Annotated in this window: 101 protein-coding genes and 1 tRNA gene (1 of these 102 cut by a window edge); 57 read left to right on the top strand and 45 right to left on the bottom strand. The window is 69.7% G+C overall.

Going from position 1 to position 111,931, the window contains the following annotated elements:
- The first annotated feature begins 38 nt into the window (after positions 1-38).
- Positions 39-968 (top strand): electron transfer flavoprotein subunit alpha/FixB family protein, encoded by a 930-nt coding sequence (locus DS837_RS22375; protein ID WP_149166769.1) that lies wholly within the window; start codon positions 39-41, stop codon positions 966-968.
- Here DS837_RS22375 and DS837_RS22380 read toward each other — a convergent pair.
- From DS837_RS22380 to DS837_RS22390, 3 genes are read right to left on the bottom strand one after another with little or no spacing between them, the layout of a single operon-like run.
- Positions 934-1,407 (bottom strand): SRPBCC family protein, encoded by a 474-nt coding sequence (locus tag DS837_RS22380; protein ID WP_149166770.1) that lies wholly within the window; start codon positions 1,405-1,407, stop codon positions 934-936. The genes DS837_RS22375 and DS837_RS22380 overlap by 35 nt on opposite strands.
- Positions 1,408-1,417: 10 nt before the next feature.
- On the bottom strand, positions 1,418-2,254 hold the full coding sequence (locus DS837_RS22385; RefSeq protein ID WP_145626195.1) for a phosphoenolpyruvate hydrolase family protein: 837 nt from the start codon (positions 2,252-2,254) through the stop codon (positions 1,418-1,420).
- Positions 2,255-2,267: 13 nt separating this feature from the next.
- Entirely contained in the window at positions 2,268-3,503 is a 1,236-nt protein-coding gene (locus DS837_RS22390; RefSeq protein WP_149166771.1) for a Tm-1-like ATP-binding domain-containing protein, read from the bottom strand.
- A gap of 105 nt (positions 3,504-3,608) precedes the next feature.
- On the opposite strand from DS837_RS22390, the gene DS837_RS22395 reads away from it, so the two are divergent.
- Positions 3,609-5,390 (top strand): phosphoenolpyruvate hydrolase family protein, encoded by a 1,782-nt coding sequence (locus DS837_RS22395; protein ID WP_170295950.1) that lies wholly within the window; start codon positions 3,609-3,611, stop codon positions 5,388-5,390.
- On the opposite strand, the gene DS837_RS22400 is transcribed toward DS837_RS22395, so the two are convergent.
- On the bottom strand, positions 5,372-6,070 hold the full coding sequence (locus DS837_RS22400) for a phosphoenolpyruvate hydrolase family protein (protein WP_170295951.1): 699 nt from the start codon (positions 6,068-6,070) through the stop codon (positions 5,372-5,374). The two genes, DS837_RS22395 and DS837_RS22400, sit on opposite strands and share 19 nt — an antisense overlap.
- A gap of 112 nt (positions 6,071-6,182) precedes the next feature.
- Between DS837_RS22400 and DS837_RS22405 the strand changes: the two genes are divergently transcribed.
- Positions 6,183-7,412: an ABC transporter substrate-binding protein gene (locus DS837_RS22405; RefSeq protein ID WP_149166774.1), complete on the top strand. Its 1,230-nt coding sequence runs from the start codon at positions 6,183-6,185 to the stop codon at positions 7,410-7,412.
- Between the two features lie 34 nt (positions 7,413-7,446).
- On the opposite strand, the gene DS837_RS22410 is transcribed toward DS837_RS22405, so the two are convergent.
- The 15 genes from DS837_RS22410 to DS837_RS22475 form a co-directional block, all read right to left on the bottom strand.
- Positions 7,447-8,658, bottom strand: coding sequence for a YlbE family protein (locus tag DS837_RS22410; protein WP_149166775.1), 1,212 nt, complete (start codon positions 8,656-8,658; stop codon positions 7,447-7,449).
- Between the two features lie 171 nt (positions 8,659-8,829).
- The gene (locus tag DS837_RS22415) at positions 8,830-9,315 is read right to left on the bottom strand and encodes a MarR family winged helix-turn-helix transcriptional regulator (protein WP_149166776.1); all 486 of its coding nucleotides are present in this window, start codon (positions 9,313-9,315) and stop codon (positions 8,830-8,832) included.
- 77 nt (positions 9,316-9,392) lie between these two features.
- Positions 9,393-9,773, bottom strand: coding sequence for an oxalurate catabolism protein HpxZ (gene hpxZ, locus DS837_RS22420; RefSeq protein ID WP_149166777.1), 381 nt, complete (start codon positions 9,771-9,773; stop codon positions 9,393-9,395).
- Positions 9,770-10,939, bottom strand: coding sequence for an amidase (locus tag DS837_RS22425; RefSeq protein WP_149166778.1), 1,170 nt, complete (start codon positions 10,937-10,939; stop codon positions 9,770-9,772). Before DS837_RS22425 ends, hpxZ begins: the two co-directional genes overlap by 4 nt.
- 66 nt (positions 10,940-11,005) lie before the next feature.
- The gene (locus DS837_RS32420) at positions 11,006-11,647 is read right to left on the bottom strand and encodes an SRPBCC family protein (RefSeq protein WP_211102388.1); all 642 of its coding nucleotides are present in this window, start codon (positions 11,645-11,647) and stop codon (positions 11,006-11,008) included.
- A gap of 4 nt (positions 11,648-11,651) precedes the next feature.
- Positions 11,652-12,140: a (2Fe-2S)-binding protein gene (locus tag DS837_RS32425; protein WP_211102390.1), complete on the bottom strand. Its 489-nt coding sequence runs from the start codon at positions 12,138-12,140 to the stop codon at positions 11,652-11,654.
- Positions 12,137-12,949, bottom strand: coding sequence for an FAD binding domain-containing protein (locus DS837_RS22435; RefSeq protein WP_149166779.1), 813 nt, complete (start codon positions 12,947-12,949; stop codon positions 12,137-12,139). Before DS837_RS22435 ends, DS837_RS32425 begins: the two co-directional genes overlap by 4 nt.
- Positions 12,946-15,303, bottom strand: coding sequence for a xanthine dehydrogenase family protein molybdopterin-binding subunit (locus DS837_RS22440; RefSeq protein WP_149166780.1), 2,358 nt, complete (start codon positions 15,301-15,303; stop codon positions 12,946-12,948). The genes DS837_RS22435 and DS837_RS22440 overlap by 4 nt, the downstream gene beginning before the upstream one ends.
- 21 nt (positions 15,304-15,324) lie before the next feature.
- Positions 15,325-16,029: an ABC transporter ATP-binding protein gene (locus DS837_RS22445; RefSeq protein ID WP_014199601.1), complete on the bottom strand. Its 705-nt coding sequence runs from the start codon at positions 16,027-16,029 to the stop codon at positions 15,325-15,327.
- Entirely contained in the window at positions 16,016-16,819 is an 804-nt protein-coding gene (locus DS837_RS22450) for an ABC transporter ATP-binding protein (protein WP_149166781.1), read from the bottom strand. The genes DS837_RS22445 and DS837_RS22450 overlap by 14 nt, the downstream gene beginning before the upstream one ends.
- Positions 16,816-17,853, bottom strand: coding sequence for a branched-chain amino acid ABC transporter permease (locus DS837_RS22455; protein WP_149166782.1), 1,038 nt, complete (start codon positions 17,851-17,853; stop codon positions 16,816-16,818). Before DS837_RS22455 ends, DS837_RS22450 begins: the two co-directional genes overlap by 4 nt.
- Positions 17,850-18,722 carry a branched-chain amino acid ABC transporter permease gene (locus DS837_RS22460; protein ID WP_040137900.1) on the bottom strand — a complete coding sequence of 291 codons (873 nt, stop codon included), beginning with the start codon at positions 18,720-18,722 and terminating at the stop codon, positions 17,850-17,852. Before DS837_RS22460 ends, DS837_RS22455 begins: the two co-directional genes overlap by 4 nt.
- Before the next feature lie 238 nt (positions 18,723-18,960).
- Positions 18,961-20,115 (bottom strand): ABC transporter substrate-binding protein, encoded by a 1,155-nt coding sequence (locus DS837_RS22465; RefSeq protein ID WP_149166783.1) that lies wholly within the window; start codon positions 20,113-20,115, stop codon positions 18,961-18,963.
- Positions 20,116-20,160: 45 nt separating this feature from the next.
- Entirely contained in the window at positions 20,161-21,750 is a 1,590-nt protein-coding gene (locus tag DS837_RS22470; protein ID WP_149166784.1) for a gamma-glutamyltransferase family protein, read from the bottom strand.
- 7 nt (positions 21,751-21,757) lie between these two features.
- Positions 21,758-22,609, bottom strand: a complete 852-nt coding sequence (locus tag DS837_RS22475) for a sulfite exporter TauE/SafE family protein (RefSeq protein ID WP_247890076.1) — start codon at positions 22,607-22,609, stop codon at positions 21,758-21,760.
- 678 nt (positions 22,610-23,287) lie between these two features.
- On the opposite strand from DS837_RS22475, the gene DS837_RS22480 reads away from it, so the two are divergent.
- From DS837_RS22480 to DS837_RS22545, 14 genes are all read left to right on the top strand, one after another.
- Complete coding sequence (locus DS837_RS22480; RefSeq protein WP_149166785.1) at positions 23,288-24,556, top strand: amidohydrolase/deacetylase family metallohydrolase; 1,269 nt, start codon at positions 23,288-23,290, stop codon at positions 24,554-24,556.
- 155 nt (positions 24,557-24,711) lie between these two features.
- A complete protein-coding gene (locus DS837_RS22485) occupies positions 24,712-24,990 on the top strand; it encodes a hypothetical protein (protein WP_149166786.1) in 279 nt (92 codons plus the stop codon).
- 93 nt (positions 24,991-25,083) lie between these two features.
- Positions 25,084-25,473 (top strand): hypothetical protein, encoded by a 390-nt coding sequence (locus tag DS837_RS22490; protein WP_149166787.1) that lies wholly within the window; start codon positions 25,084-25,086, stop codon positions 25,471-25,473.
- Positions 25,474-25,737: 264 nt separating this feature from the next.
- Positions 25,738-26,874 (top strand): ABC transporter substrate-binding protein, encoded by a 1,137-nt coding sequence (locus DS837_RS22495; RefSeq protein WP_149166788.1) that lies wholly within the window; start codon positions 25,738-25,740, stop codon positions 26,872-26,874.
- A 98-nt stretch (positions 26,875-26,972) separates the two neighbouring features.
- On the top strand, positions 26,973-27,845 hold the full coding sequence (locus DS837_RS22500; RefSeq protein WP_149166789.1) for a branched-chain amino acid ABC transporter permease: 873 nt from the start codon (positions 26,973-26,975) through the stop codon (positions 27,843-27,845).
- Between the two features lies 1 nt (position 27,846).
- Positions 27,847-28,818, top strand: coding sequence for a branched-chain amino acid ABC transporter permease (locus DS837_RS22505; protein WP_149166790.1), 972 nt, complete (start codon positions 27,847-27,849; stop codon positions 28,816-28,818).
- Positions 28,815-29,615, top strand: a complete 801-nt coding sequence (locus DS837_RS22510; protein WP_211102392.1) for an ABC transporter ATP-binding protein — start codon at positions 28,815-28,817, stop codon at positions 29,613-29,615. Before DS837_RS22505 ends, DS837_RS22510 begins: the two co-directional genes overlap by 4 nt.
- Entirely contained in the window at positions 29,612-30,376 is a 765-nt protein-coding gene (locus DS837_RS22515) for an ABC transporter ATP-binding protein (RefSeq protein WP_149166791.1), read from the top strand. The genes DS837_RS22510 and DS837_RS22515 overlap by 4 nt, the downstream gene beginning before the upstream one ends.
- Positions 30,377-30,461: 85 nt before the next feature.
- The gene (locus tag DS837_RS22520; RefSeq protein WP_247890077.1) at positions 30,462-31,685 is read left to right on the top strand and encodes an FAD-dependent monooxygenase; all 1,224 of its coding nucleotides are present in this window, start codon (positions 30,462-30,464) and stop codon (positions 31,683-31,685) included.
- Positions 31,686-31,820: 135 nt separating this feature from the next.
- Positions 31,821-32,576: a maleate cis-trans isomerase family protein gene (locus DS837_RS22525; RefSeq protein WP_149166792.1), complete on the top strand. Its 756-nt coding sequence runs from the start codon at positions 31,821-31,823 to the stop codon at positions 32,574-32,576.
- A 12-nt stretch (positions 32,577-32,588) separates the two neighbouring features.
- Positions 32,589-33,398: an alpha/beta fold hydrolase gene (locus tag DS837_RS22530; protein WP_149166793.1), complete on the top strand. Its 810-nt coding sequence runs from the start codon at positions 32,589-32,591 to the stop codon at positions 33,396-33,398.
- A gap of 27 nt (positions 33,399-33,425) precedes the next feature.
- Positions 33,426-34,472 (top strand): 2,5-dihydroxypyridine 5,6-dioxygenase NicX family protein, encoded by a 1,047-nt coding sequence (locus tag DS837_RS22535; RefSeq protein WP_149166794.1) that lies wholly within the window; start codon positions 33,426-33,428, stop codon positions 34,470-34,472.
- The gene (locus DS837_RS22540; protein ID WP_149166795.1) at positions 34,469-35,083 is read left to right on the top strand and encodes an isochorismatase family protein; all 615 of its coding nucleotides are present in this window, start codon (positions 34,469-34,471) and stop codon (positions 35,081-35,083) included. The genes DS837_RS22535 and DS837_RS22540 overlap by 4 nt, the downstream gene beginning before the upstream one ends.
- A gap of 91 nt (positions 35,084-35,174) precedes the next feature.
- Positions 35,175-35,918, top strand: coding sequence for a TetR/AcrR family transcriptional regulator (locus tag DS837_RS22545; RefSeq protein WP_149166796.1), 744 nt, complete (start codon positions 35,175-35,177; stop codon positions 35,916-35,918).
- A gap of 195 nt (positions 35,919-36,113) precedes the next feature.
- On the opposite strand, the gene DS837_RS22550 is transcribed toward DS837_RS22545, so the two are convergent.
- Positions 36,114-37,142, bottom strand: coding sequence for a LacI family DNA-binding transcriptional regulator (locus tag DS837_RS22550; RefSeq protein ID WP_149166797.1), 1,029 nt, complete (start codon positions 37,140-37,142; stop codon positions 36,114-36,116).
- Positions 37,143-37,363: 221 nt separating this feature from the next.
- On the opposite strand from DS837_RS22550, the gene ptsP reads away from it, so the two are divergent.
- From ptsP to DS837_RS22575, 5 genes are all read left to right on the top strand, one after another.
- The gene (gene ptsP / locus DS837_RS22555; protein ID WP_149166798.1) at positions 37,364-39,889 is read left to right on the top strand and encodes a phosphoenolpyruvate--protein phosphotransferase; all 2,526 of its coding nucleotides are present in this window, start codon (positions 37,364-37,366) and stop codon (positions 39,887-39,889) included.
- Entirely contained in the window at positions 39,886-40,848 is a 963-nt protein-coding gene (gene pfkB / locus DS837_RS22560; RefSeq protein WP_149166799.1) for a 1-phosphofructokinase, read from the top strand. Before ptsP ends, pfkB begins: the two co-directional genes overlap by 4 nt.
- Before the next feature lie 39 nt (positions 40,849-40,887).
- Positions 40,888-42,615, top strand: a complete 1,728-nt coding sequence (locus tag DS837_RS22565; protein WP_149166800.1) for a PTS fructose transporter subunit IIC — start codon at positions 40,888-40,890, stop codon at positions 42,613-42,615.
- 256 nt (positions 42,616-42,871) lie between these two features.
- Positions 42,872-43,456, top strand: a complete 585-nt coding sequence (locus tag DS837_RS22570; protein WP_149166801.1) for a DUF6655 family protein — start codon at positions 42,872-42,874, stop codon at positions 43,454-43,456.
- Positions 43,457-43,588: 132 nt separating this feature from the next.
- Positions 43,589-45,193 carry a sensor histidine kinase gene (locus tag DS837_RS22575; protein WP_149166802.1) on the top strand — a complete coding sequence of 535 codons (1,605 nt, stop codon included), beginning with the start codon at positions 43,589-43,591 and terminating at the stop codon, positions 45,191-45,193.
- Between the two features lie 61 nt (positions 45,194-45,254).
- Here the strand turns inward: DS837_RS22575 and DS837_RS22580 are convergent, their stop codons facing one another.
- On the bottom strand, positions 45,255-45,935 hold the full coding sequence (locus DS837_RS22580) for a LuxR C-terminal-related transcriptional regulator (protein WP_149166803.1): 681 nt from the start codon (positions 45,933-45,935) through the stop codon (positions 45,255-45,257).
- A gap of 304 nt (positions 45,936-46,239) precedes the next feature.
- Between DS837_RS22580 and DS837_RS22585 the strand changes: the two genes are divergently transcribed.
- The 3 genes from DS837_RS22585 (at position 46,240) to DS837_RS22595 (ending at position 47,321) form a co-directional block, all read left to right on the top strand.
- A complete protein-coding gene (locus DS837_RS22585; protein WP_014200194.1) occupies positions 46,240-46,440 on the top strand; it encodes a hypothetical protein in 201 nt (66 codons plus the stop codon).
- A gap of 100 nt (positions 46,441-46,540) precedes the next feature.
- A complete protein-coding gene (locus DS837_RS22590) occupies positions 46,541-46,969 on the top strand; it encodes a VanZ family protein (RefSeq protein WP_149166804.1) in 429 nt (142 codons plus the stop codon).
- Positions 46,970-47,078: 109 nt separating this feature from the next.
- Positions 47,079-47,321 carry a hypothetical protein gene (locus DS837_RS22595; RefSeq protein WP_040137885.1) on the top strand — a complete coding sequence of 81 codons (243 nt, stop codon included), beginning with the start codon at positions 47,079-47,081 and terminating at the stop codon, positions 47,319-47,321.
- Positions 47,322-47,413: 92 nt separating this feature from the next.
- Here the strand turns inward: DS837_RS22595 and DS837_RS22600 are convergent, their stop codons facing one another.
- The 12 genes from DS837_RS22600 to DS837_RS22655 all read right to left on the bottom strand — a co-directional run bounded on the left by DS837_RS22600 (position 47,414) and on the right by DS837_RS22655 (position 59,846).
- Complete coding sequence (locus DS837_RS22600) at positions 47,414-49,534, bottom strand: tetratricopeptide repeat protein (RefSeq protein ID WP_149166805.1); 2,121 nt, start codon at positions 49,532-49,534, stop codon at positions 47,414-47,416.
- Positions 49,535-49,776: 242 nt separating this feature from the next.
- Positions 49,777-51,081 carry an NAD(P)/FAD-dependent oxidoreductase gene (locus DS837_RS22605; protein WP_149166806.1) on the bottom strand — a complete coding sequence of 435 codons (1,305 nt, stop codon included), beginning with the start codon at positions 51,079-51,081 and terminating at the stop codon, positions 49,777-49,779.
- Complete coding sequence (locus DS837_RS22610; protein WP_149166807.1) at positions 51,078-52,277, bottom strand: M20 aminoacylase family protein; 1,200 nt, start codon at positions 52,275-52,277, stop codon at positions 51,078-51,080. Before DS837_RS22610 ends, DS837_RS22605 begins: the two co-directional genes overlap by 4 nt.
- Positions 52,274-52,804 (bottom strand): L-2-amino-thiazoline-4-carboxylic acid hydrolase, encoded by a 531-nt coding sequence (locus DS837_RS22615; RefSeq protein WP_051658725.1) that lies wholly within the window; start codon positions 52,802-52,804, stop codon positions 52,274-52,276. Before DS837_RS22615 ends, DS837_RS22610 begins: the two co-directional genes overlap by 4 nt.
- A gap of 19 nt (positions 52,805-52,823) precedes the next feature.
- Positions 52,824-53,567 carry an ABC transporter ATP-binding protein gene (locus DS837_RS22620; protein WP_149166808.1) on the bottom strand — a complete coding sequence of 248 codons (744 nt, stop codon included), beginning with the start codon at positions 53,565-53,567 and terminating at the stop codon, positions 52,824-52,826.
- On the bottom strand, positions 53,557-54,324 hold the full coding sequence (locus DS837_RS22625; protein ID WP_145679038.1) for an ABC transporter ATP-binding protein: 768 nt from the start codon (positions 54,322-54,324) through the stop codon (positions 53,557-53,559). Before DS837_RS22625 ends, DS837_RS22620 begins: the two co-directional genes overlap by 11 nt.
- Positions 54,325-54,332: 8 nt before the next feature.
- Positions 54,333-55,400, bottom strand: a complete 1,068-nt coding sequence (locus DS837_RS22630; protein WP_149166809.1) for a branched-chain amino acid ABC transporter permease — start codon at positions 55,398-55,400, stop codon at positions 54,333-54,335.
- Positions 55,381-56,298, bottom strand: coding sequence for a branched-chain amino acid ABC transporter permease (locus DS837_RS22635; RefSeq protein WP_114861323.1), 918 nt, complete (start codon positions 56,296-56,298; stop codon positions 55,381-55,383). Before DS837_RS22635 ends, DS837_RS22630 begins: the two co-directional genes overlap by 20 nt.
- 267 nt (positions 56,299-56,565) lie before the next feature.
- Entirely contained in the window at positions 56,566-57,699 is a 1,134-nt protein-coding gene (locus tag DS837_RS22640) for an ABC transporter substrate-binding protein (protein ID WP_149166810.1), read from the bottom strand.
- A gap of 32 nt (positions 57,700-57,731) precedes the next feature.
- Positions 57,732-58,229 (bottom strand): L-2-amino-thiazoline-4-carboxylic acid hydrolase, encoded by a 498-nt coding sequence (locus tag DS837_RS22645; protein WP_103040630.1) that lies wholly within the window; start codon positions 58,227-58,229, stop codon positions 57,732-57,734.
- Between the two features lie 77 nt (positions 58,230-58,306).
- Positions 58,307-59,458 (bottom strand): PLP-dependent cysteine synthase family protein, encoded by a 1,152-nt coding sequence (locus tag DS837_RS22650; RefSeq protein ID WP_149166811.1) that lies wholly within the window; start codon positions 59,456-59,458, stop codon positions 58,307-58,309.
- A gap of 7 nt (positions 59,459-59,465) precedes the next feature.
- On the bottom strand, positions 59,466-59,846 hold the full coding sequence (locus tag DS837_RS22655; RefSeq protein ID WP_014200209.1) for a Rid family detoxifying hydrolase: 381 nt from the start codon (positions 59,844-59,846) through the stop codon (positions 59,466-59,468).
- A 182-nt stretch (positions 59,847-60,028) separates the two neighbouring features.
- Between DS837_RS22655 and DS837_RS22660 the strand changes: the two genes are divergently transcribed.
- From DS837_RS22660 to xsc, 15 genes are all read left to right on the top strand, one after another.
- Positions 60,029-60,508: an Lrp/AsnC family transcriptional regulator gene (locus DS837_RS22660; RefSeq protein ID WP_103040629.1), complete on the top strand. Its 480-nt coding sequence runs from the start codon at positions 60,029-60,031 to the stop codon at positions 60,506-60,508.
- Between the two features lie 529 nt (positions 60,509-61,037).
- Positions 61,038-61,844, top strand: coding sequence for an IclR family transcriptional regulator (locus DS837_RS22665; RefSeq protein WP_247890078.1), 807 nt, complete (start codon positions 61,038-61,040; stop codon positions 61,842-61,844).
- Positions 61,845-62,053: 209 nt separating this feature from the next.
- On the top strand, positions 62,054-62,926 hold the full coding sequence (locus DS837_RS22670; protein ID WP_149166812.1) for an IclR family transcriptional regulator: 873 nt from the start codon (positions 62,054-62,056) through the stop codon (positions 62,924-62,926).
- A gap of 13 nt (positions 62,927-62,939) precedes the next feature.
- Positions 62,940-63,938 carry a bifunctional enoyl-CoA hydratase/phosphate acetyltransferase gene (locus DS837_RS22675; protein WP_149166813.1) on the top strand — a complete coding sequence of 333 codons (999 nt, stop codon included), beginning with the start codon at positions 62,940-62,942 and terminating at the stop codon, positions 63,936-63,938.
- 32 nt (positions 63,939-63,970) lie between these two features.
- A complete protein-coding gene (locus DS837_RS22680; protein WP_149166814.1) occupies positions 63,971-64,960 on the top strand; it encodes a Bug family tripartite tricarboxylate transporter substrate binding protein in 990 nt (329 codons plus the stop codon).
- A gap of 58 nt (positions 64,961-65,018) precedes the next feature.
- The gene (locus tag DS837_RS22685; protein WP_149166815.1) at positions 65,019-65,555 is read left to right on the top strand and encodes a tripartite tricarboxylate transporter TctB family protein; all 537 of its coding nucleotides are present in this window, start codon (positions 65,019-65,021) and stop codon (positions 65,553-65,555) included.
- A gap of 24 nt (positions 65,556-65,579) precedes the next feature.
- Complete coding sequence (locus tag DS837_RS22690; protein ID WP_149166816.1) at positions 65,580-67,118, top strand: tripartite tricarboxylate transporter permease; 1,539 nt, start codon at positions 65,580-65,582, stop codon at positions 67,116-67,118.
- Positions 67,119-67,175: 57 nt separating this feature from the next.
- A complete protein-coding gene (gene sauS / locus DS837_RS22695) occupies positions 67,176-68,591 on the top strand; it encodes an acylating sulfoacetaldehyde dehydrogenase (protein WP_247890079.1) in 1,416 nt (471 codons plus the stop codon).
- A gap of 11 nt (positions 68,592-68,602) precedes the next feature.
- Complete coding sequence (gene sucC, locus DS837_RS22700; protein ID WP_149166818.1) at positions 68,603-69,727, top strand: ADP-forming succinate--CoA ligase subunit beta; 1,125 nt, start codon at positions 68,603-68,605, stop codon at positions 69,725-69,727.
- Positions 69,724-70,632, top strand: a complete 909-nt coding sequence (locus tag DS837_RS22705) for a succinate--CoA ligase subunit alpha (RefSeq protein WP_149166819.1) — start codon at positions 69,724-69,726, stop codon at positions 70,630-70,632. Before sucC ends, DS837_RS22705 begins: the two co-directional genes overlap by 4 nt.
- Positions 70,633-70,854: 222 nt before the next feature.
- The gene (locus DS837_RS22710; protein ID WP_149166820.1) at positions 70,855-73,857 is read left to right on the top strand and encodes a molybdopterin oxidoreductase family protein; all 3,003 of its coding nucleotides are present in this window, start codon (positions 70,855-70,857) and stop codon (positions 73,855-73,857) included.
- Positions 73,854-74,609: a 4Fe-4S dicluster domain-containing protein gene (locus DS837_RS22715; RefSeq protein ID WP_149166821.1), complete on the top strand. Its 756-nt coding sequence runs from the start codon at positions 73,854-73,856 to the stop codon at positions 74,607-74,609. The genes DS837_RS22710 and DS837_RS22715 overlap by 4 nt, the downstream gene beginning before the upstream one ends.
- Before the next feature lie 13 nt (positions 74,610-74,622).
- On the top strand, positions 74,623-75,588 hold the full coding sequence (locus tag DS837_RS22720) for a dimethyl sulfoxide reductase anchor subunit family protein (protein ID WP_149166822.1): 966 nt from the start codon (positions 74,623-74,625) through the stop codon (positions 75,586-75,588).
- Between the two features lie 38 nt (positions 75,589-75,626).
- Entirely contained in the window at positions 75,627-75,995 is a 369-nt protein-coding gene (locus tag DS837_RS22725) for a hypothetical protein (protein ID WP_149166823.1), read from the top strand.
- Positions 75,996-76,044: 49 nt separating this feature from the next.
- Complete coding sequence (gene xsc, locus DS837_RS22730; RefSeq protein ID WP_149166824.1) at positions 76,045-77,820, top strand: sulfoacetaldehyde acetyltransferase; 1,776 nt, start codon at positions 76,045-76,047, stop codon at positions 77,818-77,820.
- A gap of 320 nt (positions 77,821-78,140) precedes the next feature.
- Here the strand turns inward: xsc and DS837_RS22735 are convergent, their stop codons facing one another.
- Positions 78,141-78,998 carry a ParB/RepB/Spo0J family partition protein gene (locus DS837_RS22735; protein WP_149166825.1) on the bottom strand — a complete coding sequence of 286 codons (858 nt, stop codon included), beginning with the start codon at positions 78,996-78,998 and terminating at the stop codon, positions 78,141-78,143.
- Positions 78,988-80,010 (bottom strand): AAA family ATPase, encoded by a 1,023-nt coding sequence (locus DS837_RS22740; protein ID WP_149166826.1) that lies wholly within the window; start codon positions 80,008-80,010, stop codon positions 78,988-78,990. Before DS837_RS22740 ends, DS837_RS22735 begins: the two co-directional genes overlap by 11 nt.
- A gap of 177 nt (positions 80,011-80,187) precedes the next feature.
- Between DS837_RS22740 and DS837_RS22745 the strand changes: the two genes are divergently transcribed.
- Positions 80,188-80,412, top strand: coding sequence for a hypothetical protein (locus tag DS837_RS22745; protein ID WP_014200230.1), 225 nt, complete (start codon positions 80,188-80,190; stop codon positions 80,410-80,412).
- Positions 80,413-80,856: 444 nt separating this feature from the next.
- Positions 80,857-81,957: a lipid II:glycine glycyltransferase FemX gene (locus tag DS837_RS22750; RefSeq protein WP_247890080.1), complete on the top strand. Its 1,101-nt coding sequence runs from the start codon at positions 80,857-80,859 to the stop codon at positions 81,955-81,957.
- 71 nt (positions 81,958-82,028) lie between these two features.
- On the opposite strand, the gene DS837_RS22755 is transcribed toward DS837_RS22750, so the two are convergent.
- Positions 82,029-82,226 (bottom strand): hypothetical protein, encoded by a 198-nt coding sequence (locus DS837_RS22755; RefSeq protein ID WP_035683083.1) that lies wholly within the window; start codon positions 82,224-82,226, stop codon positions 82,029-82,031.
- Between the two features lie 97 nt (positions 82,227-82,323).
- Positions 82,324-82,977, bottom strand: a complete 654-nt coding sequence (locus tag DS837_RS22760; RefSeq protein ID WP_149166828.1) for an HAD family hydrolase — start codon at positions 82,975-82,977, stop codon at positions 82,324-82,326.
- A gap of 277 nt (positions 82,978-83,254) precedes the next feature.
- Between DS837_RS22760 and DS837_RS32820 the strand changes: the two genes are divergently transcribed.
- Positions 83,255-83,782: a hypothetical protein gene (locus DS837_RS32820; RefSeq protein ID WP_247890081.1), complete on the top strand. Its 528-nt coding sequence runs from the start codon at positions 83,255-83,257 to the stop codon at positions 83,780-83,782.
- 158 nt (positions 83,783-83,940) lie between these two features.
- Positions 83,941-84,171, top strand: a complete 231-nt coding sequence (locus tag DS837_RS32825; RefSeq protein WP_345772126.1) for an Ada metal-binding domain-containing protein — start codon at positions 83,941-83,943, stop codon at positions 84,169-84,171.
- Here the strand turns inward: DS837_RS32825 and DS837_RS22770 are convergent.
- On the bottom strand, positions 84,164-85,228 hold the full coding sequence (locus DS837_RS22770) for a YeiH family protein (protein ID WP_425599270.1): 1,065 nt from the start codon (positions 85,226-85,228) through the stop codon (positions 84,164-84,166). The two genes, DS837_RS32825 and DS837_RS22770, sit on opposite strands and share 8 nt — an antisense overlap.
- 96 nt (positions 85,229-85,324) lie before the next feature.
- Between DS837_RS22770 and DS837_RS22775 the strand changes: the two genes are divergently transcribed.
- Positions 85,325-86,206: a LysR family transcriptional regulator gene (locus DS837_RS22775; RefSeq protein WP_149166829.1), complete on the top strand. Its 882-nt coding sequence runs from the start codon at positions 85,325-85,327 to the stop codon at positions 86,204-86,206.
- 15 nt (positions 86,207-86,221) lie between these two features.
- On the opposite strand, the gene DS837_RS22780 is transcribed toward DS837_RS22775, so the two are convergent.
- The gene (locus tag DS837_RS22780) at positions 86,222-87,184 is read right to left on the bottom strand and encodes a replication initiator protein A (RefSeq protein WP_145626265.1); all 963 of its coding nucleotides are present in this window, start codon (positions 87,182-87,184) and stop codon (positions 86,222-86,224) included.
- Between the two features lie 1,009 nt (positions 87,185-88,193).
- On the opposite strand from DS837_RS22780, the gene DS837_RS22785 reads away from it, so the two are divergent.
- The 9 genes from DS837_RS22785 to DS837_RS22825 all read left to right on the top strand — a co-directional run bounded on the left by DS837_RS22785 (position 88,194) and on the right by DS837_RS22825 (position 99,310).
- Positions 88,194-89,039, top strand: a complete 846-nt coding sequence (locus DS837_RS22785) for a hypothetical protein (protein WP_149166830.1) — start codon at positions 88,194-88,196, stop codon at positions 89,037-89,039.
- Positions 88,972-89,853: a sensor histidine kinase family protein gene (locus DS837_RS32830; protein WP_425599271.1), complete on the top strand. Its 882-nt coding sequence runs from the start codon at positions 88,972-88,974 to the stop codon at positions 89,851-89,853. The genes DS837_RS22785 and DS837_RS32830 overlap by 68 nt, the downstream gene beginning before the upstream one ends.
- Before the next feature lie 102 nt (positions 89,854-89,955).
- Entirely contained in the window at positions 89,956-92,598 is a 2,643-nt protein-coding gene (locus DS837_RS22790; RefSeq protein ID WP_149166831.1) for a PAS domain S-box protein, read from the top strand.
- Positions 92,599-92,698: 100 nt separating this feature from the next.
- Entirely contained in the window at positions 92,699-93,277 is a 579-nt protein-coding gene (locus DS837_RS22795; protein ID WP_149166832.1) for a hypothetical protein, read from the top strand.
- 276 nt (positions 93,278-93,553) lie between these two features.
- Positions 93,554-95,047, top strand: a complete 1,494-nt coding sequence (locus DS837_RS22800) for an ATPase domain-containing protein (RefSeq protein WP_149166833.1) — start codon at positions 93,554-93,556, stop codon at positions 95,045-95,047.
- A 9-nt stretch (positions 95,048-95,056) separates the two neighbouring features.
- The gene (locus DS837_RS22805) at positions 95,057-96,721 is read left to right on the top strand and encodes an ATP-binding protein (protein ID WP_149166834.1); all 1,665 of its coding nucleotides are present in this window, start codon (positions 95,057-95,059) and stop codon (positions 96,719-96,721) included.
- Between the two features lie 166 nt (positions 96,722-96,887).
- Positions 96,888-97,868 carry a copper chaperone PCu(A)C domain-containing protein gene (locus DS837_RS33230; RefSeq protein ID WP_345772127.1) on the top strand — a complete coding sequence of 327 codons (981 nt, stop codon included), beginning with the start codon at positions 96,888-96,890 and terminating at the stop codon, positions 97,866-97,868.
- 180 nt (positions 97,869-98,048) lie between these two features.
- Positions 98,049-98,954, top strand: coding sequence for a DMT family transporter (locus tag DS837_RS22820; protein WP_149166835.1), 906 nt, complete (start codon positions 98,049-98,051; stop codon positions 98,952-98,954).
- A 158-nt stretch (positions 98,955-99,112) separates the two neighbouring features.
- Positions 99,113-99,310, top strand: coding sequence for a hypothetical protein (locus tag DS837_RS22825; protein ID WP_145626275.1), 198 nt, complete (start codon positions 99,113-99,115; stop codon positions 99,308-99,310).
- A gap of 95 nt (positions 99,311-99,405) precedes the next feature.
- On the opposite strand, the gene amaB is transcribed toward DS837_RS22825, so the two are convergent.
- Both amaB and DS837_RS22835 read right to left on the bottom strand, forming a co-directional pair.
- Positions 99,406-100,908 carry an L-piperidine-6-carboxylate dehydrogenase gene (gene amaB, locus DS837_RS22830; protein WP_149166836.1) on the bottom strand — a complete coding sequence of 501 codons (1,503 nt, stop codon included), beginning with the start codon at positions 100,906-100,908 and terminating at the stop codon, positions 99,406-99,408.
- 36 nt (positions 100,909-100,944) lie between these two features.
- Entirely contained in the window at positions 100,945-102,603 is a 1,659-nt protein-coding gene (locus DS837_RS22835; RefSeq protein ID WP_149166837.1) for a thiamine pyrophosphate-binding protein, read from the bottom strand.
- Between the two features lie 109 nt (positions 102,604-102,712).
- Between DS837_RS22835 and gcvA the strand changes: the two genes are divergently transcribed.
- Positions 102,713-103,627, top strand: a complete 915-nt coding sequence (gene gcvA / locus DS837_RS22840) for a transcriptional regulator GcvA (protein ID WP_149166838.1) — start codon at positions 102,713-102,715, stop codon at positions 103,625-103,627.
- A gap of 166 nt (positions 103,628-103,793) precedes the next feature.
- Here gcvA and DS837_RS22845 read toward each other — a convergent pair whose 3' ends face one another.
- Both DS837_RS22845 and DS837_RS22850 read right to left on the bottom strand, forming a co-directional pair.
- Positions 103,794-104,429 (bottom strand): hypothetical protein, encoded by a 636-nt coding sequence (locus tag DS837_RS22845; RefSeq protein ID WP_149166839.1) that lies wholly within the window; start codon positions 104,427-104,429, stop codon positions 103,794-103,796.
- 606 nt (positions 104,430-105,035) lie between these two features.
- Positions 105,036-105,111 (bottom strand) — tRNA-Phe (locus DS837_RS22850).
- 336 nt (positions 105,112-105,447) lie between these two features.
- Here DS837_RS22850 and adhE point away from each other — a divergent pair.
- Together adhE and DS837_RS22860 are read left to right on the top strand one after the other, a co-directional pair.
- The gene (gene adhE / locus DS837_RS22855) at positions 105,448-108,108 is read left to right on the top strand and encodes a bifunctional acetaldehyde-CoA/alcohol dehydrogenase (RefSeq protein ID WP_149166840.1); all 2,661 of its coding nucleotides are present in this window, start codon (positions 105,448-105,450) and stop codon (positions 108,106-108,108) included.
- A gap of 293 nt (positions 108,109-108,401) precedes the next feature.
- A complete protein-coding gene (locus DS837_RS22860; protein ID WP_211102393.1) occupies positions 108,402-110,039 on the top strand; it encodes a helix-turn-helix domain-containing protein in 1,638 nt (545 codons plus the stop codon).
- Between the two features lie 303 nt (positions 110,040-110,342).
- Here the strand turns inward: DS837_RS22860 and DS837_RS22865 are convergent, their stop codons facing one another.
- Together DS837_RS22865 and DS837_RS22870 are read right to left on the bottom strand one after the other, a co-directional pair.
- On the bottom strand, positions 110,343-110,870 hold the full coding sequence (locus tag DS837_RS22865) for a hypothetical protein (protein ID WP_247890082.1): 528 nt from the start codon (positions 110,868-110,870) through the stop codon (positions 110,343-110,345).
- Positions 110,871-111,004: 134 nt separating this feature from the next.
- Positions 111,005-111,931, bottom strand: partial view of a hypothetical protein gene (locus DS837_RS22870; RefSeq protein WP_149166841.1) — the 3' portion only. Its footprint extends 141 nt past the window's final position; 927 of the gene's 1,068 nt are visible here — the last part of the coding sequence; its start codon lies off the right edge, out of view; it ends in the stop codon at positions 111,005-111,007.

Genomic DNA, 111,931 nt, shown 5'->3' on the forward strand with positions numbered 1-111,931 from the left:
GGTCGACAAGCTGAAGAACGAAGCGCGGGTGATTTGACATGTCCATTCTCGTCATCGCCGAACACGACAACGCCGCGCTGAAGCCGGCCACGCTGAACGCGGTCAGCGCCGCCGCCAAGATCGGCGGAGAGATCCACGTTCTGGTCGCCGGCCAGGGCGCGCAGGCCGTCGCCGAGGCCGCCGCCAAGGTCGCCGGCGTGTCCAAGGTGCTGCTGGCTGACGACGCGGCCTACGCCCACCCGCTGCCGGAGAATGTGTCTCCGCTGGTGGTCAATCTCGCCAAGGGCTACGGTCATGTGCTGGCCGCCGCCTCGTCGGAGGGCAAGAACCTGCTGCCGCGCGTCGCCGCCCTGCTCGACGTCGCGGCGATCTCCGACATCACCGGGGTGGTTTCCGCCGACACCTTCGAGCGGCCGATCTACGCCGGCAACGCCATCGCCACGGTGAAGTCCGCCGACCCGATCAAGGTCGTCACGGTGCGCACCACCGCCTTCGAGGCGGCCGCCGCCACGGGCGGCTCAGCCACGGTGGAGAGCATCGCCGGGACGGGCGACGCCGGTTCGGCCAGGTTCGTCGGCCAGGAGCTGACGAAGTCGGAGCGTCCGGAGCTGACCCAGGCCACGATCGTGGTATCGGGCGGCCGCGGCATGCAGTCGGGCGACAACTTCAAGCTGCTGGAAGCGCTGGCCGACACGCTGGGCGCGGCGGTCGGCGCCAGCCGCGCCGCGGTGGACGCCGGCTTCGTGCCGAACGACTACCAAGTCGGCCAGACCGGCAAGATCGTAGCGCCCGAGCTGTACATCGCCGTCGGCATTTCCGGTGCCATCCAGCACCTCGCCGGCATGAAGGACAGCAAGGTCATCGTCGCCATCAACAAGGACGAGGAGGCGCCGATCTTCCAGGTCGCCGACTACGGCCTCGTCGCCGACCTGTTCAAGGCGGTGCCGGAGTTGCAGCAGGCGCTGTAACACCGGCGCCGCACAGCGCCGCCAGCGCCCGGAAACCGGCGGCGAAGGTGTTCCGGCCGACCTGCTCGCGCAGTGTGGGCAGGTCCTCGGGCCGGCAGTCGAAGTCGGCCCACCATTCGCCGAAGGTCCGGTTGCCCTCCGTCACCTCGGTCAGGCGGAAGGTCGCGACGTAGTCGGTGAGCGGCAGCGGGGATTCGAGGATCGTGTAGGTGTAGGAGCGCTCGCGGTCGCTGAAGGACACCAGCTGCTCGCGCAGCCGGCCGCCGGGCGTGAGCCCGAAATTGCGGACGCAGCCGACCGTGTCGCTGCGCAGCCCGTCCTCGATGTGGCTGTCCGCAATGATGGGATGCCAGGCGTGGTGGCCGTTGAAATCCCGCGCCTTGTCCCAGACCTGCCCGACGGGCGCGTCGATGACGGCGCTGACATAGACCCGTGCCATGTTTTCCCCCTCAGCGTTGCTTGGTGATGGCCTTGAACCGGCGCGTCTGTTCGGTCAGCGCGGTTTCCGTGGGCAGGCGTTCCATGCTGGACGCGCCGTAGAAGCCGTGGCAGACGGCGCACGCACCGAGGACGAAGGACGCGTCCTCCGGCGTGGCGATCGGGCCGCCGTGGCACAGCACGATCACGTCCTTGCGCACCCGCAGGGCCGCCTCCGCCCAGGCGTCGATCTTCGGCACGCAATCCTTCAGCGACAGCGCCGTTTCCGCCCCGATGCTGCCGCCGGTGGTCAGGCCGAGGTGGCAGACGATGACGTCGGCCCCGGCCTCGGCCATCGCGACCGCCTCCCCTTCCGAGAAGACGTAGGGCGTGGTCAGCAGGTCCAGCTCATGGGCGGCGCGGATCATGTCCACCTCCAGACCGTAGCTCATGCCGGTCTCCTCCAGATTGGCCCGGAAGACGCCGTCGATCAGCCCCACGGTCGGAAAGTTCTGCACGCCGGAGAAGCCCAGATCGGCCAGCCGCCGCAGGAACTGGTCCTGGATCATGAAGGGATCGGTGCCGTTGACGCCGGCCAGCACCGGGGTGTGTCGCACCACCGGCAGAACCTCGCGCGCCATGTCGACGACGATCTCGTTGGCGTTGCCATAGGCGAGCAGCCCGGCCAGCGAGCCGCGCCCGGCCATGCGGTAGCGGCCGGAATTGTAGATGACGATCAGGTCGATCCCGCCCGCCTCCTCGCATTTGGCGGACAGCCCGGTTCCGGCGCCGCCGCCGACGATGGGTTCGCCGCGGGCCATCATGCCGCGGAACCGGTCGAGGATCTGTTGACGGGGAATGCGGGGCATCGTCGAAGGCTCCTTATGGCGTCGTGCCGTGGCCGGCCGCGGCGATGTCCCGGAAGGACTCGACGAGCGCGGCGGCGAAGGCGGGGTCGTTGATGGTGTGGGGAAGGCGGACCAGCCGGCGCGCGTCCGTCTGTTCGACGGTGTGCTCCAGCGCGTCGAACAGCGCGGCGTCCGCCTCGGGATCGTGGAAGGGCTGTCCCGGCGCGTCGAGCACCGACACGCCCCCTTCGGGGATGAGGAAGCGCACCGGCCCGGTGAAGGCGTTCAGCTTGCGGCCGATCCAGGCGCCCATCGCCCGGTTCTCCTCCGCCGTGGTGCGCATCAGCGTGACCTGCGGGTTGTGCACGTAGAACAGCCGGTCGCGGTAGCGTTCGGGCACGCTGTCGCGCGGGCCGAAATTCACCATGTCCAGTGCGCCGCAGGACCCGACATAGGGGATGCCGGCCCGCGCGATGGCGTCCAGCCGCTCCTCCCCGGCGCTGAAGACGCCGCCCATCAGCAGGTCGCAGACCTCGGTGGTGGTCACGTCCAGCACGCCCGCCAGCAGGCCCGAGGCGACGAGCTTCTCCATCGCCCGCCCGCCGGTGCCGGTGGCATGGAAGACCAGGCAATCGTAGGCGGGGTCGAGCGCCTGGGACACCTGCGTGACGCAGGGCGTCGTCACGCCGAACATGGTGAGGCCCAGCGCCGGCTTGACGTCCGTCTCCGGGATCGCGCGCGCCACCATGCCGGCCATCGCGTGGGCGGCGTTGCCCAGCACGCGGCGCGAAATCCGGTTCAGCCCGGCGACGTCGGTGACCGAGGCCATCATGCAGAGGTCCGTCTCGCCGACGTAGGACGCGACGTTGCCCGACGCGACGGTGGACACGATCAGCTTGGGCGTCCCCACGGGAAGCGTCCGCATGCCCGGCGCGATGATCGCCGTGCCGCCGGAGCCGCCCAGCCCGATCATGCCGGCGACGTCGGTGCGCCGCTCGACGAAGCGCCGGAACGCGTCGGCCATGCGCGACACGGCCAGCCCGCGGTCGTCGGTGCCCAGCACCGCTTCCGCCCCGTCGGGATGGAAGGACGCGACGTCCCGCGCCGAGACGTCGGCGGGGACGGTGGGTGGGCGGGTGCCCACGTCGACCGTCACCGTGCGCAGCCCCTCCACCGCGATCAGGCCCCGCACATAGTCCAACTCGATTCCCTTGGTGTCGTAACAGCCGACGACATAGACCGCCGCCGCGCCTCGCTCCGCATTCGCCATGGCCGGGCCTCCTCCCGTCGTCTTTTCGGAAAGTGTAGCCCGCCCGATGGGGGCGCCAACCGGAGCGTTGCGGCGGAGCGGGTAATCTTGGGTATAATGGTTCGCATGACCCATGACCGGACTCAGCTGCTGGACGATCTGCGGCGGGCCTGCGCGGGCCGGCACACGCTGCTGGTCGGCGCCGCCATCGGCACCGGGCTCGCCGCCCGCGCGGCGGCGCGCGGCGGCGCCGACTTCCTGCTGGCGCTGGCCGCGGGACGCTTCCGCACCATGGGAGCATCATCCATCGCCACCATGCTGGCGCTGCGCGACAGCAACGCCTTCGTCGCCGACTTCGCCTGCTCGGAGATCGTCGGCGCGACGCCGATTCCGGTCTTCTTCGGGGCCAGCGCCTGGGGACTCGCGGAGGAGGAGTTTCCCGCCTTCATGGACCAGCTGCGCGGCTGGGGATTCGCCGGTGTGGTGAATTTCCCGACCGTGTCGCACGTCGACGGGCGCTTCCGCGAGGCGCTGGAGCGCACCGGCCTGGGCTTCGCGCGCGAGGTCCGCCTGCTGGAGGCGGCGCGGGCCGCCGGGCTGGCGACCGTCGGCTATTTCCGGCGCCGGGAGGAGGCGCTGGCGCTCGCCCGGGCGGGGGTGGACCTCTACTGCTTCAACATCGGCTGGAACGCCGGCGGCGCCGTGGGCGTGCCCAGCGGGGAAACGGTGCTGCAGGTCGGCAACCGCGCCCGCGGCCACATCAAGGCGATCCGCACCGCCGACCCCGGCGCGCTGTGCGTGATCGAGGGCGGGCCGATCACCACCCCGCAGGAGATGCACGAGGCCTGCCGCGAGGCGCGGGCCGACGGCTACATCGGCGGCTCGACCATCGACCGCCTGCCCTCGGAAAGCTCGATGGAGGAGATGACCGCCGCCTTCAAGCTGGTCTCCACCCTGCAGCGGCGCATCGACCGGCTGGAGCGCCGCCTCGACCAGACCGGCCGGGGTATGGGGCTGGTGGGCCGCACCGACGCGCTGGTGGAGGCGCGGGCGCGGCTGGAGCATCTCGGCGCCGACGGCGGGCCGGTGTGGGTTGCCGGGCCGGACGGCAGCGGGCGGTCGCTGGTGGCCACTCTGCTGCACGGGCGCGGTCCCCAGCGCCAGCGTCCGCCGATGACCGTCGATGCCCGCCATCTGGACGGCGGGTGGCTGTTCGGGGCGGAGCCGGCGGACGGTGGACGCCGCCGCCTCGGCTGGGTCGAGACCGCGAACGGAACGACCCTGGTGATCGAGAACACGGAGAGCCTGCCTTCCGACACGCAGGCGGAACTTGCCGCCTTCCTGGACCGCGGCAGCTTCCACCGCCAAGGCGGCCAGGACAGCCTGCGCTCCAACGCTCGGATCATCCTGATCGCAACGGCGGGCCTGGAGGCCGCGGCCGGCGCCGGCACGCTCGTGCCCGACCTGGCCCGCCGCCTCGCCCGCCGCGACATCGACCTGCCGCCGCTGAGCGAGCGGCTGGACGACATTCCGCTGCTGGTCGAGCATTTCGCGGCGGCGCTGCGCCCATCGGCGGGTCCCGTGCGCCTGTCGCCGCGGGCGTTCCGGCTGCTCATCGCCCATGACTGGCCGGGCAACCTCCGCGAACTGCGCGCGGTGGTGGAGCAGGCGCTGGACGGCAGCGGCGACGTCATCGAGGCGGAGGCCCTGCCCTCCCTGGACGGCAAGCGCACGGGCCGCCCTCGCCCCGAAGCAGCCGGAGAGCGGTCGCCCAAACAGTCGGAACGGGACTGGATTCTCGACGGCCTGCGGCGGCACCGTTTCCGCCGGGGGGAGACGGCCCGCTTCCTCGGCCTGTCGCGCAAGACGCTCTACAACAAGATGCGCCACTACGGCCTGTTGGAATGACCGGCGCCGGGCGGAAACACCAGCCCGTCGGCCGCCCGCCTCATGACGTCATGATGGTTCTCGAAGCCAGCCGCCCGATAGAGGAGGACGGGACCGCCGCCCTCTCCGCGCAGTTCGGCGGCGACCGCGGCGGCGTTCGCGACCGCCTCGGCGTCGCGTGACGGGTCGCCGGTCGCGGCACCCGGATGCACAACGATGCGCACGGCACCCACCGCCCGCAGGCGATGGCCGATGTCCGCGTCGGCGGCGAAGCCGGTGACGGCGAATCCCGCACGGGCGGCCTGCTCCAGGAACGACACCTCCGGCTCCGCGCCGAGCCCGACGCCGCGCAGCGTCTCCCCGGTTTCCCCATCGAACAGCGCGGTGGTGGGGAAATTGGCGATCGCGCGCACCCCGAACCGGCGCAGGGTCTTCAGGAACGGACCCACCGGCCGGAAGGGGTCGACCGCCAGCACGCCGACGCACACACCCTCCGGCGCGCCGTCCGGCAATTCGGCCAAGGCGGCGAGCAGCCGCCCGTTGCTGTCCTGGACGGGAAGCAGGGCGAGATACTCGGCGCGGTCCGCCGGATGCCCGCCGAAGGCTGGACAGAACAGCCGTTCCCCCAGCCCTTCCGCCTGTTCGGCGGGGGGATGAAGCGTGGAGGTGATTTGTACGTCGAACCGACCGTTTTTCCCCATTTTACCCATGCCCCGGATCGCGCGCCGTTGTGGAATCGACCACGGGGCGGGACGGTATGGCAACGGGTTTCGGTGAAGGCTCGCCGGGACGACGCAAAACAGGGAGGAAGCGATGAAGCGTCAGTTGGGCACCGCGCTGCTGTCCGGGACCGCGCTGCTGCTCGCCGCCATGCTGCCGGCGGCGGCGCAGCAGGGTGCGAAGATCTCGAACGACGTCGTCCGGATCGGGGTGATCACCGACCTGTCCGGGGCCTTCTCCGACCAGAGCGGCCGCGGCTCCATCGCCGCCGCGCAGATGGCGGTGGAGGATTTCGGCGGCACGGTGCTGGGCAAGCCCGTCGAGGTGCTGACGGCCGACCACCAGAACAAGGTGGATGTCGGGTCGGCGATCGTGCGCGAATGGATCGACGCGCAGAACGTCGATCTCATCCAGGACGTGGCGAACTCGGGTCTGGCGCTGGCGGTGGCGGACATCGTCCGCGACAAGAACCGCGTCGCCATCTTCAACGGCCCGTCCGTCACCCGCCTGACCGGCGACAAATGCACGCCCAACACCATCCACTACGCCTACGACGCCTACGCGCTGGCCAAGGGCACCGGGGCGCAGACGATCAAGCAGGGCGGTGACACCTGGTACTTCCTCACCGTCGATTTCGCCTTCGGCCATGGGCTGGAGGAGAACACGGCGAAAATCGTCCAGGAGAACGGCGGCAAGGTCCTGGGCGCGGTGCGCTTCCCGCTGAACAACCTGGATTTCGCCTCCTACGTGACGCAGGCGCAGGCATCGGGGGCCAAGATCGTCGGCCTCGCCACCACCGGGATGGACGCGCGCAACGCCATCAAGGCCGCCGCCGAATTCGGCCTGACCCAGAGCGGGCAGCAGCTCGCCGGCCTCCTGCTGTTCGACACCGACGTCCACGCCCTCGGGCTGGAGGCGACGCAGGGGATGTACCTGACCACCGCCTTCTACTGGGACCGCGACGACGAGACCCGCGCCTTCTCCCGGCGCTTCCACGAGCGGGTGAAGATCATGCCGAACATGGGGCAGGCCGGCGTCTATTCCTCGACGCTCGCCTACCTGAAGGCCATCGAGGCCGCCGGCACCGACGAGGCCGGCCCGGTCATGGAAAAGCTGAAGAGCACGCGGATCAACGACGTGTTCGTGAAGGACGGCTGGGTGCGCGAGGACGGCCGCTTCATGCGCGAGATGTATCTGATGCAGGTGAAGAAGCCCTCGGAGTCCAAATACCCCTGGGACTACTACACCCTGCGCGCCACGATCCCCGCGGAGGAGGCCTTCCGGCCGCTGTCGCAGAGCGATTGCCCCCTCGTGAAGAAGTGATGGGGAATCGCGCCTGAACCGCGGCCCCCGGACGTCAGGCGCGACGGTCGGGGGCGTCTGGGAAACCGGCGCGGCTCAGCGCGTCCACAGCGGCCACCGCCTCGGCATGGCAGGAGGGCGGATGCCAGGCGAGGCCGCGCCCGACGATCCCGTCCTCCCCCGCCGCGTGCAGGGCGGCCAAGCAGACCGGGGGCACCGGGCCGCCCAGCAACACGGTGCGGGCGTCCAGCCCGACGCGCCGCCCGTGGACGGGATGGTCGGCGCAGAGCAGCCGGTCCGCCGCCGCGATGGCCGTCTCGGCCGCCACCCCCAGTTCCGCCCGCAGCAGCGGGGCGGCGTCGAGCGCCAGCGCGCCGAAGCCCAGCGCGTCGATGACGGCGCTGTCCCCGATCGCCGGCAGGCGCGGCCGAGACACACCGCCAGGAGAGCCGATGTCCGGCCCCTGCGGGGCGGCCACCGGCGCGCTCGCCCAGCCCTCGCCCATCATGCCGGACAGGCGCAGCCCGAAGCGCACCCCGTTGCCGCCCGCCGCCGTCACCAGCGCCGACCCCGGCACGCCGTCGGCGGCCAGCATCACCGCCTTGCAGGCGGCCATCCAGGGGTTGAGGAAGAACTGCCCGGCCTCCTTCAGAAAGGCGCAGACCTCACCGGTCCCGCCCAGCCGCGACACCGCCGTCTCGGTCAGCAGCGCCGAGGCCACCCCGACACGTCCGTGCAGCTCGTCCCCCTGCTCCATCGCCTCGCGGGCGATGCCGGACAGCTCCACCGGCCCGATCCCGGCCAGCGCCGGGCCGACTGCACCGTGCAGCAGGCGCAGCCGCTCCACCACCGCGCCGCTGACGATGCCGAAGCGCAGGGCGGGACCGCCGCCCTCGTTGAGCGGGCTGTAGGCGCGGGCGCCGGAGCCGCCGGCATCCTCCACCACATGCAGCCACATCGACCGCGACACGACGGCGGCGAGCGGGGTGACCACGCCGAAATCCTGCGCCGGACGCAGGGTCACGGCGCCGCTGCGCACCAGGGCGCAAGCCTCCTCCACGCCGCCGGCCATGCCTTCGAACAGCAGCACCGCGGCGGCGGCGTTGAGGATCGGCGCGCAGATCTCCGCCGGATCGGCGAAGGGCGGTCCGGCGTGCAGCAGCGTGTGGCGGTCGAGCCCGATCCGCTCCCCGGCGGTTCCGGTCTCCGTCCACACCGGATCGGCGGCCAGCATCCGTTCCACGGCCCGCGCGGTGGCGTCGTTCATCGCGTGTGTCCTTGTTCAACCCCTCTCCCGCCCCGGGAGAGGGTGCCCGCGAAGGCGGGCGGGTGAGGGTCGTGCGAGGATCAAGGCGCCGATCCTTGGCGGCACCCTCACCCTCCCACGCTCGCGCGTGCGTCCCTCCCTCTCCCGGGGCGGGAGAGGGGATGGTTCACCTCACGGCAGATGCAGCGGGGCGCGGCCGTAGCCGTTGCTGGCGTCGACCAGATGCAGCAGGTAGCGCAGGAAGACCGCCCGGTCCTCCTTGCGCAGGGGCGCGATGGTGCGGTCGTGGGCGCGCTGGGCCTTCTTGTCCATGCGGCGCAGCAGTTTCCGCCCCTCCGCGGTGATGGCGGCCAGCTTCATGCGCTTGTCCACCGGGCTGGCCCGGCGCTGGATCAGCCCGCGCTCGGCCAGCCGCGCCAGCACGCCGGCGGTGGTCGTGCGGTCGATGCCGATCTGGGCGCCCAGCGTCACCTGATCCAGGTCGGGCCGATCCACCAGGGCGGTCAGCACGCTGTACTGGACGGGGGTGATGTTGAACTCCGCGCACTCCTCCATGAACATGGCGACGTGGATCTGGTGCAGGCGGCGGATGAGGAATCCGGGACGCTCCGCCAGGACGCGGTACGCCTCTTCGATCAGGGGGTCATCTAAGGTCATCGCGGGCGGTCCGTCGGAGCGGGTTCGGGAAATCGATTGTCAGTGAGGATGGCGGCGGGCCGGAGGATGGGCAACGTCTAGCCCATCAGCGACACATGCGCCGCGACGATCCGCCAACCCTCGGGCATGCGGACCCACGTGTGGCTCTGCCGCCCGACGCGCTCGGTGGAAGGGCGCGTGAATTCGGTGTTGGCGGTCGCCATGTCGCGGCCATAGGTGGTGATGACGGTGTTGCGCAACAGCCGGTCCAGCCCCGCCGCCGGGCGGCCCTGGCGGAAGGCGGCGATCGCCTCGTAGCCGTACAGGTTCTCGCCCACGCCGTAGCGCAGGGTCGTTGGGTGGTTCCAGAACAGCGCGTCCAGGACCGCCACGTCGTTGCCGGTCAGCGCGCGCTCGTAGCGCTCGAAGGCGGCGGTGACCTCGGCCACCACCTCGGGGATGTTGATCTCAAGCGTCATGCGAAGAGGTCCTCGGCGATTGCGAGAAGCGCGGGATCGCTGCCGCGCGGCCCGATCAGCGACAGGCCGAGCGGGCAGCCCTGGAGCCGCGCCGCGGGAATGGAGAGTTGCGGCAGACCGGCCAGACCGGCGGGGCAGAGGATCGCCAGCGCCCGTCCGCGCTCCGCGTCCACCGCCGCCCCCGAGGAGCCGCGCAGCGGCGCGATGCCCGGCGCGCTGGGCAGGACGATCAGCCCGTCCGTCCCCAGCAGGTCGTCCATCCGCCGCCGGATGCCCTCCCGCGTCTGCGCCGCCGCGCGGGCAAGGGCGGGGTCGAGCGTGGCGGCCGCGGCGAAGCGGTCGCGCACCCCCGGCCCGAAGGTCGGTTTCGTCGCCGTGATCCAGGCGCCGTGCGCCGCCCACGCTTCGGCGGCCTGGAGCGTCTGGAAGACCGGACGCCATTGCTCCAGCCCCTCCGGGGCCAGCGTCACGGTGTCCGCGGCCCCGAACCGCCCGCGCAGCCGCTCCACGGCCGGGGCGAGGGCGGCGCGCACCGCCTCACCGGCGATGGCGAAGGCGTCCTCGGCGACCAGCAGGCGGCGGAAGGTCGGAACTTGGGTGGGAGGCAGCAGCACCGCCCCGACGCGGCGGAGCAGCGCCGCCTCCCAGGCGAACCAGCCCACCGTGTCGAAGCTCGGCGCCAGGGGAACCGAACCGTCCAGCGGAACCGCCCCATGGGTGGGCCGGATGCCGTAGAGGCCGCAATAGCTCGCCGGCAGGCGGATCGACCCGCCGGTGTCCGTCCCGATGGCGAAGTCCACCGCCCCGCCGGCCACCGCGGCGGCCGACCCGCTGGAGGAGCCGCCGGGAATGCGGCCGGGCGCCTTCGGGTTCTCCGGGGTGCCGTAATGGGCGTTCTCGCCGGCCAGGCTCCAGGCCAGCTCGTCGGTCAGCGTCTTGCCGGCGACGCGCGCCCCGGCGTCGAGCAGCCGCTGCACGGCGGGCGCGGTCTCCCGCGGGACCTCGTGGGTGCGCAGCCAGTCCGGGTTGCCGGCCCCGGTGGGCAGGCCGGCGATGTGGAACAGGTCCTTCACCGCGAAGCGCAGCCCGGCCAGCGGGCCGTCCGCGGCACCGGCGACCTCGGTCCGGCCGTAGGGGACGAAGGCGTTCAGGGGGTCGTTCGGCATGATGCGGTGGTCAATCTCACGTTCGGAAACGGCACTGCAATCCCCTCTCCCGGGGCGGGAGAGGGATTATCGGGAACGGCTGTGGTTGTCTTGCAGAGAGCGACCGCCGAAGAGGCCACGCAGCCAATCCTTCAACATCACCCACAGCAGATTGCCAGCGTTCAGTTCCTTGGCGGATTCGGGAGCTGGAGCAGACACCGCTTCAACAGACGAAGTCGCCTCAACCACCGCCTCCACCGACGTCTCCGCCACCGGGGCGGTCGCGGCGAGCTTGGCTTCCAGGTTGCGGGCGAACTCGGCGGTCAGGCGGTTGGCGATCTCCTGCACGATGGCGCCGCGGCTGAACTGGGCCAGAACGCCGGTCAGGGTGAAATCGACGGTCAGGTCGATGCGCGTCCCCGCCCCGTCTTCCACGACGGCGAAGGTCACGTCGGCCTTGGCGCGGGAGTTGTTCTTGGGGTCTGTGCCCTGGCCATGGATGACGCCGGTGTGGGTCGCCGCGTCCATCGTCAGCGTGCCCTCGCCCGCGAAGGCGGCGGCGATGGGGCCGAGCTTCACGCGCATCTGCCCGAAGATCCGGTCGCCCTCGCGCGGCTTGGTCAGCGAGGCGCCGGGCATGCAGGCGATCACCTGCTCCACGTCGCCGAGCAGCGGCCAGACGCGGGCGCGCGGGAAATTGACGGCAAGGGTCTGGGTCATGGTCGGCATGGGCTTATCCCGCGTTCGTGTTGCGCGCGTCGATGACGCGGCGGATGGCGTTGACGATCCCGACATAGCCGGTGCAGCGGCACAGGTTGCCGCTCATCGCCGTGCGGATCGCCTGGTTGTCGGCGTCTGGTCGGCGCAGCACCACGTCGCGCGCCGCCACCAGCATCCCCGGCGTGCAGAAGCCGCACTGGAGCCCGTGCTCGGCGGAGAAGGCCTCGCGCAGCTCCGCGGCGACGGGGTCGTCGTCCAGCCCCTCCACCGTGGTGACGGACCGCCCGTCGCAGGCCACCGCGAAGGTGATGCAGGAGCGCGCCGGCTCGCCGTCGATCAGGATGGTGCAGGCGCCGCAGACGCCGTGCTCGCAGCCCAGATGGGTGCCGGTCAGCAGCTCCCGCTCGCGCAGGAAGTCGCCGAGATGCTGGCGCGGCGGCACGCTGGCCTCGACCCGCGCGCCGTTGACGGTCAGGGAAATGGTTTTGGCATGGGCGCTCATGACATTACCTGCGCGATGGCGCGCTTCAGCGCGACGGTGTGGGTCCGAAGGGCGATGGGGTCGTCCGCGGCGGGGCTGCCGGCGAGATGAGCGGCCAGCGCCGCTTCCGTGCAGCCGCCCTCGAACAGGGCCGGGCCGTCGATCACCACCGGCTTGCCGGAGGTCGCCCCGGCGACGCAGCGCTGGACGCCGTGGGCCGGGTCGATCAACACCGCACCGGTGGCGTGGGAGAACTCGCCGGTCTTGCGGCAGACCTTGTAGTAGCCCCAGCGCGCCCGGTCGGACAGGGCGGGCACATGGATTTCCGCGACGATCTCGCCCGGCTGCAGGGCCGTCTCGAACACGCCGAGGATGAAGTCGGTCATCGGCACGCTGCGCCGCCCGCCCGTGCCGGCGATCACCACGTCGGCGCCGAGCGCGGTCAGCACGTTCACCCAGTCCGCCGCCGGGTCGGCGTGGGCGAGGCTGCCGCCGATGGTTCCGCGGTTGCGCACCGCGCGGTAGGCGATCACCGCCGCCACGCTGGGAAGCACGCCGCGCGTCACGTCCGGATAATCACCGTCCTCCAGCCGGGCGTGGGTGACGCAGGCCCCGATGACCAGCCGGTCGCCCTCCTGGCGGATCGTTTGAAGGTCGGCGATGCGGGTGATGTCCACCAGCAGCTCCGGCTGGGCCAGCCGCAGGTTCAGCATGGGGCCGAGCGACTGGGAGCCGGCCACCGGCCGCACCATCACGTCCTCGCGCGACAGAAGCTCCAGCGCCGCGTCGAGCGTCGCCGGCTGCGCGTAGTCGAAATCGACCGCCTTCATGCCGCACCCCGCGTTTCGGCGATGGCGCCGAGGATGACCTCCGGGGTCATCGGCGCGTTCGTCACGATGACCCCCAGCGGCTTCAGCGCGTCGTTGATGGCGTTGCAGATCGCGGCGGGCGGGGCGATGGCGCCGCCCTCGCCGATGCCCTTCACGCCGAACTCGGTGTAGGGCGAGGGCGTCAGCATGTGGATGATCCTCACGTGCGGGACCTCGGTGAATCCGGGGATCAGGTAATCCGCGAAGGTGGAGGCGAGCGGCTGGCCCTCCGCGTCGTAGGGCATCCGCTCGTAGAGCGCGGTGCCGACGCCCTGGGCGACGCCGCCGTAGATCTGGCCGTCGACGACCATCGGGTTGACCATGGTCCCGGCGTCCTCGACCACCACGTAGTCGAGGATTTCGACCTGCCCGATCTCCGGGTCCACGGCCACCGCCACGGCGTGCGTGGCGTAGGAGAAGGTGCCGTGGTCGCTGCCCGGCTTGTAGCCGGCGGTGACCTCCAGCCCGCCGCGGTCCACGTCGGCGGGGAGGAGCTGCGGCGCGCGGTACCAGGTGTGGGCGATCTCGCGGATGGTCACCGCGGCGGCCCCGGCCTTCACCGACCCGCCGTCCAGCACCACCCCGTCCGGCCCGGCCTGCATCAGGTGCGCGCCGATCTTGCGCAGCCGCTCGGCCAGCGTGCGGCAGGCGGTGGCGACCGCGCCGCCGGCCATGACCATGCTGCGCGACCCCCAGGTGCCCGTCGAATAGGGCGTCAGGCCGGTGTCGCCGTGCACCAGCTTGATCTTCTCCAGCGGGATGCCCAGCACCTCGTGGGCGACCTGGGCGAAGGTGGTCTCCATGCTCTGGCCGTGCGACTGCACGCCGACGCGCAGCTCCAGCCCGCCGTCCGGGGTGATGCGGGCCTGCGCCTGCTCGTGCCCCGGCACCATGGGGATGCCCCAGCCGTGATAGACGGCGGTGCCGTGGGCCGACTGCTCGCAATAGGTGGCGAAGCCGACACCGATCAGCCGGCCATCCGCCTCTCCGCTCTTCTGGCGGGCGCGCCAGCCCTCAAGCTCGATGGCGGCGACGGCGCGGCGGACGGATTCGGGATAGTCGCCGCTGTCGAAATGCTTCTTCGTCACGTTGTCGAAGGGCATCTTCTCCGGCGGGACGAGGTTTTCCAGCCGGACCTGCCAGGGCTCCCGCCCGACGGCGTCGGCCACGGCGTCGATCATCTGCTCCATGGCGAAGCACACGCCGGTGCGCGCCACGCCGCGGTAGGGAACGATCGGAGGCTTGTTGGTGCAGACGGAGAAGGTCCGGCAGCGGTAATGCGCGAAGTCGTAGGGGCCGGGCAGGATGCTGCCGACCTGCGCCGCCTCCAGGCAGGCGGAGAAGGGATAGACGGAGTAGGCCCCGGCATCGACCCAGGCGTCGGCCTCGATCCCCAGCAGCCGCCCGCGTTCGTCGGCGTAGGCGGTGATCTCGTAATGGTGTTCGCGGGCGTTGGCGGCGGCGACCAGATGCTCCCGCCGGTCCTCGGTCCAGCGGACGGGACGGTCGAGCCGCATGGCGATCCAGGCCGCCACGATCTCCTCCGGCTGAAGCAGGCCCTTCCAGCCGAAGCCGCCGCCGACGTCCGGCGCCACCACGCGGATCAGCCCCTGGTCGAGGTCCAGGCATTCCGACAGGCCGGCGCGCACGATGTGCGGCATCTGGGTCGAGGTGGTCAGGACGAGCTGTTCGACGTGGCGGTCCCAGTGGGCGACCACGCCCTTGCCCTCCAGCGGCACCATGCACTGGCGCGCCGTGCGGATGGTCCGCGACACCTTGACCGGGGCGGTGGCGGCGATCTCCGCGATGGTACCGCCGACGTTGGTCTCCAGGAAGACGTTGTCCGGCCAGTGGTCGTGCACCTTCGGCGCGCCCGGCTTCACCGCCTCCAGCATGTCGGCATTCACCGGAAGCTCGGCGTAATCGACGAAGACGGAGGCGGCGATGTCCTCGGCCTCGGCGCGGGTGGCGGCGACGCAGACGGCCACCGGCTCGCCAACGAAGCGCACCTTGCCGTCGGCCAGGGCCGGCTGCTCCGACACCTTGAAGCCGGGCAGGCCCGAGACGGCGCGGATCGGCTTGACGCCGCCCGCCGCCAGATCCGCCCAGGTGAAGACGGCGCCGCGGTGCTCCTCCGGAATCTCGATGCCGGTGATGGTGGCGTGGGCGACCGGGCTGCGCACGAAGGCCAATTCCTTCATGCCGACCAGGGCGATGTCGCCGACGAAGCGGCCCCGCCCGCGCAGCAGCCGGTCGTCCTCCTTGCGGCGGACCCTGGCGCCGACACCGGAACCGGCGGTGCTAACCTCTCCCATTCCCTAACCCTCTCTTTTTTCTTAACCGCCCAGATAAGCGCGCTGGATGTGGTCGTTGGCGAGCATGGCCTGCCCGGTGCCCTGCTCCATCACCTGCCCGCTCTCCAGCAGATAGGCGCGGTCGCACATGTCGAGCGCGGCGTAGGCGTTCTGCTCGACCATCAGCACGGTGGTCCCTTCCCGGCGGATGTCCGACACGATCTCGAAGGTGCGCTCCACGAGGTTGGGGGCGAGGCCCAGCGACGGCTCGTCGAACAGCACGATCTTCGGGCGCGACATCAGCGCCCGCGCGATGGCCAGCATCTGCTGCTCGCCGCCCGACATGGTGCCGGCGGGCTGGTTCAGCCGCTCCTTCAGGCGGGGGAAGCGGTGGAACAGCCGCTCCATGTCCTGGGCCACCGCCTGATGGTCGCGGCGCAGATAGGCACCCATCTCCAGATTCTCGCGCACGGTCAGGTGGGGGAAGACGCGCCGCCCCTCCGGACAGTGCGCCACACCCAGCGCCAGCACCGTGCGGGGCGCGGCGTTGCCGATCTCCCGCCCCTCGAAGGTGATGCGGCCGGACGCCAGCGGCAGCAGGCCGCTGATGGCGCGCAGCGTCGTGGTCTTGCCAGCGCCGTTGGCGCCGATCAGGGTGACCAGCTCCCCCTCCTCCACCGTCAGCGAGACGTTGCGGAGCGCCGGGATCTGGCCGTAGCAGACGGTGATCCCCTCAACCTTTAGCATGTTTCACCCCCTGGCCCAGATAGGCCTGGATCACGTCCGGGTTGGCGCGGATGACCTCCGGCGGGCCTTCGGCGATGATGCGCCCGTGGTTCAGCACGACCACGCGATCGGAGATGGTCATCACCATGCGCATGTCGTGCTCGACCAGCAGGATGGTCACGCCGCGGTCGCGGATGCGCTGGACGACGCCCATGAAGGCCTCCGTCTCCGACGGGTTCAGCCCGGCGGCGGGCTCGTCCAGAAGAAGCAGCTTCGGGTCGGCGGCCAGCGCGATGGCGATGCCGAGCAGCCGCTGCTCCCCGTAGGCGAGGTTGCCGGCCAGCTCGTCGGCGCGGTGCGACAGCCCGACGAAGGCCAGGATCTCCGCCACCGCCGCCCGCATCCGCTCGGTCTCCGCCCGCACCGAGGCGAGCCGCAGCAGCGCCCCCCAGGTCTCCGCCCGGCCCTGCCGGTGCATCCCGGTCAGAACGTTGTCGAAGACGGTGCAGCCGGCGAAGATGCTGGTGCGCTGGAAAGTGCGCACGACGCCCAAGCCGGCGATGCGGTTGGAGGACAGGCGCGTCAGGTCGGTGCCGCGGAACAGCACCTTGCCGCCGGTCGGCTTCAGGAAGCCGGTGATGACGTTGAAGGCCGTCGTCTTGCCAGCACCGTTGGGGCCGATCAGGCTGACGATCTCCCCCTCCGGCACGGCGAAGCTCATCGAGGCGATGGCGATCAGGCCGCTGAAGTGAACGGCGACCTCGCGCACTTCCAAAATTGGCGCGTCAGCGGTGTCGAAGGCGAGGCTCATGCCGAGGTCTCCTTGCGCAGGCCCAGCGCCGTTCCGGCGACGCGCTTGCGGCGGCCGGCGAACCAGTTCTTCACCGCCGGGACGATGCCCTGCGGCAGGAAGAAGACGACCACGATCATGGCGACGCCGTAGATGATCCACTGCACCTCGGGCCGCGCCACCTCGCGCAGCACCTCGGGCAGGATGCCGAAGGCGAGGCCGCCGACGATCGGTCCAGCCAGCGTGCCCTTGCCGCCCGTCACCACCATGATGACCATGGTCACCGTGTAGATGAACATGAAGACGTCCGGATCGACGATGCGGATGTAGTGGGTGTAGAGCCCGCCCGCGGCCCCGGCCATGCCCGCCGCGATCACCGTGGCGACGACCAGATAGCGGGTCACGTCGATGCCGACCGAGCGCGCCAGCGACTCGTTCTCGCGCAGCGCCACCAGCGCCCGGCCCACCCGCGACTGCACCAGCCGCTGGATGACCAGGAAGCAGACCACCGCGACCGCCAGCACCAGAAGGTAGTTGTATTCCTTCTTGTAGAGCGGGAGCACCCCGTCCCACGGCAGCCAGACCGACAGCGGCGGGATGTTGTTCAGCGCCATCGGCCCCTCGGTCAGGTCCACCCAGTTCAGCGCGACCATGCGCATGACCTGGGCGAAGCTGATGGTGACGATGACGAAGTAGGCCCCGCGCACCCGGAAGGCCAGCTTGCCGATCAGGAACCCGAACAGCGCCGCCACCAGGATGCCGCCGAGGAAGGCGATCCACACCGGCTGCGGCCCCAGCACGAAGGGTTCCGCCCCGCCGAGGTCGAGGTCGAAGCCCAGCGACAGCAGCGCGCTGGTGTAGGCGCCGATGCCGAAGAAGGCGATGTGGCCGAGGCTGAGCTGCCCGGTGTAGCCGAGCAGCAGGTTCAGGCTCATCGCCCCGATGATGAAGATGCCGGTCGAGGTCAGGACGTAGAGGATGTACTGGTCGCCCAGCCACAGCGGCCCGACCGCCATGACCAGCACGAACAGCCAGGGGAGGAGGCGCGTCGTCATCCGATCCGCTCCTTCATGGCGAAGAGACCCTGGGGCCGCACGATCAGCACGGCGATGATGAGCAGGAAGCCCATGGCGTCGCGGTAGCCCGACGACAGGTAGCCGGCGCCGAACTCCTCGGCCAGCGCCAGCACGAAGCCGCCGATGGTGGCGCCGGGGATGTTGCCCAGCCCGCCCAGGATGACGATGGCGAAGGCCTTCAGCGCCACCAGATCGCCCATGGTCGGCGTGACCACGAAGATCGGGCCGAGCAGCGCCCCCGCCGTGGCGGCGAGACCGGAGCCGAGGGCGAAGGTCAGCGTGTACATCAGCCCGCGGTTGACGCCCATCAGCGCCGCCGTGTCCGGGTCCTGGAAGGTGGCGCGCATGGCGACACCCAGCTTGGTCCGGTTGATGAGCAGGTAGAAGCCGCCCAGCAGCAGCAGCGCCACGCCCAGGACGAACAGCCGGTTCATGCCCACCGACACCGACCCCAGCACCACCGGCTCGGTCGGGAAGGGGCTGGGCACGGACTTCGCCACACCGCCCCAGACGAGCTGCTCGCCGGCCTGCATGGCGATACCGGCGCCGATCATCACCAGCATGGTGGTGTCGATGTCGGCGCCCTTCAGCGGGCGCAGCAGCGTGAATTCGATCAGCGCGCCCAGCGCCATGCCCAGCAATGCTGCCATCGCCAGGGACATGAAGAAGTTCAGCCCCATCATCCCGGCCAGCATGTAGGCCATGTAGGCGCCGAAGGTGTAAAGCTCGCCATGGGTGAAGTTGACCACGCGCATGATGCCGAAGATCAGCGTCAGGCCGATTCCCAGCAGCGCGTAGGTCCCCCCCAGGACCACGGCGTTCAAAAGGTGCTGCAGATGCGCTTCCACCGCGTGTCTCCTTACTTCCCCTCTCCCGTCCCGGGAGAGGGTGGCGCCGAAGGCGCCTCTCACACTGGCTGAAAGCCAGCGCTGACGGCGACAGGCGGATGCCTATGGCATCCGCTGAGAGCCGGGTGAGGGTCGCCCGAGGATCAAGGCGCTGATCCTTGCCGGTACCCTCACCCTTCCCACGCCTGCGGCGCGGGCCCCTTCCCTCTCCCCGGAGGGGAGAGGGCGGTGAAGCCGGTTACGGCATCGTCACCTTGCCGTCCTTCACCTGGACGACATAGACGTTGGCCTCGTTCTGGCCGCTCTCCTTGCCCTCCGGGCCGTCCTTCTTGAAGGCGATGTCGCCGTTCACACCGTCCAGCTTGACGGTCCACAGCGCGTCGCGGATGGCCTGCGGCTCGGCCTTGCCGGCTTTCTTGATGGCCTCCACGATGGTCATGATGCCGTCATAGCCGCGGTAGCCCTCGGTCAGGCCGGCGAAGTCGTAGCCCTTCTTGTTCCAGCCATCGACGAAGGTCTTGGCGACCGTCGGGTGCACCGCCTTCTCCGGGAACCAGGGGGCGAAGAACAGCGTGAAGTAGCCGCCGTTCGCCGCGGCACCCGCCTGCGCGATGAGCTGGTCGGGGGAGGAGGAGCCGCCGTTGGTGATGATCCGGTGCGGCAGGCGCAGCTCCGCCGCCTGCTTCAGGATCAGGGTGATCTGCTCGACGCCGGTGGTGACGAACAGCGTGTCGCCGCCCGACTGCTTGATGCTGGAGAGCTGGGCCGACAGGTCGGTGGCCTCCGGCGCCATCGTCTCGGTGACGCCGATCTTGACGCCCTTGGCCTGGAGCATCTTGCGGAACTCGTCCGCCGAACCGCGGCCGAAGTCGTTGTTCACCGCCAGGAAATCGGCCTTCTGGATGGCCGGCTGGAAATGGTCCAGCTTCTCCGCGAAGGACTTGGCCTCCATGGCGGAGGTCGGGGCGATGCGGAAGACCCACGGGTTGCCCGAGGTGGTGATCTTGGTCGAGGAGGAGGTCTCGACCACCATCGGCACGCCGTACTCCACCAGCTTCGGCATCACCGCCAGGGTGAAAGTGGAGCTCCAGGCGCCCATCAGCACCGGGACCTTGTCGCGCACGATCAGCTTCTCGGCGGAGGCGACGGCCTCCTTCGGGTTGCTCTTGTTGTCCTCGATGATCAGCTGGATCTTCTTGCCGAGAACGCCGCCGTTGGCGTTCACGACCTCCTCCGCCACCCGCGCGCCGTTGGCGACGTAGGTGCCCGACGCGGCGACCGCGCCGGTCAGCGGCTGGGTCACGCCGATCTTGATCGTCTCCTGCGCAAAGGCCACGCCCGGCGCCAGCAGCGCGGCGCTCAGCAGCAACGCCGTGGTCTTCATCGTCCGCATGTCGTCTAGCCCCCTCTTCTTGATTTGAACTCTCGGGTTATTCGGTCACCAGGCGGCGACCGCCCCATCGCTGCGGGGATCGGTCGCCCCCTCCAGCGTTCCATCGGCATGGCGGACGATGGCGCCCGCATGCCCCATGGTGCTCGTGTACGGATCGAGCAGCTCGACCGCGTGCCCGGCGTCGCGCAGGGCGGCGACCAGGGCGGGGTCGAAGCGGCTCTCCAGCTTCAGCGTCACGCTGTCCTCGCCCCAGGTGCGGCCGAGCAGCCAGCGCGGCGCCGTCACGGCGGCCTGCAGGCCCTGCCCGAACATCGCGTAGCGGGAGAAGACGGCGGCCTGCGTCTGCGGCTGCCCCTCCCCGCCCATGGTGCCGTAGACCATGCTGCGCCCGTCGTCGAAGCGGGCCATCGCCGGGTTCAGCGTGTGGAAGGGCTTGCGCCCCGGCGCCAGCGCGTTCCAGCCGTCCTCCGCCAGACGGAAGGAGGCGCCGCGGTTCTGCCACGTGATCCCGGTGTCCGGCAGGACGAGGCCGGAGCCGAATTCGAAATAGACGCTCTGGATCATGCTGACGGCGCGGCCCTGCCCGTCGATCACGCCCAGCCACACCGTGTCGCCGGGCTTCGCCACATGCGGCCAGGGCAGCGCGCGGGCGCGGTCGATGTCGGCGGCCAGCCCGTCCAGCACGGCGTCGTCGAGGAAGGTCTGCGCCTCCCGCCCCATGTAGGCCGGGTCGCCGACCTCGCGGTCGCGGACCAGGAAGGCCTGCTTGGTCGCCTCGATCAGACCGTGGATGTGGTCGAAGCCCTCGCCCTCCGTCACCCCCAGCCGGTCGAACAGCGCGAGGATCATCAGCGAGGCCAGACCCTGCGTCGGCGGCGGGTGGTTGAACAGCCGCGCCCCGCGCACGCCGACCGACAGGGCCGGGCGGCGGTGCGCCGCGTGGGCCGCGAGATCGGCGGCGCCGACCGGGGACCCGGCGCGCTGCAGATCCGCCGCGATGGAGGCGGCGAGCGGACCGCGGTAGAAGCTGTCCAGCCCTTCCGCCGCCAGCCGGCGCAGCGTGGCGGCCAGCGCCGGCTGCTTCAGCGTGGAGCCCTCCAGCGGCACGGCGCCGTCCGGCAGGAAGGTGTCGGCGAAGCCGGGGACGTCCTTCAGCTCGTGCAGCTTCTGGCGGGTCAGCCCCTCCTGGCTGGCGGTGACCGGGATGCCCTGCTCGGCGTGGGCGATGGCCTCCTCCAGGATGCGGGCGAGCGGCAGCGGCTCGGCCCAGCCGGCGCTGACGGCCAACGCCTCGCGCCAGCCGTCGATGGTGCCGGCGACCGTGTTCGCCGCCAGCGGTCCGCGCCAGGGCACCGTCGCGTGGCCGTGGCGCCGGTAGAGGTCGAGCGAGACGGCCTTGCCCGCCCCGCCGCAGGCGTCGATGGCGACGGGATCGCGCCCCGGCTCGGCGATCAGCCAGAAGCCGTCGCCGCCGATGCCGGTCATGTGCGGGTAGACGACGGCCAGCGCCGCGGCGACCGCGACCGCCGCCTCGACGGCGGTGCCGCCGTCGCGCAGGATCTGGAGGCCGGCCTGGCTGGCGAGATGATGCGGGGAGGTGACCATTCCCCGGCGGCTGCGTGGCGTGTTCAGCATGGGAACCTCAGGGAAGAAGGCCGTGGATCATCCGCGCCGCGGTCAGCCCCAGGAACAGGGCGAAGACGCGGCGCAGGATGCGGGTGTCGAGGCTGTGGGCGAGCCGCGCGCCGACCGGCGCCATCGCCATGGAGGCTGGCAGGATCAGCGCCAGCCCCAGCAGGTTGACATAGCCCAGGCTGTAATCCGGACGGCCCGGCACGCTCCAACCGGTCAACACGAAGCCCACCGTTCCCGGCACGCCGATGATGAAGCCCAGCGCCGCCGCCGTTCCTACCGCGCGGTGGATCGGGTAGCCGAACAGGGTCAGGATGGGGACGCTGAGCGTGCCGCCGCCGATGCCCATCATGGCGGACATCATGCCGATGCCGCCGGCCAGCCCCTGGCGCGGCGCGCCGCTCGGCAGCCCGTCGGCAATCCGCCACTCGGGCTTGCCGAACAGCATGTGCAGCGTGACCAGAACCGCCATCGCGGCGAACACCGCCGTCAGCACCGGGCCGCGCACCACGCCGGCCACCGCCGTTCCCGCCAGCACGCCGAGGAAGATCGCCGGTCCCCAGGCCCGCAGCAGCTCGCCATCCACGGCGCCGCGCCGCCGGTGGGCGCGCAGCGACGTCAGCGAGGTGGCGATGATGGTGGCAAGCGACGTGCCGACCGCGACGTGCATGCGCACGGCCTCGTCCACGCCCAGCGCGGTGAACAGGTGATAGAGCACCGGGACGATCACGATGCCGCCGCCCACTCCCATCATGCCCGCCGCCAGCCCGGCGAAGCCGCCGGCCAGCAGCAGCCCGCCGCCGAGGATGGGAAGCTGCGGCACCGCCGCGATCCCCAGCCCGGTCACGGGATGCCCCGCCACATCTGCAGAAACCCTCTCATTTTTATGGATATCCGACTTTTTCCGTTGGTTTCCCATCCCTTTGCGAACGCCGTGCCAACCGGCAGAACACTGCGCATTTCGGTTTGGCGGGAGGTCGGGCGCGGCGTGGCGCCAGGGCCGGAAATCGCCCCAATGTTGGGCAAACGGATGGACGGAGGAGCCACGCGGCATCTGGAAAACGGCCTCACCCTATTGATAAACAACCAATAATCGTGAGTTCTGACCGAGCCGGCCTTCCGCTTCATTCCTGCGCACCCTCTGCCTGCTGCGCGGGCATTCATCAGCATACTGACGATATGGCGATGCTCGTGAAGAGCCCGTGGATGCCCCGGCGCGGCGACGGCGGAACGCCCCCGGAGCCCTAAGAAACTCCTGGATTCCGCCTCGGCTTCTGTGTTCGTGCACAAATCGGTGGCAGGGTGCCACGCCGCGCCGCCGCGCCATGAATCATCAGCATACTGTGGAAAATCGGGCACCGATGGGCGGTGGGGACATGCCGTGGTATTCCGTATTGTGCGTATTTTGACCACCAAGTGCCCAACAGGCGGTCATTCGTCAGTGTGCTGAAGTTTTGTGCGGCCCGGCGACTCCGCCCTGCCTTGGCATGACGCTTGCTGAAAGGACAGCCAGATAAAAATCAGCGCAAGAAGGTGGGTTATGTCAGAGACGCACACGTTCGACCTCGTGCTCCGTGGCGGACGGATTCTCGATCCGGCCAACGGGCTGGATCTGGTCGGCGATCTGGCGGTCGCGCAGGGCCGCATCGCGGCGGTGGCGGAACGGCTGCCCGACGATGCCGCCGACACCATCCTCGATGTCTCCGGAAAGCTCGTGACGCCGGGCCTGATCGACACCCACGCGCACGTCTTCGAAAAGGTGACCGGGCGCTTCGGGCTGAACCCGGACATGGTGGGCGTGCGCTCCGGCGTGTCGACGCTGGTGGACCAGGGCGGGCCGAGCCTGATGACCCTGCCCGCCTTCCGCCGCTTCATCGCCGAGCCGGCGCGCTCGCGCACGCTGTGCTTCCTGTCGGCCTATCTGGTCGGCGGGTTGGAGGGGCATTACTACCCGCAGCTTTACCGCCCGGATTGTGTCGATGTGGACGCCACCATCCGCGTCGGGCGCGAGAACCGCGACATCGTCAAGGGCATCAAGGCCCACGCGGAGGTCGGCGGCGCCTCGCGCTGGGGCTTGGACGTCATCAAGCAGGCCAAGCGCATCGCCGACGGCATCGGCGTGCCGCTCTACGTCCATCTCGGCCAGCTCTGGCCGGAGGTCGAGGGCGGCGAGGCCGTCGATCCCGACATGCTGGTGGAGGAGTTGGTCCCGCTTCTGGATTCGCGCGACATCCTGGCTCATCCCTTCACCCGCCACCCCGGCGGCTTCATCTCCACCCGCACCGGCGAGGTGCACCCGGTCATTTACAAGGCGCTGGAGCGCGGGCTGACCGTGGACGTCGGCCACGGCTCGCACTTCAGCTTCGAGATGGCGCGGCGGACGCTGGCGGCGGGCATCCTGCCTTACACGCTGGGCGCCGACCTGCACGGCTACAACGTGAAGGCCCCGACGGCGGGCGCCGGCGGCGACCGCGAGGCCAACCCCTTCTACGGCGTCGCCCCCTTCAGCCTGACCCACGCGATGACCGAGCTTCTGACGCTGGGCATGGCGCTGGGCGACGTGCTGAAGACGGTGACCAGCAACCCCGCCGCCATGCTGGGCATGGCCGACGAGATCGGCGCGCTGACCCCGGGCATGGCCGCCGACGTGGCGGTGCTGGAGGTCAAGGCCGGCCACTGGCAGCTCAGCGACAACAGCGGCGAGCGGGTGACCGCGCCGGAGATGATCGTCCCGGCCTTCTCGCTGCGCGACGGCGCGGTGCAGGAGGTGGACAGCCCGCTGCTGCCGAAGCCGATTCCGGTGGCGTAAAGGAAGCGGTGCCCCCACCCCGACCCTCCCCTCTACGAGGGAGAGGGTGCCTTCTGCGAAGCGGCGGCAGTCCCCTCCACCTCATAGAGGGGGAGGGTCAGGGAGGGGGCACCGTCGCCCCCCGCACACCTCATCACCCCACGAGGACTCCGCCCATGTCCGAAGCCGCGCTCGCCTTCTGGATGTTCGAGGTCCCGGCCCGCTGCCGCGACGCCGAGGGGCGGCGGCTGGGCAAGGCCCGCGCCCTGCTGCTGTCCCATCCGCAGCGCCAGCAGCGCATGATGCTGGAACTGGCGCACGACGCCCCGCTCGCCATGGGAAGCCGCATCGTCACACGGCGCGCGGCCTTCCTGGTCGAGCGCTGCGAGGGCGAGTCCGGCTTCGGCTTCCGGCGCTACGCCGTGCGCTGCGTCGGGACCCGTCCGGTCTCGTGACGAAAACCGGGCGTGGCTGATCCACATCAAGGCGCCGGGCGCTCCGATGGCGAATATTAATCGAACGATTAATAACCCGCTTCGGAGAGTCCCATGACCACCCCCGCCCCCGCGCCGCATGAGGGCCTGTGCGCGAAACTCCTGCGCGGCTGGCGCGGCGCGCGGTCCCTGGATGCGCTCCAGGCGCTGGCGCCGCACGACCGCGACCGCGTGCTGGCCGACGCCGGCCTGACCGACCTGACCGCCCCGGCCGTGCTGCGCGCCGGTCATGTCACCGCGCTTCTCCCCGCCGCGATGGCTCTGCACGGCGTCAACGGCGCCGCGGTGGAACAGGACCGCCCCGACCTGATGAACGACCTGCAGCGCGTCTGCGCGCTCTGCCGCAGCGCCCGCACCTGCCGCCATCTGCTCGCCGAGGGCTGCACGCAGCCGGAGCACGCCCGGCTCTGCCCCAACGCCGACACGCTCGACGCGCTCCGCTGAGGAGCGCGCCGAGCGGGCGCAAAACCTCTCCCCGGAAAATCCCCAACCGCCTTCGTCGGAAAAGCGATTGACAGCGCCGCGACGTGACCGTTAGCATCCCTGAATAATTAATTGGCCGTATAATAAAACACGGGAACGGTTGCCGCATCGGACGGCACGCGTTCCCGCAACGGGCCGACGCGCCCACGCCGAGAGCGGCGGGGCGCCGACAGGGAATCGTCATTCGCCGTCATCGCGACATCACCGTCGAACGCGGAGGGAGAGATGAGAAACGTGGTACTGGGTGGCCTGCTGTTGACCGGCATCGCCGCGTCGGTTCCGGCGCAGGCACAGGACACGGTCAGGATCGGGCTGGTCCAGCCGCTGACCGGATCGGTCGCCTACAACGGCAAGTCCGTGGTGGAAGGCGCCCGGCTCGCCGTCGAGGAGATGAACGCCGCCGGAGGCGTCCTCGGCAAGAAGATCGAACTGATCGTCGAGGACGGCCAGTGCACCCCGGCCAACTCGGTCAACGCCGTCGAGAAGCTGGTGCAGAAGGACAAGGTCGTCACGCTGGTCGGCGCCTTCTGCAGCTCCGCCACCGCGGCGATCATGCCGGTGGCCCAAAAATACAAGCTGCCGCTGATCACCGGCGTGTCGTCGAAGGCCAGCCTGACGGAGCAGGGCAACCCCTACTTCTTCCGCGCCGCCGAGACGGACGCGCTGATGGCGGAGGCCTTCGCCAAGATTCTCGCCAACGACCTGAAGCTGACCAAGGTCGCCTACATCGGCGTCAACGACGACTGGGGCCGCGGCGGGGTTGAGGAATTCTCCCGCGACCTGACGGCGCTGGGCGTCAAGACGGTGCTGACCGAGTATTTCGACCACGGCGCCACCGACTTCTTCACGCTGCTGACCAAGCTGCGCGCCGCCAAGCCGGACGGCGTGTTCGTCGCCGCGGAGACTCAGGACGGCTCCATCCTGGTCAAGCAGATCCGCGAGATGGGGCTGAACACCAAGGTGTTCGGCGTCGGCTCCTGGGCCACCGCCGACTTCATCAACCTCACCGGCGAGGCCGCGGAGGGCATCCACGCCGCCGTCCCCTACGCCTCCAGCATGGACACCCCGCGCAACCAGACCTTCGTCCAGAAGTACCAGACGAAGTACGGCATCAAGCCGGGCAAGTACGGCGCCGCCGGCTACAACGCCCTGAACATTGCCGGGCAGGCCATCGCGCGGGCCGGCGGCACCGACGCCGAGGCCATCCGGGCGTCGCTCGCCAAGACCAGCTACGAGGCGCCGAACGGCGTCTACAAGTTCACCGACAAGGGCCAGGCCTACGGCTTCGACGCGGTGCTGGTGCGGATCGAAAAGGGCGAACCGAAGGTGATCGCCTCCACCCCGGTGGACGCGCCGCACTGACCGGCGGACGCGCCGCGGGGATGCCATGACGGCACCGTTCCCGCGGCGCGCACCGATCCAACGCACGGTTTGTGCGTGCCTGCTTTTGCGAGAACGTCATGGATCTCTTTCCGCAGTTCCTGGCCAACGGGCTGGTGATGGGCGTGTTCTACGCGCTCTCCGCCCTCGGCCTGACGCTGATCTTCGGCCTGATGCGCGTGGTCAACTTCGCCCACGGCGAGTTCTACATGCTGGGCGGGGTCAGCGGCTGGTTCGTCACCAATCACCTGGGCCTCGACTTCTTCAGCGGCCTGATCGTGGTCGCCGCCTTCATGGCCGCCGTCGGCTGGCTGGTCGACCGCTTCCTGATCGAGCGGGTGCGCGGCCAGGGCGAGGAGCCGGGCATCCTGCTGACCATCGGCCTGTCGATCTTCCTGGTCAACGGCACGCTCCTGCTGGTCGGCCCGGCACCGATGAAGGTGGCCGGCGCGGTGGCCGAAGGGCCGCTGTTCTTCGGCCCGATCGCGGTGACCAAGCTGCGCCTGCTCGCCGTGGCGGTGGGCATCGCGCTGATCGTCGGCGCCCATCTGCTGATCCGCCGGACCCGGCTGGGGGCGGCGATGCGCGCCACTTTCCAGGACCCGATGGCCGCCAGCCTCGCCGGCATCCGCACCGGCCACGTCTACGCCGCCACCTTCGCGCTGGGCTGCACGCTGGCCGCGCTGTCGGGGATGCTGCTGGCCTCCATCTACTCCGCCCAGGCGTCGGTCGGCGGCCTCATCAGCCTGAAGAGCTTCGTCGTGGTGATCCTCGGCGGCATGGGCAGCTTCGCCGGGGCCATCGCCGGGGGCCTGCTGCTGGGCGTCGCCGAGGCGATGTGGGGCGGCTACGTCTCCATGGGCATGGTGGACGTGATCGGCTTCGTCCTGGTCATCCTGATCCTGCTGTTCCGGCCCCAGGGCCTGTTCTCGATCCGCACGGAAAGGGCCTGACATGACCCTGGAACGCAACATCCTGCTGGCCTTCCTGGCGGGGGCGGCGCTTCTGCCCTTCGCGGTGACCGACCAGTACATCCTGCACCTCGCCATCATGGCGCTGTTCTACGCGGTGCTGGCGAGCAGCCTCAATCTGGTGGTCGGCTATGTCGGCGAGTTCTCGCTCGGCCACACCGCCTTCCTCGGCACCGGCGCCTACACGGCGGCGCTGCTGTCCACCCAGGCGGGGATGCCGATGTGGGTGACGATCCCGCTGGCCGGGCTGGTCTCCGCCGTTTTCGGCTTCGCCATCGGGGCGATCACGCTGCGCCTGCAAGGCCCCTACTTCGTCATCGTCACCCTGTCCTTCGCCGAGGTGCTGCGCATCGTCGCCAACAACTGGATCGCGGTGACCAACGGCCCGATGGGTCTCGCCGGCGTCGGCCAGAACCTCTTCGGGGACGTGGCCGTCACCGACAAGGCGGGCTTCTTCCTGATCGTGCTGGGCATCGCCGCGGTGGCGCTCTACCTCTCCTACCGCTTCGTCTATTCCAACGCCGGCCGGGCGGCGGTGGCGGTGCGCGAGAACCGCTACGTCGCGCAGTCCATCGGCGTCGATCCCTTCGGCACGGCCATGCAGGCCTTCGTGCTGGGCGCCTTCCTGGCCGGCTTGGCCGGAGGCTTCTACGCCCACTACATCTCCTTCGTCGGGCCGGAGGTGTTCCGCTTCGCCTTCATGGCGACGATGATCATCATGGTGCTTCTGGGCGGCAAGGGCACGCTGATCGGCCCGCTGGCCGGCGCGGTGATCGTGACGGTGCTGGAGGAATATCTGCGCGAGGTGCAGGAACTCCGCCTCACCCTGTTCGGGCTGATCGTCATGGCCATCGTCCTGTTCCTGCCCAACGGCCTGATGGGCTTCATCGCCCTGCGCCGCGAGCAGCAGGCCGCCAAGCCGACCCTCAACGCCGCGAAGGAGCGCACCGTATGACGGCGACCACCGAGCCGACCGCGAACCGGCAGCCGCTGCTGCGCGCCGACGACCTGACCATGACCTTCGGCGGCATCACGGCGGTGAAGGACTTCAGCTTTCACATCGAGCCCGGCGAGATCGTCGGCCTGATCGGCCCCAACGGCGCCGGCAAGACGACCTGCTTCAACATGCTGACCGGCTTCTACGCGCCGAGCAACGGGCGGGTGCGCTTCAAGGGGCAGGACATCACCAACCGCAAGCCCCACGCCATCGCCCGGCTCGGCCTCGTCCGCAGCTTCCAGAAGACCAACGTCATGAAGCGGCTGACGGTCTTCGAGAATGTGCTGACCGGCCATTACATGGCGAGCCGGCAATCCCTCCTCGCCACCTTCTTCCCCGGCGAGGCGGTGCGCCGCGCCGAGCGGGAAGCGCGGGAGAGCGCCGCCGCCATCGTCGAGACGATGGGTCTGGCCCAGCGCATGAACGCCCCGGCGCATCTGCTGTCCTGCGGCGAGCTGCGTTTGCTGGAGGTCGCGGTGGCGCTGGCCGCCAAGCCCAGCCTGCTGATGCTCGACGAACCCGCCGCCGGGCTGAACAGCCACGAGGCCGGAACCTTCGGCGCCGTGCTGAAGACGCTGATCGGGCGCAGCATCGACGCGCTGCTGATCGTGGAGCACAACATGGATCTGGTCATGTCGGTGTCCGACCGGATCGTCGTCCTCAACTTCGGCCGCAAGCTGGCCGAGGGCCGGCCGGCCGAGATCATTGAGAACCGGCAGGTCGCCGAAGCCTATCTCGGAAAGGCCGCCGCATGACGCTGCTCTCCGAATCCCCCTCGCCCTCGGCCATCGCGCAGGCCGTCGACGCGCCGGTCCTCGCCGTGGACGGCTTGCACGTCGCCTACGGCTCCACCGCCGCGCTGCACGGCGTGTCGCTGGACGTGCGGGCCGGCGAGACGGTCGCCCTGATCGGCGCCAACGGTGCGGGCAAGAGCACCATCCTGCGGGCCATCTCCGGTCTGCTGAAGGCGCGCTCCGGCACCATCGTCTGGAACGGCAAGCCGATCGCCAACCTGCCCGCCGACCGCATCGTCGCCGCCGGCATCGCCCACTGCCCGGAGGAACGGCACGTCTGGCCGAACATGACGGTGCAGGAGAACATCGCGCTCGGCGCCTATCTCTGCCGCTCGCGCGAGGAGGTGCAGCGGCGCATCGGCATGGCCTTCCACCGCTTCCCCCGCCTGCGCGAGCGGTCGCGCCAGATGGCCGGGACGCTCAGCGGCGGCGAACAGCAGATGCTCGCCATCGCCCGCGCGCTGATGTCGGAGCCGCGGCTGCTCATGCTGGACGAGCCCAGCCTCGGCCTCAGCCCGAAGATGGCCGACGAGGTCTTCGACGTGGTGCGCTCCGTCAACGGCCACGGCGTCACCGTGCTTCTGGTCGAGCAGAACATCCACAACGCGCTGGGCGTCGCCAGCCGCGCCTATGTGGTCAAGACGGGCCGCATCACCGCCAGCCGCCCCTCGGCGGAGCTGCGCGGCGATCCCGACCTGCTGCGCGCCTATCTGGGCGGCTGAGGCCGCCACACGGCGAAAGGCCGTGTCACGAATAATTAAACGAACGACCGAACAATTCTCGGTCGCCGTCCTTCAGGAGGCAAGAGTGCGAACCAACATGCGAATTGGCATCGTCGGCGGCGGCATCGGCGGCGTCGCGCTGGCCGGCAGCCTGCTCCAGCGCGGCTTCGAGGTCCGCCTGTTCGAGCGGGCGCCGGGCTTCGGCGAGATCGGCGCTGGCATCCAGATGACGCCGAACGCGGTGAAGGTCATCAAGTCGCTGGGTCTGCTCGACAAGATGCTGGCCGCCGGCTTCCTGCCGCAATCGCTGGTCGGGCGCAATTGGCGCAGCGGGCGGGAGAGCTTCCGCACGCCGCTGATCGAGACCTGCCCGGTGCTCTACGACGCGCCCTTCATCCACATCCACCGCGCCGACCTGCACGCCATCCTGGCCTCGCTGGTCCCGGAGAGCGTCGCCAGTTTTGGGGTGGGCTGCACCGGCGTGCGCCAGGACAAGAGCACGGCGGTCGCCAGCTTCAGCGACGGCAGCGAGTTCGAGGCCGACCTGATCGTCGGCGCCGACGGCGTGCGCTCCGTCGTGCGCTCCGCCCTGTTCGGGCCGGAGGCGCCGCGCTTCACCGGGCATATGTGCTACCGCGCCGTGGTGCCGACCGGCGGCGTGGTGGATTACGTCAGCCCCGACGCCTCCTTCTGGTTCGGGCCGCACAGCCACGTCGTGACCTACTACGTGCACGGCGGCAAGGCCGTGAACATCGTGGCGGTCGCCGAAACCAAGGAGTGGGTCGAGGAGTCCTGGAACGCCCCCAGCAGCAAGGAGGAGATGCTCGGCGCCTTCCGCGGCTGGCACCGCAATGTGGAGACGCTCTTCAGCAAGGTGGATCAGGTCTACAAATGGGGCCTGTTCGACCGCGACCCGATGACGAGCTGGTCGAAGGGCCGCATCACGCTGATGGGTGACGCCGCTCACCCCATGCTGCCCTTCCTCTCGCAGGGGGCGGCGATGGCGATCGAGGACGCCCATGTGCTGGCCGAATCCCTGAAGGGGCACGGCGGCGACGTGGCCTCGGCGCTGCGCGACTACGAGGCGGAGCGGCTTCCCCGCACCAGCCGCGTCCAGTTGGAGGCGCGGGAGCGCGGGCGGACCTACCACCTGCCCTCTCCGCTGGCCCAGGCGAAGCGCGACTTCATGTACTGGCTGCGCGGACTCTTCAACCCGCAGGCCACCGGCATCCAGGCCAACTGGGTCTACCAGTACGACGCCCGCGCCTTCCGCCCGAACCTCTCCGACAAGCCGCGCCTCGTGGCGTGAAGCCCCCTCCCTAACCCTCCCCCTCTTCGAGGTGGAGGGGACTGCCGCCGCTTCGCAGAAGGCACCCTCTCCCGCGAGAGCGGGGGAGGGTCGGGGTGGGGGCCAGCCGCCACAAGACATCTCCAAGGACCGACCATGACCAACAAGACCTATCGCATCGGCCAGATCGTCCCCAGCTCCAACACGACCATGGAGACGGAAATCCCGGCGATGCTGACCGCCCACGCGCTGGCGCACGGCACCCGCTTCACCTTCCATTCCAGCCGCATGCGCATGAAGACGGTGAAGAAGGAAGAACTCGCCGCCATGGACGCCGAGTCCGACCGCTGCGCGCTGGAGCTGTCGGACGCCCGCGTCGACGTGCTGGGATACGCCTGCCTCGTCGCCATCATGAGCATGGGCAAGGGCTACCATCGCGTCTCGCAGGAGCGGCTGCACGGGCGCACCGTGGAGAATGGCGGGGCCGCCCCGGTCATCACCAGCGCGGGCGCGCTCGTCGACGGGCTGCACGTGCTGGGCGCCAAGCGCATCGCCCTGGTCGCCCCCTACATGAAGCCGCTGGCCCAACTCGTCGTCGATTACATCGAGCATGAGGGCGTGCAGGTCGTCGATTGGCGCGCGCTGGAGATCCCCGACAACCTGGAGGTCGGGCGCCACGACCCGTCCCGCCTGCCGGGGATCGTCGCCGGCCTGGACACCGCCGGGGTGGACGCCGTCGTCCTGTCGGCCTGCGTCCAGATGCCCTCGCTGCCCGCCATCGCGCAGGTCGAGGCGATGACCGGCAAGCCGGTGCTGAGCGCCGCCGTCGCCACCACCTACGCCAAGCTGAAGGCGCTGGGCCTGCCGACGCGCGTTCCGGGGGCCGGCGCCCTGCTCTCCGGCGCCTACTGACGGGGGGATGCCATGACCAGCAGCACCTACCGCTACGGCGCGAACATCCGCGCCAACGGCATCCGCCAGCATTACCTGCGTTACGGCGGCCAGGGGCGTCCCGTCGTCATCGTACCGGGCATCACCAGCCCCGCCGTCACCTGGGGCTTCGTGGCGGAGCGCTTCGGGCGCAACTTCGACACCTACGTGCTCGATGTGCGCGGGCGCGGCCTGTCGGAGGCGTCGGAGGCGCTCGACTACGGACTGGACGCCATGGCGGCCGACGTGACGGCCTTCGCCGAGGCGCTGGGCCTGCGCGACTACGCGCTGGTCGGCCATTCCATGGGCGCCCGCATCGGCCTGCGCGCGGTCAGCCGCCATGGCGCCGCTCCGGCGCGGCTGGTCATGGTCGATCCGCCGGTCTCCGGGCCGGGCCGCCGCCCCTACCCCGCGCAGCTGCCCTGGTACGTGGATTCGATCCGCCTGATGCGCGAGGGCGCCGACCTGGAGGCGATGCGGCCCTTCTGCCCGACCTGGACGGAGGAGCAGCTCCGCCTGCGCGCCGAATGGCTGCACACCTGCGACGAGCGGGCCATCGTCACCGCCTTCAACGACTTCCAGACCGACGACATCCACGCGGACTTCCCGCGCATCCCCTGCCCGGCCCTGCTGATCGCCGCCGGGCGCGGCGACGTGATCCGGCCGGAGGAGGAGGCGGAAATCCGCAAGCTCCAGCCCGAGCTGGCCGTCACCCGCGTCGAGGGGGCCGGCCACATGATCCCGTGGGACGACCAAGAGGGCTTCTACCGCGCCTTCGGCACGTTCCTCGGCACCGCCGTCTGACCGCCCATCCGGAAAGGGACACGCATCATGCCCGTCAGTGACGCCGATATGGTCCGCGCCTGGACCCATGTTCTGACCCTGTCGAAGCTGAAGCCGCAGGAGGTGGTCACCGTCCTGACCAGCGACGGCACCCACCCGCAGACCCTGCGCACCGCCCTGATCGCCGCCTCCACCCTGGGCGCGCGGGTCAACCGGCTGGACCTGCCGCCGGTCAACGCGGAGCACGCCCACAGCCGCGACAGCCTCGCTTATCTCGGCACCACCCCGCTGACCGGCAACCGCGCCGCCATGGCCGCGCTGAAGGAAAGCGATCTGGTGCTGGACCTGATGACCCTGCTCTTCTCGCCGGAGCAGATGGAGATTTTGGAGAGCGGCACGAAGATCCTGCTCGCCGTCGAACCGCCGGAGGTGCTGGTCCGCCTGCTGCCCAGCCTGGAGGACAAGGCGACCGTGGGCGAGGCGACGGCGCTGCTGAAGGCGGCGAAGGAGATGCACGTCACCTCGCGGGCGGGCACCGACCTGCGCCTGCCCATCGGCGAGTTCCCCACGGTGCAGGAATACGGCTTCGTCGACGAGCCGGGGCGCTGGGACCATTGGCCGAGCGGCTTCGGCTTCACCTTCCCCAACGAGGGGCAGGCGAGCGGGCGGATCGTCCTCGACAAGGGCGACATCCTCCTGCCGATGAAGTCCTACCTGACCTCGCAGATCGAGATGACGGTGGAGAAGGGCTACGTCACCGCCATCACCGGCGGTTTGGACGCCGATCTGCTGAACGACTACATGGACGCCTTCGCCGACCCGGAGGCCTACGCCATCTCCCACATCGGCTGGGGCACGCAGAGGCGGGCGCGCTGGTCGACGCTCGGCCTCTACGACCGGGAGCAGACGCTGGGCATGGACGCGCGGGCCTTCGCCGGGAACTTCCTCTTCTCGCTCGGCCCCAACAACGAGGCGGGCGGGTCGCGCACCACCGCCTGCCACATCGACATCCCCATGCGGAACTGCACCGTCCGGCTGGACGGGCGCGAGGTCGTCCGCGAAGGCAAGCTGCTGGCCGGAAAGGAACTCGCATGAGCGCTACGGAACAAGCCGTCTACGAGCGGCAGGGCTTCGGCCAATCGCTGGGCATCCAGGGGCGAATCGGCCTGCTGATCGTCGATTTCGTCAACGGCTTCGCCGACCCGGCGGTGTTCGGCGGCGGCAACATCGCGCCGGCCATCGCCCGCACCGCGCAGGTGCTGGAGAAGGCCCGCACCATGGGCTGGGCGGTCGCCCACAGCCGGATCGTCTACGCCGAGGATGGGTCGGACGGGAACGTCTTCTCCATCAAGGTGCCGGGCATGCAGACCCTGACGGAGCACGCCGCCATCAGCGCCATCGTGCCGGAGCTGACTCCGGTGCCGGGGGAACTGGTGGTGCGCAAGACGGTTCCGTCGGCCTTTTTCGGGACCGGGCTGGCGCCGTGGTTGACACAGCGCGGCGTCGAGACTCTCTTGATCGCCGGAGCGACGACGAGCGGCTGCGTGCGGGCCAGCGTGGTGGACGCCATGTGCCACGGATTCCGCCCGGTCGTCATGGCCGATTGCGTGGGCGACCGCGCCTTGGCGCCCCACGAGGCCAACCTGTTCGACATCGGCCAGAAATACGGCGACGTGGTTCCGGCGGAGCACATCCTCGCGCTATGAGGATAAAACAGGGTTGAAAGAGGGATCGGGCGTTGCACCATGTTAGACGTTCCATCCGAAGAGTGCCGCCGGGAGTGAGATGAGCCAACCGATGAGCAAAGTCCAGGACGGCGCGCCCGTCGCCGACACCGCGCCGGAGAGCGGCCCGGCGCGGGGCCGCCCCGCGCGCGGCCGCCGCGCCGGGCCGGGCCGTCCGGAGGGCACCAGCAACGTGCGCGACCAGATCCTGGACGCGGCGGAGCTGGAGTTCGCCAACCTCGGCTACGCCGGCACCAGCCTGCGCAACGTCGCCGACCGGGCCGAGGTGACCCAGGCCCTCATCAGCTACTATTTCGGGTCCAAGCACGGGCTGTTCGAGGAGGTCTTCCTGCGCCGCGGCCGGAAGATCGCCGACGAGCGCATGGAGCGGCTGGAGGCGCTGCGCCGCGGCCCTACGCCGCCGCCGGTGCGCGACATCGTCTACGCCTTCCTGATGCCGGCGCTGGCCATGCGCGAGACGGAGGGAGGCCGCACCTTCATGCGGCTCCAGGCCCGGCTGCACACCGAGCCGCCGGAGATTTCCTACAAGCTGCGCAACGAGGCCTACGACGCCTCGACCCGCATCTTCGCCGCCGCGCTGAAGGAGGCGTTGCCGCATCTGTCGGAGCGGGACGTCTACTGGCGGATGACGCTGATGATCGGCGCCTATCTCTACGCCTTCTCCGACACCCACCGGCTGGAGGAGCTGGCGCCGGGCATCTGCAACCCCGGCGACCCGGACGAGATCATCACGGAGATCAGCAGCTTCGTCAGCGCCGGCATGCTGGCCCCGGTTCCGGAACCGGCGCGGGGGTAGGGACGGTTTTCTGGTGAGTGGTTGAATTGGGCTCCCCTCCCGACCTCCCCCCGCTCTCAGCGGACCGAAGGTCCGCCTGCCGCGTCAGCGCAAACCTCCGGTTTGCGCGAGAGCTCCGCAGGGGGAGGAGATAAAGCCCTCCCCTGCGAAGCGGGGGAGGGTTGGGTGGGGGCTCTACGCGACTACTCCCCAAATTCACCCCACTCCCCCCGTCGACCCCCGCGCCACGCAGGTCCCCGACAGCACCACCTTGCGCGTCGCCCGCTCCGGATCGTCGAGCCGTTCGAACAGCAGCGTCATCGCCGCCCGCCCGATCTCGTGGACCGGCTGTTCGATCACCGTCAGGCCGGGGCCGACCAGCTCCGTCCAGGGCTCGTTGTCGAAGCCGGCCACCGCCAGATCGCCGGGAATCGTCAGCCCCAGCGTCCGCGTCGCCTTCACCACCCCCATCAGCAGCAGGCTGTTGCTGACCATCACCGCGTCCGGCATGGCGTCGGAGCGCCGGGCCTCCGCCAGCCAGCGGGCGATCTCCGCCTCCGCCGCTTCCGCCGTCGGCGGGACGAAGCGGGCCTCCGCGTGCAGCCCATGGGCGGCCAGCGCCGCCTGATAGCCGGCGTGGCGCTCCACCGCCGTGGTGCTGGTGTTGCCGAACAGGCCGGCGATGCGGCGGTAGCCCCGCCCATGCAGGTGATCGACCAGCAGGGCGGCGGCCTGCGGGTTGTCCAGCACCACCGAGTCGAAGCGCCCGGCCGGCGCGCTGCGGTCGATCAGCACCACCGGGAAATCGAGGTCGGCCCGGTCGAGCTGGGCCAGGGTGGCGCGGGTCGGCGCGAAGATCAGGCCGGTCACCCGCTCCTCCTGCATCAGCCGCAGGTACATGGCCTCCCGCTCCGGGTTCTCGTCGGTGTTGCACAGGATCACCCGCATCCCGGCCTGGAAGGCGGCGTCCTCCACCGCGCGGCTGACCGCGGTGAAGAAGGGGTTGCGGATGTCCGAGACGATCAGCCCGATGGTCTGGGAATGCTGCGAGCGCAGCCGCCGCGCCGACAGGTTCGGGCGGTAGCCGGTGGCCCGCACCGCGTCCTCCACCCGCGCACGCAGCGCGTCGCTGACCGGGCCGTTGCTGAGCACCCGCGACACCGTGGCGACCGAGACGCCGGCCTCGCGGGCGACATCCTTGATTCCGACGGCCTTGATTCCGGTGGCTTTGACGCTGTCGCTCATGATGATCCGGTCACCGATCCGTCTTGAAATCGTTTTTGAAATCGTTTCCATCCCTTAGGGCCAATCCACCGCCCCATACGGTGCAGTCTGCCCGAAGGAGTCTGCGGATTCAATGCAAACTCCGTTGACAGCGCCCGATGTAATCGTTTTCAATAACAGCGCTGCAAGGACGACACCCAAGACCGCCCGGCGCCAAACCGAACGGAGGAGACGGACCCGCCATGGCCCCCGACGCCAACACCGCCATCATGCCCACCGATCTGCTGCGGCCCGATCTGCTGCGACTGAACGCCAGTCCCGCCGGTAAGGAGGAGGCGATCCGCGAGGCCGCCCAGCTCCTGATCGCCGCCGGCTGCATCGATCCGGCCTACGCCGCCAGCATGCTGCGCCGGGAAGCGGTGGCGAACACCTTCCTCGGCCACGGCGTCGCCATCCCCCACGGCATGGTCGAGGACCGCGGCATGGTCCGCCGCAGCGGCATCGCCGTTCTCCAGGTGCCGGGCGGCATCGAATGGAATCCCGGCCAGACGGCCCATCTGGTGGTCGCCATCGCCGCCCAGTCCGACGCCCACATCGCCGTGCTGCGCCGCCTGACCCGGCTGATGCAGGACGAGGCGCGGCTGACCGCCCTGTTCACCGTCACCGACCCCGCCACCCTCGCCGCCGCCCTCGGCGAGGACGCGCCCGTTGCCGCCCCGGCCACGCCGGGCGGCGATCTGGCGGAGCGCTTCGACTGGGTGGTCGATTACCCCACCGGCCTGCACGCCCGCCCGGCCACCGCCTGGGTGGAGACGGCGCGCGCCTCGGCCGCGCGCATCCAGGTCCGCCACGGCGATCTGGTGGCCGACGCCAAGGCGCTGGTGGCGCTGCTCCAGCTCGGCCTGCGCGCCGGCGACAGCGTGGTCGTCTCGGCGGAGGGCGACGACGCCGTGGCGGCGCTGGCCCGCATGAAGGCGACCATCACCCGCCTGACCGCGCGGGAGAAGGCGGACGCCGCCGCCGCGGCGCAGAAGGCCCGTGTCCCCGCGCGCGGCTGGACGCCGCCGAACCCGCTGCCCGCCGTGCTGGGAATCGGCGCCAGCCCCGGCCTCGCCATCGGCCCGGTGCATGTGCTGCCGCGCGCCACGGTGTCGGTGCCCGACGAGCCGGTGCCGCTGATCGAAGGCGGCGACCGCCTGCACGAGGCGCTGAGCCTGACCCGCCAAAATCTGAAGGCGCTGGCCGACGACACCGCCCGCCGCCTCGGGCCTTCCGAAGCGGCGATCTTCACCGCCCAGGCGGAAATCCTGAACGACACCGACCTCGTGACGCTGGCCTGCCAGCTCATGGTCGAGGGGCACGGCGTCGCCTGGTCCTGGCATCAGGCGGTGGAGCGCACCGCCGCCGGGCTGGCCGCGCTCGACAACCCGGTGCTGGCGGCCCGCGCCGCCGATCTGCGCGACGTCGGCCAGCGCGTCCTGGCGCGGATCGACCCGGCGCTGCGCACCGGCGGCGCGCCGGACCTGCCGGACACCCCCTGCATCCTGATCGCCGAGGACCTGTCGCCCTCCGACACGGCGGCGCTGGACATGGCGCGGGTGATCGGGCTGGCGACGGCGCAGGGCGGCCCGACGTCCCACACCGCCATCCTGGCGCGCACGCTGGGGCTTCCCGCCATGGTGGCGGGCGGCGCCGCGCTGATGGAGCTGGCGAACGGCACCCCGGCCATCCTCGACGGGCAGACCGGACGCCTGCACCTGTCCCCCGCCGAGGCCGACACCGCCGACGCCCGCGCCTGGATCGCGCGGGAGGAGGCCCGCAAGGCCGAGGAGGAGGCCCGGCGCGGCCTGCCCGCCCGCACCCGCGACTGCCACGAGGTGGAGATCGGCGCCAACGTCAACCGCCCCGATCAGGTGGCGGTCGCCCTGTCGCAGGGGGCGGAGAGCGTCGGTCTGATGCGCACCGAGTTCCTGTTCCTGGAGCGCGGCGACGCCCCCGGCGAAGACGAGCAGTACGAGACCTACCGCGGCATGCTGACCGCCCTGGAGGGCCGCCCGCTGATCGTCCGCGCGTTGGACATCGGCGGCGACAAGCAGGTGCCGCACCTTCAGCTTCCCCATGAGGAGAACCCTTTCCTCGGCGTGCGCGGCGCCCGCCTGCTGCTGCGCAGGCCCGAGCTTCTGGAGACGCAGCTCCGCGCGCTCTACCGCGCCGCCAAGGACGGCGGGGCGCTGTCGATCATGTTCCCGATGATCACGGCGCTGGGCGAGGTGCAGGCCCTGCGCGCCGCCTGCGACCGCATCCGGGCGGAGCTGGACGCCCCGGCCGTGCCGCTGGGCATCATGGTCGAGGTTCCGGCGGCGGCCATCCAGGCCGACGTTCTGGCCCGCCATGTTGACTTCTTCTCCATCGGCACCAACGACCTGACGCAATACGCGCTGGCCATCGACCGCCAGCACCCCGAACTGGCGGCGGAGGCCGACAGCCTGCACCCCGCCGTCCTGCGGCTGATCCGCCTGACGGTGGAGGGGGCGGAGCGGCACGGCCGCTGGGTCGGCGTCTGTGGCGGCATCGCCGGCGACCCGTTCGGCGCGGCGCTGCTGACCGGGCTTGGCGTGCGCGAGCTGTCGATGACGCCGCGCGACATCCCCGCCGTGAAGGACCGGCTGCGCGGCAGCGACCTGTCCGCCCTGAAGGAGGCCGCGCGGCGGGCGCTGGAGTGCGAGACCGCCGACGCGGTACGCGCGCTCGACGGAGGTGCTGCATGAGCACGCCCGAAGAGGACATCCGGCCGGTCGTCACCGTCACGCTGAACCCGGCCATCGACCAGACCATCACGGTGGAGGCGCTACGCCCCGGCCATGTCCACCGGGCCAGCGCCGTGCGGCGCAACGCCGGGGGCAAGGGCGTGAACGTGGCGAGCTGCCTCGCCGACTGGGGCACGCCGGTCATCGCCACCGGTCTGCTGGGCAGCGGCAACGCCGCCGCCTTCGAGGCGCTGTTCGCCGCCAAGGGCATCGCCGACCGCTTCGTCCGGCTGCCCGGCGAGACGCGCGTCAACGTGAAGATCGCCGACCTCGCCGCCGCCGACACCACCGACCTCAACCTGCCCGGCCTGACCGCCGACGCCGACGCGCTCGACCGCGTCCGCCGCACCCTGCGCGAGCTGGTCCTGCCGGGCACGCCGGTCCTGCTGGCGGGAAGCCTGCCGGACGGATTGCCAGCGGACAGCTACGCGACGCTGACGGCGGACCTGCGCGCCCAGGGCGCCCGCGTGGTTCTGGACAGCAGCGGCCCGCCGCTGGCGGCTGCGCTGGCCGCCCCGGACCTGCCCTTCTGCATCAAGCCGAACCGGCACGAGCTGGAAGCCTGGGCCGGAAGGCCCCTTCCCGCCGCCGCCGACCTGCTGGAGGCGGCGCGCGGCCTGCATCGCAGCGGCGTCGCGGTGGTGGTGGTCTCGCTGGGGGCGGACGGCGCGCTGTTCGTGGCCGACGGCCCGGCGCTGCACGCCCGCCTGCCGGCGGTCGACGCGCTGAGCACGGTGGGGGCCGGCGACGCCATGGTGGCGGGGCTGATCGCCGCCTTCGGCGTGGATCTGCCGCTGGAAGGCGTGGCGCGCCTGTCGGTCGCCTTCGCCACGGCGAAGCTCGGCTGCTTCGGACCCAACCTGCCGGGGGCGGACGCGGTCCGCGCGCTGGCCGGACAGGTCGAACTCTCAACGCTGTAACGAAATAAGTGGGGCGGGTGTCCGCCCAGGGAGGAAACCATGGCGAACATGCTGGCCGTGATCGCAGCGGGCGATCTCAGCACCCAGGCCGTCCTGGCCGCCGAAGCGCTGCGCAAGGCGGCGGCGGCGCTCGGCCACACCATCCAGGTGGAGGTGCGCTCCAGCCTCGGCGTGCGCAACACGCTGCCCGCCGGGGCGGCGCAGGGCGCGCAGGGGGTCATTCTCGTCGGCTCCGGCGATCTGGGCGAGGAGCGCTTCGCCGGTCTGAAGCGCAGCGCCGCGGCGCTCGACGCCGTGCTGCGCGACGCGCGGGCGGTGCTGGAGCAGGCTCTGGCACCCGCCCAGGCCCCGGCCCAGACGGGCACCAAGAAGATCGTCGCCATCACCTCCTGCCCCACCGGCATCGCCCACACCTTCATGGCGGCGGAGGGCATCCAGCAGGCCGCCCAGGCGCTGGGCCACGCCGTTCGGGTGGAGACGCAGGGCTCGGTCGGCGCCCGCGACACGCTGACCGAGCAGGAGATCCGCGAGGCCGACGTGGTGCTGATCGCCGCCGACACGCAGGTGGACCTCGCCCGCTTCGCCGGCAAGCGCGTCTTCAAGAGCGGCACCAAGCCCGCCATCAACGACGGCCGTGCCCTGATCGAACGCGCCCTGGCCGAGGCGCAGCCCCACGGCGCCGCCCCGGCGCCCGCCGACGGCGTGGCGGCGGGCAAGGCGGAGCCGGCGGCGGCGCAGCGCAGCGGCCCCTACAAGCATCTGATGACCGGCGTGTCCTTCATGCTGCCCTTCGTGGTGACCGGCGGCCTGCTGATCGCCATCGCCTTCGCGCTCGGCGGCATCTACGTGTTCGAGGACAGCCAGCAGGGCACGCTGGGCAACGCGCTGTTCCAGATCGGGGCCAAGGGCGCCTTCGCGCTGATGGTTCCGGCGCTGGCCGGCTACATCGCCTTCTCCATCGCCGACCGTCCGGGCATCACGCCGGGCATGGTCGGCGGCATCCTCGCCGCCAATCTCGGGGCCGGCTTCCTCGGCGGCATCGTCGCGGGCTTCATCGCCGGCTACGCCACCAGCTTCCTCAACCGCAACATCCGGCTGCACAAGAATCTGGAGGGGTTGAAGCCGGTGCTGATCCTGCCGCTGCTCGGCTCGCTGGTCACCGGCCTCGCCATGATCTACGTGGTCGGCGCCCCGGTGGCGGAGGCCCTGGCGGCGCTGAGCGCTTGGCTCAAGGGGATGCAGGGAAGCAGCGCGATCCTGCTCGGCCTGCTGATCGGCGCGATGATGGCCTTCGACATGGGCGGGCCGGTCAACAAGGCCGCCTACGCCTTCTCCACCGGCCTGATCGCGTCCCAGGTCTATACCCCGATGGCCGCCGCCATGGCCGCCGGCATGGTGCCGCCGCTTGGCATCGCGCTCGCCACCAAGCTGTTCGCCGACCGCTTCACCCGGGAGGAGCGCGAGGCCGGCAACGCCGCGGGCATCCTGGGCATCGCCTTCATCACCGAGGGCGCCATCCCCTTCGCCGCGCGCGACCCGCTGCGCGTCATCCCGGCGCTGGTCCTCGGCGCGGCGCTGACCGGCGCCATCTCCATGGGCATCGGGGCGGAGCTGAAGGTCCCGCACGGCGGCATCTTCGTGCTGCCCATCCCCAACGCCGTCACCCATCTGGCGGGTTACGTCGTGGCGCTGGTCGCCGGGACGGTCACCACGGCGATCGCATTGCGCTTCCTGAAGCGTCCGGTCAGTACCGCCGTGACAGCGTAACAGCGCTGCGAAAGCATTGTTGAGATGAAAACGTTTACATAGCCCCTGGACAGAACGCCTCGTCGGCCCTATCTTTCTTTTGCTGCCTCGGCAGCACGCTCTATAGGGCGTTTCCTCCCTAGACTCAGGCCACGCACGGTTCCCGTGCGTGGCTTTTTTTTCTGTCCGTTGTTCAATCCGGGGCCGGTCCCAAATCTCTCCCTTGCCCGGATCGGGCGAACCTGAGAAGCCGGAGGGGAAAAGCACGAGGACCCGAATGCCCCGCAACAGACCGATCATCGCAGCGCTGGCGGCCACCACGGCCCTGGCTGCCGGATGCACCGATGTGAAGGAAAGTCTTCCGTCCCGGACCGCCACGGAACAGCTCCTGATCTCCAGTGCCGCGGACAACGCCGCCAACCGCCTGCGGCTGGAACTGCCGTCGGACAAGCGCGCCTTCCTCGACACCGGCAACTTCGATGGGACCGACGCCAAATACGCCGCCAGCGCGATCAAGGAATCGCTGCTGCGCCAGGGCATCCGCCTCGTCCCCGACCGGACCGCCGCCGACACGATCATCGAGATCCGGCTGGGCGCCCTGTCGGTGAACCAGAGCAAGACGGTGCTGGGCATTCCCCCCATCACCCTGCCCGGCACGATCACCCTGCCGGAGGCGTCGGTCTACAGCTCCACCGAGAACCAGGCGGTCGCGAAATTCTCCGCCTTCGCCTACGACAACCAGAGCGGCGTCCTGGTCGCCTCGACGGAGCCGGCCTACGGCCTGTCGGGGGAGCAGAGCTACCGGGCGATGACGCTGTTCTCCTGGCGCACCTCGCCCCCCTACCCCGAAGACGTCAACTGACGCGGACATTTCCGCGCAAATCCCTTGCGCTCGACCACAGCCATCGCCGCATTCCCTGGTGCGGCTGGGGGTGGGCGCGTAACATGCCACGGACCCGTAGAACGCGGCGGCAGGCGCAAAGGCGACGGCATCTTGGACGATCATAGGGCGGAGGAGGACAGCGGCGGAGTCCGACGATCGGAACGGCTGCTGCTTGCCCAGAACACCGCCCTGGAACGGGCGATCGGCGGCGCCGCGCTGGACGAGGTGCTGGCCCTGCTGGTCCGGGCGGGCGCCGAGCGGCTCGGCGTGCGGGCGGCCATTTTCCTGGTGGACGAGAGTGGTCTCACCCTGCGCTTCGCCGTGGCGGCGGGGCTGCCGGACTCCTGTACGCGGGCGATGGACGGGATCGCGATCGGTCCGCAAGCCATCTCCTGCGGTCTGGCCGCCCACAGCGGGGAACGGGTGGTGGTCGGGAATGTCGCGCTGGACCCGCGCTGGGCGCCCCACCACGCGCTGATGCGGGAGCATGGCATCGCCGCCTGCTGGTCCACCCCGATCCGCGCGGTCGGCGGCGCGGTCCTGGGCGTCTTTACCATCCACCATGCCACCCCCGGCGCGCCCGGCCCGCTGGAACTGGAAACGGTGGACCGGCTGTCCCACACCGCCGCCCTGTTGATCGAGCGGGACCGGACGGAGCGCGAGCGCCAGGCCGGCGAGGCCCTGCTGTCCTTGGTTCTCGAGCATCTGCCGGTCGGCGTCGCCGTCTACGACACGCAGGGCCGCACCACCCGCAACAACCGGCTGATGCGCGACTACACCAACGGCTCCCTGCCGTCCGCCGACGACCGGGAGGCGTCGCGTTGGCGCGCCTTCCACCCCGACGGGCTGCCGGTCGAGCGCAAGGATTTCGCGGGCGCGCGCGCTTTGCGGGGTGAGATCGTGGTGCCCGGCATGGACTTCCTGCACCGCGCCGCCGACGGGACGGAGCACTGGACGCGCGTGTCGGCGGCCCCGCTGCGCGACGGCGACGGACGGATCACCGGCGTGGTCGCCGTGGTCAGCGACATCGACGCGGAGAAGCGGGCGGCGCAGGGCATGGCTGCGGCCTTGGACGAGGCCCGCCGCAGCGAACTGGTGGCCCACGAGATGAGCCACCGCATCATGAACAGCTTCCAGCTTCTGCACGGGCTGGTCGCGATGCAGACCGCCACGGTCACCGACCCGGCGGCGCGCAAGGCGGTGGAGCAGGCCTTCTCGCGAATCCAGGCGATGGCGCTGGTGCAGCGCCGCCTGTTCGAGGCGACGCGCAACGACCTCGCCACGCTCGACGCGGCCGACTATCTGCAGCGGTTGGGGGAAAGCCTGACCGGCGCCTTCATCGATTCGGACCGCTGCACCCTGGTCATCGACGCCGCGCACGGAATCCCGATGCCCGCCGCGCAGGCTTCGTCCATGGGGCTGATCGTGACGGAACTGGTGCTGAACGCCCTGAAGCACGCCTTCGGCGCCCAGCAGCGGGGGACGGTGACGGTCCGCTTCAAAGTCTGCGGAGATGACCGCCGGCTGACGGTGACCGACGACGGGGCCGGTCTGCCGGACGGCGCCGGCACCATGAAGCCCGCAGGGTCGGGACAGGGCATGGGCATGACGCTGGTGCACGGTCTGGTGCGCCAACTCGGCGGAAAGCTGGAGATCGACCGCCCCGATCAGGGCGGCCGCCCCGGAACCCGCTTCGTTTTGACTTTTCCAGCCTGACCTTCACAGTGTGTCAGGCGTCGAAGCCACCGGATTCCGGGATGGCGCGGCGTCCTGATCCTTAGGCGACGGCTTCCATCGGCTTTTCGACCTTGCCGCCGAACCCGTTCTCCAGCGCCCAGATGGCGGCCTGGGTGCGGTTGGAGGCGTTGATCTTGCGCAGCAGGCTCTTCAGGTGAACCTTCACCGTCGCTTCGGTGATGTTCAGATGATTGGCGATCATCTTGTTGCTGTCACCCTGCAGCAGGCGCTCCAGGATCTGCGTCTCGCGCTGCGACAGGCCCTTGGCCGCGGTCGGGCCGTTGGCGCTGGTGTTGGCGCCGGCCTTGCCGGTGATGAGAAGGGCGGCGAGGTGGGTCGGGAAGACCTTTTCGCCGATCATCACCAGACGCAGCGACTGCGCCAGCGCGGCGGGGGAAATATCCTTCATCAGGAAAGCGTCGGCGCCGGCCTGGATGGCGTTGGCCATTTCCTGGGCGTCGAGGTGGCTGGCCAGAAGGACGAGCCGCGCGGTCGGATACTGCTCCCGCAGGACGGTCACGGCCTGCACCGTGCCGTTGGCGGAAGCCGGATCCATCATGATCAGTTCGGGCATGTCGCCCTCCATCATGCCCGGCGGCGGTACGTCGCTGAAACTGGCGGCCTCTTTCGTGATACGGAACTCCCCTTCCGAGAAGAGGGCCTTCATGCCTTCGCGGAAAAGTTTGTTGGCGTCGATCAGAAAGATGGAGACCGATTGCATCGTCCAGTCACTCTCGAAGGTGATTGAGATGAGCAACCCTACCCTATCGTTGGCGGGCCGGCTACCCGTCCGTTAGTAGAATATTAACCAATGAAGTCCGAGGCACGTCCTCCCATCGGGCATATGCCCCCCTCGGAAAGCCGGTCCAGAACGCTCCCGGATGCCCGGAAACCCAAAAAATCATGCCTAAACAGGCCACTACCCACTTTGCGCAGGAATCGGACGCCGTCTCGTTAATATCACGGCAACCATAATCGGCCATTGGTACAGTCATCGTAATTCATCGCTTGGATGGGTGCCCGATATGCCGATGGTGTCCATGTGGAAGAAGATCAGTCCGTGTCACTTCGTGATGCAGGACTGTCACCGCCGGATCGAAATCCGTTACCACGCCACCGGCTCGCAGAGCGGCTGGGGCGTCTATGCCGACGGAACTCTGGTGCAGCAGCGCGCTGCCTTCACCGAAGCGCGCGGCATTGCCATGGGGCTGGCGACCGGTTCCTGAAACGGGTCTTGCCCGCCTGATGTCACAGCGCGGACGTCGGGCGGTTAACCGGCTCTTGAGACTGTTCCGCGCAGGATGGCCTTCGTCGCAGGAGGCCGTCATGACGTTCCGCCCACTTCCCCTTGCTTGGCGCCGGCTCGCGCTCTGCGCCCTTCTCGGCCTCATGGGGATCGCCTTCTGGGCTGCGCTGCAACCGCAGTTGGCGCCCAGCGGCCTTTACGGCTTCGACAAGCTGGTGCATGCCGGGGCCTTCGGGCTCCTGACCCTCCTCGGCATCCTGGCCAGCGCCAGCCGGCGCGCCGCCGTCCTCGCGGTGCTGGCCGTCTTGGCGCTCGGCGCCGCCATCGAGGTGGCGCAATCCTTCGTCCCGGGACGCGAGGCCAGCCTGTCCGATCTGGCCGGGGACGCCGTGGGAGTCGCGCTGGGAATCACGACCGTCCGGCTGGGACATCGGATCGCCGAACGCGCGCGCCGCGCACGCCATGGAATAGTCACGCAGCCCGCGGCGTTTGCGTCCTTACCGGAGTGAGGGAACGCGAGGTCCGGACCGGCAATCCCGAGCAGCTTCCTCCGTTTTTGGTTTTGTTCGCCTACCAAACCATGCTATGCCGAAAGGCAGAACATCTGGAGTAACGCTTATGGACTGGCATAACGAAAAGGCTAAGACCGGCGCGCGCGCCCTGGAATCCGCGTTCGGCGTGATGCTGACGGTCTGCGAAGCCACCGACGGCTGGTGGAACTGGCACGCGGAGCATGAGGGGCTGAGCTGGACCCCCGACGCCCGCTGGTTCGCCACCCGCCGCGAGGCGCAAGATGCAGCGGAGGAATGGGCCTCCACCCTGGCGCCGCAGCATCTGGGCTTCCTCCACCGCGCGGCCTGACGCCGCAAGGCTTCGACCGGGTCGCCGAGACCAGCCCCTACCATCACAGCTGGGGCGACGCGCTCTACGTCTGCCGGCCCGGCTGACGCTGGTCAGGGAAGCAGGACCGGCCCGTTCCAGGGATCGAAGGGCACCAGCCGCGCCGTCTTACGGTCCGGGCGCAGGGCGGCGCGCAGCGCCGGGTTCAGCAGCGCCGCCGTCACCGAGAAGGAGCTGTTGGACACGGCGACCCGGTCGGCCCGCGACAGAATCCAGTGGTCGGTGAAGAACTCCGCCCCCGGCAGCGGCGTCCCCAGATCGCCGGCGAGGACGGGGCGGTAGCGGCCGAAGCGCTCCGCCAGCTCCGGCGCGTCGGTGGCGAGGTAGAGCACCGGCTGGTCCAGGCTGGGCCACAGATCGGCCAGCCAGTCGAGATACCAGCCCTCCGGCGCGATCCAGAAGCGGTCGTTCCGGCCGAAATCGCCGCGGCGCAGATGGATCGCCACCAAGGTCCGCCCGCGCGCCCTCACACTCTCCAACGCCGCCGCGGCACGCTCCGCCACCGCGCCGACCGGCGTGAAAAGGGCGCAGAAGCGCGCGCGGTGCGGCGCCAGCGGCGTGGTGTCGCCGCAGAAATAGCCGACCACGTCGTGACCGTCCGCGCCGGCCAGCGCCCGCCCGTCCAGCAACGCGGGAACGCCGCAGTCCTCCTCGTGCAGGCTGGGCAGCGGCGGGCCGGGGAGCGGGTCGTCCAGGCCGTAGAGATGGCGCCCGATCCACTCCGGGGTTTCCACCTCCATCCCATTCTGCTCCGCGCAGACGCGCAAACAACCGTATTGCAGGAGCTGATTGCCGAACCGCCCCGCATGGCCGAGCGTGGACACCGCCAGGCGCCGCTTGCCCGACGCTCGGCGCGGCGGCGGGGCGTCGCCCACGGTCCGGCGCAGCAGCAGCGTCGCCCGGCGGGAGAAGCCTGTGCCGATGCCTGGTGCGGCGGCGACCGCCCGGTCGTAGAGGGCCAGCGCCTCGCCGTCCGCGCCCTGCGCCTCGCGGACCTCGCCGGCCAGCAGCAGGGCTGCGGGCAGGCCGGGGGCGAGCCGCAGCGCCCGACGCGCGCAGCGTCCGGCCCACCGCGCATCACCCCGCCGCAGCGCGGCGCGGCCCAGCGCCACCCAGGAATCCGCGTCGTCCGGGCGCATGCCCAGCGCCCGTTGCAGCAGCGCCGCCGCCCGCTCCGCCAAACCGGCGCGCTCGCACAGCCGGCCACGCTCGGCCAGCGCTGCCGCGTCGTCGGGATGCAGCCGGCCGGCGCGGTCCAGCGCCCGCCCGGCCGCCGCCAGGGCGTGCAACGCGTCGAGCGCCGCGCCGAGGGCGAGGTGGAGCTCCGCCAAGGCGGGGTTGAGCGACAGGCCGCGCCGCGCCGTCACCAGCGCCGCGCGCGGCTTCTCGGCAATCTGCTGGGCGGCGGCGAGCCGGACCAGCAGCCCGGTGTCGGCGGGAGTGGCCAGCGCCGCGCGCCGCCCCGCCGTGACCGCCGCGCCGCGCTGCCCCAGCTCGTTGTGGAGCAGGCACAGACTGGCCCAACAACCGCCTTGCGCCGGGTCCAGAGCCATCGCCGGACGAAGCGCGGCGATGGCCCGTTCCGGCTGGCCGAGCGCCTGCCGTGCCTCCGCCTCGGCCATGCGGGCGCGCAACAGCGTCGGGTCGAGCCGGGCCGCGAATCCGGCCAGCCGGGCGGCCTCATGCAACCGTCCAAGCCCCTTGGCGGCCATCGCCGCATCGAAGGTGGCGGACAGATTTTGCGGATTGAGGGCCAGCACCCGTTCGTAAAGCGCCGCTGCGGAGGCCAGGGCGCCGGAATCAAAAGCGGCCTCGGCCAGAACGCGGAGCGCCGGGGCCAGCCGCTCCGCCGCCTCCGCGTGCTCCGGCTGCAGGCGCAACGCAGCGAGCCAGCTCGCCGCCGCGTTCGCGGTCTGCCCCAGGGCGTCCTGAACCTTGCCGCGGTTGAGATGGTGGGTCGACGATGCCGGATCGCCGGCCACGGCGGCGTCGAGATGGGCGAGCGCCGCCGCGACCCGTCCGGTCTGGGCGAGCAGCAGCCCCATCAGATGGCTGGCGTCGGGATGGCCGGGGACCGCCTGCAGAATGCGGCCATAAAGGGTTTCCGCCTCCGCCACGCGCCCGGCGATGTGATGGTCGAGCGCGATGGACAGGGCTTCGGAGACGGTGGCCATGAGCCGGGGCAATCCGCGTGGGGCCGGTTCGGGATAACGTCACAGTGGCCGGGCCAACCCCGCACTGTCAATCGCCGGAAGTTTTGTCCAAGGCCATCGCCTGCTCTATCCCCTCTCCCCTCTGGGGAGAGGGTTAGGGTGAGGGGGTTGCGCGTGGCGGAGCGTCCGGCACAAGCGCACCCCCCTCACCCGGCCCTTCGGGCCGCCCTCTCCCCAGAGGGGAGAGGGATGTTCGCCCACCGTCAGTCCTTGCGGTCCAGCCGGCGCAGATGCAGCATGTAGAGCCGCGAGAAACGCGTCACCAGATCGTGGAAGGGCAGCGGCTTCACCGGGGTGAAGGGCAAGGCCAGCTCCGGCGCGCCCGTCCCCATCGCGTGGCGCGCCAGTTCGCAGCCCACCGCGGTGCCCAGCGCCATGCCGCGCCCGTTGTAGCCGACCGCCCCGGTCACGCCGGGCGCCAGCTCGTGGAAGTGAGGCCGGAAATCGGCGGTCATCGCCAGATGGCCGCTCCAGCTCCGCGCGATGGCCGGGTTGCCGATCTGGGGGAAGACGCGGCGGATGCGCTCGCGCGTGCGCTCCTGCGCCCGCCGCTCGGCGTCCGCCGACCGCACCAGCGTGCAGCCGGAGACCAGCCGGTTGTCGGCGGTCCAACGGAAGAAATGCAGGTCGCCGCGGGTGTCGCTGCACGCCATGTCGGAGGGCAGCACGCTGGCGCGCAGGGCGGCGGGCAGCGGCTCCGTCACCATCTGGAAGTTCAGCACCGGCACGACGGAGCGGCGCAGCCCCGGCCACAGATCGTCGGTGTAGGCGTTGGTCGCCAGCACGACGCGGTCGGCGGTCACGCAGCCCTGCGGCGTGGTCAGCCGCCAAGCGGTTCCGACACGGTCGATGGCGGAGACCGGCGTGTCGCTGTGGATGGAAACGCCCAGCCCGAGGGCGGCCCGCGCCATTTCGCGGGCCAGCGACAGCGGGTTCACATGGCCGCCGGTCGGGGCGACCATGGCGCCATGCCAGAAGCGCGTGCCCAGCGCCCGTTCCGTCTGCGCCGCGTCGAGCAGCGCGACCTCCGCCCCCAGCGCCCGCCATTGCGCGACCCGCTGCTCCGCCGCCTTCATGCGGCCCGGCCGGTGGGCCGGCTGAATCCAGCCCTTCTGCACACCGTCGCAGCGCATCTGGTAGCGCTCGATCAGGTCGAAGACCAGCGCCGCCGAGCCGCCGACCATGCGGGCCAGCGCCGCTCCCTTCGCCTCGCCGTAGGCCGCCGTCAGGTTGGCCGGGTCGAGGCGCGACAGCGTCGGGATGATCTGGCCGTTGTTGCGGCCCGACCCGCCGAAGCCGGGCTCGCGCGCCTCCAGCACCGCCACGCGCACACCCCGCTCGGCCAGATGGATCGCCGTGGACAGGCCGGTGACGCCCGCCCCGACCACCGCCACGTCCACCCGGACCGACCCGTCCAGCGGGCCGGTCTCCGGACCGGCGACGGCGCTCGCCGCCCAATGGGACTCCGGCAGCGGCGCATCCAGCAGCGGTTTGAGAAGCGCGCTCATCGCGTTCCCTCCTCCACCAGCAGCGTCTTCGCCAGCGCCACCCAATAGCTGGCGCCGATGGCCAGGTTGGCGTCGTTGAAGTCGTAGCCGGGGTTGTGCAGCAGGCAGCCGCCGTCCGTCGGCCCGTTGCCCAGCCAGACGTAGCAGCCCGGCCGCTCCTTCAGCATGAAGGCGAAATCCTCGGCGCCCATGGAGGGCATCGGGTCGTGGTCGATGTTCTCCTCGCCGACCAGCGACGCGGCGACGCGGGCGCACAGCGCGGTCTCGGCGGCGCTGTTGACCGTCGCCGGGTAGCGCCGCTCGTAGCGCACGCTGGCGGTGCAGCCGAAGGCGGCGGCGGTGTGCTCGGCCAGCGCGCGCAGCCGCGCCTCGACCACGTCCTGCACCCCCTCCTTGAAGGCGCGGACGGTGCCGCGCAGCGTGACCTCCGCCGGGATGACGTTCCAGGTGTCGCCGCCGGTGATCCAGGTGGTGGAGACCACGGCGCTGTCCAACGGGTGCAGACTGCGCCCCGGAATGGTCTGCAGGGTGGTCAGAAGATGGCCGGCGGCGGTCATCGGGTCGTGGCCGAGATGCGGCATGGCGGCGTGGCTGCCCTTGCCGTGGACGGTCACCTCGAAGATGTCGTAGCTGCCCATCATCGGCCCCGGCCGCAGCGCGATCTGCCCCAGCGGCAGGCCCGGCCAGTTGTGCATGCCGTAGACGCCCTCCACCGGGAACCGCTCGAACAGCCCGTCGGCGATCATCTCGCGGGCGCCGCCCTCGTTCTCCTCCGCCGGCTGGAAGATGACGTGCAGCGTCCCGGCGAAGTCGGGATCGTCGGCCAGGACCTTGGTGGCCCCCAGCAGCATGGTGGTGTGGCCGTCGTGGCCGCAGGCGTGCATCCGCCCCGGATTGACCGAGCGGTGGGCGAACTCGTTGGTCTCGTGAATGTGCAGCGCGTCCATGTCGGCGCGCAGCGCGATGGCGCGGCCGCCGGGGCGGCGGCCCTTCAGCGTCCCGACCACGCCGGTGCGCCCGAGCCCCCTCGCCACCTCCAGCCCGAAGGCGCGCAGCTTGTCCGCGACGAAGGCGGCGGTTTCGTGCTCCTCGAAGGCGGTTTCGGGATGGGCGTGCAGATGGTGCCGCCATTGCCGCATCTCCGGGGCCAGGGCCTCGGCGGCGGGGTGCAGGCGGACGTTCGCGGGGATGGTCATTCCGGGGACTCCTGGGGTCCGCCCGCCGGCAGGCTGTAGCGGAAGTCGCAGTGGCTGGCGCCCTGCATGATGGTCTGGGTGCGGGTGAAGCGGACGTCGGGGCGGTAGCCGCACATGAACTCGCCGTCCCGGTTGCAGGACAGGATGTCGCCGATCTCCTCCACGCCCATGGCGCGGTAGCTTTCGGCGTAGCGGCAGCGGGTGACGTTGAAGCCCAGCCGATCGGGCGCGCTCTCGATCACCTCCAGCCGCAGGGCGTCGCCGGCGGTCCACAGGGCCAGCCGCTCGTGGAAGGTGGCGAGGTCGGCGGTGCCGCGGGTGGCGCGGTCCTCCGCCGCCATGGCGGCGCCGGCTTCGCGGGCCATCACCTCGATGGCGCGGGCGAGCACGGCGCGCGCCCGCTCCCGCCCGATCTCGGGCAGGAGCTGGTCGTAGAGCGCCTTGGCGAAGGCCGCCTCGATGCGCCGCCGCTCCAGGATGGGCAGGGGAGCAGACGCGGGAGCGGCGTTTTCGGTGTCGGTGGTCATCGCTGCGATCCTTTTTCCGTCAGCCGCCGAGATAGGCCGCCCGCACGCGCGGGTCGGCGGCCAGATCGGCAGCGCTGCCCGAGAGTGTCACCCTTCCCGCCTCCATGACATAGGCGTGATCGGCGACGCGCAGCGCGGCGCGGGCGTTCTGCTCCACCAGCAGAATCGAGGTCCCCTCGCCGCGGATCTGGACCAGCAGGTCGAAGATCTGCTTCACCACCATCGGCGCGAGGCCGAGCGACGGCTCGTCGAGCAGCAGCAGGCGCGGCTTCGACATCAGGGCGCGGGCGATGCACAGCATCTGCTGTTCGCCGCCCGACAGCGACCCCGCCTTCTGGGTCAGCCGCTCGCGCAGGCGGGGGAACAGCTCCAGCATCCGCTCCATCCGGGCGGCGCGGTCGTGGCGCAGCGTCCGTCCGCCCAGCAGCAGGTTCTCCCGCACCGTCATGGTGCCGAAGATCTGCCGCCCCTCCGGCGCCTGGGCGAGGCCGCGGCGCACCACCTCGTGGCTGGGGCTGTCGGTCATGTCCTGGCCATCGAAGACGGTGGCGCCGCCCGTGGTGCGGTAGATGCCCGACAGGGCGCGCATCAGCGTGGTCTTGCCGACGCCGTTGGCGCCCAGCACGGCGACGATGGCCCCCTCCGCCACATCGAGCGAGACGCCGCGCAGGATCTCTTGCGGCCCCATGCGCACCGTCAGGTCGCGGACCTCCAGGATGCGGCGGGTGGCGGTGTTGCTGGCCTGGGCTCCGTCAAGCGGCATCGTCTTCCACTCCCAAATAGGCTTCGAGGACGGCGGGGTCGCGCTGCACCGCCTCCGGCGTGCCGTCGGCGATCTTGCGGCCGGACGCCAGGACGATGACTCGGCTGCAGCTTCCCATCACCAGCCCCATGTCATGCTCGACCAGCAGAACGGTGACGCCGCCGGCGTGCAGGCGGCGGATGAAGTCGGCCAGCTCCGCCGTCTCGGTGTCGTTGAGGCCCGCCGCCGGCTCGTCGAGGATCAGCAGCCGGGGCGCGGTCGCCAGGGCGCGGGCGATCTCCAGATACTTGCGCTTGCCGTAGGACAGGTTGGCGGCGATGTCCCCGGCCTGGGCGGTCAGGCCGACGCGCTCCAGCGCCTCCCAGCTCCGCTCGCTGACCGCGCGGCTGTGGGCACCACCGTTGACCAGCGCCCGCCAGGGCGACTGGCCGAAGGCGCCGACCGCCCCGACCGACACGTTGTCGAACACCGTCATGTTGGGGAAGACGCGCAGGTTCTGGAAGGTGCGGCCCATGCCCATGCGGGCGATCTGCCACGGCTTGCGGCCCGTGATGTCCTGCCCGTCGAAGGTCACCGTGCCGTCCGACGGCGGGGTGAAGCCGGTGATCAGGTTGAACAGGGTGGTCTTGCCGGCGCCGTTGGGGCCGATCAGCCCGACCAGCTCGCCCTTGGCGATGGTGGCGCTGACGTCGCTGACCGCCAGCAGGCCGCCGAAGCGCCGGGTCAGCCCCTGGATGGAGAGAAGCGTGTTGCTCATGATCCGCCTCACTTCCAGCCGACGGGCGTGCCGCCGGCGATGGTGGCCCAGCCGCGGGAGAAGGAGCGGCGGACGAAGCCCAGCGCGGTGCCTTCGGCCAGCATGCCCTTGGGCAGCAGCAGGATGGACAGGAACATGGTCGCCCCGACGGCGATCATGCGGTAATCGCCGATGTCGCGCAGCGCCTCCGGCAGGACGATCATGAACAGGGCGCCGACGACCGCGCCGGGAAGGCTGCCCAGCCCGCCGACCACCACCATCGCCAGGATCAGGATCGATTCCATGAAGCGGAAGTTGTCCGGCGCGATGTAGGCGGAGGTGTGGGCGAGCAGCGCCCCGGCGATGCCGGCGAAGAAGGTGGCGACGACGAAGGACTCGATCTTCAGCCGCTCGACGTTGATGCCCATGCTGTCGGCGCACTGGTCGTCCTCGCGCAGAGCCCGCAGCGCGTTGCCGTAGTAGGAGTGGGTCAGCCGGTGCAGCACCCAGACGCAGGCGACGGCGATCACCGCGACCGCCAGATAGCGGCTGAGCAGCGTGTCGGCCTGCCAGCCGAACAGCGAGATCGGCGGGATGCCGCGGATGCCCATCGGGCCGCGGGTGAAGTCCACCCAGTTCAGCAGGATCACGTAGATCATCTCGCCGATGCCGAGCGTGGCGACGGCGAAGTAGATGCTGACCAGCCGCATGGTCGGCAGCGCCACCAGGAAGCCGAACAGCGCGGCGATCAGCCCCGCCGCCGGCAGCGTGACGATGAAGGGCAGGCCGAGCTTGGTCGACAGCAGCGCCGCCGCGTAGGCGCCGATGCCGTAGAAGGCGGCGTGGCCGATCGACAGCAGCCCGGCGGTGCCCGTCACGTGGTTCAGGCTGGCCGACAGGATCACGAAGATCATCGTCGTGATGGCGATCTGGGCGAGGTAGCTGGACCCGGTGCCGACGATCGCGGCGGGCACGGCGCCGAAGGCGACCGCCAGCAGGAGGAGGGTCCAGGCAAACCGCCGGCCTCGCCCGGAAAACGCGGCGGGCGGCGCGAGGGTGGCCGGCATCAGCCGGGCGTCAGGCACGTTCACGTCCATGTCCGAACAATCCTTGCGGGAAGAAGACCAGCGTGATGACCAGAAGGCTGTAGGTGATCAGGTCCTTCCAGCCGCTCGACAGGAACTCGGTCGCGATGCTTTCCGACACGCCGAGCAGCAGGGCGCAGGCGACCGCCCCCGGAATGCTCGACAGGCCGCCCATCACCATGGCGACGAAGGCCTTGACGCCCGGCGCGAAGCCCATGTGCGGCGAGATGGCGCCGTCGTAGAGGCCGACCAGGATTCCCGCCGTGGCGCCCAGCATCGAGCCGACCGCGAAGGTGGTGACGATGGTGCGATCGGTGTTGATGCCGACGTAGCGGGCGCCGAGCTGGTTGTTGGACACCGCGCGGATGCCGAGGCCGGTCTGGGTGCGGTAGAGCAGGAACTGCAGCGCGCCCAGCATGACGGCGGAGGTGGCGAAGATGACCAGGCTGCCGCTGGCGACCATGATCGGCCCGATGGCGACCGGCTGCTGCAGCAGGTAGCCGGACGGGATGCCCTGCATGTCGCCGCCGAAGATGTGCATCATGATCTCGCGCGTCACGATCGACACGGCGAGCGAGGAGAGCAGCGTCGCCTCGCGCATGGCGCGGGATTTCTGGCTGGCCTCGTCGGTGAAACGGCGGAAGGGGCGGAAGGCGATGCGCTCCAGCCCGACGCCGGACACCGCGCCCACCGCCAGGACCAGCGGCACCACCGCCAGCAGCGGCGGGGCCATCGCGGTGATGACCATCAGGCCGACGAAGGCGCCGATGGTGTAGACCTCGCCATGGGCGAAGTTGACGACGTTCAGGACGCCGAAGATCAGCGTGAAGCCGATCGCCATCAGGGCGTAGACGCACCCGATGGACAGGCCGTTGATGACCTGCTGAAGGAAGAAGACATCGAAGACCATGGCGTGCTCCAGGCTTCGGGGAGCGCGCTCGCCGGTCCCGGCGGAGCGCGCACCACGGCGTGTGTCCTTAGAGGAAGATCTTGTGAAAAGGCGTTCTTCCGACCGGCATCTACTTTTCTCATCGTCACCCCCGCGAAGGCGGGGGTCCAGGAAACTCCGCAGGCAAGTGCTTGAACGGACTGGATTCCCGCCTTCGCGGGAATGACGAGAGAGGTTGCGCAGATAGGATAACGAACTGAACAGCCGACGTCGGCGCCTATGGTCCGGTCAGGGACCGGTCACGACCTGGAAGCGGCCGTCCTTCACCATCATCTTCGCCAGCGCCTTCGCCGGCTCGCGGGTGACGGGGTCGAAGCTGGTGGCGCCGGTCACGCCGGGGTAGCCGGTGGTGGCGGCCAGCGCGTCGCGCAGGCTCTCGCGCGTCACCGACGGGCCGGCCTTGGCGACGGCGTCCAGCATGATGCCGACCGCGTCGTAGGCTTGGGCGGCGAACATGCCGGGCTCCGACTTGAAGCGCGCGGCGTATTCCTTCACGAAGGTCTGCACCGCCGGGTCGGGGTTGTCGGGCGTGAAGGTGGTGGCGAGATGCAGCCCCTCCACCGATTCACGCCCCAGCTCGATCAGCTTGGGCGAGTAGAGGGAGCTGGTGCCGTAGAGCGGGATCTTGATGCCGAGCTGCTCGCGCTGCTGGGCGAAGGCCGCCCCCTCCTCGTAGAACATCGCGAGGTAGATCACGTCGGGCTTCTGCCGGGCGACCTTGGTCAGGATGGAGCGGAAATCGCGGTTGCCGGGGTTGAACGCCTCGGTGGCGGTGATCTTGCCGCCCTTGGCCTTGAAGCCGCTGACGAAGCCATCGAGCGCCGAGATGCCCCAGTCGTTCTGGATGTAGATCACCGCCGCCGTCTTCTTGCCGGCCGCGATGATCCAGTCGGCGTTGTACGGGCCTTCGAAGGCCTGGGTTGTGATGTTGCGGAACTGCCAGGGGCTGAGCTTGGTGAAATCCGGATGCGAGGCGGTCTGGGAGAGCTGCGGCATCTTCTCCGCCGCGTAGATCTCGCCCGCCGCCATCGACACGGTGGAGGAGAAGTCGCCGATCACCCCGACGATCTTGGAATTGTCGAGGAACTTGTGCGCGATGTTGCGCGCCTCCTTGGGATCGTCCTTGCTGTCCTCGAAGGTGATGGCGACCTTGGCGCCGGCCAGCTTGCCCGAGGCGTTGAATTCCTCCAGCTTGATCTGGGCGGCGTTGCGGAACATCTCGCCGTACTGGCTGCGGTCGCCGCTGAGCGGAGCCTGATAGCCGATGACGATCTCTCGGTCGGCGGCCTGGACGGCCGTGGTGGCCAGCATGGCGCCAAGAACGGCCCCCAGAGCGGTGCCGAGAACGGTGTGCTTCCTCATGGTTCGGTTCCCCTGTCGGCGAGGCTGGACGGTCAATTCGCGGCGGCCGGCGCGGCGGCGCCCGGCGTGATCGTCAGGTGGCAGCAGGTGCTGCGGCCCGGCTTCCAGGTGTCGACCTCGATCTCGAAGCCGGCGGTCTCGAAGGTGCCCTTGTCGACCGCGCCGGCGAGTTCGCAGAGCGTCTCCACCGTCTGCGCCGGCAGGTTGGCTTCCAGCCAGGCTTCCTTCAGCGGACAGGTGTGGAAGCGGATCTCCAGCACCTCGTCGGTGCAGCGCACGACCTCCGGACCGAACTGGACCTCGGCGTCGGGGATGAACTTCAGGAAGGAGTCGCGCAGGCCGGCCAGGTCTGCCGGGGCGTGCGGCGCAAAATTGTGGGCGATGGCCGCACCCCGGCGATAGATGGTGCGCGCCATGATCTCCCGGGCCTTCTCCTCGCCGATCTCCTTGCGCATCTCGTCGAAGGCCGCCTCATAGACCATCGCGCGGCTCTTCATCGCGTTGCGCAGAAGTGTGCGAAACTCGTCCATCGGTGAATGCTCCTGTTTTTCTGCCAATTGTTTTGCGGTGGCGATTTTTGTTTTTTAAAGCGCTTGTTCTTTTTGCTTCAGAGGGACGGGCCGCCCTCAAGGAAGGCCTCGATCCGCGCCTCGTCGGCGGCGGTGTCGAAACCGGCCCGCGCCATCCAGGCGTCGTCGTGGTAGGTGTTGCGGTAGCGCTCGCCGGAATCGCAGATCAGCGTCACCAGCGACCCGGCCCGCCCGGCGTCGCGCATCCGTCCGGCGATCCAGCACAGCCCGAAGAAGTTTGTCCCGGTGGACCCGCCGACCATCCGGCCCAGACGCCGCGACAGCACCCGCATCGCCGCCAGCGAGGCCACGTCGGGCACCTTGATCATCTGGTCGACGACCTCGGGGATGAAGGACGGCTCGACGCGCGGCCGCCCGATGCCCTCGATGCGCGACCCGCGCTCGCAGGTCAGCGCGGCGTCGCGGTTGACGAAGCTGTCGTAGAAGACCGAATGCTCGGCGTCGGGAACGCACAGCCGGGTCGGCAGATGGCGGTAGCGGATGTGGCGCCCGATGGTCGCGGCGGTGCCGCCGGTGCCGGCGCTCATCACGATCCAGTCGGGCACCGGGTGGCGCTCGCTGCGCATCTGGCCGAAGATCGACTGGGCGATGTTGTCGGTGCGCCAGTCGGTGGCGCGCTCGGCGTAGGTGAACTGGTCGAGATAGACGCCGCCCAGCCGCACCGCCAGCGCCGCCGCCTCGGCGTAGATCGCCTTGGAGGATTCGACGAAGTGGCAGCGCCCGCCGTGCAGCTCGATGGCGGCGACCTTCTCGTCCGAGGTGCCGCGCGGCATCACCGCGTGGAAGGGCAGGCCGAGCAGACGGGCGAAATAGGCTTCCGACACCGCGGTGGACCCCGACGACGCCTCGATCACCGGCGTGCCCTCGCCGATCCGCCCGTTGCAGATGGCGAACAGCAGCAGCGACCGGGCGACGCGGTGCTTCAGGCTGCCGGTGGGGTGGGTCGATTCGTCCTTCAGGTAGACGTCGATCCCGGATAGCTCCGGAACATTTAGCTTCAGCAGCGGCGTGTCGGGCGACCGCGCCGCCTCGGTCTCCAGCAGTTCGATCGCGCGCCGGGTCCAGTCGCGGCCGGTGGCCTCGGGCAGCGGGGTGTAATCGAGGCGGAGCGGTTGACGGATCGAACCGGCGCCGGGTTGCAGCGTCACGGTCTGCGCGGAAGCGGTCATGTCACCCTCAAAGCGCGATGACGGCATCGATTTCGACCGACGCGCCGAGCGGCAGCGCCGACACTTCGACGGTCGAGCGGGCGGGGAACGGCGCCTGGAAGAAGCCGGCATAGACCTCGTTCACCGCCTTGAACTGGGTGAGGTCGGTCACGTAGACGGTCATCTTCACCGCCTTCGCCAGGCTGGTTCCGGCGGCCTCGGCGATCGCCGCGATGTTGGTCAGGCTGCGCGCCGCCTGGGTGGGCGCGTCCGGGCCGGCGAAGGCCCCGGTGGCCGGGTCGATCGGCAACTGGCCGGAGACGAACAGCAGCCCCCCGGCGACGCGGGCCTGGGCGTAGGGGCCGATGGCGGCCGGGGCTTTGTCCGTGGCGATGGTGTCGGTCATCATCCTGATCTTTCCTGGTTTGGCCCTGTGGCGGCGACCGTCGCCCGTGCTCAAAGGCTGGGCGGTCTGCCCGCGGAGACGGCATGCGGGTGCATGCGAAATCCTCAAAACGAAAAAGCTTTTCTCCAGACCGGCCGAATGAGCAAAATCATCCGTCCCAACCGCGAAGGCCCCGAGCAACCCCAATGACCATCGACGCCACCGACCGGAAGATCCTGGCCGCCCTTCAGGCCGACGCGACCCTGTCGCTCGCCGACCTCGGCAAGCAGGTCGGCCTGTCCGCCACCCCCTGCTGGCGCCGCGTGCAACGCCTTGAACAGGAAGGTTATGTCCGACGCCGCGTGGCGTTGCTGGACCGGGCCAAGCTGAACGTCGACGTGACCGTCTTCGTGGCCGTCCGAACCAGCAAACACTCGGCGGAATGGCTGGAGGAGTTCCGCCGCGTGGTGGCCGACATACCGGAGGTTGTCGATCTCTACCGTTTGAGCGGCGAAATCGATTATCTGCTGCGGGTGGTCATTCCGGACATCAAGGCGTATGACGCTTTCTATCGAAAGCTCATCGAGCGCATCGAGCTTCAGGATGTCTCGTCAATGTTCGCCATGGAGGAAATGAAATCGACAACGGAAGTCCCTCTTTCTTACGTAAAAACCCAGACCAGCTAGGATTTTACTTGTCGGTTTTCTTTTTAGACTCTCGCTTCGGCAATTTTTGCGAAGCCCCTGTAGTGATTCTCAATATCGCATGGTTCGTATGAGAATTTTTTACTTTTTTGGCTGAGAAGGCGCCACAGTGTAGAAAATTTTTCCGCTTATACGGCGTTATACGCAAAATTCTTTCTAAGACTTGCGGCGCTCCGGATAGGTTGGGTGTTTGTAAGCTCCGTCACGGCCTGTCCTTCCGCACGGCAATCGCGTTTGGCATCAAATCCCTCTCCCGCCCCAGGAGAGGGTGCCCGCGCAGCGGGCGGGTGAGGGTGGAGCCGAGGATCAAGGCGCTGATCCTTGGCAACACCCTCACCCTTCCCACGCCTGTGGCGCGGGCCCCTTCCCTCTCCCGGGACGGGAGAGGGGATATCTCTCGTCCCCCCAGGTCACGCTCAGCCCCCGTTGCCTATTGCCTGCGCAAAGCGGCCGGTCTATATGCGTCACGTCTCACTCAATGAGACGCTGAAACCGCCAGGGCAGGCGAACCTTGAAAACGCGCAGCACGCAGACTCCCGAGACCACCGCAGCCGACGACGCGGCCAAGCCGAAGGCCGCCGCCACCGACCGGACCTTCGCGATCCTGGAACTGGTCGCGTCGGCCTCCGGCCCGCTGGCCGTCAAGACCATCGGGACGACGCTCGGCCTGCCCAAGCCGACCGCCCACCGCCTCGTCAACAGCCTGATCGAGAAGGGGCTTCTGGCGCGGGATCTGGAAACGCGCGACGTCATCATCGGCGTCGAGGCGGCGCGGCTGGCGGTCAGCATCCTGCGCGCCTCGCTGTCCCGCGCGCCGGTGCGTTCCGTGCTGCGCGCGGTCAGCGCCGAACTGGGGGAAACCTGCAACGTCGGCGTCCTCGACGGCGGCGACGTCGTCTATCTCGACCGCGTCGAGGTCGAGCACTGGCCCCTGCGACTCCAGTTCGGCGTGGGATCGCGCGTGCCGATGCACTGCACGGCCATGGGCAAGCTGTTCCTCGCCACCCTGCCGGACGGCATGCGGAGCCGCCTGCTGGCCTCCGGCCCCTTCTCCGCGCAGACCGCCCACACCCTCACCGATCCGGACGCGCTGGCCGCCGAACTGGAGCGCATCGCCGCGCGCGGCTACTCGCTCGACGACGAGGAGTATGTGGTGGGCGTGTTCTGCGTGGCGGTGCCGATCCTGTCCTCCGCGGGACGGACGGTGGCGGCCATCGCCGTGCAGGCCCCGAAAGTCCGGCTGTCGCACGACCGCGTCGAACAGGTCCTGCCCATCCTCCGCCGCGGCGCCGCAGCCCTGTCCGCGCAGTTCGGATAACCTCCCTACCTCCATCGTTCTCCAAAACCGGACGTTTCATCGCCTGTGCCTCGGGATGGCGGCAGGTCATGCCCCGTATGCATGGATAATTGGGTACACGAACTTTTTGGGCTTGCGCGACCCAGGGTCCTGTGAGTAAATGATACAAATCGTATCGCTGAATGAGACTAATAAGCCGAGCGATACGCTTCCAGTCACGGGGAGGAACGATGACGCGGAAGATCGCCTTGGGCTCCGCTCCGTTGCGGGAGCCCCGCGAACCGACAACCGAAGACGCCGCCGACACCAACTCCGGTGACCGCCGGCCGCTCGCCGACCGCGTCCTGGCGTTGCTGGACGCGGTGGCCGGGGCGGGGCAGCCGATGGCCGTCAAGGACATCGCCGAGAAGCTGGCCCTGCCGAAACCGACCGCGCACCGGCTGATCGCCATGCTGGAGGAACGCGGCTTCCTCGCCCGCCCGTTCGACGGCCGTCTGGTGACCGTCGGCCCGAAACTGCGCACCCTGGCGCTCAACACGCTGCGCAGCTCCCTGGCCCAGGCGCCGTCGCACGCCCGGCTGCGGGCGCTCAGCCTGGAGTTGGGGGAGACCTGCAACATCGGCGTGCTGGAGGGCGGCGACGTCGTCTATCTCGACCGCGTCGAGGTGGAAAACTGGCCGCTGCGGCTGGAGTTCGGCGTCGGCTCGCGGGTGCCGCTGCATTGCACGGCGATGGGCAAGCTGTTCCTCGCCTTCCTGCCGGAGCTGCCGCGGCGGCGCCTGCTGGATTGCCTGCCCCTGCCCCGGATGGCGGCGGCCACACTGTGCGACCCGGCGCTGTTCCGCGCCGAGCTGGAGCGCATCGCCGAATGCGGCCATTCCTTCGACGACGAGGAGTACATGCCAGGCGTCTTCTGCGCGGCGGTGCCGATCCGCGACGGCGCGGGACGGATGGTCGCCGCCCTGGCGGTGCAGGCGCCGAAGGTCCGGCTGTCGCGGGAATCGGTGGCCGACCGCCTGCCGGTCCTGCACCGCGCCGCAAGCGACATGGCCCACGCGCTGGGCATCGACGCCGCCCCGGCCGAGCCGGCCCTCTCACCTTAAGGAAACGGACGCCATGGCAAGGACGCTTGAGACGACCGCCGCCGGATGCCCGGCCCGGCTGATGGCGCGCAGCGCCGCCCTGGAGCCGGTTCCCACGGCGGTGGTCGCCGCGGGCTCGCCGGTCGCGCTGGAAAGCGCGCGGCGCGCCACCGCCCTCGGCCTCATCGAGCCGGTGCTGGTCGGCGATCCGGCGGCCATCGCCGACAGCGCCCGCCGCATCGGCTGGACGCTCCACGGCGCCTGCGTGGTTCCGGCCAGGGACGACGCGGCGGCGGCACGGATCGCGGTGGCGCTCGCCCGCTCCGGCGACGTCGGCGCGCTGATGAAGGGGCACATCCACACCGACACGCTGATGCTGGCCGCCCTCGACCCGAAGAGCGGGCTGCGCACCGGACGCCGCTTCACCCACGCCTTCCACATGACGCTGCCCGGTTCGGGCCGCGAGTTGGTCATCACCGACGCGGCGATCAACGTGGCGCCGTCCCTGACGACCCAACTGGACATCATCCGCAACGCCGTGGAGCTGTGGCGGCTGGTCGGCGGCAATGACCCGCGCGTGGCGCTGCTCTCCTGCACCGAGGAAGTGACCGAGCGCGTGCCCTCCAGCATGGACGCCGACCGGCTGACCCGCCTGTGCCAGCAGGAGGTGCCGGGTGCTACGGTGTTCGGGCCGCTGGCGCTCGACCTCGCGGTGTCCGCCGAGGCGGCGCGGATCAAGAACCTGACCCACCCCTGCGCCGGGGCCGCCGACATCCTGGTGGTGCCGAACATCGAGACCGGCAACGCCCTGTTCAAGGCGCTGGTGCATTTCCTGGACGCGGTCGCCGCGGGCATCGTGCTCGGCGCTGCGGTGCCGATCGTCCTCACCTCGCGCGCCGACCCGCCGGCGGCCCGCATCGCCGCCGCCGCCATCGCCCAGATCGTCGCCGGGCGCCGCCGCTCTGCCACCCCGGGCGCGCCCTACCCCACCACCGCAGCCAAGGGAGGCGCCGCACCCGGCCTGCACGCCTGACGTCAAAAAACAAATCCTGGGAGGGAACGCAAATGCTTCGCAACGCCTTGACGCTCACCGCGGCGGTGGCCGCGCTGCTGACACCCGTCCTGTCATCCGGCGCCGCCCGCGCCGACGACTACCCGTCGCGCCCCATCGAGGTCATCGCGACCTTCGGGGCCGGCGGCGGCGCCGACCTGATGGCGCGCCAGTTCGCCCGCCTCGCCGAACCGCATCTCCACGTCGCCATGCCCGTCGTCAACGTGTCCGGGGCGTCGGGCAACGCCGGCCTGACGCGGGTCCTGACCAACCCGGCCGACGGCTACACGGTCGGCACGCTGATCGCCCTGTCCGTCTCCTCCTGGGCGTCGGGCCTGGGCACGGCGAAGCCGGACAATTTCGTCTATGTGGCGATGATGCAGAACTCGCCCTCGATGCTCTACGTCTCGAAGAACAGCCCCTTCAAGACCTACCAGGAGTTCGCCGCCCACGCCAAGGACAACCCCGGCAAGCTGCGCGTCGCCACCTCCGGTTACGGCACGCAGGACGACATCACGCTGAAATATCTGGGCACCCAGGGCGTGCCGGTGACCAACGTCCCCTTCGCCCGCCCGTCGGAACGCTACGCTTCGCCCATCGGCGGCCACACCGACGCGATCTACGAGGAGCCGGGCGACGTCGCCCAGTTCCTGAAGTCCGGCGACCTGCGGCCCATCGTCGTCTTCGACAAGCAGCGCCACCCCTCCTTCCCCGACGTGCCGTCCTCGGCGGAGCTGGGTCTGGACATCGGCGACCTGCCGAACTTCCGCACGCTGGCCGTGCCCGCGAACACGCCGCCCGAGCGCGTGCAGAAGCTCCACGAGGCCGCCTCCAAGGTGCTGGCGAGCCCGGAATGGAAGACCTTCTGCGCGGACACCTACACCTGCGTCGACACGGTGGTGACGCCGGACCAGGCCAAGGAGGAGGTCAAGGCCTTCTACGAGACGGTGAAGGGCTATCTGGACCGCTTCGCGACCAAGACCGTCGGCCAGACACCGGGCTAAGTCCGCCCCCGGTTCCGACCTCGCCCCACCCGTTTCATCGCTTCTCAGGGAGGGAACCGTGACTCCCCTGTCCCACGGTCTTCGCCGGCTGGCGACGCCCGCGGCCCTGCTCCTCGGGTCGCTTCTTCTCTCGCAACACATCGTGCGCGACAGCACCATGATCGCCGGCCTGCCGGACCCGGTGGGTCCGACGGGTTGGCCCCGGCTGATGCTGGGCGCGGTCGGGCTGTGCGCCCTGATCTGGATCGTCAAGGAACTCCTGGCGCTGCGGCGCGCGGCCCACCAGCAGAAACCGGTCGACGAGGAATACGAAGGCTACGCCAATGGGCGGGCGATGATCGGACTGGGGCTGGTGATCCTGTACGGCATCGCCCTGCCGCAGCTCGGCTTTCCGGTCGCCACCCTCGCCTTCGTCGCCCTGTGGTGCGTCATCGGCGGCATCCGGCGCCCGCTCACCCTGGCGCTGGTCACCGGCATCGGCTGCGTCGTGCTGCTCTACGTCTTCGTCCTGCTCGCCCAGATGCCGCTGAGCCGCGGCCACGGCGTCTTCGACGACTTCACCGTCGCGCTCTACCGCCTGCTCGGCATCTACTGAGCCGGCCACCGGAAGGATCGTCCCATGGATATCCTCGCCAATCTGGCCGGTGGCTTCGCCGGCGCCCTCGATCCGTACAACTTCGTCCTCCTCGTGGCGGGCCTGATGATCGGGGTGGTGGCCGGCGCGCTGCCGGGCATCTCCTTCGTCAACGCCATGGCCATCGCCCTGCCCTTCACCTATCTGCTGCCGCCGGTCACGGCGATGTCGTTCCTCGGCGGCATCTATGTGGGTGGCGTGTTCGGCGGCTCGATCTCCTCGATCCTCATCAACATCCCCGGCACGCCGGCCTCGCTGCCGAGCTGCTGGGACGGCTACCCGATGACGCGCAAGGGCCTGTCCTCGCGGGCGCTGAGCATCGCCATCACCGCCTCGGCCTTCGGCGGGCTGGCCAGCGCCCTTCTGCTGACCTTCGGCGCCCCGCCCTTCGCCAGCTTCGCGCTGAAGTTCGACCAGCCGGAGTTCTTCGCGGCCACCATCCTGGGCCTCGTCAGCGTCATCGCGATCGCCAAGGACGCCCCGCTGATGAGCGCCGTCTCGATGTTCCTCGGCCTGCTGATCGGGACAGTCGGCGTCGATCCGATGTACGGCATGCCCCGGCTGACGCTGGGGGTCCCCGATCTGGAGAGCGGCATCAACTTCACCGTCGTGATGATCGGCCTCTTCGCCATCGGCGAGGTGGTGGACCTGATCTGCAAGCGGGCCGGCGGCGCGCGTTCCATCGCCACGAAGCCCGGCAAGCAGGTCGGTCTGGCGGACCTCTGGCGGGTGAAATCCTCCATCCTGCGCGGCACCGGCCTCGGCTGCACCATCGGCGTCATCCCCGGCGCCGGCGCCACGGTGGGGGCGGTCATCGCCTACAGCGTGGAGAAGCAGGCCTGCGGCAAGGGCGACCGCTTCGGCACCGGCGTGGAGGAGGGGCTGGCGGCCCCGGAGGCGGCCAAGAACGCCACCACCGGCACCGCGATGATCCCGCTGCTGACTCTGGGCATTCCCGGCAGCGCCGCCACGGCGATCATGCTGGCCGCCATGCTGATCCACGGGTTGAACCCCGGCCCGCTCCTCTTCACCTCGAACGCCTCGCTGGTCTACACGATCTTCGCCAGCATGCTGATCGCCAACCTGCTGATGATCGTCGCGGCGATGGGCGTGGCGCGGGTCTTCTCCACGCTGATGCGCGTGCCGCCGGCCATCCTCGGCGCCTTCATCATCGTGCTGAGCGTCGTCGGCGCCTACGGCGTGCGCAACAACCTGTTCGACGTCTATGTCTGCCTCGCCTTTGGCATCGCCGGCTACGTCATGAAGCGCACCGGCTTCCCGCCGGCCCCGCTGGTGGTCGGCGTGATTCTGGGGCCGCTGTGCGAGCGCTACTTCCTCACCTCGCTCGCCAACTACGACGGCAACATGGCGGTCTTCTTCACCCGCCCGATCAGCGGCACGATCCTGGCCCTGGCCGCCGCCTTCCTCATCTGGTCGATGTGGCCGTCGGGCAAGCCGCTGCTCCGCCGTCCGCCGAAGAACCAGCCTGATGAGGAGCCGCCGCAGCGGGTGCTCAAAGCCTGACCGTCCGAATCAATGAACGAACCTTCAGGGAGAGAGACAAGCACAATGGACAACATCATGCTCGACCGAACGCCGGCCAGCGCCGACCAGGAGGCTATCGCCGCCCTCGTCGCCCGCGCCCGCGCCGCCCAGCGCGCCTTCGCCGACGCAACGCAGGAGCAGGTGGACGACGCCGTCGCCGCACTCGCCTGGTCCATCTACGAGCCGGGCCGCGCCCGCGCCCTGGCGGAACTGGCGGTGGCCGACACCGGTCTCGGCAACGTCGCGGACAAGATCACCAAGAACCAGCGCAAGACCTTCGGTACGTTGCGCGACCTGATGCGGGTGCGCACCGTCGGCGTGATCGAGGAGGACACCGCCAAGGGCATCGTGAAGATCGCCAAGCCGCTGGGCGTCGTCGGCGCCGTCACCCCCTCCACCAACCCGGCGGCCACCCCGGTCAACAAGGCGATGATGGCCGTGAAGGGCCGCAACGCCATCATCATCGCCCCCTCCCCCATGGGCTCCGCCGCCACCGGCCGCACGGTCGAAGTGATGCGGGCCGAGCTGGCGCGCATCGGCGCGCCGGAGGATCTGGTGCAGATGATCCCCACCCCCATCACCAAGGGCCTGACCCAGGCGCTGATGGAGGCGGTCGATCTGGTCGTCGTCACCGGTTCCCAGGACAACGTGCGCCGCGCCTACTCCAGCGGCACCCCGGCCATCGGCGTCGGGGCGGGCAACGTCCCGGTCATCGTGGACGAGAGCGCCGATCTGGCCGAGGCGGCGCGCAAGATCTGCGCTTCCAAGACCTTCGACAACTCCACCTCCTGCTCGTCGGAGAACGCGCTCGTCGTCCTCGACTCCGTCTACGACGCGACCATCGCGGCGCTGGAGGAAGCCGGCGCCTACCTCTGCACCGCGGAGGAGCGGGAGCGCGTGCAGTCCCGCCTGTGGGAGAACGGCAAGCTGAACCGCAAGCTGATCGCCAAGGACGCCGCCATCCTCGCCGAGGCGTTCGAGCTGTCGCCCAAGGCGAGCGAGGCCCGCTTCTTCCTGGTCGAAGAGACCGGCGTCGGCAAGGCGCATCCCTTCTCCGGCGAGAAGCTGTCGCTGGTGCTGGCGGTCTACCGGGTGCCGGACTTCGACGCGGCGGTCGATCAGGTGCGCCGGATCCTCGACCACCAGGGGCGCGGCCATTCCTGCGGCATCCACACGCGGGACGAGGCGCACGCCAAACGGCTGGCCGACGAGCTGGACGTGGTGCGCGTGCTGGTCAACTTCGCCCACACCTTCGGCAACGGCGGCGGCTTCGACAGCGGGCTGAACTTCACCCTCTCCATGGGCTGCGGGAGCTGGCAGAAGAACTCCATCTCCGAAAACCTGAGCTGGAAGCACTTCGTCAACATCACCCACCTCGTCCGCCCGATCCCGGAGGACAAGCCGAGCGAAGAGGCCCTGTTCGGCCCCTTCTGGTCCCGCCACGGACGCTGACGGAGGCGACGATGAATTTCGAAGAACATGCCGGAAAATCCGTTCTCGCCCGCGCCGGGGTGAGCGTTCCGCAGGGACGCCTCTGCGCCAGCGCGCAGGAGGCCGAAGCGGCCGCCCGCGCCATCGGGCGGGTGGTGGTCAAGGCGCAGGTGCCGACCGGCAAGCGCGGCAAGTCGGGCGGCGTCAAGCTGGCCGCCACGCCGCAGGAGGCCGCCGCATCCGCGCAGGCCATCCTGGGCATGGAGATCGGCGGCTTCCCGGTCGCCCGCGTCCTGGTCGAGGAGCAGGCGGCCATCGCCCGCGAATTCTACGCCGCGGTGCTGAACGACCCGGCCAGCCGCAGCCCGCTGGTGCTGTTCTCCACCGAGGGCGGCATGGACATCGAGGAGGTCGCGGCGACCCGCCCCGAATCCCTGCGCCGCATGGCGGTGGACATCCGCAAGGGCTTCGGCCCAGCGGACGCTCGCCGCCTGCTGCTGGGGCTGGATCTCGGCGAGGCCGCGGTGCCGGTGGCGGCGATGCTGGTCGATCTCTACCGCGTCTACCGCCAGCACGACGCCGAGCTTCTGGAAATCAACCCGCTGGCCCTGCTCGCCGACGGCCGCGTCGTGCCGCTGGACTGCAAGCTGACGGTGGACGACGCAGCCCTTTACCGGCAGACCGACATCGCCGAACTGGGCGCCAAGGAGCCGCTGTCGGCGCTGGAGGAGCGCGGGCGGGCGCTCGACCTCAAATACATCGAGCTGGAGGGCAATGTCGGCGTCCTGGCGAACGGCGCCGGGCTGACCATGACGACCATGGACGTGGTCAGCCACGCCGGCGGGCGCCCGTCCAACTTCCTGGAGATCGGCGGCGAAGCCTACACCAAGGGGACGGAGGCGCTGGACCTCGTGCTGTCCAACCCCGGCGTCAAAAGCCTGGTCGTCAATTTCTGCGGCGCCTTCGCCCGCACCGACGTGATGGCCGGCGGCGTGATCCAGGCCTGGAAGACGCTGAACCCCACCGTCCCCGTCTTCTTCTCCATCCACGGCACCGGCGAGGACGAGGCCGTGCGCATGGTGCGGGAGGAGTTGGGGATCGAACCCTACGACCGGATGGAAGACGCCATCTCGGCAGCCGTGGAGGCCGCGCGATGATCGTACGCAAGAGCGACCGGGTCCTGGTGCAGGGCATCACCGGCAAGCAGGGCACCTTCTGGACCGAGCAGATGCAGGCCTACGGCACCACCGTGGTCGGCGGCGTGAACCCGAAGAAGGCCGGGCAGAGCCATTGCGGCGTGCCCATCTTCGCCACCGCGAAGGAGGCCATGGCGAACGGCGGCTTCGACGTGTCGGTGATGTTCATCCCGCCCGCCGCCGCCAAGGCCGCCGCCATCGACGCCATCGAGGCCGGGGCGAAGACCGTCGTCTGCCTGACCGAGCACATCCCGTCGCACGACGTGATGGAGATGCACGCGGCGGCGGCGGAGCACGGCACCCGCATCATCGGGCCGAACACCGCCGGCATCGTGACGCCGGGCGAGGGCTTCGTCGGCATCATGCCCGCCTTCAACCCGCGCGTCTTCCAGCCGGGCCGGGTCGGCGTCATCTCGCGCAGCGGCAGCCTGGGCACGCTGGTCTGCCTGAACCTCGTGCGCGGCGGCCATGGCCAGTCGGCCTTCCTCGGCATCGGCGGCGACCCGATGATCGGCACCACGACCAAGGACGCGCTGGCCGCCCTGATCGACGATCCGGGCACCGACGCCATCGCGCTCGTCGGCGAGATCGGCGGCAGCATGGAGGAGGAGGCGGCGGAGCTGGTGGCGAAGACGGACAAGCCCGTCGTCTCCTTCATCGCCGGCCGCGCCTCCCCGCCGGGCAAGAAGATGGGCCACGCCGGCGCCATCGTGACCGGCAACCGCGGCAGCTACGCCTCCAAGCGCGGCGCGCTGGAACGCGCCGGGGCCGTCGTGGTGGACGTGCCCGGCGACCTGCCGGCGGCCCTCGACGCGCTGATGGCCGAGGCCGCGAAACGGTCGGGCGCGCAGCGGCTCGCGGACTGACCGCGCAGCCGCACCTCAACAAACGTCACCTTTCCAATCGTCACCCCCGCGAAAGCGGGGGTCCAGGAAGCTCCTCGGACAAGCCCTTGAACGGGCTGGATTCCCGCCTTCGCGGGAATGACGGGAAAAAAGGACGACGAACAGCCGACCAAGGATGCGTGAAGGCTGCAAGCCCCCCGCCCGAAGGGGACGGGGGAGGCATACCGGAAGGAACGGATCAGGATGGCGAAGATCGACGACGTCGGCGGCCAGCGTGCGCGCGGGTTCGCCTTCACCCAGGGCCGGGGGTTCCAGCGAAGCACCGGGCCGGCGGCGCCCGAGGACGCGCGCGGCTGGCTCGACCGCTACCAGTCGCCGCGCGAGGATCTCGACCCCTCGCCGACCGTCTCCGACACGGTCAAATACACCACCTGCTACATGTGCGCCTGCCGCTGCGGCATCAAAGTGCACATCAAGGACGGCCAGCTCCGCTTCATCGAGGGGAACAAGGACCATCCGGTGAATCACGGCGTGATCTGCGCCAAGGGCTCCGCCGGCATCATGACCCAGAACTCCCCGGCCAAGCTGCGCAAGCCCCTGCTGCGCACCGGGGAGCGCGGCACCGGCGAATTCCGCGAGATCGAGTGGGACGAGGCGCTGACCATCCTGACCGAGCGTCTGGGCAAGATCCGCGACAGCGACCCCAGCAAGCTCGCCTTCTTCACCGGGCGCGACCAGAGCCAGTCGCTGACCGGATTCTGGGCGGCACAGTTCGGCACGCCCAATTTCGCGGCACACGGCGGCTTCTGCTCGGTCAACATGGCCGCGGCGGGCATGTACACGCTGGGCGGCAGCTTCTGGGAGTTCGGGGAGCCGGACTGGGACCACACCCGCTACCTGCTGCTGTTCGGGGTGGCCGAGGACCATGACAGCAACCCGATCAAGATCGGCCTGTCGAAGATGAAGGCGCGCGGCGCCAAGATCGTCTCCGTCAACCCGATCAAGACCGGCTATTCCGCCATCGCCGACGAATGGGTCGGCATCCGGCCGGGCAGCGACGGTCTGTTCGTCTTCGCCCTGATCCACGAGCTGCTGCGCGCCGACCGCATCGACGCCGAGTATCTGGTCCGCTACACCAACGCCCCCTGGCTGGTCATCCAGGACCCCGGCGCCGCCGACGACGGCCTGTTCGCCCGCGACGCCGACGGCGCCCCGCTGGCCTGGGACGCGGTGGAGCAGCGCGCCGTTCCGGCCACCGCCGCCGATATCCGCCCGGCGCTGGTCGGCGCCGTCACCCTGCCGGACGGGCGGCGGGCCGTGCCCTCCTTCCATCTGCTGGCCGAACGCTACCTCGACCCGCAGCACGCGCCGGAGGCGGTGGCGGAGCGCTGCGGAGTCCCCGCCGACACCATCCGCCGCATCGCCGCCGAGATGGCCCATCTCGCCTTCCAGGAGACGCTGACCATCGAGCAGCCCTGGACCGACTGGGCGGGGCGGCGCCACGAGCGGATGGTCGGGCGGCCCATCGCCATGCACGCCATGCGCGGCATCTCCGCCCATTCCAACGGCTTCCACACCTGCCGGGCGATCCACATCCTGCAAATCCTGCTGGGCACCATCGACGTGCCGGGCGGCTGGCGCTACAAGTCGCCCTACCCCCGCCCCGCCCCGCCGGGCCCCAAGCCCGCCGGAAAGCGCGGCGAGACCGGCCCCGGCAAGGCCATCCACGGGATGCCGCTCGGCTACCCGATGGGGCCGGAGGACCTGCTGGTCGGCGAGAACGGGGAGCCGCTGCGCATCGACAAGGCCTTCAGCTGGGACGCGCCGCTGTCGGTGCACGGGCTGATGCACATGGTGGTCGCCAACGCCTGGGAGGGTGACCCGTACCGCATCGACACGCTGTTCATGTACATGGCCAACATGGCCTGGAACTCGTCGATGAACACATCCGAGACGATGCGGATGCTGTCCGACAAGGACCCGGACAGCGGCGAGTACCGCATCCCCTTCATCGTCTATTGCGACGCCTACGCCTCGGAGATGGTGGCCTACGCCGACCTCGTGCTGGCCGACACCACCTACCTGGAGCGGTGGGACTGCATCTCCCTGCTCGACCGTCCGATCGGCAGCGCGCACGGCCCCGGCGATTCCATCCGCCAGCCGGTGCTGACCCCCGACCGCGACGTGCGGCCCTTCCAGGACGTGCTGATCGAGCTGGGCGCCCGGCTCGGCCTGCCCGCCTTCGTCCGGGAGGACGGCAGCCCGCGCTACCCCGGCGGCTATCCCGACTACATGACCAACCACGAGCGCAAGCCCGGCATCGGCCCGCTGGCCGGCTGGCGCGGCGCCGACGGGAAGGACGCCGGCAAGGGCGCGCCCAACGCGGACCAGCTCGACCGCTACGTCCGCAACGGCTGCTTCTGGCATTTCGAGCTGCCGCCGGAGCAGCACTATTTCAAGCACGCCAACCAGGCCTATCTGGAAACCGCCACCCGCATGGGCTTCCTCGACAAGCCGGAGCCGGTGATCCTCCAGCTCTACGTCGAGCCGCTCCAGAAATTCCGCCTCGCCGCGCGCGGGCACGGCGCGGTGGTGCCGCCCGCCGACAAGCGGCAGCGGGTGGAGACCTACTTCGACCCCCTGCCCTTCTGGTACCCGCCGCTGGAGGAGGAAGGGCTGGACGAGGGCGCCTTCCCGCTGCACGCCGTCACCCAGCGCCCGATGCCCATGTACCATTCCTGGGGCTCGCAGAACGCCTGGCTGCGGCAGATCCTGGCGCGCAACAGCCTCTACATCGCGCGGTCCACCGCGGAGGCGCTCGGCCTCGCCGACGGCGACTGGGCCTGGGTGACCAGCCCGACCGGGCGCATCCGGGTGCCGGTCCAGTTGATGGACGGGGTGGAGGCCGGAACGGTGTGGACCTGGAACGCCATTGGCAAGCGCTCCGGCGCTTGGAACCTGTCCACCGACGCCCCGGAGGGGACCAAGGGCTTCCTGCTCAACCACCTGATCTCCGAACTGCTGCCGGAGCGCAACGGCTACCGCCACGCCAACGCCGACCCGGTGACCGGACAGGCCGCTTGGTACGACCTGCGCGTCCGCGTCGAGAAGGCCCCGCCGAAGGAGCGGGCCGAGACCATGCCGCGCTTCCCCGCCCAGGCCATGCCGCCGGGCGTCGAGCCGCCACCCGCCATCCTGCGGACCGGCGGCGTCTTTCGACCCACGTCGCGGGGAGTCCGGTCATGACGAGCCTGCCCAACCGCGAACCCGGCGCCCCCCGGCTGGGGCTGGTCATCGATCTCGACACCTGCGTCGGCTGCCACGCCTGCGCGGTCGCCTGCAAGCAATGGAACGACGGCGGCCACATGGCGCCGCTGACCGATTACGACGCCTACGGCGCCGGGCCGGACGGGGTGTGGTTCAACCGCATCCACAGCTTCGAGGCCGGAACCGAACAGGGCGGCTGCGGATCGCGCACCACCAACTTCCCGCGCTCCTGCCTGCATTGCGAACAGCCCGCCTGCGTGACCGTCTGCCCGACCGGCGCCTCCTACAAGCGCGCCGAGGATGGCATCGTGCTGGTCAACGAGGATTTGTGCATCGGCTGCAAGCTGTGCTCCTGGGCTTGCCCCTACGGCGCGCGGGAGTTCGACCAGGACGTCGGCGTGATGAAGAAATGCACGCTGTGCATCGACCGCATCCACAACGACACGCTGGCGGAAGCGGAGCGGGTGCCGGCCTGCGTCATGGTCTGCCCGACCTCCGCTCGGCATTTCGGCGACCTCGCCGACCCCTCCTCCGCCGTCTCGAAGCTGGTGGCGGAGCGCGGCGGCTACGACCTCATGCCGGAGCTTGGTTACGAACCAACCAACAAGTACCTGCCGCCCCGGCCCCGCCCCACCCTGGCGCTCGACGAGCGTGTCACCAAGGACAGCGCCAACGACGATCTGCCGCTCCACGGCCTGCTGAAATGGGCCGACCGCATCCTGGCGCGCTGAGGGAGGGAATCCCATGCATCCGGCCTTCTCCATCATCTTCTTCACGAGTGCCGCGGGCGCCGGCTACGGCCTGCTCGCCCTGCTCGGCCTGCTGGCGCCCTTCGGCCTGCTGCCGGCGAGCCCGCTGTTCGGCCTCGCCGCCCTCGCCCTCGCTCTGGGGCTGGTGGTGGCCGGGCTGCTCTCCTCGCTGGCCCATCTCGGCCGGCCGGAGCGGGCGTGGCGGGCGCTGTCGCAATGGCGCAGTTCCTGGCTGTCGCGTGAAGGCGTGGCGGCGGTCGCCACCTTCCTGCCGGCGGGCGTCTTCGCCATCGCCTGGATCGTCCTGACGGCCGGCAACGATGGAAGCGGCAGTGGCGTGGCGGGCGTCGCCGGCTGGATCACCGCGGTGATGGCGGCGGTCACCGTCTACTGCACGGCGATGATCTACGCCTCGCTGAAGCCGATCCGCCAGTGGGCCAACCCCTGGGTGCCGCGCGCGTACTTGGCGCTGTCGCTGATGACCGGGGCGCTGCTGCTGAACGCGCTGCTCGGCGCGGCGGGACAGGCGGCGGGCTGGTCCTCCCTGCTGGCGCTGGCGTCGGTGGGGCTGGCCTGGGCGGCCAAGGAGGGGCATTGGCGGCATTGCGCCACCGCCCGCCCCGTCAGCACGGCGGAGACGGCAACTGGATTGGGTCACATCGGGCGGGTCCGCCTGCTCGACGCCCCGCACAGCGAGGACAACTACCTGCTCAAGGAAATGGGCTTCCGCGTCGGGCGCCGTCACGCCGTCCGCCTGCGCCTCATCACCCGCCTCGCCGCCTTCGCCCTGCCGGCGGCACTGAGCCTCGGCGCGCTGGTCGCCGGCCCCGGCGCCTTGTCCGGCACGCTGGCGCTGCTGGCCGCCGTCGCCGCCGCGCTGGGGGTGATCGCCGAGCGCTGGCTCTTCTTCGCCGAGGCGAAACACACTGTGACCCTTTTCTACGGCGCCGGGGAAGCCTGAACCCGCCTCTTCACCCCTCAATCGGGAAAGGAGCAGACATGCCGCAAGACCACGCCGATCACGGTCCCGCCCTGGCCCTCCTGATGACCCGCGCCAAAGCGATGGACGCCTGGAGCCTCTACATCTGCGGCTCGCCCTCCTGCCCCCGCGTGGGCTTCCGCTCCGGTCCGGCTATTGTCTACGAGCCTTTGCCCGCCGGCCTCGCCGGAGGCCTGATCGACCGCTTCGCGGTGGACGGCCACGGCTTGAGCCAAGGGCTGCTCGTCTGGAGCGGACGCCATTACCGCTGGTTCGCCATGCCGATGCCGGAGGGGGACGACGGCTACGCCCCCCTGATCGCCGTGCACCGGCCCGCCATTTGTCCCGGCCCCAGCGAGCGGGCCATGCCGCGCGTGATCGCCGGCTGACCGCCCTGCCCTTCCCCTTCATCCCATCCATGAAACGAGGATGCGCACCATGAAAATGACCACCGAGGAAGCGTTCGTGAAGGTCCTTCAGATGCACGGCATCCGGCACGCCTTCGGGATCATCGGATCGGCCATGATGCCGGTCTCCGACCTCTTCCCCAAGGCCGGCATCCGGTTCTGGGACTGCGCGCACGAGACCAACGCCGCGCTGATCTGCGACGGCTACAGCCGCGTCACCGGCGAGATGGCCATGGCCATCGCCCAGAACGGACCCGGTGTGACCGGCTTCGTCACCTCGATCAAGACCGCCTACTGGAACCACACGCCAATGCTGCTGGTGACACCGCAGGCCGCCAACAAGACCATCGGCCAGGGCGGTTTCCAGGAGGTCGAGCAGATGGCCATGTTCCGGGAAATGGTCTGCTACCAGGAGGAGGTGCGCGACCCCAGCCGCATGGCCGAGGTTCTGAACCGCGTCATCGAGAAGGCGTGGCGCGGCTGCGCCCCGGCGCAGATCAACGTGCCGCGCGATTACTGGACCCAGGTGATCGACGTCGAACTGCCGCAGATCGTCCGGCTGGAGCGCTCGGCCGGCGGACGCCAGGCCATCGCCGAGGCGGCGCGCCTGCTGTCGGAGGCGAAGTTCCCGGTCATCCTCAACGGCGCCGGGGTGGTGATCGGCGGGGCAATCCCGGACAGCATCGCGCTGGCGGAGCGGCTGGACGCGCCGGTCTGCTGCGGCTACCAGCACAACGACGCCTTCCCCGGCAGCCACCCGCTGTCGGTCGGGCCGCTCGGCTACAACGGGTCGAAAGCGGCGATGGAGCTGATCGCCAAGGCCGACGTCGTGCTGGCGCTCGGCACGCGGCTCAACCCCTTCTCCACCCTGCCCGGCTACGGCATCGACTACTGGCCGAAGGGCGCGCAGATCATCCAGGTGGACATCAACCCCGACCGCATCGGCCTGACCAAAAAGGTCTCGGTCGGCATCTGCGGAGACGCCAAACAGGTGGCCCAGCAGATCCTGGCGCAGCTCGCCCCCGGCGCCGGGGACGCGGGCCGACTGGAGCGCCGGGCGCTGATCCACCAGACCAAGTCGGCGTGGCTTCAGCTCCTGTCCTCGCTCGACCATGAGGAGGACGATCCCGGAACGAGCTGGAACGCCGAGGCGCGCGAGCGCGAGTCCGACCGCATGTCGCCGCGTCAGGCGTGGCGGGCCATCCAGGCCGCCCTGCCCGCCGACGCCATCCTGTCCACCGACATCGGCAACAACTGCGCCATCGGCAACGCCTACCCCACCTTCGAGGAGGGGCGGAAGTATCTGGCGCCGGGCATGTTCGGCCCCTGCGGCTACGGCTTCCCGTCGATCGTCGGCGCGAAGATCGGCTGCCCCAGCACACCGGTGGTCGGCTTCGCCGGCGACGGCGCCTTCGGCATCTCGATGAACGAGATGTCCTCCATCGGGCGCGAGGGATGGCCGGCGGTCACCATGGTGATCTTCCGGAACTTCCAGTGGGGGGCGGAGAAGCGCAACACGACGCTGTGGTACGACAACAACTTCGTCGGCACGGAACTGAACCCCAAGCTCAGCTACGCCAAGGTGGCCGAGGGTTGCGGCCTCAAGGGCGTCACCGCGCGCACCCAGGACGAGGTCACGGCGGCCCTGCGCCAAGCCATCGAGGACCAGGGGCGCGGCATCACCACCTTCGTCGAGGTCGTCCTGAACCAAGAGCTGGGCGAGCCCTTCCGCCGCGACGCCATGAAGAAGCCGGTCGCGGTCGCCGGCATCGACCCGTCGGACATGCGCCCGCAGCAGGCCGTGTAAGGCGGGGCACAGCACCGTTCACGCGGTGAGTCTGTCATGAAAAGGGGGGAGCCGGTGATGACGCCGGCTCCCCCTTCTTCTTTATGAAAACGGCTGGAGTTCTGCCCCCTCCCCAACCCTCCCCCTCTGCGAGGTGGAGGGGACTGCCGCCGCTCCGCAGAAGGCACCCTCTCCCGCGAAGCGGGGGAGGGTTGGGGTGGGGGCAGAACTCTCCAAAAGGAGTGCTCAGGAGCATCTCGCGTTTCGACTTCGAAAGCACTCTCTGATTGTATATTATTCAAAACTACACAACCAAAAGACGCTTTCGATTTCGAAACCTTTCACTCCCCCAGCAGATCGTCAATGCGCATCCGCAGGTCCCGCAACAGCTCTCGATGCTCCTTCTGCATCGCGTTGCTGACCGCGTCGATGGCCTTCAGCTCCTTCTCGATGCGGTTGATCGAGCGGCCCAGCACGCGCATCGGCTCCGCCGTTCCCGGCGCCTTGGACGCCCGCGCCGCGCGCACCGACTGCACCGTCAGCCCGCCGGTGCGCGCCGACTGCCACAGCCGCCGCACCTCCCCTTCGTCGCCGACGAAGGCCAGCTCGACCAGGGCGGAACGGGACACCGCGTCGGGGTTCTCCCGGTACTCGCGGAGGATGTCGGTCGGCAGGTCCAGCACCTTCAGCCGCTTCGACACCTCGGCCTCCGAACAGCCGAGCACCGCGGCGACCTCCGCCTGGGCGTAGCCGTGGCTGTCGATGAGCTGGCTCAGGCCGCGGGCCAGATCGATGGCGTCCAGGTCCACGCGCTGGACGTTCTCGATCAGCGCGATCTCCTCCGCCTTGCCCTTGGTGATGATGGCGGCGATGGTCGGACGGCCGAGCATCTGGTGGGCGCGCAGGCGGCGTTCGCCGGCCACGAGGCGGTAGACGCCCTTCTCCGCGGTCTCCTGCACCAGCACCGGCTGCTGAAGCCCATGCCGCTCGATGGAGGCGGCGAGCGAGGCGAGTGCCGTCTCGTCGAAGACGGTGCGTGGCTGGTTGGGATCGGTGCGGATAGCGGCGACGTCGGCCTCGATCAGCCGGGGCAGGGCGCCGGTCAACCCGAACAGCCGGTCGGTCTCCGGGGCCGGGGCGGTGCTCTTTGCTTGCAGGACGGTGGCGGCGGTCTGGCGAGTCAGCTTCTTAGGCGGCATCGGACGACTCCCGGATGCGTCCGGTGGCCTTCAAAAGGGCACCGGCGATGGCGGCATAGCTTTCCACGCCCGGCGCGCCGATGTCGGCGTCCAGCGTGATGACGTTGGCCCCGGCGGCCTGCGCGTAGATCGTCGCGCGCGGCACCGGCGGGAAGACCCGGTAATCCTCTCCCCACAGCCGGCCGATGTCCTCCAGCGAGGAGCGGTCCTGGGTCTGGCGGGGATTTAGCATGGTCGGCAGCACGCCCAGAATCCGCAGGTTCGGGTTCAGCCGCCGCTGGATCTTCGTCACCGTGTCCAGGAAGGCGTTCACGCCCAGGATAGCGTGCGGCTCCGCCTGGCAGGGGATCAGCACAAAGTCCGCCGCGGTCAGCGCGTTGATGGTGACCGCCCCCAGGTTCGGCGCGCAGTCGATCAGGATGAAATCGTAATCGCCCCGCACCGCGTCCAGCATCTCCGCCATGGCGGTCTGGGCGTTGGTCAGGTTGCCGGGCAGCTCGGTGTCGGCGCTGGCGAGCGCGATGCTCGACGGCACGACGTCCAGCCCTTCCACGCTGGTCGGGCGGATAACCTCGGCCAGCTTCGCCTTGCCCATCAGCGCGTGGTAGAGCACCCTGCCCTGCTCCGTCAGCGCCACCACGTCGGTCTGCGGCACGCCGACATGCACCGTGGCGTTACCCTGCGGATCGGCGTCCACCAGCAGCACGCGGTTCCCCGACCGGGCCAGCATGAAGGCGACGTTGATCGAGGTCGCCGTCTTGGCCGTGCCGCCTTTCTGCAAACCGACGGCGATGGTCGTGCCGGCCCGCGGCGCCTCGGTCGCCGGCTGCTCCAGGGACAGCAGCAGCAGACGACCCAGCACGTCGCGGGGCAGGGGCTCGCGCCCCGTCTCCCACTTGCTGAGCCGCTGCTTGTCGTAGCGGCGGCCGGTCAGTTCGTTCACGAACGCGGCCATCTGCGTCTGGGTGAGGCCGCGCTTCTCGCGCAGCAGCTTCAAATCGTCGCCGGTCATTGCCCCCTCGTCGCCACATTTGCCGGAGTCGTCTGGGAAGCTATCAAGTCGTCCCAACCCCCGCAATGGGTGTCTACCCGAGATCCGGAGCAGCCGGCACTGGCGGAACATGGCCTCTCCGGTGCATAACTGGTCCTGCGGGGCCGGAGGCGGCACCGGGGCAATGGGGTTGCGCGAATGGCGGCGAACTGGTCGGTGCGGCAACTGGTGTGTCAGGCGCATGGCTGCGAACTGGCCGTGTCGTGGCGGACCGATGGACGCTGGACCTGGACCGTGTCGGTCGCCGGGGAACGCATCGCCGTTGGGATCGCCCAGTCGCAGGAGGGCGCCCAGGACGCCGCCGCCAACGCGGCGGAACGCCACGCCCGCGCGGACGGCATCATCCAACTGACCATGTTCTGAACAGGCAGAGATCCGGGAACCGCCTTCAGGCGTCGAATTGGGCGTATTGCGCCGCAACATAACCGTCGATACGGGCTTAGCCCATACAATCCCCAGAAAAAGCGCTTAGCCACAGAGAATAATCCAGCGGGATTTTGCGCGAACCCATCAGGGTTTCTGTGATTTTCCCGTGCGCCCCCTATTGTTTGTGGACGATCGCAAAGACCGTAGGCCGCGCGAGATCCGCCTAAGACCTTCCGCGGAGCTTCGACCTTTGACGATGCGACGGCCCTGGCCTCCGGCCAGGGAAGCGGGACGGGCGGGGTTCCACGTCCGCTCCGATTGTGCCCATTCGACCAACCACGCGAGAGGTTCGACGTGACTTCGCTGGGGAAACGCCAGATTCACACCGACGCATTTGGGGGCGATTGCCTGGACGCTTCACCGGCTGTCGAGATCGACCGTATGGACCGCGGCGGTTGGTACGCCGTCATGAGCGGCTTCGACGACGCCAACATCTTCCAGACTTGGGATTTCGGACGCATCGCCCATCCCAACCGCGACCTCAGCCACATCGTGCTGCGCCGGGACGGCCAGCCGGTGGCCGCAGCGCAGCTTCTCGTCCGCCGGGTGCCGGGCATCGGCGGCATCGCGCTGGTCATGTGGGGGCCGCTGTGGCGCCCCAAGGGCCGCCCAGCCGATCCGGCCGACTTCCTGGCGATCATGGAGGCGATGAAGGCCGAATACAGCGTCCGACGCGGGCTGTTCCTGCGCGTCCTGCCGCGCGTCGAGGACGGGGCAGGGGAGGGCGCCCGTGCGCTGTCCGCCATGGAGGCGCTGGGGATGCGGCACAGCGACGCCAAGGCCCCTTACCGCACCTTCATCATGGACCTGACCCGCGACGAGGCGACGATCCACAAGGACCTGTCCCGCCACTGGCGCCGCGGCCTCGCCAAGGCCGAAGGGGCAGGGCTGGAGATCGTCGAGGGCTCCTCGCCGGAGATCCTCGACGCCATCGACGACCTGTTCATCCAGACGCAGCGCCGCAAGGGCTTCCGCGCCTTCGACAGCCGCACCCTGACGAAGGTTCACCGCTCCCTGCCGGACGGCATGAAGATGCACGCCGTGATGGCCTCCCACAACGGCGAGCCGGTGGCCGGCGTGGTGGTGTCGCTGCTCGGCGACACGGCGCTGATGCAGAATTCGGCCACCGCGGAGGCCGGACTGCCGCTGAACGCCGCCTTCCTCGTCCACTGGAAGGCCATGCAATGGGTGAAGGCCAGCGGCGGGAAGCGCTACGACCTGCACGGCGTCAACGCCCAGGCCAACCCCGGCGTCCACCTGTTCAAGCGCGGCTTCGCCGGCAAGGGGGAGGAGGAGCGGGTCTTCATCGGCACCTTCGAGGCGCCCGGCCCGATGCTCAGCCGGCTTCTCGTCGAAGGCGGCCAGACGGTGCGCACGCTGGCCGCGACCTGCACCGCGCAGGCGAGCCAGATGATGGCGATGGCGATGAACAAGGGACCGGCCGAACGCGCCGACGCCACCACCCCCTCCAACCCGGCGTAAGCGCCGGACATGCAGAACGCCCGGTCCATGGCTTGGACCGGGCGTTTCGTTTGCGGGTTACCGGGTCAGCGTCACTGGGTGCGTGCGATCACCGGCACGCCATCCAGATCCTTTGGAAGATCGTCGGGGATGCCCGACGCGAAATTGACCGCGATGGCGTAGTCGTCGGACAGCTTCGTGACTTCGGCGCGGGTCATACCGGGGTACCCGCTGAGGATCGCCAGATAACGGTCACGGGCGGCTTCGGCAGCCTCTTTCGGCACGGGCATACGGACCTCCCTTTCGTCATAGGATGCCATAATCATTTATGGATTGTTGGCCCCATAAACAATACCCCGATGCGACCTTTTACCGCAATTCCGCCGCTCAGAGTCGGTGAGCGAGCCCGTGCAGGTCGCCGACCACCGTAACGTCGGGCGGGAAAGGGTTCGGAAGCCCTTCCGACACCACGCCGACGAAGCCCGTGCCGGCCTTGCGGGCGGCCTCCAGCTCGGTCAGGGAATCGCCGATGGCGAGCGCCCGCGCCGGGTCGTGCCCACCCTCGGCGACGATGCGCGCGAAGACCTCCGCCTTCACGTTGGGGGAGCCGGTGATGCTGCGGAAATGCCGCTCCAGCCCCTTGGCGCGCACGGTGCCCATCAGCACCTCGTGCGGCGTGCCCGAGACGAGGTGGCAGGGCGTGCCGTCCAGCCGGTCCAGCACCTTCTCCGCGCCGGCGATCAGCGCGCAGTCGGGAACGCGCGGATCGACGATCTCGGCGTAGCGGCGGGCCAGATCGTCGATCTCCGCCGGGCCGGGGTCGCGCCCGAACATCTCCCGCTCCAGGATCGCCAGCATCTTGAAGCGGCTGAGGCCGCCGTTGCGCCAGATCGTCTGGCGCATCCGCTCCTCGGTCTCCGCATCGTCGATGCCGTAGAGGATGGCGAAGCCGCCGTTCTTGGTGGGCACGGAGTCGATGATGACGCCGTCGAAATCGAAGATCACGACCTCCGGGTCCAGCCGGTCGGGTGTCTGAAGCATTGCGCCGTCTCGCATCGTTGTGGTGGCCCCGCACGGAACAGGGGCGGGTGCCGGAAAAGGCGTCGGGGGATCGTACAGGAAATCCCCCGTGCCTCAACGGTTCGGGCGGAAGAAAGAGCCTTTCGGAAAAGCTGTCTCACAGTGTGGCGCAGGCCACAGCGGGGGAGGGCGGCGGGGCGTAGTGTCTGCTCATCGAACAGGCCGGGCCCCGACGCAGACGGAACCGGCAGACACCCCCCAGAAGCCAACTCCCCAGACACCGGAAGGAAACCACACCATGCGCCGCACCACCCTGATCGCCGCCGCCGCCGTCCTGCTCTGCTCCGCCCCGGCCTTCGCCGGCGACCTGATGACCGGCGGCATCCCGCTCGGCAGCGCCAGCAACCTGGGCGTCATCTCCAACACCGCCGCGGGCATCCAGAACAAGGCGCAGCAGCAGGTGATGGGCGTTCAAGCCGGCGGCGGGCTGGCCGGGCCCTTCGGCACCGCCTCCAACCTGGGCAACGTCTCCAACCTCGCCGCCGGGGTCGGCAACAAGGCCAAGCAGCAGGTCTTCGGCCTGCAGACCGGTGGCGGGATGGGCGGCGGGGTGAAGGCGCCCTTCGCTCTGGGCGGCTTCAACAGCAACGCCGGCACCGTCAGCAACAGCGCGGTCGGCATCGGCAACACCGCCCAGCAGCAGGTCAAGGCCATGCAGTTCGGCGCGCCGGGCGCCCCGTTCAACCAGAACCTCGGCACCGTCTCCAACCTTTCCGCCGGCATCGGCAACAAGGCCCAGCAGCAGGTCATCGGCATCCAGAAGTAAGGCTCCCCCGCTTCGCGTCCCTCCCTCCCCGAACCTCGCGGCCGGCAGACCTCTGCCGGCCGTCTTTTTTGCCAGCCGCCTTTTGCGTGGCGCAGGAAACGGGTGGCCCTCCGTCGCGGCATCCGCGACGATCCCGGCTTCAGGATCGGGAGGACGCCATGGACGAGGACGCGATGTGGAGCGCGGTGACGCGCCGGGAGCGGGATGGTGACGGGCGCTTCGTCTACGCGGTGCGCACCACCGGCGTCTATTGCCGGCCGTCCTGCCCATCGCGACGGGCCAAACGGGAAAACGTCGCGTTCCACCCGAACGCCGCGGCGGCGGTGGCGGCGGGCTTCCGCCCCTGCAAGCGCTGCCACCCCGACGCTCCGTCCTCCACGCTCACATGATTCCCAGCAGGCGGATCAGACCCAGCCCGATGGCGCCCAGCGCCGCCAGCGACAGCACCACCGCCGCGGTGACGCGCAGCCCGGCCCGCGACAGCATCCGCACATCCACCCCGAGCCCCAAGGCGGCCATCGACAGCACCGTCAGGACGCCCGCCGCGGTCTGGCTGGCCGCCAGGGCGGCGTCCGGGATCAGCCCCGCCGCCCGCAGCCCGGCCAGCCCCAGGAAGCCGAGGATGAACCAGGGCACCAGCCGGCGCAGCGGGGGGCGAATCTTGGCATGCTCCGGCGCGCCTCCTTCCGGCTTCGCCATCAGGGCCAGCGCCACCACCACCGGTCCCAGCATCAGCACGCGCAGCAGCTTTACCAAGGTCCCGACCTGGACGCTCAGCGCGCCGACCGGCGCCGTCGCCGCCAGGATCTGCGGCACCGCGTAGACGGTCAGCCCGGCGAACACGCCGTACTGCATGGGGGTGAGGCCGAGCAGCGGCACCAGCAACGGCAGGCCGAGCACCACCAGAACGCCCAGCACCGCCGTGAAGGCGATGGCCGCGGCGACATCGTCGCCGTGCGCTCCGATCACCGGCGCCGTCGCCGCGATGGCCGAGTTGCCGCAGATGGAGTTGCCGCAGGCGACCAGCACCGCCATGCGCGGCGGCAGTCCCAGCAGGCGCCCGATGCCGTAGCTGACCGCCAGGGCCAGGGCGACCACCCCGGCGATGCCCGCCACCAGCCCCGGCCCGGCGGCCAGGATCGTTTCCGGGTCGATGGAGGCGCCGAGCAGCAGCACCGCGACCTCCAGCAGGGTCTTGGCGCTGAAGTCCGTCCCCGCCTTCCAGCGCCGCCCCGGTGCCCAGACGCTGCGCAGGGCCACCCCGAGCAGGATCGCCAGGACCAGCGCCTCCAACCAAGCCTGTCCGAAGACCCGCACCTCCAGGTTTTGCAGGGCCAGTGCCGCGCCGCTCACGCCGGAGCAGAGCAGAATCCCCGGCAACAGGGCGCCCAGGGTCGGGCGAGGCGATGAAACAGCGTGGTGCGGCATGACGTCCTCGATTTCCATGCCGGGACGCTGCTCCCTCTGGACCATTCGTTCCAACGGATTATAATTGACGAATCATTCGATAGAACCGAACGTTCGAAAGGGCCAGGGGACCGGATGACTCTCGAACAGCTCCGCATCTTCGTGGCGGTGGCCACGCAGCAGCATGTGACGCGGGCCGCCGCCGCCCTGAACCTGACGCAGTCCGCGGTCAGCGCCGCCGTCTCCAGCCTGGAGGCGCGGCACGCCGTCCGCCTGTTCGACCGGGTGGGCCGCCGCATCGAGCTGACGGAGGCCGGGCGCCTGTTCCTGGGCGAGGCCGTCGCGGTGCTCGCCCGCGCCGAAGCGGCGGAGCGCATGCTGGCCGACCTGTCGGCGCTGAAGCGCGGGCGCATCGCCATCCACGCCAGCCAGACGATCACCGGCTATTGGCTGCCCGAACGGCTTGTGGCGTTCCACCAGCGCTATCCGGACGTCGACGTCACCGTGAAGGCCGCCAACACCGCCCAGGTCGCCAAGGCGGTGTTGGACGGCGCCGCCGATCTGGGGTTGGTGGAAGGGGAGGTGACGGACCCGCTGCTCGACCAGGACCGGCTGCCCGGCGACCGCCTGCTCCTGCTGGTGGGCAACCATCACCCCTGGCGCGGGCGGAGCGACCTGCCGGCGGAGGAATTGCACCGCTCCCGCTGGGTCTTGCGGGAGACGGGGTCGGGAACCCGCTCCGAATTCGAGGAGGCGTTGCGCGGGCAGGGCAGGGCGCCGGAGGAGTTGCCGGTGGCGCTGGAACTGCCCTCGAACGAAGCGGTGCTGTCCGCGGTCATGGCCGGGGCGGGGGCCACCGCCCTGTCAGATCTGGTGGCCCGCGGCGCGCTGGCGGCCGGCCACCTGCACCGCGTTCCCTTTCCGCTGCCCGAGCGTCCCTTCCGCCTGCTGCGCCACCGCGAGCGCGGGTTGAGCCACGCCGCCCGCACCTTCCGCGATCGGCTGCTCGATGAGTAGGGAAGGGGAGGGCACTCAGACCACCTCGTCGAACTCGACCCTGGGAATGTCGATCCAGCTTTCCGGCTCTCCGGCGTCCTTGCGCCAGAAGATGACCGGCAGGTCGGCGTTCAGCACGCGGGCGATGGTGGCGCCGCGCGCCGTCATCAGCTCCTTGTACTCCGCGGTTTCGACGATGCGCACGCCGTAGCCGGGAATGCGGTCGGCCTGGAGCACCGGGCCGAGCGCGTTCTTGAACTTGCGCAGGTCGTTGTCGGAGCCGACCCGCTTGCGCAGTGGCTCCAGCGCCATCCAGAAGGCGTTGCCGTGGCCCAGATGGGCGCGGGCGATCTCGTAGAGCCGCTTCTCGATGGGCTTCAGCGCGAAGTAGTCTTCCGAATAGGTCAGCAGGTTGTTGCCCAGCGCCGCGCGCACCACCCAGTTCGACAGGACCAGGGTCAGGCCGCGCACCTGCCGCTCGCCGTCCTTCTTGCCGCGGCGGTACAGCAGCTTGTAGTCCGAGATCCAGGAGAAGGCGCCGCTTTCGCCCTCGCCCCCGGCCTCCAGGTTGGTCTTGATCTGGGTGCCCTGAAGCCGCTCCAGAGCCCCTTCGATCTTGTCGTAGGCGCTGCCCCCGGCGGTCTTGCCGACGATGCGCTGAAGGTCGCTGGTGGTGAAGTGCAGCTTCCCCACCTCCGGCCCCATCTTGCCCTCCGCCATCTTCTCGCGCAGCAGCGAGACGGCGTAGATCAGCACCGACTTGTCCCAGATCGTCGCAACGCCGACGTCGCGCGGGGCGCGCACCTCGATCTTCACCTTGCCGTCGTCGTAGGTGGGAAGGCTTTCCACCTTGTCCTTCGACAGGCCGAACAGCGAATAGGCCATCAGGGCCCGGTCGTTGTTCACGTCGCCGCGCAACGGCGAATCCAGCCGCAGCGCCAGCTGAACCGGGCGGTCCAGCAGTTCGGCGTTTTCCTGGTCGGTCTTGTGGTCGTCCATGCACCCAATCTCCCCGGCCCCGCCGCTGGCGGTTACGGTATTGATTCCCGATACGCCCCGCATGTTCCACAGCGCAGGCGCAAACGTCGCCATTCTGCCGAAAGATTCCTCACCGGCCGGAAACGACGCTGTGACCGTACGGACGAATGTCGCCGTTCTGCCAGTTCCCCCGGACGCTGTGCCCCGCCGGAGGCTCTCCCTGCCAAAAGCGTCCGCGTTCTGACGGTCCGGACTCCAGACAAGCCACAAAACGGCGCTGAAAGGCTTGGATTCCCTGACTCTTTCCGGACTCCTCAGGGGCCGGGGGTAGCCGCGGGGGGAGCACATTGGCAGAACGGCGACACTCGGTTGCGCGAGTCGGAGTCCGATTCTCGGCCGATTCCCGGAGTCACCGAGGGGCCACAGCCCAGATTATTCGGCAGAACGGCGACATCCGACGGACTCCGACGCTCCGACGCGCTCCCCCGTGCGCCGGAATCTTTCGGCAGAACGGCGACGTTTTCCACACGGTTTCTCGGCAGAACGACGACACCCAGCCATGGTCCGCCACCGCCCCGCAGGGCTCAACGCCTTGATTCCACTGACTTCAGTCCCCCGCATCGACGCAACCGGAGCGATTCCGACGCACGCATTTGAATCGTGGACAGCCTGTCGGGGCCACGACAACATCTTGCGTAACGGGCTCACCGAAGCCCGAACCGATAGCTTTTGGACCAGGATTTTTAGCCGGCGGCACCAAACAGCCGCGACACGCCGAAGGAGGCGACGATGACGTAACGGAGGACACGACCTCCGGAAACACAAAGGGCACAGGTTTGGCGACCTGTGCCCTCGTGCACACCGAAGTGTCGAAAACCGATGGAAGACCGGGAGAACCGGACCCCGCATCAGCGGTTTGGCGACTTCATGATGCCAGGGTAGGTCCGGAAAACCAAGTGGAATCGCGGATTCCACTGACGCTCCCGCTTTGTCTTCCGCCGGGATCGAAGCGCTGGATCATGGGAAGACAATGACCCCGTACACGACCTTGTACCGGCGATGGATTGCTGCGCCTGGCGTGGGAGCCGCGGAAATCGCGGTGCTGTCCGGCCTTTACGCGCGTGCGGATTCCGCCGGCGTCTGCGCCGGCCTGGTCCAGGACGAGCTGGCCGCCGAACTCGGCAAGAGCCGCCCCTGGCTGTCCGCCGTTCTGACGAAGCTGCAGGCGCCGGACCTGTCCCTGGTGGAAGCCCGCCGTGAACGCGGTTTCCGCGGGATGGTCTATGCCCTGGCGGGCGCGCAGCACACCGACTCTTCCGGTCGGCCGGCCGACGCCACCGGTCAGCCGGCTGACGGACTCCTAAGGACTGGGAATCCCCTGAATCCTGAATCTCAAAACTCCTCCTCCTTCCGGGCGGGGGGATCGGTTGGGCCTTCAGGCATCAGGAACCGGGACGCCCTCGCCGAAGACTGGCAGCCGGACGCCGCCGATCTGGCCTGGGCCGCGGAAACCCGCCCGGAGGTCGATCCGGCCACGGTGACCCGCAAGTTCGTGTCCTGGTGCCGCAAGGCCAATGCCCGCAACGGCTACAGCCCCGCCGACCCCTCCGGCGCCTGGCGCAAATGGGTGGCCCGCGAACTGGTCGCCCCCGCAACGGCGCCAGCCGACGAAACGCCCGATGGCACCGTGGTTCCCTTTGCAACCGTTTCCCGCCGCCCCTCCAACCGGAGCGACCAGAATGACCGTCACAGCCCTGATCGCCAACCGTCCGAGCCTTCCCGTCAGCGTCGCCCCGCAGACGCCGGACATGGCGTGGCTGCCCGCAACGCCGGCGTCCTCTCTGCCCTGCGCGATCGCCTCGCTCGCCCGACTTGAGCGCGCCGACCTGCGTTTCGAGATCGCGGACTGCGCGCCGGAGGAGATCGGGGCGCTGGCCGAGCGGGTGGAGGCTGCCCTTGAGACCGCCTGCCCGTCCATCGGCGTGGAGAATGTGCTGACCGGCATCGAGAAGCTGGCGGCCCGCTTCGGCCTGGAACTTCCGGACGCCGACGTTCTGGAGGCCGACATTCTCGAGATGGCCGGCTGGCCCGCCGAGGAATGGATCGCCGGTTTCCGCGGCGTCTGGTCCTCCTTCCGGTCCGGCTATCGGCGCTTCCCCACGGTCGGCGACTTCCGCGCCGCCGCCGGTCAAACGTCGGTGACCGATGGAACGGCGGGGCTGCGCCGGTTGGCCATGGCCCTGCGCCAGGAGCAGCAGATCCGCGTCCGCGAGATTGCCCATCGCCGTCGCCAGAAGGAGAAGGAGGCGGAAACCGCTCGCCGTCAGCAGGCCATGGCTCTCGTCGCTCCGACGATGCCGGCGGTCCCGGCGCGTCCGGCCCCGGTTTCCACCCCGATGCCCACCCCGGCGTTCGCCGTTGAGGACGATCCGCAAGTCGAGTTGGTTCCGGTGCAACCTCGGGCTCAGACGACACCGACCGCATCAAAGAGCTTCCAAAAGGATCGTCCCACCATCGCTCCTCATACCAGGGTATGTGAAGGACAACGTCTTGTAGTTTTCAATAAGCGACCACATACGAAAAATTCAACCAGAGAAGTCATGCGCTCGCATGACTGTGGACGAGGTCGAAGGGGTGGAGCGAAAGCTTGGCAGACCCTTCAATATTCCAATAGGGTAACGCCTATATAATCAGCCTTATCCCATCGTTTCAGATTCCGGTGGCGAAGCACGAAAGGGCGGAGCAAGATGCGATAATCCGTTCGTGCCTCGAACCTTTCGGATTGTCCATCCATGCCGCTGAAGACGGTGTCCCGTCAGCAACCGATGACTCTGCATGGGTACCTGCTGAGGCTTGTGCTCGTGACGCTGGTGCCGATGCTCCTGCTTGGCGGCATGCTCATCGGCTGGCTGGTGCAGCAGCAGAGGGAGGCCGTCGAGAACAACATGTCCGATACGGCGGAGGCGCTGGCCCTGATCGTCGACCGGGAGTTGGAGGCGACCATCGACGCGCTGCGGGCGTTGTCCCGCACGGACGCTTTGGCCGCCGACGATTCCGCCGGCTTCTATGAGCGGGCGACGTTGGCGCTGACGCAGCATCCGTCCTGGACCAACATCGCGCTGGTCGACCCGTCGGGGCGGCAGATCGTCAACACGGCGGTCAGGCTCGGCGCCCCATTGCCGGACGTGCCCCAGCGCGACGCGCTGCAGCGGCTGATCGCGACCCGCCAGCCGGCGGTGTCCGATCTGGTGACCGCGACGGCGGCGGAGCGCCCGACGATCGCCGTCATGGTGCCGGTTCTGCGCGACGGCAGCCTGCGCTACGTCCTGTCGGCGGTGGTCGATCCGCAGACCTGGAGCACTCTGCTGGAGGGTTTCGAGACCCGCTCCGGACTGATCGCCGCAATCATCGACGGCCGGAACCGCATCGCCGCGCGTTCGCGCGAGCATGCGCAGTATCTGGGGCGGGCGGTGCCGGATTGGTTCCTGGCGGCGCGCGGCACGGCCGACACCGGCAACTACCGCGGGGCCACGCTGGACGGGGTGGAGATCATCGGCGCCTTCCACCGCGCGCAGCGCGCCGACTGGACCCTGGTGGCGGCGACACCCACGGAAGCCGTGCTCAACCCGCTGAACCGCACGGTGGTTCTTGCGCTGGGGCTGGGACTGGTCCTGCTGGGCGTGTCGCTGGCGTCGGCGGCGGTCTTCGCGCGGCGGCTCGCCCATCCCGTCCGCGAACTGGCCGCCCACGGCGGCAGCCTGATGGAGGGGCGCGCCATCCGCTACGACGGCGGTGTGCCGGTGCGCGAGATCGACGAGCTTCACCGCGTCCTCGCCGAAGCCAGCGCCGCGCTGGTCGGTGCCAGCGAATCCGCCGCCCATGCGGAGGCGCGCTACCGTTCCATCGTGGACACGGCGGTGGACGCCATCGTGGTCATCGACCGGGCCGGCACCCTGCATGGCTTCAACCGCGCCGCCGAACGAATCTTCGGCTACACCGCGGAGGAGGTGATGGGCCGCAACGTCAGCATGCTGATGCCCGATCCCGACCGCAGCGCGCACGACGGATACTTGAAGCGTTACCACCGCACCGGGGAGCGCCGGATCATCGGCATCGGGCGCGAGGTGACGGGTCAGCGCAAGGACGGGTCGGTGTTCCCGCTGGAACTGTCGGTCGCCGAATGGAAGGCCGACGGCGAGGTGCGCTTCACCGGCATCGTGCGCGACATCACCGCCCGCAGGACGGCGGAGGAGGCGCTGCTCACCGCCAAGGACGCGGCGGAGCAGGCGATGGAGCGCGCCCTGACCGCGGCGGACGAGGCCCGGCGGGAGAAGAACCGCGCGGAGAAGGCGGAGCGGGCGAAGACCCAGTTCCTGGCGGCGGCCAGCCACGACCTGCGCCAGCCCGTGCAGTCGCTCTACTTCTTCGCGCAGGTGCTGGGCGACAAGCTGCACGGCCATCCCGGCCACGAGCTGGTGGCCAGCATGGGCCATTCGCTGGACGCGCTGAAGCTCCTGCTCGACGGTCTTCTCGACGTGTCGCGGCTCGACGCCGGGGCGGTGGAGCCCAGCGTCACCGAGTGCGCGGTCGGGCCGCTGCTCGATCGGCTGGCCGCGGAGTACGGGCCGCAGGCGGACGGGCAGGGGCTGCGGCTGCGGGTCGTGCCGACCTCGCTGTGGGCGCGCACCGACCCGATGCTGCTGGAACGCATCCTGCGCAACCTGATCGAGAACGCGCTGCGCTACACCGAGCGGGGCGGCGTCGTGGTCGGCTGCCGGCGCGGCAACGGCACGCTGCGCATCGAGGTGGCCGACAGCGGCGTCGGCGTGCCGGAGGACCTGCAGCAGGCCGTCTTCGAAGAGTTCTTCCAGATCGGCAACCAGGAGCGCGACCGCGCCAAGGGCCTGGGTCTCGGCCTCGCCATCGTAAAACGGCTGGCCGGATTGCTCGGCCACACGATTGCTCTGCGCTCGCAGCCCGGACGGGGCAGCGTCTTCTCGGTGGAGCTTCCCTCCGTGCGGGCCCGCGCCATCCTGCGCCGCAGCGGGCCGGACCGGGCCAACGACGACGGGCAAGGGCTGGTCGTGGTCATCGACGACGAGGCCATCGTGCTGCTCAGCCTGCGCACCCTGCTGGAGCAGTGGGGCTACGAGGTGGTGGCCGCGGTCTCGGCGGAAGAGGCGGTGGACCTGCTGCACGGGCTGGGCCGCCTGCCGGACCTCATCATCGCCGATTACCGCCTGCGCGAGGGGCGGACGGGGGTTGAGGCGATCCGCGACATCCACGGCGTCTGCGGCGTCCGCATTCCCGCCGTCGTGCTGACCGGCGACACCGCGCCCGAACGCATCACCGAAATCCGCGGTGCCGGCTTCCGCCTCGTCCACAAGCCGATCACTCCACACATCCTGCGCGAATTGCTGAAACCCGCGGCCTGATCCTGGAAAGCCTGATTGCGAAGGGCCGGTTTTTGACCCTGGCCGCCGGCCGGCCGGGTCTTTAGCGTGTCCGCCTCCTTGGGGATGAGGAAGACGGGACATGAATTGGAGCAAGGGCCTGTGGCGGGGCTGGCTGGCTGTCGCCCTGCTGTGGGGGACGGCGGTCGCCGCCTTCGCCGCCGCCGATCTGCACGGGCGCCACCCTTTCGCCGGTCTCTACGCCTATTCGGACGCAAGGGACGCCTTTCTGCCGCAGCATTACGCCGCCGACGAGGCGGTGGTGGAGGACGGGGTGAGGCGGGGCGTCGTGGCGCGGACGGACTTCCCCGACGGCACCAGCCTGGCCGCCCCGCCGGACCTCAGCGAGGAGCGCGTGCGGCAGATCGCCGACCGTTTCTGGGCGGAGCGCTGGACGCGCCGGGCGGAGGTTCTGTGGCCCTGGGGCCTGGGCGCCGCCGTGCCGCCGCTGTTGCTTCTGCTGTCCGGTGCGTTCGCCCTGTGGATCGCCCGCGGGTTCCGCAAGCCGGACACCCCCGCGGCGACGGTTGCGGAGGAGAGGGCGGAGGAGGACACGCCCAAGGCGGCCTTCAACACGCGCTCCGCCGGCGGGCTGCCGCCCTTCATCCGCTCGCTGGGTCCGGACCCCAAGCGTCGCCGGGTGTTGGGGGCGGGTCGGTAAAGGCGGTGCACGGTCGGTCGATGCGTCGTTCGAGCGGCGGCCGCTCATCGCGGTACCCCGCGGTGACGCGCAAGCATCCCCGGCCGTCGGCATCCGGAAGGCACAAAGGAACAGGAGCACCGGCATTGGGTTGATGGTGACGGAGCCCCGCCCGTGACGGGCGGATGTTCTCCAGGCTGCGGCTTTGTCCGTCCGTTCGGGCGTTCGGGCCGTTCGCCATCAAGGCAACGCGTGGCGCAAGGTGTCGCCAGCGGGCCAGACCAAGAGGAGACCTGGGTGTCGGAGCCGACCAAGACGGACAAGATCCTGACCGGAATTCCGGAATTCGACCTGATTCTGCGGGGCGGCCTGCCGCGCGCGCGGCTTCATCTTCTGGAAGGCGCGCCGGGAACCGGCAAGACGACCATGGCTCTTCAATTCCTGTTGAAGGGTCTGCGGGACGGCAGGCGCGGCCTTTACGTGACCCTGTCGGAAACCGAGACGGAGCTTCGCGCCTCGGCCGCCAGCCACGGCTGGTCGCTGGACGACATCGGGATCTTCGAACTCGTCCCGCTGGAAGCGCAGCTCGACCGCCAGCAGAGCGTGCTCTATCCGTCCGAGGTCGAACTGGGCGAAACCATGCGCCTGATCACCGAGCGGATCGAGGCCGAGAAGCCGGACCTCGTGGTGATCGATTCCCTGTCCGAGTTGCGGCTGCTCGCCCAGGACCAGCTTCGCTACCGGCGGCAGATCCTGGCGCTGAAGCAGTTCCTGCAAGGCCGCCACTGCACCACCCTGGCGCTGGACGACCTGACCAGCCAAACCGGTTCCATGGAGCTGCACAGCCTGATGCACGGCGTGGTCAGCCTGGAGCAGATCGAGCGCTCCTACGGCGCGGCGCGGCGGCGCCTGCGGATCGCCAAGATGCGCGGCTCGGAATACCAGAGCGGCTGGCACGATTTCGCCATCACGCCCGGCAACGTGCTGATCTTCCCGAGCCTGATCGCGGACGAGCACAAGACGGAATTCGAGCCGACCGCCGTGTCGAGCAGCCTGAGCGGGCTGGACGAGCTGATGGGCGGCGGGTTGACGCGCGGCACGACGACGATGCTCGTCGGCCCGTCGGGCGTCGGCAAATCGTCCATCGCCCTGCAATATGTCGCGGCGGCGGTGCGCCGCGGCGAGCACGCCGCCTATTTCTCCTTCGACGAGTCCTTCGAAACGCTGTCGCTGCGCAGCACCGCGCTCGGCATCGACATCGAGGAGGCGGTGCGCAAGGGCGAACTGGGCTGGGAGCGTGCGAACCCGTCGCGCCTGTCGCCGGGCCAGTTCGTCTGGCAGGTCCGCCGCCAGGTGGAGGACCGGAAGGCGCGCGTCGTGGTGATCGACAGCCTCAATTCGTACCTCAGCACCATGCCGGAGGAAAAGGCGCTCATCCTGCAGATGCATGAGCTGCTGACCTATCTGAACAACCAGGGCGTCGTCACCATTCTGATCCTGGCCCAGCAGGGGATCGTCGGCGACATCCAGAATCCGGTGGACCTGTCCTTCATGAGCGACACCGTGGTGCTGCTGCGCTTTTTCGAGGCGGCGGGTGAGGTGCGCAAGGCGATCTCGGTGGTCAAGAAGCGCACCGGGGTTCACGAACTGGCGATCCGCGAGTTCCGGCTGTTCCCCGACGGCATGCAGGTCGGCCCGCAGCTTCTGGAATTCCAGGGCGTTCTCACCGGCGTGCCCAGCTATGACGGGTCGGCGGCCCCGTTGCTGCGCGGGCAGAGCGGGACGGGCTGACGGCAGCCCATGGACGCCCCGATTCTTCTGCTCGCCCCGCATGGCCGGGACGCGGAGGTCATCCGCCTCGTGCTGGACGAGGTGGGCCTGATCACGCAGGTCTGTGCCGATCTGTCGGCCGTGTGCGACGGCTTGGCGAGGGAGGTCACCGCCCTGATCCTCTCCGAAGGCGCGCTGGGTGCGGGAATGGAGCCTTTGATCGCCTGCCTGGAGGCGCAGCCGCCCTGGTCGGACCTGCCGGTTCTGGTGCTCACGGCGCGCGGCAACCGTTCGGCCAGCAAGGCACGATGGGCCCAGTTCCAGCGGCTCGGCAACGTCACGCTGCTGGACCCGCCCCTGCACGCCGAAGTCTTGCAGAGCGCGGCGCAGTCGGCGGTGCGGACCCGCCAGCGCCAATACCGCACCCGAACGCTCCTGGACGACATCGAGCGGGCCAACGACGCGTTGGAACGGCGGGTGGCGGAGCGGACCCGGTCCCTGCAGACCGAAATGCGGGAGCGCCAGAAAGCCGAGGAGGCTTTGCAGCAAGCGCAGAAGATGGAGGCCGTCGGCCAGCTCACCGGCGGGATCGCCCACGACTTCAACAACCTGCTGCAGGTCATGCTCGGCAACCTGCACATGCTGCAGAGCATGCTGCGTGCCGACGATCCGCTGCTGCGGCACGTCGCCATGGCCGTCACGGCGGGCGACCGGGCCGCAGCACTCACCCGGCATCTTCTGGCCTTCGCCCGGCGCCAGCCGCTGACGCCGCAAAGCCTGGACATGAACGCCCTGGTCACCGCCATGAGCGGCCTGCTCCAGCGGTCCGTCGGCGAATCGATCCAAGTGGAGACGCTGTTGGCCGACGGGCTTTGGCGGACCTGGGCGGATCCCAATCAGGTCGAAAGCGCTCTGCTCAACCTGGCCATCAACGCCCGCGACGCCATGCCGGACGGCGGGAGCCTCCGTATCGAGACGAGCAACGCCGTTCTGGACGAGACCGTCTCCGACCCGCAGGGGGACATCCTTCCAGGCCGGTACGTCCTGCTCCGCATCACCGATTCCGGAACCGGCATGCCGCCGGCCGTCTTGGAGCGGGCGTTCGAACCGTTCTTCACGACGAAGCCGATCGGCCAGGGCACCGGCCTCGGTCTGAGCCAACTCTACGGCTTCGCCCGTCAGTCGGGTGGACACGCGGCCATCCGGTCGAAGCCCGGTCGCGGCACCACCGTCAGTCTGTACCTGCCGCAGCACGATGGCATAGCCGGTGCCGACAGCTCGGCCCCCGCTGCGGACGCGCCGTCGCAGGACCCGTCCCGCAACGATGAATCCATCCTGGTGGTCGAGGATGAGGCCCTCGTCCTGATGCTGTGGGTCGAGGCGCTGGAAGGCCAGGGATACCACGTCCTGCAAGCGGCCACCCCCCAGTCGGCGGTCCAGATCCTGGAGTCGGACGCGGCGATCGACCTTCTGGTCACCGACGTCGGGCTGCCCGGAATGACCGGCCGGGATCTGGCGACCCTTGCGCGCGGGCTTCGCCCCGGGCTGAAGGTGCTGTTCGTGACCGGCTACGCGCATTACGCCGCTCTCGAAGCGGACAGCCTGGGAGCGGGCACGCGGATGCTCAGCAAGCCGGTCGGCGTGGACACGTTGCAGATCACGGTCCGTTGTATGCTGGATGAGGATTCGGCCTGACGTTGCGGCGGTGGGCGAACCCGGGCGAGCGGCGGCAACTCGACAAGCTCCACGCACATCGCCTACAACCGGTCATCCGTCCTGTGGGTGGAATGGGAAGCGGTTGATCGGGGCAACGTCAGCACGGCCATCGGCCTCCCCTCTCCGTTGCGGGAAGAGGGGAAGGGTGAGCGGGCATCGCGAGGAAGGCGGCGCCGCGCTCGCGGCGCTTGCGCTCCGCGGGCGAACCGGGCTGGCCGCGGCGCTGGCCGCCGTTCTTCTGCTGATCCTGGTCCAGGTGCCGGGGCAGGCGGTCGCCATGCTCTCCGCCGGTCTGGCGCAGTCCTTCTGGGCGGCGTCGATGTGCGGACCGGATGGGGCGTCGGACCGGATGCCCGCCGCGCCCGATCAGCCCAAGCACGATCTGGAACATTGCCTGGGCTGCCAACTCGGCTGCGCGCCGCCGGCGATGCTGATCCCGGCGGATGTCGCCGTCCCGCCGCCGCGCCTGACCGCTGCGCTGCGCGCGCTTCCCCTCCGAACCTGCAAGCTCCGCCGCCGGAGCATCTTCCGTCCGAACGCCCGTGCCCCGCCGATGACGCGTCCTGCCCCGACCAAGCGACCTTTCGATTCATCATTCTCTTTGCAGGACTCCGTCATCATGAAGAAGCACGCCCTGGCGCTCGCCGCGCTGATCGCCCTGACCGCCGGCACCGCCCTGGCCCATGGTTTCAAGGCCGGGCCGGTCGACATCGAACATCCCTGGGCGCGCGCCACGGCGCCCTCGGCCCCGAACGGTTCGGCCTACATGGTGCTCAGCACCCACGGCCCGGACAGCGACCGCCTGCTGTCGGCCAGCACGCCCGTCGCCGACAAGGCGGAGCTGCACACCCACCTCATGGACAACGGCGTCATGAAGATGCGTCAGGTCGACGCCATCGAGGTGTCACCCGGCTCGCCGACGGCGCTGCAGCCCGGTGGCCTGCACGTCATGCTGTTCGGCCTGAAGCAGCCGCTGGCTCCGGGGAAAGCGTTCCCGCTGACCCTGACCTTCGAGAAGGCCGGGCCGGTGACCGTCCAGGTGGACGTGCAGAGCGCCGGGTCCGCTGCCCCGTCCCATGGCGGTGCCGGCGGGCCGCAGGCTGGCGGCACACAGCACAAGCACTGATGGGAATGCGCCGCGCCGGCTTCTTGCAGAAGACCGGCGCGGCCGCAACCGACGGTCTGTACTGATATACCAGCATCGCATTTGACCGTCCGGCCCCGTGGGCGCAGGGTGTGGCGCGCCGGTCCGGCAGAAGGCCGGAGCGCCACAGGAAGGAACCGCCCCGCCCATGAGCGCCGCCCGATGACCGTCACCGCAAAGGCCCTGTCCGCCAACTCCTCCGGGCGGGCCGGCATCGCCTGGATGCTGCTCACCACGCTTCTGTTCGTGACGCAGGACGCGACCCTGCGCTTTCTGGTGCAGACCTACCCCTTCGCCGAGGTCGCCTGGGCGCGCTTCGCGGTGCATCTGGCCATCGCCTTCGTCGTGGTGGCGGTGAACTCCCCCAGCCACCTGATCGCCAAGCGCCCGGGGATTCAGATCCTCCGCTCCGCCCTGCTGGCGGTGCTGACGCTGCTGGTGGCGGTGTCCTACAAGACGCTGCCCTTCGTGGACGTGGCGGCCATCGCCAATGTGGCGCCGGTGTTGGTCACCGTCCTGTCCGTTCCGCTGCTCAAGGAGAAAGTGGGCTGGCGGCGCGGTCTGGGCGTGCTGGGCTGCTTCATCGGGGCGATGATCATCATCGGCCCGGCCAGCGTCGTCTTCCAGTGGGCGATCCTGCTGCCGCTGGCCGCCGCTCTGTGCAACGCGCTCTACCAGATCGTCACCCGGCTGTTGCGCGGCGGCGATTCCACCCTGACGACCTTCTTCTACACCAGCATGGCCGGGACGGTGCTCTGCGGGCTGCTGCTGCCCTTCGGCTGGGTGACGCCGGACCTGACGGGGGCGGCGCTGATGATCATGCTCGGCGTGCTCGGGGCGTGCAGCCATTACTGCCTGATCCGCGCCTATACGGCGGCGGACGCGGCGACGGTGGCGCCCTTCGGCTACACGACGCTGATCTGGGCGGTGTTCTACGGCCTGCTGGTCTTCGGGGAGTCGCCCAGCGCCTCGACCCTCGCCGGCGGTGTGGTGATCGTCGCCAGCGGCATCTACATCTTCCACCGCGAGCAGGTGCGGGCGCGCGAGGCGGCGGTCAAGGGGGCCTGAATGGCCCCCGTTTTCCCTATGCCGGAGGCACGTACACAGGACGTTCAGGTACCCTAAATATCACGGGCCGTACGCGTCGAACTGTAACATGCTCCGCGTACCGTACGCCTGCCGGTGAGGGCCGGCGTTTCTTCAACCCACAAGCAACGAGAACAGCAATGAACGGACTGCCCAAGCAGACGTGGCGCTGCCGCGTTGCCGAACTGTTGAACGATCCCGTGGTCCAGGCCGTGTTGCGCCGGGACCGCCTGACCCACGAGCAGGTTCTGGCACAGCTCACCCCCATTGCCGAGCACCTGCGCCGCAACACCTCCCCCGATCGACCCGCAAGGCGGCTTCCGCGCGAAGCCTTCTGACCTTCCAACGAGAAAAGGCCGCCCGCTGAAACGGGCGGCCTTCTTCTTGTGAGCCGATGTCTTGCACGCCGGCTTTTTTCCAAGCCGGTTGCGGATCAGCCGGCGATCTCGAACTTGATCCCCTGGGCCAGCGGCAGCGAGCGGGAATAGTTCACCGTGGCCGTCTGGCGGCGCATGTAGCCCTTCCAGGCGTCGGACCCGGACTCGCGCCCGCCGCCCGTCTCCTTCTCGCCGCCGAAGGCGCCGCCGATTTCCGCGCCCGACGGGCCGATGTTGACGTTGGCGATGCCGCAGTCGCTGCCCGCCGCCGACAGGAAGCTCTCGGCCTCGCGGATGTCGGTGGTGAAGATGCAGGAGGACAGGCCCTGCGGCACCGCGTTCTGCAGCGCGATGGCCTCCTCCAGCGTCTCGTAGGTCAGGACGTAGAGGATCGGGGCGAAGGTCTCGTGGCGGACGATGTCGGTCTGACCGGGCATCTCGACGATGGCCGGCTGCACGTACCAGGCGTCGGGATACCGGTCGGCGAGCGCGCGGCCGCCGCCGGTCACCACGCCGCCGTCGGCCTTGGCCTGCTCCAGGGCGCGCTGCATGCCCTCATAGGCGCCCTTGTCGTTGAGCGGGCCGACCAGCACGCCGGACTCCAGTGGGTTGCCGATGGGAACGGAGGCGTAGGCAGCCTTCAGGCGCGGCAGCAGCGTGTCGCGCACGTCCTTGTGGACGATCAGGCGGCGCAGCGTGGTGCAGCGCTGGCCGCAGGTGCCCACCGCCGAGAAGACGATGGCGCGCACCGCCATGTCGAGGTCGGCCGACGGCGCGACGATCATGGCGTTGTTGCCGCCCAGCTCCAGGATCGGGCGGGCGAAGCGCTCCGCCAGCTTGAGCGCGACCTCGCGGCCCATGCGGGTCGAGCCGGTGGCCGACACGATGGGGACCAGCGGGCTGGCGACCAGCGCCTCGCCGACGTCACGGCCACCGTTGACGACCTGCAGCAGGTCCGCCGGGGCGTCGCCGAAGCGGGCCACCGCGCGCTCGAAGATGCGCTGGCAGGCGAGCGCGGTCAGCGGGGTCTTCTCCGACGGCTTCCAGATCACCGGGTCGCCGCAGACCAGCGCCAGGGCGGCGTTCCAGGCCCAGACCGCGACCGGGAAATTGAAGGCGGAGATCACCGCGCAGGGGCCCATCGGGTGCCAGGTTTCGCGCATCGCGTGGCCCGGACGCTCCGACGCGATGGTCAGGCCGTAGAGCTGGCGGGACAGGCCGACCGCGAAGTCGCAGATGTCGATCATCTCCTGGACCTCGCCCAGGCCCTCCTGGACGATCTTGCCCATCTCCAGCGTGACGAGACGGCCGAGATCCTCCTTGGCGTCGCGCAGCTCCTCGCCCAGCAGACGGACCAGCTCGCCGCGGCGCGGCGCCGGGACGGAGCGCCACGCCTCGAAGGCGCGCTGGGCGCGGGCGGCCACCTCCGGGATCTCCGACGCCGGGGTGACCGGCGCCACGCCCAGCGGAGCGCCGTCGATGGGCGAGCGGACGGACAGGCCGGCCCCGTCGGCGGGAAGCTCGAGGCCGAGGCGGGAGAGAAGGTCGCGGTGCTGCATGGAAAAGGTCCTCGGTGTAAGGCAACCGGTGGAAAGTCAGCGCTGGCGCCCGGCGGCGCGGATGTCGGACAGGCTGCGGTTCGGCGTCAGGGCTTCGGGGTCGAGCCTGACGTGCAGGATGGCCGGCCGGCCGGAGGCGCGGGCACGCTCGAAGGCCGGGGCGAACTCCTCCGTCCGCTCCACCGTCTCGCCATGGCCGCCATAGGCGCGGGCAAGGGCGGCGAAGTCCGGGTTGGTCAGGGCGGTGCCGGACACGCGGCCCGGATAATCCCGCTCCTGGTGCATGCGGATGGTGCCGTACATGCCGTTGTCGATGACCAGCACGATGAGGTTGGCGCCCTCCTGCACGGCGGTGCCGAACTCCAGCCCGGTCATCTGGAAGCAGCCGTCGCCGGCGAAGCAGACCACGTCCCGCTCCGGGTGGAGCAGCTTGGCCGCGACGGCGGCGGGCAGGCCGTAGCCCATCGAGCCGCAGACCGGCGCCGCCTGCGTGCCGAAGCGGCGGAAGCGCCAGAAGCGGTGGATCCAGGTGGCATAGTTGCCGGCGCCGTTGGTCAGGATGGCGTCGTCGGGCAGGGTGTCGCGCAGCCAGGACATGACCGCGCCCATCTGGACGTCGCCGGGGATGGTGGCCGGCGGCTCGCTCCAGGCGGTGTAGGCGGCGTGCGCGGCCTCGGCCTGACCGGCCCAGGCGGGGGCGGTGGGCGCCTCCAGCCCGGCCACGGCGTCGAGGAAGCCCCCCGGCGTGGCGTTGATGGCGAGGTCGGGGTTGTAGACGCGGCCCAGCTCCTCCGGCCCCGGATGAACGTGGATCAGCGTCTTGCCGGTCTCCGGGATGCCGAGCAGCCCGTAGCTCTGCGACGGCACCTCCGAGAAGCGGCCGCCGAGCAGCAGGATCACGTCGGCGTCCTTCACCAGGGCGACCAGCTTCGGGTTGATGCCCAGCCCGATGTCGCCCGCGTAGTTCGGGTGCGTGTGGTCGAACAGCATCTGGCGGCGGAAGGTGACGGCCACCGGCAGCGCGAAGGTCTCGGCGAAGACGCGCAGCGAGGCCACCGCGTCCTCGGTCCAGCGGGAGCCGCCGGCGATCACCAGCGGGCGCTTCGCCCCGGCGAGCAGCCGCCCGACCTCGGCGACCTGGGCGGGGGTCGGGGCGCTGTCCACCGGCTGGGCCGGGCGGGCGGCGGCGACGTCCGCCGTTTCCACCAGCATGTCCTCCGGCAGCACCAGGACGACCGGGCCGGGGCGGCCGGCGAGCGCGGTGTGGAAGGCGCGGCTGACCATCTCCGGCACGCGGTCGGCGCTGTCGATCTCGGCCACCCACTTGGCCATGCCGCCGAACATGAGGGTGTAGTCGACCTCCTGGAAGGCGTCGCGCCCGCGCATGCCGCGCTCGATCTGGCCGATGAACAGGATCATCGGGGTGGAGTCCTGCTGCGCCACATGGACGCCCGGCGCGGCGTTGGTGGCGCCGGGGCCGCGGGTGACGAAGCAGATGCCCGGCCGGCCGGTCAGCTTTCCCTCGGCCTCCGCCATCATGGCGGCGCCGCTCTCGTGGCGGGCGTTGATCGTGCGGATCGAGGAATCGTGCAGCGCGTCCAGCACGGCGAGATAGCTTTCGCCCGGCACGCAGAACACGCGCTCGACGCCCTGCGCCTCCAGCGCCTCGACGATCAACTGGCCTCCGGTCTTCATGGCGCGCTCGTTCCTCGGCTGGGCGTTCAAATCCTCCTCAATCTGGCGGCAGGCCCCGCCCCGCGCAACCGACTTTCTTTCCCCAGGTCATGAGCTATAGTCATGACCCATGGGTCTGCAACGCCGCCTTCTCCCGTCCATGAGCGCGCTCTCCGCCTTCGAGGCGGCGGCGCGCACCGGCAGCTTCACCGCCGCGGCGCAGGAGCTGGCGCTGACCCAGGGCGCCGTCAGCCGGCAGATCAAGGCGCTGGAGGACCAGCTTGGCGTCCCGCTGTTCCTGCGCCGCGACCAGCGCGTGGCCCTGACCCCGGCCGGCGAATCCTACGCGGCGGAGGTGCGGGAGGCGCTGCACCGCGTGGGGGCGGCGACGCTGCGGGTCATGACCGCGCCGCAGGGGGGTGTGCTGAAGCTGGCCGTTCTGCCGACCTTCGGCACGCGCTGGCTGGTGCCGCGCCTGCCCGCCTTCCAGGCGGCGCACCCGCAGGTCATCATCCATTTCATGACGAAGATGGAGCCCTTCGACTTCCGGTCGGAGGATCTGGACGCCGCCATCCATTTCGGCGCCGCGGACTGGCCGGGGGCGGTGTGCGAACGGCTGATGGAGGAGGAGGTGCTGCCGCTCTGCGCCCCGTCCTTCCTGGCGGCCCACCCGATCCGCACGGCGTCGGACCTCGTGGCGCTGCCGCTTCTGCACACCACCAGCCGTCCGGAGGCATGGCGGGACTGGTTCGCCGCCCAGGGCATCGAGCGGCACGAGGGCGCCGGCATGTTCTTCGAACAATTCTCCACCACCGCCCAGGCGGCGATCACCGGGTTGGGGGTGGCGTTGCTGCCGACACTGCTGGTGCAGGCGGAAATGCGGGATGGGGCGCTGGTTCCGGCGCTGGACCAGCCCTACCGGAACCCGGACCGCGCCTATCACCTCGTCCACCCCTCGTCACGGGCGCATCACCCGCCGCTGGTGGCGTTCCGGGAGTGGTTGCTGGGGGCCTGCGAGTCGGCTTCGGCCGCTCGCGGCCGTTGAAGGCCCATGTCAGGATCGGCGGCTTGTCCGTCCGGCGGGAGCGTTCGATACTTGCGCCTCCGATCCGCTCCGCATTGTTGGGAGAAAAGTGAGCGCTTCAGCGTGCCGGCCTCAATCTGGTCATCGTGGCGTAGGGGAGTGCCCCGCTCTTGCCCGCGCGGACGTATTACAATTTGCGATTCGCCAGGACGTAGACGACCTTGGCTGTTATCGTATTGTTGGCCAGCCAAGCATTGAACATGCCACCCAAGTTATCGATCTTCGGCTTATAGGCATTGGGACCGTTGTTGCACGAAGCATAGGTGCCGCTGGGGCCGAGGCCGTAAGTACCACCGCCTTCCGCTTTGATTTGGCAGGGGTGGTCGACCGACCACTGCTTGAAAAGCCACCCTTCCTTGTCCGTGCCGAATTCGAAAACAACACCGGGATCCGTGTTGCTGATATATTGTGTCACGTAAGAAAAGCTCGGAGCGATCCCGACAAAGGACTTCGGTGGAAGTCCAATCCTTGAGTAATTGCTGTTTATAAAGTCATTTGCCTGTTGTGTCGGCATGCCGCGATACCAGAATTTTGCGTTTTCCGCTTCAGCATCCGCGAACGCCGCATAATTTCTAACCAATTTCATGGCGTTAATGGTGGTATTCTTGCTATCAAGAGTCAGTACGCCTTTTTCATACATTGGGATGAGAACCTCCATATTGTTCCTTTTCAGGGTGTTGACGATATCGTTGGAGGTCATGGTGTCGGCGGCCGCGATGTTGGGCAGCAAAGCCAAGATGATGCAAAAGAGGAAGCTCTTCATAATCCATCATTCCTTTCTGAAGTCGCATGGTGGGGCCTCTTCGGAGCCGGCAGTTGATGCAGGGTCCGTAATGCTGTCGGTCATTCCCTCCTGAGAACGGGCGACCTAAAGCGAACGAAAGTTCGCATTGGCGGTCAGTCCGCGGTTCTGCCGGGCAAGTCCGAAGCATCGCCTTCAAAAAATGACGCCTGGATTACGGTTTTTGTGAACGGAGACCCGCCTGCTTCTTTATGGCGATTCAGCGCACCGACTTGTTCAGAACGCGCAGGCTATCAATCGATTTTGGCGAGACGGTATCGATGGGCTTGGTCCACACGAAAGGCTTGGCGTCCGTGTTGCGGGCGCGAATGCAGCGGGTAATGGCGTCTTTCAGATCGGCAACGGATTGGAGGATGCCGCATGCGATGCGTCGCCTGCAGGGGCTTGCACGGCTGTTCTAACTGCGCCGCACACGTGCTGGCACAGCGAAAATCGGCATCATCAAAAGTGTAGATTTCAAGGACTTGGTAAGCGAGGAAAGGCTTCTTCTACGGCTGTACCAAGTCTGTGCTGGGTAGGCCGGCTTTGCCTGATCCGCCACCAATGGTCTGATCGGCAAAAGAAAAATGGTGCCCAGGGACGGAGTCGAACCGCCGACACGGGGATTTTCAGTCCCCTGCTCTACCAACTGAGCTACCTGGGCGCCGCAGCGTGCGGGGGCGTCTTATAGGAAGAACCGGCGCGCTTGTCCAGCGCAATTCGTCACCCGTTCGAAAGAGATTTCTCGAAAGCGACCAGGCCGGTCAGGACGGGCGCTACCCCGAAAGTGGTCATACCAGTTTTGACCTGAGTCATGTCGCTCCACCCGCGATGGGGGGATAGTTCTCTCGCCGCGCGGACCAGGGAAAAGCGCCGCCCGGCCATGATCGATTTTCCGTGCGTGCCCTGGATGCTGTTCAGAGGGGCCTCGAGCCCGCATCCGGTATCCATGACCGGCCCGAAGGGACCGGCGGCGCGCCAACCGCAGAGGCGACACGATATGCCTGTCACCACGCTCGCAGACCTCAACGACCTCGTCCTTCGGGTTCGGGAGGCGCAGCGGATCTACGCCGGCTTTCCGCAGGACACCGTGGACCGCATCTTCCGCAGCGCCGCCCTGGCCGCGGCCAACGCGCGCATCCCGCTGGCGAAGCTGGCGGTTGCCGAGACTCGCATGGGCGTGATGGAGGACAAGGTCGTCAAGAACCACTTCGCCTCCGAATACATCTACAACAAGTACAAGGACGAGAAGACCTGCGGCATCCTCGAGGAGGACCCGGAATACGGCATCATGACGATCGCCGAGCCGGTGGGCCTGATCTGCGCCATCGTGCCGACCACCAACCCGACCTCGACCGCCATCTTCAAGGCGCTGATCAGCCTGAAGACGCGCAACGGCATCGTCTTCTCGCCGCACCCCCGCGCCCGCAAGGCGACCTGCGAGGCCGCGCGGATCGTGCTTCAGGCGGCGGTGGAGGCCGGCGCGCCGACGGACATCATCGGCTGGATCGACGAGCCTTCGGTGGAGTTGTCGAACGCGGTGATGCACCACCCCGACATCAACCTGATCCTGGCGACCGGCGGGCCGGGGATGGTCAAGGCGGCCTATTCCTCGGGCAAGCCGGCCATCGGCGTCGGCGCCGGCAACACCCCGGCGGTGATCGACGAGTTCGCCGACATCAAGCGGGCCGTCGCCTCCATCCTGATGTCCAAGACCTTCGACAACGGCGTGGTCTGCGCGTCGGAGCAGTCGGCCATCGTCGTGGATTCCGTCTATGACGCGGTGCGCGACCGCTTCGCCCACCATGGCGGCCACATCCTGTCGGCGGCGGACGCCGACGCGGTGCGCAAGGTGCTGCTGAAGAACGGCGCGCTGAACGCCGACATCGTCGGCCAGTCGGCCGGCGCCATCGCCGCCATGGCCGGGGTGAGCGTTCCCGCCCACACCAAGGTGCTGATCGCCGAGGTCGAGGCGGTGACCGAGGACGAGCCCTTCGCCCACGAGAAGCTGTCGCCGACCCTGGCGCTCTACCGCGCCCGCGACTTCATGGACGCCTGCGACAAGGCGGCGGCGCTGGTCGTGCTGGGCGGCATCGGCCACACCTCCGCCCTCTACACCGACCAGGACCAGCAGCCGGAGCGTATCCGCCATTTCGGGCAGGCGATGAAGACGGCGCGCATCCTGATCAACACGCCGTCGTCGCAGGGCGGCATCGGCGACCTCTACAATTTCCGGCTGGCGCCGTCGCTGACGCTCGGCTGCGGTTCGTGGGGCGGCAACTCGATCTCCGAGAATGTCGGGCCGCAGCACCTCATCAACCGCAAGACCGTGGCGAAGAGGGCCGAGAACATGCTGTGGCACAAGCTGCCGAAATCCATCTACTTCCGCCGCGGCTGCCTGCCCTTCGCGCTGGAGGAGCTGCGCGGCAAGAAGCGCTGCCTGATCGTCACCGACCGCTTCCTGTTCGAGAACGGCCACGTCGACGAGACCGTGCGCATCCTCAAGGGGCTGGGCCTCGCCGTGGAGACCTTCTTCGAGGTCGCCGCCGACCCCACCCTGGCGGTGGTGCGGCGCGGGCTGGCGCTCGCCAACGCCTTCCAGCCGGACGTCATCCTGGCGCTGGGCGGCGGCTCGCCGATGGACGCGGCCAAGATCATGTGGGTGATGTACGAGGCGCCGGACGTCGCCTTCGAGGATCTGGCCCTGCGCTTCATGGACATCCGCAAGCGCATCTACACCTTCCCGAAGCTGGGGGTGAAGGCGCAGTTCGTGGCCGTCCCGACCACGTCCGGCACCGGGTCGGAGGTGACGCCCTTCGCCGTGGTGACCGACGAGCGCACCGGCATCAAGTACCCGATCGCGGATTATGAACTGACGCCGAACATGGCGATCATCGACGCCAATCTGGTGATGGACATGCCGAAGGGCCTGACCGCCGCCGGCGGCATCGACGCGGTGACCCACGCGCTGGAGGCCTACGTCTCCGTCCTGGCGAACGAGTACACCGACGGGCAGGCGCTGCAGGCGCTGAAGCTGCTGAAGGAGCATTTGCCCTCCGCCTACGCAAACGGCGCCAAGGACCCCAAGGCGCGGGAGCAGGTGCACAGCGCCGCCACGCTGGCCGGCATCGCCTTCGCCAACGCCTTCCTCGGCGTCTGCCATTCGATGGCGCACAAGCTGGGGGCGGAGTTCCACCTGCCGCACGGCGTCGCCAACGCCCTGCTGATCGCCAACGTCATCCGCTACAACGCCGCCGACATTCCGACCAAGCAGACCGCCTTCAGCCAGTACGACCGGCCCAAGGGCGTCGCCCGCTACGCCGAGATTGCCCGGCACCTCGGCCTCGGCGGCAGCCGCGACCATGAGCGGGTGGAAACGCTGGTGGCCTGGGTGGAGGAACTGAAGCGCACGCTGGACATCCCGGCCTCGATCCAGGCCGCCGGGGTACCGGAGGCGGAGTTCCTGGCCCGGCTGGACGCCATCGCCGAGGCCGCTTTCGACGACCAGTGCACCGGCGCCAACCCGCGCTTCCCGCTGGTCGCGGAGATCCGCCAGCTCCTGCTCGACAGCTACTACGGCCGCGCCTACGCCGAGGGGGTGGAGCGTGAGCCGGACGCCAAGGCCGAGCGCAAGCCGGTGGCGCTGGTCCGTTCGCGCTGAGTCTTTCACTGTGATTGAGGCCTGATGGGCCGCCCGACGCCGGGGAACCAGACGCCGGGCGGCCCTTTCTTTTGTCCGGAAAAAAAGCCGGTCTGCCGAAGACTTCACGCCCTGACGCCATGAAGCGTCGATTGGCTGTGAACTCATTGTCTGAAACGGCGGCAGGTGATTCCGGTCATGATTCGATCCTATCAATCCGATTACCGCCATCGCGGCTCCGCGATGCATGCATTCGTCTTCAAAGTCCGGCGTCCGCGGAAGACACGGCACGGCTTTACCAAGGAGGCGGTGCGATGACTCTGTCGGTCGGTGGCGCGCTGGACGAGATCCTGCACCCGGCCTCGGCCGATTTCCGCAGCCTGCCGGAGCTGATCAGCGGGCTGATGGGCCGGCTGGCCGACCGCGCGCCGCTGCGCGGCGGGGCGTTGTGGCTCCAGGACATGGGCACGCTGGTGCTCGCCCAGGACCGGGCGGGCGGCCGCCTCTGCTGGACGGCGGGCGGCGACCCCAACGACGCCGCGGCCGATCCGGAGGCGGTGGTGGTGCCCATCACCTACGCCGACGCGCCGGTCGGCGAGATGCGGCTGGTCCTCGACCGAGCGTCGGACGGCGCCGCGCCCGAGGCGCCCATCCTGCAGGACGTCGCACGCCAGTGCGGCTATCTGGCCAAGCGCTACGAGGTGCGGCGCTGGGCGGAGCGGCGGTTCGGCCGGCCCCTGCTGATGGTCGGCATGAGCCGGGCGCTGCGCGAGCTGGACGCCTTCCTGGAGCAGGCCGCCCACAGCGCGCTGCCCGTCCTGCTGACCGGGGAGTTCGGAACCGAGAAGGCGCAGTTCGCCGCAGCGATCCACGGCTGCGGGCCGCGGCGCGACGGACCCTTCGTCCAGGTCAACGGCGCGGACCCGGCGGGGACACCCGCCGACTGGGTCGCGCGGGCCGCCGGGGGCACGCTGTTCCTCAGCGGCGTCGACGAGATGACGCCGGCCCTTCAGGGGCAGATCGTCCAGCACATGCCCTCCCAACTCGGCCAATGGCTCGACGCGCCGGGGGGCTGGACGCTGTCCGCCAACGGGGCAGGCAATGGGATGGTCAACGGGATGGCAAACGGGACCGGGGGGCCGCGGGTCATCGCCTCGACCACCGCCGACCTGCGGCGGCTGGCGGAGGAGGGGCGCTTCTCCCGCCCGCTGCTGGCCGAGCTGGATTTCCTGTGCGCCACCGTGCCGCCGCTGCGCGACCGGCCGGCGGACATCGAGCCGTTGGTCCTCGCCGCCCTCGACCGCCACGGCGGGCGCGCCGACGAGACGCGGACCGACGAGCTGATCGCCCTATGCAAGGCCCACAGCTGGCCGGAGAACCTGTTCGAGCTGGAGCGGGTGATCGCCCGGCTGGCGGTGATGACCGGGGGCCGGCCGATCCGCCATGGCGATGTGCGCCGCCACGCCCCCTGGATGGTCGGCGGCGCCATGCCGGCGGAACCGGCGCCTGCCGCTCATCCGGACGCCGTGCCGGTTCCCCCGCCGGCTCCCTCGCCCGCGGACCATTGGGTGCGCTGCGCGCTGACCCGCGACCAGGACGCTTTGGCCCGGCTGCACGGCGGCCTGCGCAAGGCGCTGCTGTTCTTGGGCGAGCGCTTCGCCGATCCGATCACGCTGGACGCGTTGTCGCGGCAGGCGCATGTCAGCCCGTCCCACCTCAGCTACCTGTTCCGGACGGAGCTTCAGACCTCCTTCAAGGGTCTGCTTGGCCGCATTCGCATCCACAAGGCGCGGGAACTTCTGGCCGCCGACCGACGGTTGCCCATCACCGAGGTGGCGATGAGCGTCGGGTACGGCGACCTCAGCCATTTCGAGAAAAGCTTCCGCCGCCTCGTCGGGGAAAGCCCGCGCGAGTATCGGCGCAACCTGAGCGGAGCCGCCGTGCGCGGGTGAACCGATCACCACCGGCGGGGTGGCCGTCGCGCCCCCTGCCGGTAAAACGTCCGCAACCTGTGGGAATGCTCATCGTCATGCGCCCGCACCACGCTTTCGCGAACCGACCGGGTGGTGTCGGACAGGGCGGCGACGGGCAAGGGAGGCCTCACGCTCCACCCGCAGCCAGCCGGTCCGGGACGTCATGCGGGACGTCTTTCGGCCCGGTTGGGGACATGTTCGGAAATGGGCGGAAACGCGCCCGTGCTCCGAAGGAGCCGCGCGGCGTCGCGGTCCCTCCGGAGCGGCGGATCGTCCGGGGCTTTACAGGGCCGGGTCGCTCTTGCTGTTCATCGCCCGCGCGATCTGGGCGCTGGCCGCGGCCATGGCCTGTTGCGCGGCCTCGTTGGCCGCGGTGACGGCCTTCTGCTGCTGCTCGCTGGCCTGCTGCATCGCCTGACCGCCGGCGCCGGTTCCGCTGGCCGCCTGGAGCGCCTGCGACATCGCCTCGTTCGCCTGGGACATCGCGTCCTGTTCGTCGGAGTGGCCGCCGGGGTGGGCGGTCAGGCCGGGGATCGCCTCCACCGCGTGGCCGGCAAGCTGGATGGCCTGCTCGACGGCGGCCAGCGCCTGCTCGGCGGCGGCGTTCACGCTCTTCACCGCGTGGTCGAGCAGTGCGCTGGCGATTTCGGCGGGCGTCCTGGTGCCCGCCTCGAACGGTGCCGTATCGGGTGCCGTGACGGCCGGCGGCGCTGCATTCTCTGCGGGCATGGCCGGAGCCGACGTGTCCGGCGCCGCCGGAGTGGGCGCCGCGTCAGGGGTCGGGCTGCTGGGGGGCTGGGAAACGGCCATCCTTCGATCTCCTTCGTCCGGGTTGGTTTTGCGGTGGGCGTGCCGCCGGGGCCGTCGGCGTCTCCGTGGCTGGCGCGGATGGCGCAGAGGGCGGTGCAGAAGGGGCCGCCCCGGTCACCGTCTGTTGACGCGGGTCAGGCGGCGTCGGCAGTGCTGGTGGTGGGGGGATCGGGGCGAAAGCAGCGCAGCGAGATCACCCCCGCGGCCCCCATCTGGATTTCCGCCTGGTTGCCCTTGCCGATGACGGGGAAGAGACAGGACGCACCGTCCTGTCCCATGATGCCGCGCTGCGGTGGCGTCGCCGACAGCAAGGCCTGAGCCCCGGCCAGATAACCCGCCACCAGAACCCGCACCGCGTCGCCGGTCTCGTCCCGGAAGCCCGTGTCGCGGACGATCTGCAAGGCCCCGTCCGACAGGCGGGCGAAGCCGATCGGCCGGCCGCGCTTCTGCCAGTCGGAGACGGCCCGCGCCACCTCCGCCGGAGCGGCCAGCGGGCCGACCTGCGGGCATTCCAGAAAGCCGAACAGCTGCGGCAGGATGGTGTCCAGCGCGCCGCCGGCCCGTTTCTTCCGGTCGTCCGGCGTCGCGGTCAGGGAGCCCAGCCGGTTCACGTAGATCAGATAGAACTGATAATAGTCCGCGAACTCCTGCACGGTGCGCGCCTGCTCCACCGCGAAGGCGGCCGCCTCCTTCTGAAGCTCGGGGTTCGCCGTTCCCTGGCTTTCCTTGCGGTAGAGCAGCTCCTGCACCGCCAACTGTTCCTCGAAGCCCATGAACTGGAAGACCGGAGCCCCGGAGACTCCCAACCCCGAGAGGAAGGACGCGCCGGCGGCGAAGTCGTCCTGGGTCAGCAGGTTGTGGTCGGCGAGGATGCGCTTGACCTGGGCCGACACCGTGGCGCTGGCGTCGCCGGATTCGGCGTCGGCCAGCGTGCGCAGGCTGTCCACCCCCAGCGTCATCAGCTTCACCGGGCTGACCAACAGCTTCAGATTGGGCAGCAGGGCCAGCCGCGTCGCGTGAAGACCCTGCTGGACCTGCTCCACGAGCGTGCTCTCGTCCGG

Origin of the sequence: Azospirillum brasilense, from assembly GCF_008365405.1 — a bacterium.
GTDB lineage: Bacteria > Pseudomonadota > Alphaproteobacteria > Azospirillales > Azospirillaceae > Azospirillum > Azospirillum brasilense_D.

What these genes read in the sequence shown, in the direction of transcription:
- DS837_RS22375 (WP_149166769.1), top strand. Translation starts at nt 39, where the DNA reads ATGTCCATTCTCGTCATCGCCGAACACGACAACGCCGCGCTGAAGCCG.
- DS837_RS22380 (WP_149166770.1), bottom strand. Translation starts at nt 1,407, where the DNA reads ATGGCACGGGTCTATGTCAGCGCCGTCATCGACGCGCCCGTCGGGCAG.
- DS837_RS22385 (WP_145626195.1), bottom strand. Translation starts at nt 2,254, where the DNA reads ATGCCCCGCATTCCCCGTCAACAGATCCTCGACCGGTTCCGCGGCATG.
- DS837_RS22390 (WP_149166771.1), bottom strand. Translation starts at nt 3,503, where the DNA reads ATGGCGAATGCGGAGCGAGGCGCGGCGGCGGTCTATGTCGTCGGCTGT.
- DS837_RS22395 (WP_170295950.1), top strand. Translation starts at nt 3,609, where the DNA reads ATGACCCATGACCGGACTCAGCTGCTGGACGATCTGCGGCGGGCCTGC.
- DS837_RS22400 (WP_170295951.1), bottom strand. Translation starts at nt 6,070, where the DNA reads ATGGGGAAAAACGGTCGGTTCGACGTACAAATCACCTCCACGCTTCAT.
- DS837_RS22405 (WP_149166774.1), top strand. Translation starts at nt 6,183, where the DNA reads ATGAAGCGTCAGTTGGGCACCGCGCTGCTGTCCGGGACCGCGCTGCTG.
- DS837_RS22410 (WP_149166775.1), bottom strand. Translation starts at nt 8,658, where the DNA reads ATGAACGACGCCACCGCGCGGGCCGTGGAACGGATGCTGGCCGCCGAT.
- DS837_RS22415 (WP_149166776.1), bottom strand. Translation starts at nt 9,315, where the DNA reads ATGACCTTAGATGACCCCCTGATCGAAGAGGCGTACCGCGTCCTGGCG.
- hpxZ (WP_149166777.1), bottom strand. Translation starts at nt 9,773, where the DNA reads ATGACGCTTGAGATCAACATCCCCGAGGTGGTGGCCGAGGTCACCGCC.
- DS837_RS22425 (WP_149166778.1), bottom strand. Translation starts at nt 10,939, where the DNA reads ATGCCGAACGACCCCCTGAACGCCTTCGTCCCCTACGGCCGGACCGAG.
- DS837_RS32420 (WP_211102388.1), bottom strand. Translation starts at nt 11,647, where the DNA reads ATGCCGACCATGACCCAGACCCTTGCCGTCAATTTCCCGCGCGCCCGC.
- DS837_RS32425 (WP_211102390.1), bottom strand. Translation starts at nt 12,140, where the DNA reads ATGAGCGCCCATGCCAAAACCATTTCCCTGACCGTCAACGGCGCGCGG.
- DS837_RS22435 (WP_149166779.1), bottom strand. Translation starts at nt 12,949, where the DNA reads ATGAAGGCGGTCGATTTCGACTACGCGCAGCCGGCGACGCTCGACGCG.
- DS837_RS22440 (WP_149166780.1), bottom strand. Translation starts at nt 15,303, where the DNA reads ATGGGAGAGGTTAGCACCGCCGGTTCCGGTGTCGGCGCCAGGGTCCGC.
- DS837_RS22445 (WP_014199601.1), bottom strand. Translation starts at nt 16,029, where the DNA reads ATGCTAAAGGTTGAGGGGATCACCGTCTGCTACGGCCAGATCCCGGCG.
- DS837_RS22450 (WP_149166781.1), bottom strand. Translation starts at nt 16,819, where the DNA reads ATGAGCCTCGCCTTCGACACCGCTGACGCGCCAATTTTGGAAGTGCGC.
- DS837_RS22455 (WP_149166782.1), bottom strand. Translation starts at nt 17,853, where the DNA reads ATGACGACGCGCCTCCTCCCCTGGCTGTTCGTGCTGGTCATGGCGGTC.
- DS837_RS22465 (WP_149166783.1), bottom strand. Translation starts at nt 20,115, where the DNA reads ATGCGGACGATGAAGACCACGGCGTTGCTGCTGAGCGCCGCGCTGCTG.
- DS837_RS22470 (WP_149166784.1), bottom strand. Translation starts at nt 21,750, where the DNA reads ATGCTGAACACGCCACGCAGCCGCCGGGGAATGGTCACCTCCCCGCAT.
- DS837_RS22480 (WP_149166785.1), top strand. Translation starts at nt 23,288, where the DNA reads ATGTCAGAGACGCACACGTTCGACCTCGTGCTCCGTGGCGGACGGATT.
- DS837_RS22485 (WP_149166786.1), top strand. Translation starts at nt 24,712, where the DNA reads ATGTCCGAAGCCGCGCTCGCCTTCTGGATGTTCGAGGTCCCGGCCCGC.
- DS837_RS22490 (WP_149166787.1), top strand. Translation starts at nt 25,084, where the DNA reads ATGACCACCCCCGCCCCCGCGCCGCATGAGGGCCTGTGCGCGAAACTC.
- DS837_RS22495 (WP_149166788.1), top strand. Translation starts at nt 25,738, where the DNA reads ATGAGAAACGTGGTACTGGGTGGCCTGCTGTTGACCGGCATCGCCGCG.
- DS837_RS22500 (WP_149166789.1), top strand. Translation starts at nt 26,973, where the DNA reads ATGGATCTCTTTCCGCAGTTCCTGGCCAACGGGCTGGTGATGGGCGTG.
- DS837_RS22505 (WP_149166790.1), top strand. Translation starts at nt 27,847, where the DNA reads ATGACCCTGGAACGCAACATCCTGCTGGCCTTCCTGGCGGGGGCGGCG.
- DS837_RS22510 (WP_211102392.1), top strand. Translation starts at nt 28,815, where the DNA reads ATGACGGCGACCACCGAGCCGACCGCGAACCGGCAGCCGCTGCTGCGC.
- DS837_RS22515 (WP_149166791.1), top strand. Translation starts at nt 29,612, where the DNA reads ATGACGCTGCTCTCCGAATCCCCCTCGCCCTCGGCCATCGCGCAGGCC.
- DS837_RS22525 (WP_149166792.1), top strand. Translation starts at nt 31,821, where the DNA reads ATGACCAACAAGACCTATCGCATCGGCCAGATCGTCCCCAGCTCCAAC.
- DS837_RS22530 (WP_149166793.1), top strand. Translation starts at nt 32,589, where the DNA reads ATGACCAGCAGCACCTACCGCTACGGCGCGAACATCCGCGCCAACGGC.
- DS837_RS22535 (WP_149166794.1), top strand. Translation starts at nt 33,426, where the DNA reads ATGCCCGTCAGTGACGCCGATATGGTCCGCGCCTGGACCCATGTTCTG.
- DS837_RS22540 (WP_149166795.1), top strand. Translation starts at nt 34,469, where the DNA reads ATGAGCGCTACGGAACAAGCCGTCTACGAGCGGCAGGGCTTCGGCCAA.
- DS837_RS22545 (WP_149166796.1), top strand. Translation starts at nt 35,175, where the DNA reads ATGAGCAAAGTCCAGGACGGCGCGCCCGTCGCCGACACCGCGCCGGAG.
- DS837_RS22550 (WP_149166797.1), bottom strand. Translation starts at nt 37,142, where the DNA reads ATGAGCGACAGCGTCAAAGCCACCGGAATCAAGGCCGTCGGAATCAAG.
- ptsP (WP_149166798.1), top strand. Translation starts at nt 37,364, where the DNA reads ATGGCCCCCGACGCCAACACCGCCATCATGCCCACCGATCTGCTGCGG.
- pfkB (WP_149166799.1), top strand. Translation starts at nt 39,886, where the DNA reads ATGAGCACGCCCGAAGAGGACATCCGGCCGGTCGTCACCGTCACGCTG.
- DS837_RS22565 (WP_149166800.1), top strand. Translation starts at nt 40,888, where the DNA reads ATGGCGAACATGCTGGCCGTGATCGCAGCGGGCGATCTCAGCACCCAG.
- DS837_RS22570 (WP_149166801.1), top strand. Translation starts at nt 42,872, where the DNA reads ATGCCCCGCAACAGACCGATCATCGCAGCGCTGGCGGCCACCACGGCC.
- DS837_RS22580 (WP_149166803.1), bottom strand. Translation starts at nt 45,935, where the DNA reads ATGCAATCGGTCTCCATCTTTCTGATCGACGCCAACAAACTTTTCCGC.
- DS837_RS22585 (WP_014200194.1), top strand. Translation starts at nt 46,240, where the DNA reads ATGCCGATGGTGTCCATGTGGAAGAAGATCAGTCCGTGTCACTTCGTG.
- DS837_RS22590 (WP_149166804.1), top strand. Translation starts at nt 46,541, where the DNA reads ATGACGTTCCGCCCACTTCCCCTTGCTTGGCGCCGGCTCGCGCTCTGC.
- DS837_RS22595 (WP_040137885.1), top strand. Translation starts at nt 47,079, where the DNA reads ATGGACTGGCATAACGAAAAGGCTAAGACCGGCGCGCGCGCCCTGGAA.
- DS837_RS22600 (WP_149166805.1), bottom strand. Translation starts at nt 49,534, where the DNA reads ATGGCCACCGTCTCCGAAGCCCTGTCCATCGCGCTCGACCATCACATC.
- DS837_RS22605 (WP_149166806.1), bottom strand. Translation starts at nt 51,081, where the DNA reads ATGAGCGCGCTTCTCAAACCGCTGCTGGATGCGCCGCTGCCGGAGTCC.
- DS837_RS22610 (WP_149166807.1), bottom strand. Translation starts at nt 52,277, where the DNA reads ATGACCATCCCCGCGAACGTCCGCCTGCACCCCGCCGCCGAGGCCCTG.
- DS837_RS22615 (WP_051658725.1), bottom strand. Translation starts at nt 52,804, where the DNA reads ATGACCACCGACACCGAAAACGCCGCTCCCGCGTCTGCTCCCCTGCCC.
- DS837_RS22620 (WP_149166808.1), bottom strand. Translation starts at nt 53,567, where the DNA reads ATGCCGCTTGACGGAGCCCAGGCCAGCAACACCGCCACCCGCCGCATC.
- DS837_RS22625 (WP_145679038.1), bottom strand. Translation starts at nt 54,324, where the DNA reads ATGAGCAACACGCTTCTCTCCATCCAGGGGCTGACCCGGCGCTTCGGC.
- DS837_RS22630 (WP_149166809.1), bottom strand. Translation starts at nt 55,400, where the DNA reads ATGGACGTGAACGTGCCTGACGCCCGGCTGATGCCGGCCACCCTCGCG.
- DS837_RS22635 (WP_114861323.1), bottom strand. Translation starts at nt 56,298, where the DNA reads ATGGTCTTCGATGTCTTCTTCCTTCAGCAGGTCATCAACGGCCTGTCC.
- DS837_RS22640 (WP_149166810.1), bottom strand. Translation starts at nt 57,699, where the DNA reads ATGAGGAAGCACACCGTTCTCGGCACCGCTCTGGGGGCCGTTCTTGGC.
- DS837_RS22645 (WP_103040630.1), bottom strand. Translation starts at nt 58,229, where the DNA reads ATGGACGAGTTTCGCACACTTCTGCGCAACGCGATGAAGAGCCGCGCG.
- DS837_RS22650 (WP_149166811.1), bottom strand. Translation starts at nt 59,458, where the DNA reads ATGACCGCTTCCGCGCAGACCGTGACGCTGCAACCCGGCGCCGGTTCG.
- DS837_RS22655 (WP_014200209.1), bottom strand. Translation starts at nt 59,846, where the DNA reads ATGATGACCGACACCATCGCCACGGACAAAGCCCCGGCCGCCATCGGC.
- DS837_RS22660 (WP_103040629.1), top strand. Translation starts at nt 60,029, where the DNA reads ATGACCATCGACGCCACCGACCGGAAGATCCTGGCCGCCCTTCAGGCC.
- DS837_RS22670 (WP_149166812.1), top strand. Translation starts at nt 62,054, where the DNA reads ATGACGCGGAAGATCGCCTTGGGCTCCGCTCCGTTGCGGGAGCCCCGC.
- DS837_RS22675 (WP_149166813.1), top strand. Translation starts at nt 62,940, where the DNA reads ATGGCAAGGACGCTTGAGACGACCGCCGCCGGATGCCCGGCCCGGCTG.
- DS837_RS22680 (WP_149166814.1), top strand. Translation starts at nt 63,971, where the DNA reads ATGCTTCGCAACGCCTTGACGCTCACCGCGGCGGTGGCCGCGCTGCTG.
- DS837_RS22690 (WP_149166816.1), top strand. Translation starts at nt 65,580, where the DNA reads ATGGATATCCTCGCCAATCTGGCCGGTGGCTTCGCCGGCGCCCTCGAT.
- sauS (WP_247890079.1), top strand. Translation starts at nt 67,176, where the DNA reads ATGCTCGACCGAACGCCGGCCAGCGCCGACCAGGAGGCTATCGCCGCC.
- sucC (WP_149166818.1), top strand. Translation starts at nt 68,603, where the DNA reads ATGAATTTCGAAGAACATGCCGGAAAATCCGTTCTCGCCCGCGCCGGG.
- DS837_RS22705 (WP_149166819.1), top strand. Translation starts at nt 69,724, where the DNA reads ATGATCGTACGCAAGAGCGACCGGGTCCTGGTGCAGGGCATCACCGGC.
- DS837_RS22710 (WP_149166820.1), top strand. Translation starts at nt 70,855, where the DNA reads ATGGCGAAGATCGACGACGTCGGCGGCCAGCGTGCGCGCGGGTTCGCC.
- DS837_RS22715 (WP_149166821.1), top strand. Translation starts at nt 73,854, where the DNA reads ATGACGAGCCTGCCCAACCGCGAACCCGGCGCCCCCCGGCTGGGGCTG.
- DS837_RS22720 (WP_149166822.1), top strand. Translation starts at nt 74,623, where the DNA reads ATGCATCCGGCCTTCTCCATCATCTTCTTCACGAGTGCCGCGGGCGCC.
- DS837_RS22725 (WP_149166823.1), top strand. Translation starts at nt 75,627, where the DNA reads ATGCCGCAAGACCACGCCGATCACGGTCCCGCCCTGGCCCTCCTGATG.
- xsc (WP_149166824.1), top strand. Translation starts at nt 76,045, where the DNA reads ATGAAAATGACCACCGAGGAAGCGTTCGTGAAGGTCCTTCAGATGCAC.
- DS837_RS22735 (WP_149166825.1), bottom strand. Translation starts at nt 78,998, where the DNA reads ATGCCGCCTAAGAAGCTGACTCGCCAGACCGCCGCCACCGTCCTGCAA.
- DS837_RS22740 (WP_149166826.1), bottom strand. Translation starts at nt 80,010, where the DNA reads ATGACCGGCGACGATTTGAAGCTGCTGCGCGAGAAGCGCGGCCTCACC.
- DS837_RS22745 (WP_014200230.1), top strand. Translation starts at nt 80,188, where the DNA reads ATGGCGGCGAACTGGTCGGTGCGGCAACTGGTGTGTCAGGCGCATGGC.
- DS837_RS22750 (WP_247890080.1), top strand. Translation starts at nt 80,857, where the DNA reads ATGGACCGCGGCGGTTGGTACGCCGTCATGAGCGGCTTCGACGACGCC.
- DS837_RS22755 (WP_035683083.1), bottom strand. Translation starts at nt 82,226, where the DNA reads ATGCCCGTGCCGAAAGAGGCTGCCGAAGCCGCCCGTGACCGTTATCTG.
- DS837_RS22760 (WP_149166828.1), bottom strand. Translation starts at nt 82,977, where the DNA reads ATGCTTCAGACACCCGACCGGCTGGACCCGGAGGTCGTGATCTTCGAT.
- DS837_RS32820 (WP_247890081.1), top strand. Translation starts at nt 83,255, where the DNA reads ATGCGCCGCACCACCCTGATCGCCGCCGCCGCCGTCCTGCTCTGCTCC.
- DS837_RS32825 (WP_345772126.1), top strand. Translation starts at nt 83,941, where the DNA reads ATGGACGAGGACGCGATGTGGAGCGCGGTGACGCGCCGGGAGCGGGAT.
- DS837_RS22770 (WP_425599270.1), bottom strand. Translation starts at nt 85,228, where the DNA reads ATGGAAATCGAGGACGTCATGCCGCACCACGCTGTTTCATCGCCTCGC.
- DS837_RS22775 (WP_149166829.1), top strand. Translation starts at nt 85,325, where the DNA reads ATGACTCTCGAACAGCTCCGCATCTTCGTGGCGGTGGCCACGCAGCAG.
- DS837_RS22780 (WP_145626265.1), bottom strand. Translation starts at nt 87,184, where the DNA reads ATGGACGACCACAAGACCGACCAGGAAAACGCCGAACTGCTGGACCGC.
- DS837_RS22785 (WP_149166830.1), top strand. Translation starts at nt 88,194, where the DNA reads ATGACCCCGTACACGACCTTGTACCGGCGATGGATTGCTGCGCCTGGC.
- DS837_RS32830 (WP_425599271.1), top strand. Translation starts at nt 88,972, where the DNA reads ATGGCGTGGCTGCCCGCAACGCCGGCGTCCTCTCTGCCCTGCGCGATC.
- DS837_RS22790 (WP_149166831.1), top strand. Translation starts at nt 89,956, where the DNA reads ATGCCGCTGAAGACGGTGTCCCGTCAGCAACCGATGACTCTGCATGGG.
- DS837_RS22795 (WP_149166832.1), top strand. Translation starts at nt 92,699, where the DNA reads ATGAATTGGAGCAAGGGCCTGTGGCGGGGCTGGCTGGCTGTCGCCCTG.
- DS837_RS22805 (WP_149166834.1), top strand. Translation starts at nt 95,057, where the DNA reads ATGGACGCCCCGATTCTTCTGCTCGCCCCGCATGGCCGGGACGCGGAG.
- DS837_RS22820 (WP_149166835.1), top strand. Translation starts at nt 98,049, where the DNA reads ATGACCGTCACCGCAAAGGCCCTGTCCGCCAACTCCTCCGGGCGGGCC.
- DS837_RS22825 (WP_145626275.1), top strand. Translation starts at nt 99,113, where the DNA reads ATGAACGGACTGCCCAAGCAGACGTGGCGCTGCCGCGTTGCCGAACTG.
- amaB (WP_149166836.1), bottom strand. Translation starts at nt 100,908, where the DNA reads ATGCAGCACCGCGACCTTCTCTCCCGCCTCGGCCTCGAGCTTCCCGCC.
- DS837_RS22835 (WP_149166837.1), bottom strand. Translation starts at nt 102,603, where the DNA reads ATGAAGACCGGAGGCCAGTTGATCGTCGAGGCGCTGGAGGCGCAGGGC.
- gcvA (WP_149166838.1), top strand. Translation starts at nt 102,713, where the DNA reads ATGGGTCTGCAACGCCGCCTTCTCCCGTCCATGAGCGCGCTCTCCGCC.
- DS837_RS22845 (WP_149166839.1), bottom strand. Translation starts at nt 104,429, where the DNA reads ATGAAGAGCTTCCTCTTTTGCATCATCTTGGCTTTGCTGCCCAACATC.
- adhE (WP_149166840.1), top strand. Translation starts at nt 105,448, where the DNA reads ATGCCTGTCACCACGCTCGCAGACCTCAACGACCTCGTCCTTCGGGTT.
- DS837_RS22860 (WP_211102393.1), top strand. Translation starts at nt 108,402, where the DNA reads ATGACTCTGTCGGTCGGTGGCGCGCTGGACGAGATCCTGCACCCGGCC.
- DS837_RS22865 (WP_247890082.1), bottom strand. Translation starts at nt 110,870, where the DNA reads ATGGCCGTTTCCCAGCCCCCCAGCAGCCCGACCCCTGACGCGGCGCCC.